Origin of the sequence: Pseudomonas sp. Leaf59 (assembly GCF_920984685.1) — a bacterium.
Taxonomy (GTDB): Bacteria; Pseudomonadota; Gammaproteobacteria; order Pseudomonadales; family Pseudomonadaceae; genus Aquipseudomonas.
The window spans coordinates 56176-169693 of record NZ_CAKLBR010000005.1 but is presented as its reverse complement, the minus strand read 5'-3'; the positions used below and the strand labels follow the sequence as shown (position 1 = coordinate 169693).

The following is a 113518-nucleotide window of genomic DNA, read 5'->3' as shown; positions in this document are numbered from 1 at the left end:
CGCATCCTGCTGCCATCGCGCCCCGACCATCGCATCGTGTATGCCGCGTCCAGCCTGTACGCCATCGAAGCGGTGCGCGCCGGCGTGCGGGTGTTTCGCTACACGCCCGGTTTTCTGCACCAGAAAGTGGTGCTGGTGGACGGCGAAATCAGCGCCATCGGCAGCGCGAACATGGACAACCGTTCTTTCCGGCTGAATTTCGAGGTGATGTTGCTCACGGTTGACGAGGCCTTCGCCAAACAGGTGGAGCAGATGCTGCTGGAAGATTTCGCCCAGGCCCATGAGATGAGCCTGGCGGAAAGCCGCGAGACCCGGCGCCTGCAGCAACTGGGCATGCGGATCGCGCGGCTTATTTCACCGATTCTCTAACCGCCAACCCAACGTCCTGTGGGAGGGGGCCTGAAATGTCAGGCAACCACACCCTGTGGCAAGCGGGCTGTCGTGGCGAGCGGGCTTGTTGTGGCGAGCGGGCTTGCCCCGCGTTGGGGTGCGAAGCGCCCCCCAATCAAGCAAAACGCGGTGTACCTGATACGGCTCAGCGCCTGGCTTTGGGGCTGCTGCGCAGCCCAACGCAGGACAAGCCTGCTCGCCACAGGGAATCTGCGCTTAACTGAACGGCATTAGGGCAAGCCCGCTCGCCACAATAGGCACGCTCACCACAGAGGCGGTTTAGAATCAGGCCGTCTCCCTCGATAAGGAACGCAGACCATGCAAGACAACGCTGTCACGATCCCTGTGGAACTGGGTGCGCCCACTTACAAAATCGATTTGCTCTACGCCGTGCTCTACGAAGCCAAACCGTTCACGGACGCAGTGCTGCTTCTCTACGATAACGGCGTGTACAAAATACTCTCGCCTGGCGAAAACCATTACGGCGTCTACGTCACAAAGGGGCACGTGGACGGCGGCACCTGGGAGATGACCTTCATCTCGCTGCCCCATGCCGACTGGTACGACAACGTCGCGCTGCACACGCTCACCTTCGACAAACCCGCGATGACGTTCGGGCAGCAAGCCTACCTGCCTTCAGACCCGAACATTCCCAAGCAGCACGGCACCTTCCAGATACACCCGAATGACATCGTCGACCCACGCGATATCTCGTGGGACGACCTGCCTCATCCTCGATAAATATCGTCACGCGTCCACGGCAGTTCATGGCTGCCGTCCGCATGGGGCTTGAGCGCAAGAATCTGATGCAGATTGATCCAACCCCGTGCAAACGCGTATGCGCATCCGGCCAGGTACAAGCGCCAGATGCGCAGCGCCTGCTCCGGCACCATCCGCGCCGCCGCTTCCAGGTTGTCTTCCAGGCGTTCGCTCCAGTGGTCCAGGGTGCGCGCGTAGTGCAGACGCAGGCTTTCGACGTCGACCACTTCCAGCCCAGCGTCACTGATCTCGGCGGTCATCATCGCCAAATGCGGCAGCTCACCGTTGGGGAACACATAACGCCCGATAAACTCACCGGCGCCACGCCCCACCGGGCGACCGTCGGTGTGCCTGGCGGTGATGCCATGGTTCATCACCAGGCCACCTTCGCGCACCGCGCCAAACAGCGTCTTGCAGTATTGCGTGAGGTTGGCATGGCCGACGTGTTCGAACATGCCCACGCTCACCACCTTGTCAAAACGCCCGTCCTGGGGCAGGTCGCGGTAATCGAGCAGTTGCAGGTCGACCTGGTCTTCCAGTCCTTCGGCTTTCACCCGCTCACGCGCCAGGGCCAATTGCGCCTTGCTCAGGGTGATGCCCAACACGTTCACCCCGAACTCACGCGCGGCATACCGTGCCAGTCCGCCCCAGCCGCACCCTACGTCCAGCAGGTATTCGCCGGGCTGCAAGCGCAACTTGCGGCACAGGTGGCGAAATTTGTCCTGCTGGGCCTGGTCGATGGATTCGCTGCCGGTTTCGAAATAGCCGCAGGAGTACGCCATGTCCTGATCCAGCCACAGCTGGTAGAACTCATTGGAGAGGTCGTAATGGTAGGAAATGGCCGCCGCATCGGTGGCCTTGTCGTGAATCGAGCGCACCGGACGAGTGTCCTCGTCATCGTCGATCAGGGCGTGACTCAGCTCGTCACACACCCGGATGACGTCGGTGATGGAGCCTTCCAGCTCGAGCTTGCCCTCGACGAACGCCTCGCCCAGCGAGTCGAGCGTGGGGTGGGTCAGCTGTGTGACGACAGTGGGGTCCTTCACCACAATGGTCACACTGGGCTCGGGGCCCAGGTTGAATTCATGGCCATCCCAGAGTCGCAGACGCAGCGGGAGCTGAAGATTCTGTAAGGCCGGTGGAAGTTGCGCGAGCATGAGTAGTCCCCCCTTGTTCAGAAGTCCGAATTGAGGGTAGACCATCCGCAGACAAAGTAGGAGGCTATCTATCTACCAGCGGACTGCCGGCATCCTCTTCAAGCTTCAACAGTGGCTCCTGGAAACGCAGCAACCGCCCCGCGTTGCCCAGCACCAGCAAGGTGCTGAGGTTATGCAGCACCGCCGCAATCATGGCGCCTGCAGCGCCCAGCCAGCCAAACGCGGCGAACACCACAATGGCAAGCGTCCAGCCCAGACCGATGATCACGTTGACCTGCAACGTGCGCCGGCATTGGCGACTCAGCCGCACGCAGGTGCCGAGGCGACGCAGGTCGCTGCCGATCAGCACCACGTCCGCCGAGGCCAGGGCGATATCCGCGCCCCCCGCGCCCATCGCCACGCCGACCACACCCGCCTTGAGCGCCAGCGAGTCGTTGATGCCGTCGCCCACCACCATCGGCCGAAAGCCGCTGCCGATTTCGCCCAGCACACGGTTGAGCTTGTCTTCCGGCAGGGCCTGGGCTTGCACGTCGCTGATGCCCACCTGCGCCGCCAGGCTGTCGGCCACGCTCTGGCGGTCGCCGGTGAGCAGCAATTGCCGGCCCAGGCCCAGTTCGCGCAGTTCCTGCAGGGCCTGGCGCGCTTCCGGCTTGACGCTGTCGGCCAGCAGCAGCCAGGCCAGGAACCGCCCGTTCAGTGCCAGCCCGGCAATCGGGCCATCGTGACGGGGAACCGGCGTGGTCACGATGCCCAACTGCTCCAACAATTCCGGCCGCCCCAGCGCGGCTTCGCCCTCCCCGGTCTGTGCAACCACACCGAGGCCCTGACGCTCGCGAATATCGGTCAGCGCCGGCAACTGCGTGCCCAGCCCCGCCAACGCACGGCTGACCGGGTGACTGCTGGCCGAACCGAGGCTGGCCGCCAGGTTGAGCACCGCCGCGCGGTCCGTAGATGCGCCCTCAATGGACTGCAACCGCAGGGTGCCAAAGGTCAGCGTGCCGGTCTTGTCGACCACCAATGAGGTGAGATCGGCCAATTCCTCCAGAAACGCCGAGCTGCGAATCAGAATGCCATGGCGCGCCGCCACCGCAATGCCGGCAATCGCCGTGGCCGGCGCCGACAGCACCAGGGCGCAGGGGCACGCCGCCACCAGCACCGCGAGCATCGCCTGGGCGTCGTTGGTCACAAACCAGGTCACGGCCGCCAGCAACAGCACCAGCACCATATAGCTGCCGGCGTAACGCTCCAGCAACCGAGTGATCGGCGGCTTGGCGCGCTCGGCGTTCTGCATCAGGGCGATGACTTTGCCCAGGGTCGACTCATCGCCGGTGCGCGTTACTTCCAGGCGCAGCAGGCCGTCGAGGTTGATCGCACCGCCAAACACCTGTACCCCGGCCGAAGCCTCCAGGGGCACCGACTCGCCGGTAATCGGCGCCGTGTCCAGGCTCGCCTGGCCCGACAGCACCACGCCATCGGCAGGCACGCGGTCGCCGGCGCGCACTTCAACGATATCGCCGGTATTGAGCGTACCGTTATCCACTTCCACGATGCTGCCATCGGCCTGCACCCGGCGCGCCTGGCTGCGGGTGAGCTTGCCCAGGGCATGAATCGCCTCCTGGGAGCCGATGACGCTGCGCTCTTCCAGCACATGCCCGAAAATCATGATGATCGGCAGCAGCGCGGCGGTCAGCAGATCGCCCGTGGCCCAGGCGCCGAGCATGGCCAGGGCGATCAATTGGTCAGTGATGCCGTGCAGGCTGGGGAAGCGCAGGCTGTACCAGGCCGAACGCATCACCGGCACAGCCACCAGCAGCGAGGCCACGCCCAGCAGCAGTTGGCTGACACCGCTCTGGTCGGGGGCCAGCCAGCGCCAGACCAGACCCAATATCAGCAAGCCCAAAGCCAGCATCGCCAGGGTCAATTGCCGTGCGGCGCTGCGCTGCTCGGCGGACGTCAGCATGGAATCGCTCATTTCTCGGCGCCCTGAATGATCAAGCGGGAGTCGTCCCTGGGATCGACCGTGGTCACGGAACCGGCCTGGCCGAGGATCTTCGGCAAGCGTTCGCGGTACAGGCGCAGCATCAACCCAGGGTCTTTGACCTGGGCCAGGCTGGCGACGGTGGCGGTTTGCGCCTGGGCGCTGGCCAGACGTTCGCTGGCCTGGGCGTGGGCGACCTGCACCACGCGGTCGGCCTGCTGGTTGGCGGCCTGGGTCAGTTTTTCCGCGTCGGTGCGCGCATTGGCCACGGCCTTGTCGGCTTGCTGGCTGGCGGTAAGTACCGCGTTGAAGGCGTTTACCGCCGGGCCCGGCAGGCTGGACTGCACGTCGACACGGGTCACTTCGATGCCCAGGCCCAGGCCGCTGGCGGCCAACTCGGCCAGGCGCTTGTTGATGCCTTGCACCAGGTCACCGCGCAGCCGCTCGCGGCGTTCGGCGGCGCCGTTATCGCTGCCGATCAGTTCCGGGCGCGCCACCAGGATGGTGTCCAGGTCGCGCGCAGCGGTCAGGGCCACGGCGCTGCGCGTCACCAGCCGATCCAGCGCGGGCAGCACATGATCGCCCTGTAACACGAACGCATAGGGTTCGCTGACCTTGTAGAACACCCGCACATCCAGCTGCACCACGCCGGCATCGCCGGTCAACAGATAGCCGGAGCCGGCCAGGGCGTCACTCAAGGGCGTGGCAAAACTGGCCACGCGGTCGGCCTGCAGCGCCGCATCCGAACGCAGCAGGTTGTCCACCCGGCGCTCGATCACGCGGTCGGCGGCCGGCAGCAGCACCACCTGCTCGAAGGGTTGCGGCCACGCCAACAACAGGCCGGCGTTCTGAATGCGGTCCAGGGCGCCGAAGTGCAGCACCACGGCGCGGTTCTGCGGGTCGATCTGGCGCACATTGGAAAATGCCCAGGCCAATGCCGCCAACACCGTCACCGCGTACAGCGCAAAAAAGGTCAGGCGCCCGGCCTGGACCCATGGGCCGTCCGGGCCGTCACCCTCGCTCATGGTTGAACGTCCCTGGGCCCATCGACCAGCGCACGAAACGGCGCCGCGTCGGTGCGCAGGATGATTTTGGTGCCCGGTGTCACCACCGTGCCCAAGGTATCCAGCGAGCGCAGCAGGTTGTACAGCTGGGGATTGCCGGCATAGGCGCGGCCGTAGATCTGTGCGGCTTCAACCCGCGATTGCGCTTCGATGTCAGCGGCTTTCACCGTGGCATCGGCCTGCATGATGCGTGCGTCGCGCTCGGCCGCCGAGCGAATCTGCGCGGCCTCGCGCTTGCCCACGGCGGTGCGCTCGGTGGCGATGGTTTCGCGTTCGGCGCGCATGCGGTCGACGGTGGCGGTGAGGGTCACCGAGGGCAACGTCAGCCGTTCGATGCCGACCTGCGCCACGCGCACGCCGTAGGTGGTGAGCAATTGTTGATCGATCTGCTGGCGCAACTGCGCCTCGAATTCGGCGATGCGCACTTGGCCGGCGTCAGTGTTGATCAGGCTGGACAGGTCAAAACTGGCGGCCGTGGTTTCCAGCGCCGAGCCGACAAAGGTGCGAATCTGCCGCGCCGCTTCATCGGGCTGGTTCTGCACCGCGCGCATGAAGCGCTGCACGTTGTCGGCATCGCCCTGCACCTGCCACGCCACGTAGGCCTGCACGATAATGCGCAGGCCATCGCGGGTGCCCACGTCCTGCAGGCCGCTGGAGGTGGTACGCAAGCGCAGATCCACCGGAATGGCTGCCTCGAACGGCGCTGGCCAGCGCCAGCCCAGGCCCGGCGCCAGCAGCACCCGCGACGGGTTGCCGAAGCGGGTGATCACCGTGGCCTCGCCGGAGCGCACCTGTACCAGGCTCGCCGCCGCCACGGCAAACAGCACCAGCAGCGCGGCCCAGGCCATGCGCCGCCACGGAAACGGGCCCGCCGCCTGCTCATCGCCGTGATGAGGGTGGTGGTGATGGCCGTGATGATGATCGTGAGAATGAGCGCCCAACAGACAGACTCCTTATTGAACGGCTTTACGCGGCGCCACTGGATCGGCCGGCAAGGTAAAAGAACGCAGATCGATCGTCGGAGCGCCGTCGGCACCCAGGCGGTGATCCAGAATCAGCAGGTTGGCGTGGGCCAGGCCCTGGCTGAGTTGGCCGAGGTACTGTTCCAGCACGAAGGCCCGGCCAGCGCTGGCGTAGGCTTTTTGTTCGGCGTCAAAGCGCAGGTTTGCGGCCTGGGCGCCGGCATTCACTTCGCGGGCGCTGGCCACGGCCTGGTCATGGGCGGTGCTGGCTTGCAACAAGGCCTGGTTGGTTTGTTCGCTGGCGGCGCCGCGCTCGCGGGCGATCAAGGCCTGGGCGCCAATCTGCGCGGCCTGCACGCCGTGATAGGCGTTAGCCGCACCGGCCGGCGGGTGGATGGCTTCCACCACCGTGGCAAGAATTTCCACGCCGCTGTCGAGTTTCTGCAGGTCGGCCTGCACGCTGCGGCCGATCTCGTCGGCCAGCCGCGTGCGTTGTTCGCCGAGCAGTTCGTCAAGGGTGCGCGAGGCGAAGTCGTGCACCAGGATGCGGCTGGCGGTGCTGCGAATCAGGGTCGGTACGTCGGCGCTGTTGTAGGTGGCGGCCAGTGCGGCCTGATCGCCGAGGCCGATGCGGTAGACGAAACGCACATCCATATTGACGATCTGGAAGCCTTGCTTGTCGCCGCTGCTGCTGGCAATGACCTGGGATTTGTCATTCACATGGCTGGCGTCCCACAGACGGTTGGCGATGGCTGGCGGTGGGCCTTCAGCCGGCGCCGGTTCGGGTGGGCCGGCTTGGCTGACGCTGGTGGCCAGCTCGTGCACCACGCCGTTTTCCACGTTGATGACACGGCCCAACGGCCATGGCAGCCCGCTATGCAGACCGGGCCCGAACACCTGCACCGGCTTGCCGAAGCGCTCGTAAATCCCACGACCTTGCAGGGGCACTTCATGCACGCCGGTCAGCGCCCAGCCTACGGCCAACACCACCAACAGCACCGGCAAAAATGCCCGGCGCATGTAGGTGAACGCCCAGATCTGACGCAGGTCGATGCCGTAGCGGTTGTGCAGTTCGTGCTGCAAGGCGAGCAAGGGCTGGGGTGGCCAGCGCAGCAGGTCAGCAATGAAACTTTGCTCCATCAGGCGCGGTTCGAGGCGCGGCTGGCGCGGGCTGAACAGTGACAGCATGCCCCTGATCAAAAACTCCAGTGCCACCAGCGCGGGCAACACGCCCATCAGCACGGCCAGGCGCACTGGCCACAGCGATTCGGCGTTCGCAAACAGCAGGCAGATCGAGCTCACCAGCAAACAACCGATGGCCACGCGGCACAACTGGGCCAGGGATGAAGCCTCAGGCCATTGCGTGTCGCTTTCCTGAGCCAGGCGACGTTCGAACACCAGCAAGCCAAACGCCAGGGCCAACCCCAGCGCAGCACCGATGCTGGCGGACTGGCCAATAGCGGCCGCAGGCAGGGCCAGGTTCCAGAATTCGATGATGCTGATCAGCGCCAGCAACGCCCAACCGCACAGCCACAAGACCGGTGTGCCGATCTGCGCGATAAAGCGCTCCATCAAGCGCGCGTAGCGGCCCGTTTCTTCAGCCGGCACGTCAACCGGCGGTGCTTCCAGTGCCTGGGCGCGCCAGTCGGCCACCCACCACGCCGACTGCAAGCCGGCCACCAGCAGCAGCAAGGCCGAGGCGCAATTGATCAACACCACCGGCCAGATCGACAGCGGCGCAAACAGCGCGACAAACAACGCCAACACCCAACCACTGACACCCACGGCGGTGAGGCTGATACCGGCTTGCCTCAATCGACGGGCATGGAACAGCCCTTGCTGAAAACGCGGCAGGCTTTCAGCCCGCACGCCGTCAGCTTCCAGATCCACTTGCATCCACTCAACGCCCGATAACACACAGTTCGTTACGATATAACACGGGGCGTGAAATATTTGTTTGTTTAACACCGAAAAATCAATGTGGGAGGGGGCTTGCTCCCGATAGCGGTGGGTCAGTCGGTACAGGTACTCACTGATCCACCGCTATCGGGAGCAAGCCCCCTCCCACAGTTGAGCGTTATCGCACTCACGATGGCACTAACCCCCTATAAACAGGAGCCATCACTGGTAGGGGCTACAAATAATCGGCACACTCCAGCACAGCTTTTCACGGGTTCACGGACAAGGAAGCGTCATCTCCCATGATTTCGATCTATCAGCTCAAGCCACGCTTTCAGAACCTGCTGCGCCCGCTGGTGCAGCGCCTCTACGACAATGGCACCACCGCCAACCAGATCACCGTGCTGGCCGGGGTGATTTCCCTGTTGGTGGGCCTGCTGATTGGCGGGTTCGCCCAGCACCTGTGGCTGTTTGCGCTGATCCCGTTGTGGATGATCGTGCGCATGGCCCTCAACGCCATCGACGGCATGCTCGCCCGCGAATTCGGCCAGCAATCGCGCCTGGGCGCCTACCTCAATGAACTGTGCGACGTGATCGCCGACAGCGCGCTGATCCTGCCGTTTGCACTGATTCCCGAGGTGAGCCTGGCGCCAGTGCTGCTGGTGACGCTGCTCGCGGTGTTCAGCGAATACGCAGGGGTGTTGGGGCCGATGGTCGGTGCCTCGCGGCGCTATGACGGGCCGATGGGCAAGAGCGATCGCGCCTTCGTCCTCGGCGTGCTGGCCACGGGCGTGGCGCTGGGCTGGCTGGGCGCTGCCTGGGTGAGCACGGTGATGTGGCTGGTCGCCGCCCTGCTCGCCTATACCCTGGTCAACCGGGTGCGCCAGGGCCTCAAGGAACACTCCGCCACTTCACCGATTGCATAAGGATTTTTGCGATGCGCGAACAGCAGGCACAGACATTCAGTACCCATGATGGCGTCGAGCTTTTCTATCGGCACTGGCCGGCCACCGCTGCAACGGATGGCGAACCGCGCAAGGCGATCCTGCTGTTTCATCGCGGCCATGAGCATTCCGGGCGTATCGCCCATCTGGTGGATGAACTGGACCTGCCCGGTTTCGACTTCTTCGCCTGGGACGCCCGTGGCCACGGCCAATCACCCGGCGCACGCGGTGACAGCCCGAGCTTCGCCACCAGCGCCCGCGACGTGCAGACCTTCTGCGAACATATCGAAGCCACGTTTGGCATCGAGGCGCAAAACCTTGCGGTGATCGCCCAAAGCGTCGGCGCGGTGATTGCGGCCACCTGGGTGCACGACTATGCCCCCAACATCCGCGCCCTGGTGCTGGCCTCCCCGGCGTTCAAGGTCAAGCTGTACGTGCCTTTCGCCCGCCCGGGCCTGGCCTTGATGCGCCGGTTTCGCGGCAACTTTTTCGTCAACAGTTACGTCAAGGCCAGGTTTCTCAGCCATGACCCCGAGCGGGTGGCGTCCTACGACAGCGACCCGCTGATCACCAAGGCCATTTCGGTGAATGTGCTGCTGGGCCTGTACGAAGCGGCCGACCGCGTTGTCGCCGATGCCCAGGCGATCCAGGTGCCGACCCAACTGCTGGTGTCCGGTTCCGACTTCGTGGTGCACCGCAAGCCTCAGCAGCAGTTCTTCGACCGCCTGGGCAGCCTGAAAAAAGAGCTGCATATTCTCCCCGGTTTCTTTCACGACACCCTTGGCGAACGTGATCGCGCGGTGGCGCTGAGCAGCGCCAGGCGTTTTATCCTGCAGAACTTCAGCCACCCACTGGACCGCGCCTCGCTGCTGGACGCCGACAGGCTGGGCGCCACCTGCGCCGAATCCGAATCTCTGGCCGCGCCGCTGCCGCGCAATTCCCTGCGCGACCTTTACTGGCGCATGACCCGCGCCAGCATGGGCCTGGGCCAACGCCTGTCGGCCGGCGTGAAGCTGGGTTTCGATACCGGTTTCGACTCCGGCAGCACCCTGGACTACGTCTACCGCAACACGCCCACCGGCAAGGGCGGTCTGGGACGGATGATCGACACCAACTACCTCAACTCCATCGGCTGGCGCGGCATTCGCCAGCGCAAAGTGAACGTCGAGGAATTGCTGCGCCTGGCCATGGCCAGATTGCGCGATGAGCAGCGCGAAGTGCGCATCGTCGACATCGCCGCCGGCCATGGCCGTTACATTCTCGAAGCCCTGCAGGGCGTCTCACCGTTGCCGGAATCGATCCTGCTGCGTGACTACAGCGACATCAACGTGCATGACGGTGGCGCGCTGATTCGCGAGAAAGGCCTGGGGGATATCGCGCAGTTCGTCAAAGGCGACGCGTTTGACCGGGCCGACCTGGCAGCGCTTGCGCCCAGGCCGACCCTGGCGGTGGTGTCCGGGCTGTATGAATTGTTCGCCGATAACGGCAGGGTCGGTGATTCGCTGGCCGGCTTGGCCGAGGCAGTGGAGCCCGGTGGTTACCTGGTGTACACCGGTCAGCCGTGGCACCCGCAGTTGGAACTGATCGCCCGCGCGCTCACCAGCCATCGCCAGGGCCAGGCCTGGGTGATGCGCCGTCGCAGTCAGGCGGAAATGGATCAGCTGGTGGCAGCGGCAGGCTTTCGCAAGATCACCCAACGTGTGGATGAATGGGGCATTTTCACCGTGTCCCTGGCGCAGAAGCTCTGAACATGCGCGAACCCGGTTTATTCAAGCCAGCGCTGTTATGGCTGCTGCTGTTGGCACCGCTGTTCTTCAGCACCTACGGCTTCGCCACCTGGGTCACGGCTCAGCGCAGCGACGTGGGCACGCTGGTGTTCGGCTGGGAAACCCATATGCCGTTCTGGGCCTGGACCATCGTGCCCTACTGGTCCATCGACCTGCTTTACGGGTTCTCGCTGCTGCTGCCCAACACCCGCCATGAACTCAAGCAGCACGCGCTGCGCCTGCTGACTGCGCAGGCGATCGCCGTGAGCTGCTTTCTGATCTGGCCGTTGCGGTTTACTTTCGAACGGCCCGCGCTGGATGGCATGTTCGGCTGGCTGTTCGCGGTGCTGGCGGGGTTCGACAAACCGTTCAACCAGGCGCCGTCGCTGCACATCGCGTTACTGGTGATTCTGTGGCTCATGTTCCAGCGGCACACCCAGGGCATGTGGCGTTGGCTGGTCCATGGCTGGTTCGCCTTGATCGGTATTTCGGTGCTGACCACTTATCAACATCACTTTATTGACTTACCCACAGGCGCCCTCGCGGGATGGCTGTGTGTGTGGCTATGGCCTGTGGAGCATCCGAGTCCCCTGTTGCATAGTCGACTGGCGCGCGAGCCCAAGCGTTGGTGGTTGGCTATGCGTTATGCCGTAGGGGCCCTCGTGCTGTTCAGCCTGGCGCTGCTGTTGGGCGGTTGGTGGCTGTGGCTGGCGTGGCCCGCGGTGTCGCTGGCGTTGGTCACGTTGAATTACTGCGTGCTTGGCGCAGAGGGTTTTCAGAAGCGCGCGGATGGCCGGTTAACAGCCGCCGCACGCTGGCTGTACGCGCCGTATCTGGCCGGAGCCTGGATCAATTCACGGCTGTGGACGCGCAGGCATCCACAGGCCGATCTGATTGTGGATAACGTCTGGCTGGGCCGAATTCCCACGGCCGCTGAGCAAGGCTCGTTCAGTGCAGTGGTCGATCTGTGTGCAGAGTTGCCGATTAACCCACAGGGTCGAGCCTACCAGTGCGTCCCCGTGCTGGACCTGATCGCCCCCACGTCCGCCGAATGCCGACACGCCGCCGAGGCCATCGAACGCCTGCGCGTCAGCGGACCCTTGCTGGTGTGTTGCGCGCTGGGCTATTCGCGCAGCGCCAGCGCCGTCGCCGCGTGGCTGCTGCACAGCGGGCGCGCCGCCACGGTGGATCAGGCGCTGGCTATCATTCGTACAGCACGGGCCGAAGTGGTCCTGCACCCCGCTCACCGAGAAGCTTTGGAGGGTTTGCCCCATGCCCGCTGATATGGAACTCCAGGTCGTCGCCAGTCTGCTGCGACGTGGTCGCTCACTGGACCAGTTATCCACAGGCCTGACACTGCTGGGCGTGCTGTTCGGGCTGGCGCAAGTGCTGATGGCGAGCATTTCGCCGATCTGCCTGCTGCTCAGCCTGTGGATGGTTATCTTCGGGTTGCTGCAAAAATACTGGGCACTGCGCGTGGCCTTCGATGCCGACCTGTTCGCCCTGCTGGCTCGGGATACCGGACGCACCGCCGACCTCGACCAGGCCCTGCAAGCCCTTGGCCTGCAATCGGCCAGGCGCGCCGGACGGCCCTGGCTCGAGCGCCGCCGGGGCGCGCTGAAACTGCTGCGCAAACAAGCCTGGCTGCTGAGCGCGCAAGCGCTGCTGACCCTGGGCGTCATCCTCGCCAGCCCCTGGCTGCCTTTCGCCGGATAAGGAATTCCCATGTTCGAACCCGTGGTCGCCACGCTGATTACGTCGATGGCCCGCACCGTCACCGGCGCCCGCAGTCTGTGGCTCGGTTGCGCGCCCGTGCCGGTGCAGCGTATCTACTTCGCCAACCACAGCAGCCACGGCGACTTCGTGCTGCTGTGGGCCTCGCTGCCGCAGAACCTGCGCAAATTCACGCGCCCGGTAGCGGGCAGCGACTACTGGAACAAAAGTGCACTGCGCCGCTACATCATCAACCGCGTGTTCAACGGCGTGCTGATCGACCGCGAGCGCAAGGACCCTGTGGATAACCCCCTGACGCCCATGCTCGCCGCGCTGCAAGGCGGCGACTCGCTGATCATCTTCCCGGAAGGTACGCGCAATCTTGAGGATGGCCTGCTGCCCTTCAAGAGCGGCCTGTATCACCTGGCAAAAAGTTACCCACAGGCCGAGTTGATTCCGGTGTGGATTGCCAACCTAAACCGGGTCATGCCCAAGGGCCGCGTCCTGCCGCTGCCCCTGCTGTGCACCACCAGCTTCGGCGCCCCGCTGCAACTGGAAGACGGCGAAGACAAGGCGCTGTTTCTTGCGCGCACCCGCGACGCCCTGCTGGCCCTTGCCCCGGAGCATGTCTGACATGGATAGCCAAACCCTGATGCTGTTCGGCGGAATCGGCGCGATCCTGGTGCTGGCCTCGCTGATCGGCCTGATCCTCAAGCTGCGCACCCGTGGCACCCCGAATGCGGTAGTGGAAAACCTCAACGCGCGCATCAACGCGTGGTGGGTGATGGTGGTGGTGATCGGCATCGCCTTCTGGCTCGGCAACGCTGCCGTGATCCTGCTGTTCTACGCGGTGTCGTTCTACGCCCTGCGCGAATTTCTCACCCTCACCCCAACCCGGCGTAGCGACTACCCGGCGCTGGTGGCCGCGTTCTACCTGGCACTGCCGCTGCAATACGTACTGATCTATGCCGACTGGTACGGGCTGTTCTCGATCTTCATCCCGGTCTACGTGTTCCTGCTGCTGCCGATCCTCGCCTCCCTGGGCGGCGACAGCACCCACTTCCTGGAACGCGCATCCAAGGTGCAATGGGGACTGATGATCGCGGTGTTCTGTGTATCCTTCGTGCCCGCCCTGCTCACGTTGGATATTCCCGGCTACGAAGGCCGCAACCTGCTGTTGATCGCCTACCTGGTGATCGTGGTGCAACTGTCGGATGTGCTCCAGTACGTCTGTGGGAAATTGTTCGGCAAACACAAGATCGCGCCTAACCTCTCACCCTCGAAAACCGTGGAAGGCTTTGTTGGCGGGATCCTGCTGTCCTCGCTGATCGGCGCAGCACTGTGGTGGACCACGCCGTTCAACCCGTGGCAGTCGTTCCTGATTGCGCTGCTGATCAACCTGCTGGGCTTCGCTGGCGGGATAGTGATGTCGGCGATCAAGCGCGACCGGGGTGTAAAGGATTGGGGGCACATGATCGAAGGCCACGGCGGGATGCTGGATCGGCTGGATTCGGTGTGCTTTGCGGCGCCGATTTTCTTTCATTTGGTGCGCTACTGGTGGACCTGACCTCACCGTCTCCAACTCAAACGAAGATCAAAAAATGTGGGTGCGGGCTTGCCCGCTCCCACATTGAGTTGTGTGGTGTTTTCAGGGTTTAAGCAACGTGTGAAACCTGCGTTCCGGCCTACCTCATCCCTTTTTTATCCCGAATCCAGGCATCAGCTTCGAAGATGCACAGGTCTACGGCCTCCAGGCACGTGGCTTATTACTCCACCGTCACCGACTTGGCCAGGTTACGCGGCTGGTCAACGTCGGTGCCTTTAAGCACGGCCACGTAGTACGACAGCAACTGCAGCGGGATGGTGTAGAGGATCGGCGACAGGGTGTCGTGGATGTGCGGCATGTTGATGACGTGGGTGCCTTCGCCATTGGTCATGCCGGCTTTTTCGTCGGCGAACACGATCAGTTGGCCGCCACGGGCACGTACTTCCTGCAGGTTGGATTTGAGCTTTTCCAGCAGTTCATTGTTCGGCGCGACGGTGACCACCGGCATGTCGTCATCCACCAGGGCCAGCGGGCCGTGCTTCAGCTCGCCGGCTGGGTAGGCTTCGGCGTGGATGTAGGAGATTTCCTTGAGCTTGAGGGAGCCTTCCATCGCCACCGGGTATTGCGCGCCACGGCCGAGGAACAGGGTGTGGTTTTTGTCGGCAAACAGCTCGGCGACTTTTTCCACGGTGCTGTCCATCGCGAGGGCTTCGCCCAGGCGGGTCGGCAGGCGGCGCAGTTCTTCCACCAGCGTGGCTTCGACGCCTTCGGCAAGGGTGCCGCGCACCTGGCCCAGAGACAGGGTCAGCAGCAGCAGGCCGACCAGCTGCGTGGTGAACGCCTTGGTGGAGGCTACGCCGATTTCGCGACCGGCCTGGGTCAGCAGGGTGAGGTCGGATTCACGCACCAGGGAGCTGATGCTGACGTTGCAGATCGCCAGGCTGGCAAGGAAGCCCAGCTCTTTGGCATTGCGCAGGGCGGCCAGGGTGTCGGCAGTTTCGCCGGACTGGGAGATGGTCACGAACAGGGTGTCGGGCTGCACCACCACCTTGCGGTAGCGGAACTCGCTGGCGACTTCGACCTGGCACGGGATGCCGGCCAGCTCTTCCAGCCAGTAACGCGCAACCATGCCGGCGTGGTAGCTGGTACCGCAGGCGACGATCTGCACGTTGCGCACCTTGGCGAACAGCTCGGCGGCTTGCGGGCCGAAGGCGTTGACCAGCACCTGGTTCTGGCTGAGGCGACCTTCGAGGGTGCGTTGCACCACGGAAGGCTGCTCGTGGATTTCCTTGAGCATGAAGTGGCGGAATTCGCCCTTGTCGGCGGCTTCGGCGCCGTCGCGGTATTGCACGGCTTCGCGCTCGACAGAGTTGCCGTCCACGTCCCAGATCGCCACGCTTTCACGACGGATGTCGGCGATATCGCCTTCTTCCAGGTACATGAAGCGGTCGGTAACCTGACGCAGGGCCAGTTGGTCGGAGGCGAGGAAGTTCTCGCCCAGGCCCAGGCCGATCACCAGCGGGCTGCCGCTGCGGGCGGCGACCACGCGGTCAGGTTGGCTGGCGCTGATCACCGCCAGACCGTAGGCGCCATGCAGTTCCTTGACCGTGGCCTTGAGGGCGGTGGTCAGGTCGCTGTGGTCCTTGAGCTTATGGTTGAGCAGGTGGGCGATGACTTCGGTGTCGGTGTCCGAGGTGAACACGTAGCCCAGGCCCTTGAGCTGTTCGCGCAGTGCTTCGTGGTTCTCGATGATGCCGTTGTGCACCACAGCGAGGTCGCCGGAGAAATGCGGGTGGGCGTTGCGCTCGCACGGCGCGCCGTGGGTGGCCCAACGGGTGTGGGCGATGCCCAGACGGCCGACCAGCGGCTCACCGGCCAGGGCCTGGTCCAATTCGCTGACCTTGCCGGGCCGGCGCATGCGCTCCAGCTTGCCGCCGTTGGTGAAAACAGCCACACCGGCGCTGTCATAGCCGCGGTATTCGAGGCGCTTGAGGCCTTCGATGAGGATGGCGGTAACGTTACGTTCGGCGACGGCGCCTACAATTCCACACATGGTATGTCTCCTAGATGATTGCCGCGCATATCAGCGTGATGCCGCGGGCTTGTATCTGGTCGCGGGCCTCAAGCGGCAGGCGATCATCGGTGATCAGGGTATGGACGCTGCTCCAGGGCAGCTCCAGGTTGGGAATCTTGCGGCCGATCTTGTCGGACTCGACCATTACCACCACTTCCCGGGCGACCTCGGCCATTACCCGGCTCAGGCCCAGCAGCTCGTTGAAGGTGGTGGTGCCGCGCTCCAGATCAATGCCGTCGGCACCGATGAACAACTGGTCAAAGTCATAGGAGCGCAACACGTGCTCGGCGACCTGCCCCTGGAACGAGTCCGAGTGCGGGTCCCAGGTGCCGCCGGTCATCAACAACACCGGCTCGTGTTCCAGTTCGCTCAAGGCGCGGGCGACATGCAGGGAGTTGGTCATCACCACCAGACCCGGCTGGTGACCCAGCTCGGGGATCATCGCGGCAGTGGTGCTGCCGCTGTCGATGATGATGCGGGCGTGTTCGCGTAAACGCATTACGGCGGCACGCGCGATAGCGCGTTTATGGGCCGAGATGGGTTGGGCTGCATCGCCGACCAGTTCCTGGGGCATGGTGATTGCGCCACCGTAACGGCGCAGCAGCAGGCCGTTACTTTCGAGGGCGGCGAGGTCCTTGCGGATGGTGACTTCCGAGGTTTCGAAACGCTTGGCCAACTCGTCCACGCTGACTTCGCCCTGCTCATTGAGCAAGGTGAGGATGTTGTGGCGACGTTGAGGGGTATTTCGTTTCGACATGGTGATTATAAGTTTCGTTTCGAAAGATAACGAAGGCAATCAAAACCTATTGGTGAAAGTTCGTCAAGTGCATTTTTGAATGCGACGACGAGACGATTGTGGGAGAGGGCTTGCTCCCGATAGCGCTATTTCAGTCGATGCATCAGTGACTGAATGACTGCTATCGGGAGCAAGCCCCCTCCCACATTGGGTTTTATGTTGCTGTTGACACTGTGGATAACTCAGTTCTTGGGGAGTTTGACCGGGCGTTTCCAGCCATCGATGTTGCGTTGGCGGGCGCGGGCTACTGCCAGTTGGGACTTATCCACATTCTGGTTGATGGTTGAGCCCGCCGCCGTGTTGGAACCGTCGTCAATGGTGACGGGTGCGACCAGCGAGTTATTGGAGCCGATGAATACGTCCTCACCAATCGTCGTCTGGTATTTGTTGGCGCCATCGTAATTGCAGGTGATGGCGCCAGCACCAATGTTGCTGCGAGCACCGATCACAGCGTCCCCCAGGTAGGCCAGGTGGCCAGCCTTGGCATCGTCGCCCATCACGGCGTTTTTCAGCTCGACGAAGTTACCCACATGCGCCCTGGCGCCCAGCACACTGCCCGGACGTAACCGCGCAAACGGGCCTGCATCGCTGCCCTCGCCCATCACGGCGCCTTCGATATGGCTGTTGGCCTTGACCACCACGCCCTTGCGCAGGGTGCTGTCCTTGATCACGCAATTGGGCCCAATTACCACGTCGTCTTCGATGACCACACGGCCTTCGAGGATCACGTTGATGTCGATCAGCACGTCGCGGCCGACGGTGACTTCACCGCGTACATCGAAACGGGCCGGGTCGCGCAGGGTGACGCCTTGAGCCATGAGGCGGCGGCCTTCGCGCAACTGATAGTGGCGCTCCAGCTCTGCCAATTGCTTGCGGTCGTTGGCGCCCTGCACTTCCATCGGGTCGTGGGGCTGCTCGGTGGCAACTACCAGGTTGTCGCTCACCGCCATCTCGATGACGTCGGTGAGGTAGTACTCGCCCTGGGCGTTGTTGTTGGACAGGCGGCTCATCCAGTCCGCCAGGCGATTGGCCGGCACGGCCATGATTCCGGTATTGCCTTCGGTGATGGCGCGCTGGGCTTCGCTGGCGTCCTTGTGTTCAACGATGGCGGCGACCTTGCCGTCAGCGTTGCGCACGATGCGTCCGTAGCCGGTGGGGTCGTCCAGCTCAACGGTAAGCAGGCCCATCTGGCCAGGCACTACGTGCTTGAGCAGGCGTTGCAGGGTTTCGACTTCGATCAGCGGCACATCGCCGTAGAGGATCAGCACAGTGTCGGCGGTGATGAACGGCACTGCCTGGGCAGTGGCGTGGCCGGTGCCGAGTTGTTTGTCTTGCAACACGAAATTGAGGTCATCCGCCGCCAGGCGCTCGCGCACAGCATCGGCACCGTGGCCGATCACTACATGGATGCGTTGCGGGTCCAACTGCCGGGCACTGTGGATAACATGGCCGAGCATGGAGTTGCCCGCGACCGGATGCAGCACCTTGGGCAGGGCCGAACGCATGCGTGTGCCCTGGCCTGCGGCGAGAATGACGATTTCAAGAGACATGAATGGCTACCAATCCTGGGCGGTCCGGGTTCAGACCAGAGAAGTGTTTTGCAAAAAAAGAAAAAGGGTAGCCGAGGCTACCCTTTTTAATCAATCGCGCATAAGCATTACGGCGTGGCCGCTTACTTCCTGCGGATCTGCTGGAGCGTCCGCAGCTGGGCTGCGGCTTCGGCCAGACGGACTGCAGCAGCGCTGTAGTCGAAGTCTGCGCCTTTTTCGTTCAGCGCCTTCTCGGCAGCCTTGACGGCTTCCTGAGCGGAGGCTTCATCCAGGTCGCCAGCACGTTGCACAGTGTCGGCAAGTACTTTGACCATGTTCGGCTGAACCTCGAGGAAACCACCCGAGATGTAAAACACCTCACGTTCCCCGCCTTGCTTGGTCAGTGTGATCGGACCTGGCTTCAAGCTGGTGATCAACGGCGCGTGGCCCATGGCAATACCCAGGTCACCGAGTTCGCCGTGTGCAATCACCATTTCTACCAGACCGGAGAAGATTTCCCCTTCCGCGCTGACGATATCGCAATGGACTGTCATAGCCATCTGATTGCCTCAACCTGATGAGCGCCCGTCGCCGGGCGCCAGGATTACAGTTTCTTGGCTTTCTCGATCGCTTCTTCGATGCCGCCGACCATGTAGAACGCTTGTTCTGGCAGGTGGTCGTAGTCACCGTTGAGGATGCCTTTGAAGCCAGCAATGGTGTCTTTCAGGGAAACGTATTTACCCGAGGCACCGGTGAAGACTTCAGCCACGAAGAACGGCTGCGACAAGAAACGCTGGATCTTACGAGCACGGTTTACCAACTGCTTGTCGGTTTCCGACAGCTCGTCCATACCCAGGATCGCAATGATGTCCTTCAGTTCCTTGTAACGCTGCAGCACGTACTGAACGCCGCGAGCGGTGTCGTAGTGCTCCTGGCCGATCACGTTCGGATCCAGCTGGCGCGAAGTCGAGTCGAGTGGATCGACGGCCGGGTAGATACCCAGGGAAGCGATATCACGGGACAGAACGACGGTGGCGTCCAAGTGGGCGAAGGTGGTGGCAGGCGACGGGTCGGTCAAGTCATCCGCAGGTACGTATACCGCCTGGATCGAGGTGATCGAACCTTCCTTGGTCGAAGTGATACGTTCCTGCAGAACGCCCATCTCTTCAGCCAGGGTCGGCTGGTAACCTACTGCCGAAGGCATACGGCCCAGCAGTGCGGACACTTCGGTACCGGCCAGGGTGTAACGGTAGATGTTGTCGACGAACAGCAGAACGTCGTTACCTTCGTCACGGAACTTCTCGGCCATGGTCAGGCCAGTCAGGGCTACGCGCAGACGGTTACCCGGCGGCTCGTTCATCTGACCGTAAACCAGTGCCACTTTGTCCAGAACGTTGGAGTCCTTCATCTCGTGGTAGAAGTCGTTACCCTCACGGGTACGCTCACCCACACCGGCGAACACGGAATAACCGCTGTGCTCGATGGCGATGTTACGGATCAGTTCCATCATGTTGACGGTCTTGCCTACACCGGCACCACCGAACAGACCGACTTTACCGCCTTTGGCGAACGGGCAAACCAGGTCGATAACCTTGATGCCGGTTTCCAGCAGATCGTTGCCGCCAGCTTGTTCGGCGAACGAAGGTGCTGGACGGTGAATGCCCCAGCGCTCTTCGGTGTCGATCGGGCCAGCTTCGTCAATCGGGTTGCCCAGTACGTCCATGATCCGGCCCAGGGTCGCTTTACCGACTGGTACGGAGATGGCTGCGCCAGAGTCGATAACGTCCAGACCGCGCTTCAAGCCTTCGGTGGAACCCATCGCAATGGTACGAACCACGCCGTCGCCCAGCTGCTGCTGAACTTCCAGGGTGGTTTCCGCGCCTTGTACTTTCAGCGCGTTGTAGATGCTCGGTACGCTGTCGCGTGGGAATTCCACGTCGATAACGGCGCCGATGATTTGAACGATACGTCCGCTACTCATAGCTGGATCCTCTGAATATTTGAACCGTTAAACCGCGGCAGCGCCGCCGACGATTTCCGAGATCTCTTGGGTGATCGCAGCCTGACGCGCCTTGTTGTAGATCAACTGCAAATCGCTGATCAGATCACCGGCGTTATCGGTAGCGTTTTTCATCGCGATCATCCGCGCCGCTTGTTCAGCTGCGTTGTTCTCGACCACCGCCTGGTACACCTGCGACTCCACGTAGCGCACCATCAAGCCGTCAAGCAGCTCTTTGGCGTCCGGTTCGTAGAGGTAGTCCCAGTGGTGCTTGAGTTCCTGATCCGGAGTCGCCACCAGTGGAATCAATTGCTCCACGGTCGGCTGCTGGGTCATGGTGTTGATGAACTTGTTGGATACCACGGAGAGGCGGTCAATCCGGCCTTCCAGGTATGCATCGAGCATCACCTTCACACTGCCGATCAAATCGTTGATCGACGGCTCTTCACCCAGGTGGCTGATAGCTGCAACGACGTTACCGCCGAAGTTGCGGAAAAAGGCCGCACCCTTGCTACCCACCACACACAGATCGATCTCGACGCCGTTTTCGCGGTTTACCGCCATGTCCTTGACCAGGGCCTTGAACAGGTTGGTATTCAGACCACCGCACAAACCACGGTCACTGCTCACTACCACATAACCCACACGCTTTACGGCGCGGTCGATCATGAACGGGTGGCGGTATTCCGGGTTGGCGTTGGCCAGATGCCCAATTACCTGGCGGATACGCTCCGCATAAGGACGGCTGGCAGCCATGCGCATTTGTGCCTTGCGCATTTTGCTCACCGCCACTTTTTCCATGGCGCTGGTAATCTTTTGCGTGCTTTTGATGCTCGCAATCTTACTGCGAATCTCTTTTGCGCCTGCCATGTAACACCTATCAGGTTAGCAAGCGGGAGCCTTGCGGCTCCCGCTGCGGCTTACCAGGTTTGGGTGGCCTTGAACTTCTCGATACCGGCTTTCATGCCAGCGTCGATATCGTCATTGAAGTCACCCTTCACGTTGATCTTCGCCATCAATTCGGCGTGATCGCGGTTGAAGTAAGCAATCAGCGCTTGTTCAAAGCTGCCGACCTTGGCGATTTCAACGTCGGTCAGGAACCCACGCTCAGCGGCATACAGCGACAACGCCATGTCAGCGATCGACATTGGGGCGTATTGCTTCTGCTTCATCAGCTCGGTAACGCGCTGACCATGCTCAAGTTGCTTACGGGTCGCTTCGTCCAGGTCAGACGCGAACTGGGCGAATGCCGCCAGTTCACGGTACTGAGCCAGAGCGGTACGGATACCACCGGAGAGCTTCTTGATGATCTTGGTCTGAGCGGCACCACCCACACGGGATACCGAAACACCGGCGTTCACTGCAGGGCGGATGCCCGAGTTGAACATGGCCGATTCCAGGAAGATCTGACCGTCGGTGATGGAAATCACGTTGGTCGGAACGAACGCGGAAACGTCGCCAGCCTGGGTTTCGATGATCGGCAGTGCGGTCAGGGAACCGGTTTTGCCGGTCACTGCGCCGTTGGTGAACTTCTCTACGTACTCTTCGGAAACGCGGGATGCGCGCTCCAGCAGACGGGAGTGGAGATAGAACACGTCGCCTGGGTAAGCTTCACGGCCGGGTGGACGGCGCAGCAGCAGGGAAATCTGGCGGTAAGCCACTGCTTGCTTGGACAGATCGTCATAAACGATCAGCGCGTCTTCACCGCGGTCGCGGAAGAATTCACCCATGGTGCAACCGGAGTACGGTGCCAGGAATTGCAGCGCAGGAGATTCCGAAGCACTGGCAGCCACGATGATCGTGTTGGCCAGGGCGCCGTTTTCTTCCAGCTTGCGAACCACGTTGGCGATGGTCGATTGTTTCTGACCGATGGCTACGTAGACGCAGAAAATGCCGCTGTTCTTCTGGTTGATGATCGCGTCGATCGCCAGAGCGGTTTTACCGATCTGACGGTCACCGATGATCAGCTCACGCTGGCCACGGCCGACCGGGATCATGGCATCGACAGCCTTGTAGCCAGTCTGTACAGGCTGGTCTACCGACTTACGCCAGATCACGCCTGGAGCAACTTTCTCGACCGCGTCGGTCAAGGTGTTGCCCAGTGGACCTTTGCCGTCAACAGGGTTACCCAGTGCGTCGACTACGCGGCCCAGCAGTTCCTTACCAACCGGAACTTCGAGGATGCGGCCTGTGCACTTGGCGCTCATGCCTTCGGCCAGACTGGTGTACGCGCCCAATACAACGGCACCTACGGAGTCTTGCTCCAGGTTGAGGGCCATACCGTAGACGCCGCCCGGAAACTCGATCATCTCGCCGTACATGACGTCGGCCAGACCGTGAATCCGCACGATGCCGTCAGATACGCTGACGACAGTGCCTTCGTTACGGGCTTGGGAGGTCACATCGAGCTTGTCGATGCGGCCCTTGATAATTTCACTTATTTCGGAAGGATTGAGTTGCTGCATTGCTCTGCTGCCCCTTCAAACTCAAGATTTCAATGCTTCGGCAAGGCTCGCGAGTTTGCCGCGAACCGAGCCATCGATAACCAGGTCGCCGGCGCGAATGACAATGCCCCCAATGAGGGACCTGTCTTCCGCAACTTGCAGGCGCACTTCCCGGTCGAGTCGTGCACTGAGAACCTTGGCGAGTTTGTCTTGCTGTTCTTGGTTCAATGCGAAAGCACTGGTGACTTCAACGTCTACCGACTTCTCTTGTTCGGCCTTGTACAGGTCGAACAGAGCGGCAATCTCCGGCAGAAGCGGGAGACGGTCGTTTTCGGCAACGACGTTGATGAAGTTCTGCACTTTCACATCAAACTTGTCGCCGCACACTTCAATAAAAGTGGCGGCCTTGTCTGCGCTCGTCAGGCGCGGGGCCTTGAGCACGCGCTGCATGGTGTCATCTTGCGACACTGCTGCAGCCAGGCCGAGCATGGCTGACCAAGAGGCCAGTTGCTGGTGGGCCTGGGCGTGCTCGAAGGCTGCCTTAGCGTAAGGTCGAGCCAACGTGGTCAGTTCTGCCATGATCGCCCTCGCTTAAATTTCAGCAGCCAGTTTGTTAACCAGCTCCGCGTGCGCGTTTTGATCGATTGTGGCACCGAGGATCTTCTCCGCACCGCCGACCGCCAGAGCACCCAGTTGGGCACGCAGCGCGTCTTTGACGCCGTTCAGTTCCTGTTCGATCTCGGCATGAGCCGAAGCCTTCACACGGTCAGCTTCGACGCGGGCTTTTTCAACAGCCTCTTCGACGATCTGGTTACCGCGCTTCTTGGCTTGCTCAATGATTTCAGCTGCCTGTGCTTTAGCTTCGCGCAGTTGATGACCCACTTTCTCTTGGGCCAACTCCAGGTCGCGAGCTGCACGGCTGGCAGCGTCCAAACCATCCGCGATCTTCTTCTGACGTTCGTGCAAAGCCGCGATGACCGGAGGCCACACGAACTTCATGCAAAACACTACAAAAATGAAGAACGCAACGGATTGGCCAATCAGGGTTGCATTAATGTTCACGCCAACACCTCGCTCATTCGTTGTCCATCACTCCAATCACTCGAAAAGTCGAGTGATCAGCCAGCGAGTTGACCAACGAAGGGGTTCGCGAAGGTGAAGAACAGAGCGATACCAACGCCGATCATGGTCACGGCGTCGAGCAGGCCGGCGACGATGAACATTTTAACTTGCAGCATTGGGACCATTTCTGGCTGACGCGCTGCGCCTTCCAGGAATTTGCCGCCCAGCAGGCCGAAACCAATGGCAGTACCCAGGGCGCCCAGGCCGATCAACAGTGCAACAGCGATAGCGGTTAGACCAACTACAGTTTCCATCTTTCCTCCCGACTTTTACGTCGTATGGTTTAGGTTTTTTAGATTTTAAAGCGGTAAAACAAATCGTTTCATAGCCCCTGGGGGCCACCTTCCCGTTTAACCGGGAAGGACATCAGACTGGCCGAGGCTGGTCTTAATGGTTCTCTTCGTGCGCCATCGACAGATAGACGATGGTCAGCATCATGAAGATAAACGCCTGCAGGGTAATGATCAGGATGTGGAACACAGCCCACGCCCACTGCAGAACAACGCCCAGGCCGCTAAGCCAGAGCAGACCACTGCCGAACATCACAGCGATCAGAATGAACACCAGCTCGCCGGCATACATGTTGCCGAACAGTCGCAGCGCCAGGGAAATCGGCTTGGCGATCAGGGTGACGAATTCCAGCAGGAAGTTCACCGGGATCAGCAGGGCTTGAACGAAGATGTTCTTGCTGCCGAACGGGTGCAGAGTCAGCTCGCCGATGAAGCCGCCGATGCCCTTGACCTTGATGCTGTAGAAAATGATCAACGCGAACACCGACAGGGCCATGCCCAGGGTAGCGTTCGGGTCTGTGGTGGAAACGGCGCGGAATGGAATGTGCGCATCACCGGTGATCAGGATGGCCAACTGAGGAATCCAGTCGACCGGGATCAGGTCGATGGCGTTCATCAGGAACACCCACACGAAGATGGTCAGCGCCAACGGTGCAATCACCGGGCTACGGCCATGGAAGCTGTCTTTCACGCTGCCATCGACGAACTGGACCAATACTTCAACGAAGTTCTGCAAGGCACCTGGCTGACCGGAAGTCGCCTTTTTTGCCGCCATGCGGAAAATCAGGACAAAGATCAGACCCAGTGCGACCGACCAGCCGAGCGTATCGACGTGGAAAGCCCAGAAACCCATCTCTTTGGCTTCTGCTGCGGTGTGGGCGAAGCCCCAGCCGCCGTTGGGAAGCTGACCGAAGGTCAGGTTCTGCAAGTGGTGCTGGATATAGCCCGAAGCGGTTGTTTCTGCCATGGTTGCCTCAAACGCCCTAAGGTTTCGAAAGTCTTGTTTTCATTAGCAGGGGAGCGAACCAGCTGACCAGTTGGGTCAACACGAAGACGCCGAATACAGCCAGCGGCGCCAATGGCTTCACACCTGCAAAGGTCAGTGCGAACAGCACTGCCGTCAAAATCAGTTTGCCCGCCTCGCCGGCATAAAAGGACCGGACGATAGCCTGGGCTGCTCGGGCGCCGGAAAACCGAAAGGCCCTGTGAGCAAAATACATATTGGGCAGCAAGGCTATCAGGCCTCCGCAAAGTCCTGAATACCCGGCTACGACTCCATGCCCATACCAAAGCGCCAATGCGGCGATCAGCAGGATGACAAATTGAGCCAATAAAACCGGAAAAACGGCCAAGCGATGGAACGGCAACGTGTTTGGCGTGCGGGTTTCCATCACTCTTGCTCCTCAATGGTCGGCTGCCGCAAATCAATAACTTGGCATAATTTGTGCCGACAAAATGCGCGCAGAGTATAGGGGCGGTTCTGCCCCTATTCAACTGCCGGGTAGTGATTTCCGATCACACGCTACATGAGTAAATGTTTCAGCGAATGTGGGCAAGGACGCCTTGAAGCTCATCGAGCGAGTTATATCCTATAACCAATTGCCCTTTGCCCTTCTTGCCATGTCGAATCTGTACCGCAGAGCCCAGGCGCTCGGCCAGGCGCTGCTCGAGCCGCGCGATATCCGGGTCGGCCTTCGGCGTCTCGACCGGTGCCGGTTTGCCGCTGAGCCATTGGCGAACCAGGGCTTCGGTCTGACGCACCGTCAGGCCTCGTGCGACAACGTGTCGCGCCCCTTCAACCTGTTGATTTTCCGGCAAACCGAGCAAGGCACGGGCATGACCCATTTCCAGGTCGCCGTGAGACAGCATGGTTTTGATCACTTCCGGCAGCGCAATCAGGCGCAACAGGTTGGACACGGTCACGCGGGATTTACCCACTGCCTCGGCCACTTGCTGCTGGGTCAGCTGGAACTCCTGCTGCAAACGCTGCAAGGCGATCGCTTCTTCGATCGGATTGAGGTCTTCACGCTGGATGTTCTCGATCAATGCCATGGCGATGGCGGTTTCATCCGGCACATCGCGCACCATCGCCGGGATGGTGTCCTTGCCGGCCTGCTGGCTGGCACGCCAGCGACGTTCGCCGGCGATGATTTCAAAGCGGCCGCCGCCAATCGGGCGCACCACGATCGGCTGCATCACACCCTGGGCCTTGATCGAGTTCGCCAGTTCTTCCAGCGCCTGCGGGTCCATGTCGCGCCGTGGCTGATATTTGCCGCGCTGGATCAGGTCCAGGGGCAGGTGCTGCAGCTCACGCTCGTCGGCCTGCACCGCTTGTTCTTCAAGCGAAGTGACGGTCGGACCACTCAGGAGTGCATCCAGTCCACGTCCGAGACCTCGTTTCTTGACGGCCATGGGGATTCCTTAAGTTGGCTGGGCAACAGCGGTGCGTGGGTTGCGGCGTTGACGGCGGACCATCTCGCCGGCCAGGGCCAGGTAGGCAATGGCACCGCGCGATGATTTGTCATACGCCAGCGCCGGCATGCCGTAGCTAGGGGCTTCGGCCAAGCGGATGTTACGCGGGATCACCGTGTCGTACAGCTGCTCGCCAAAGTGTTCCTTGAGCTGGGCCGACACATCGTTCATCAGGCTCAGGCGCGGGTCGAACATGGTGCGCAGCAGCCCTTCGATCTGCAGGTTTGGATTGAGCAACTCGGCGATACGCTTGATGTTATCCACAAGGTCGCTCAATCCTTCCAGCGCGTAGTACTCGCACTGCATGGGGATAATCACCCCGTCAGCCGCCACCAGCGCGTTGAGCGTGAGCATCGACAGCGACGGTGGGCAGTCGATCAGAATGTAATCGTAGTTCTCGCGAATCGGCGCCAGGGCGCTGCGCAGACGGCTTTCTTTCATCTGCATTTCCAGCAGCACCACTTCCGCTGCGGTCAAATCGCGGTTGGCCGGCAGCAGTTGATAACCGCCGTGCTCGGAATAGTGCATGGCCTGGGTCAAGTCACACTCGCCAATCAGCAAGTCGTAGACCGAGTTTTCCAGGCCGTGTTTATCCACACCGCTACCCATGGTGGCGTTGCCCTGTGGATCGAGATCGATCAACAGCACGCGGCGCTTGGTCGCGACCAGCGATGCTGCGAGGTTGATGCAGGTGGTGGTCTTACCCACGCCACCTTTCTGGTTCGCTATCGCGAATACCTTAGCCATTCTTGCTTGTGTTCCCAATCATGCCGTGCGGCGCAGTATCAGCAGATGGCGTTGGCCTTGGCAACCGGGTACGGCCAGGGCGTGTTCGCTATCGAGGTGGAAGTCCGCCGGCAATGCTAACAGCTCATCGCTTGGATGGACGCCCTTCATTGCCAGCCAGCGCGTATCGAGGTCGCCCAAATGGCGGGTCCAGTTGCTGAAGTTCTCCATGCTGCTGAATGCCCGGGAAACAATTCCGTTGAATGGCTGTTCAGGCGTGAAGGCTTCGACGCGGCTGTGGATAACCTGCAGGTTATCCAGCTTGAGTTCGAGTTTGACCTGGGTGAGGAAGCGGGTCTTCTTGCCATTGCTGTCCAGGCAGGTGACCTGCGACTCGGGAAACAGGATGGCCAGCGGAATGCCTGGCATACCGCCGCCACTGCCTACATCGAGCCAGCGCCCATTCGTGATGAATGGCATCACACTCAGACTGTCGAGCAAATGACGCGAGACCATTTCGTCAGGATCACGTACTGCCGTGAGGTTGTACGCCTTGTTCCATTTGATCAACAGGGCCAGGTAGCCCAGCAGCAAGTCGTGCTGGGCCGGGGTCAGGTCAACGCCCAACTGGCGAGCACCTGTGGATAACTCTTCGGCGTGTTGCGAGGTGACCAACGAACTCAAGCGCTTTGCTCCAACTGACGGCCCGCGCCGCGTTTTTTCAAATGAATCATCAACAGCGAAATGGCTGCCGGGGTGACACCGGGAATGCGTGACGCCTGGCCTAGGGTTTCCGGCCGAGTTATCCCCAGTTTGCCTTGAATTTCCTTGGACAGCCCGGAAATCCCGGTGTAGTCGATATCCACAGGCAGTCTGGTGTTCTCACTGGCGCGCAGACGAGCGATCTCGTCCTGCTGACGATCGATGTAACCGGCGTACTTGGTCTTGATCTCGACCTGCTCGGCAACCTGCGGATCTTCTGCGCCCTGGCCGGTCACTTCGACCAGGCCGGCATAGTCGATTTCCGGACGTGACAGCAGGTTGAGCAAGTTGTATTCGTGGGTCAACGGCGTGCCGAATTTTTCGGCGATCGCATCGCCCTGCTCGGTACCTGGGCGAACCCAGGTGCTTTTCAGCCGTTGTTCTTCGAGCGCGATGCTTTCGCGTTTCTTGCAGAACGCGGCCCAACGCGCATCATCGACCAGGCCCAGCTCGCGGCCTTTCTCGGTCAGGCGCAGATCTGCGTTGTCTTCACGCAGGATCAGGCGGTATTCGGCCCGAGAAGTAAACATCCGGTACGGTTCCTGGGTGCCCAGGGTAATCAGGTCGTCAACCAGCACGCCGATATACGCCTCATCGCGACGCGGGCACCAGCTGTCTTTGCCCTGTGCACGCAGCGCAGCGTTGGTCCCTGCCAGCAAACCCTGGGCGCCGGCTTCTTCGTAACCGGTTGTGCCGTTGATTTGCCCGGCGAAAAACAGCCCGCCGATCACTTTGGTTTCCAGGCTGTATTTCAAATCGCGCGGGTCGAAGTAGTCGTACTCGATGGCGTAGCCGGGGCGCACGATGTGCGCGTTCTCCATGCCGCGAATCGACTGCACGATCTGGATTTGCACATCGAACGGCAGGGAAGTGGAAATCCCGTTGGGGTACAGCTCGTGTGTGGTCAAGCCTTCGGGCTCGATGAAGACCTGGTGGCTTTCCTTGTCGGCAAAGCGGTGGATCTTGTCTTCGATCGACGGGCAATACCGCGGACCGATGCCTTCGATCACACCGGAGTACATCGGCGAGCGATCAAGGTTGGCTGCGATGATTTCGTGGGTGCGCGCATTGGTGTGAGTGATCCAGCAGCTCACCTGCTTGGGGTGCTGCTCCTTGGAGCCCATGAACGACATCACCGGAATCGGTGTATCGCCAGCCTGTTCGGTCATCACCGAGAAATCCACGGAGCGCCCGTCGATACGCGGCGGGGTTCCGGTTTTAAGGCGACCGACCCGCAGCGGCAATTCACGCAGGCGTTTTGCCAGGGCAATCGAGGGAGGATCACCCGCGCGTCCACCGGAATAGTTCTGCATACCGATGTGGATAAGTCCGCCGAGGAACGTCCCGGTGGTCAGCACCACGGACTCTGCGAAGAAACGCAGGCCCATTTGGGTGACAACCCCTTTCACCACGTCCTGCTCGACGATCAGGTCATCGGCGGCCTGTTGAAATATCCACAGGTTCGGCTGGTTTTCCAGGGTTTCACGTACTGCCGCTTTGTACAGGATGCGGTCAGCTTGTGCCCGGGTGGCACGCACGGCCGGGCCCTTGCGGCTGTTGAGCACGCGAAATTGAATACCACCCTTGTCGGTAGCCATGGCCATGACGCCACCCAGGGCATCGATTTCCTTGACCAGATGGCTTTTGCCAATCCCGCCAATGGCGGGGTTGCAACTCATGGCGCCGAGGGTTTCCACGTTGTGCGTGAGCAGCAGGGTTTTAACACCCATGCGTGCTGACGCCAGTGCTGCCTCGGTACCGGCATGACCGCCGCCGATGACGATCACTTCAAAACGGGAAGGGAAATCCACCACGCACCTCGTGCCTGCTTATGTAGGTAATCAGGAATTGTTGGTTGAAAGAGTTTTTGAGCTTGGCGGCAAGTATAGGGACTTAGCCTTCCCTAAAGAACCCTTTGCACAAAATTTAACCAGCTGTGGATGAATCACGGACAATAGAAATTAAAAGAGAGAAATTTATTAAATCTTTGTTTTTATGTTTATTTCTACTGAGCATGTTTTCTGTGGATAGATCTCTACAGCCCTTTATTCACGTTGTGTACAGCGATTCAAAAGTCTGTGGTCAGGTGCCAATGAGGCCCTTGGATAACTGCGCTAAGCCTGTGGATTAAACAGGTGGTTATCCACAGCCGCCCTTATACGCAGTTTTTGAGCCCTGTTATCAACCGGGCACAGGTAGGGTTATTCACAGGGCTTAATCCACAGAAAAGCAGTGCAAAGCGCAAATAGCGCCCACGAAAATGCCGTGCCTATCGATAGAAATTCAGGTTTTGAGATGGAGTGCTCTGAAACGAGCGCAGCAGACAGGCACGAATGGCCTGTCTGGAGTCGGCGTAAGGTTTATTTACCGATGCAGAAGCTGGAGAAAATCCGTCCGAGTAAGTCATCGGAGCTGAACGCGCCGGTGATCTCACCCAAGAGCTGCTGCGCTTGACGCAAATCCTCCGCCAATAGCTCACCGGCGCCTGCCAGGGTCAGCTGTGCCCGGCCGTGCTCCAACGCCGCGCTGGCATGGCGCAGCGCCTCCAGGTGCCTGCGGCGAGCGCTGAAGCTGCTTTCCGAGGTCTGTTCGTAGCCCATGCAGGCTTTGAGGTGGTCACGTAGCAGTTCCAGTCCCTCACCCGCTGATTTCGCACTCAGGCTGATCGTGACGTGGCCATCCTCGCTGGTCTCCATTGCGATGGCTTCGCCCGTGAGGTCTGCCTTGTTCCGGATCAAGGTGACCTTGGCTGGGTCCGGTCGTTGTTCGAGGAACTCGGGCCACAAGGCAAAAGGATCCACAGCTTCCGGCGCCGTGGCGTCCACCACCAGCAGCACGCGGTCCGCTTCGCCGATTGCCTTGAGCGCCCGTTCCACGCCAATTTTTTCCACCTGGTCGTCGGTGTCGCGCAGCCCGGCGGTGTCAACCACGTGTAATGGCATGCCATCGATGTGGATATGTTCGCGCAGAATATCCCGCGTAGTGCCGGCAATCTCGGTAACGATGGCAGCTTCACGCCCTGCAAGTGCATTGAGCAGGCTCGACTTGCCGGCATTCGGACGCCCGGCAATTACCACCGTCATGCCATCGCGCAGCAAGGCGCCCTGCCCCGCTTCGCGCAGTACTGTGGATAACTCTTCACGAACCTTATCGAGCATCGCAAGAACATGGCCGTCGGCAAGGAAGTCGATTTCTTCTTCCGGGAAATCAATTGCTGCTTCAACGTAGATACGCAGGCTGATCAGTTGCTCAGTCAAGTTATGCACGCGCAGCGAGAAAGCACCCTGCAACGAGCGCAAAGCGTTCCGGGCAGCTTGTGCGGAACTGGCCTCGATCAGGTCGGCAATCGCTTCAGCCTGGGCCAGGTCTAGTTTGTCGTTGAGAAAGGCACGTTCGCTGAACTCGCCCGGGCGAGCCAGACGACAACCCATCTGCAGGCAACGTTGCAACAGCATATCCAGTACCACCGGACCGCCGTGTCCCTGCAGCTCCAGGACATCTTCACCGGTGAATGAGTTGGGCCCCGGGAAATAGAGGGCAAGGCCTTCATCCAGCACGCTGTTGTCGGCGTCGAGGAAGGGACCGTAATGGGCATAGCGTGGCTTCAGCTCGCGGCCGCTGATTGCCTGTGCCGCCCTGCCGGCGAGCGGCCCGGAAATTCGAACGATACCGACACCGCCGCGACCTTGAGCGGTCGCAACGGCAGCAATGGTTTCACGAGGTGCGCTCATCAGCAGGTTCCAGAACAAAAATGACGGAAAGCAAAACGCCCCACTAGGGGGCGTCTTGAGTGGTTACCCACAGAGTAAATTACGCTTCGGCTTTTTTGGTAGCCGCTTCGATTTTACGCGTGATGTACCACTGTTGAGAGATCGACAACACGTTGTTGACCACCCAGTACAGCACCAGACCGGCTGGGAACCAGAGGAAGAAGAAGGTGAAGATGATTGGCATCATTTTCATTACCTTCGCCTGCATCGGGTCCGGCGGAGTCGGGTTCAAGCGCTGCTGGATAAACATGGTCGCGCCCATGATGATCGGCAGGATAAAGAACGGGTCCTTGATCGACAGGTCAGTTATCCACAGCATGAACGGCGCCTGGCGCATTTCGACGCTTTCCAGGAGTACCCAGTACAGCGACAGGAATACCGGCATCTGCACCAGAATCGGCAAGCATCCACCCAGCGGGTTGATCTTCTCTTTCTTGTACAGCTCCATCATGGCCTGCGACATTTTCTGCCGGTCATCACCATGTTGCTCTTTCAGAGCAGCCAGCTTCGGCGCCACGGCACGCATGCGCGCCATCGACTTGTAGCTGGCGGCCGACAGAGGGAAGAAGATCCCTTTGATCAGCATGGTCAGGAAGATGATCGAGAAGCCCCAGTTACCCACAATGCTGTGGATATGTTGCAGCAGCCAGAAGATCGGCTGAGCAATGAACCACAGAATGCCGTAGTCCACGGTCAGTTCCAGACCTGGGGACAACTCTTTGAGCACTGCCTGGCTTTTCGGACCGGCGTACAGGGTAGCGCTGGTTTCAGCCTTGGCACCTGGCGCCACGGTCAACGCCGGGCCGGTAAAACCAATGATGTAATTACCCTGGCTGTCCTTACGCGTCTGAACCAGATTGGCTTCAGCCTTGTTCGGAATCCAGGCGGTCACGAAGTAGTGTTGCAGCCAGGCTACCCAGCCACCCTGAACATTTTCTTTCAGTGCGCCCTTGTCGATATCTTTCATCGACACTTTTTTGTACGGCTCGCCACTTGTCCACAGGGCTGCGCCCAGGTAAGTCGCGGTGCCGGTGGCGGTGCTGGAAGAAGGATCGGAGCTGCCATCACGCTTGAGCTGGGCAAACAGGTTGCCGGTCCACGGTTTGGCGCTTTCGTTGTCGATCAGGTAAGTGACCTTCAAGTCGTACAGGCCGCGGGTAAAGCTGAAGCGCTTGATGTAGTTGACGCCATCGAGGCTGAATTTCAGGTCGACATTCAACTGATTCTGGCCATCGGCCAGTTGATAACTCTTCTGTTCGGTCGAATAAACCGGACGACCGGTAGCACGTGCATCCGGACCATTGGTGCCGGTCAGGCCGCTTTGTGCCAGATACGTGCGCTCACCACCGTTATCGAACAGTTGGAACGGCACATCCGGATGGTCCTGGCGACGTGGATACAGCGGCAGTTTCAACTGCGCGATATCACCACCTTGTGGATCGATAGCCAGGTCAAGCACATCCGTTTTCACGTGGATGAGGTCTTTGTTGGTGACCACTGGCGTTTCAAGAGGTGCGGCAGTCTCGCCATTCGCGCTGGGAACATCGGCACTCGCGGACGCATTGTTACCCAGCGGGGTGTCCGGAATAGCCGGCGCAGCCTGATTGGTAGCAACATTCTGAGTCGGCAGGGCAGCCTGGCCATAGTCCTGGTTCCACTTAAGGACCATGACGTAGGACACGATTGCCAGGGCGACGATCAGGATCGTGCGTTTAATATCCATGATTACTCGGCCATCGAAGAAGAACGGGAGGTAGGGATAGGTGGAACCGGGTCATAACCACCGGCATTCCACGGATGACAGCGACCTAAACGACGAAAGGTCAGCCAGCCACCGCGCAGAAGACCATGATTTTCTATGGCCTCTAACGCGTAGCAGGAACAGCTGGGGTAGAAACGACAGTGGTTGGCCATCAGAGGACTAATGGCATAGCGGTAAAACTGGATCGGAACGATGGCCAGTTTACGCATCAAGGCTGTCTACCCCTACAGTTTCGACGACTGCTGGTGCTGGTTTGTGGGTACGCGCCAGACGCTTCCATAGCTTGCCGAAATGCTGAATCAATTCGGGGTTTTCTACATCCCCCAAGCCTTTGCGCGCGACGATAACAATATCCCAACCAACCAGAGTGTCCTGGTGGAGGCGAAACGATTCGCGCATCAGACGCTTGAGGCGATTGCGCTCAACGGAGAGCTTTACGCTCTTCTTGCCGATCACCAACCCGAGACGTGGGTGATCAAGATCGTTGTTACGCGCAAGGAGCAGGAGATTTTTCCCCGGAACCTTGCCGGTGGGGGAGTCAAAGACTGCCTTGAAGTGCCGGGGGGTAAGCAGACGCTTTTCCCGACTGAAGTCCTGACTCACCACCAGTACCGGATTATCAAACTGCCAGACGCGCACGACCTTTGGCGCGGCGACGCGACAGGACAGCACGGCCGTTCTTGGTAGCCATGCGAGCACGGAAACCGTGAGTGCGGGCGCGTTTGATGGTGCTTGGTTGGAAAGTACGTTTCATGGCGTTGTTACCTGGTTCGTCCACAACGGGCCGGAATGGCCCCCGTTTTAAGAGACCGGCGATTCTAGAGAAAGCAAGGCTCTAGGTCAATTTCCAACCAGCTTTTCCTTTAATTAGATCTCGGCAGCCCGTTTGGGCTTTTCCGTGTGAGTGGCGTCGACGAGCAGTGGCATAGATATAAATATAAAGAAGGAAGTTATTTAAAGCTTTTCTGTAAAGCTTATAAAAGCTATGCCGGCGTCTATCTGTGGATAACTGCCCCAAGCCCATATTTCACGTGATGTACAGAGGATGACAACTACAGGGGAAAACGGTGTCCTTCCTGTGCTGCGCTGTCGGATAAGCTGTGGGTGGAACACGGTTTTATCCACAGGCCAGTTACTCACAGACTTTCACCCCCACTTGTACAACGGGCTCAGGGGCGCTTATCCACAGAGCTTATGCACAGACCATCTGTCTTCTTTTTTACAGATAACGCGTTGATTTTGGGTCGTCTGTGAGCAACCTACATGTGGATAAGTGGGCGGCTGGCCGCTACAATGGCGGCTGTTTTTGCCTCACCGGCTTTCAACTTAGGGGATATCCGTGTCAGTGGAACTTTGGCAGCAGTGCGTAGAGCTTTTGCGCGAAGAGCTGCCTGCCCAGCAATTCAACACCTGGATCCGTCCACTACAGGTCGAAGCCGAAGGCGACGAGTTGCGTGTCTATGCGCCTAATCGTTTTGTTCTCGACTGGGTCAACGAAAAGTACCTGGGCCGTGTGCTCGAGTTGCTCGACGAACACGGCAACGGTATCGCGCCCGTGCTCTCCTTATTGATAGGCAGCAAACGCAGCTCTGTACCTCGTGCTGCACCGAATGCTCCGCTCGCGGCGAGTGCTTCGCAGGCTCAGGCCGCTGCGGCCCCTGTTAATAACTTGGCGGCACCGGTTGCGCAGGCGGCTTCAAAACCCGCGTCGCAGAAAAACGCGCCCATAAATGAAGAGCCGTCTCGCGACAGCTTCGACCCGATGGCTGGCGCCGCTTCCCAGCAAGCGCCGGTACGTGCCGAACAGCGCACGGTGCAGGTCGAAGGTGCGCTCAAGCACACCAGCTACCTCAACCGTACCTTCACCTTCGAGAACTTCGTTGAAGGCAAGTCCAACCAGTTGGCCCGCGCGGCCGCCTGGCAGGTCGCGGATAATCCCAAGCACGGCTATAACCCGCTTTTTCTGTATGGCGGGGTTGGCTTGGGTAAGACCCACTTGATGCATGCAGTGGGCAACCATCTGTTAAAGAAGAACCCGAATGCCAAGGTTGTATACCTGCACTCGGAGCGCTTCGTGGCCGACATGGTCAAGGCTTTGCAGCTCAATGCAATCAACGAGTTCAAGCGCTTCTATCGCTCCGTTGACGCTTTGCTGATCGATGACATTCAATTCTTTGCGCGCAAGGAACGTTCTCAGGAAGAGTTTTTCCATACCTTCAACGCCCTGCTCGAAGGCGGTCAGCAGGTCATCCTGACCAGCGACCGTTATCCGAAGGAGATCGAAGGTCTGGAAGAACGCTTGAAGTCGCGATTCGGCTGGGGCCTGACCGTTGCAGTTGAGCCGCCGGAGCTGGAAACCCGTGTGGCGATCCTGATGAAAAAGGCCGATCAGGCAAAAGTTGATCTGCCCCACGATGCGGCCTTCTTCATCGCCCAGCGTATCCGCTCCAACGTGCGTGAACTCGAAGGCGCGCTCAAGCGGGTCATCGCGCACTCGCACTTCATGGGCCGCGATATCACCATCGAGCTGATCCGCGAGTCCCTGAAAGACCTGTTGGCATTGCAGGACAAACTGGTGAGTGTGGATAACATTCAGCGCACTGTGGCCGAGTACTACAAGATCAAGATTTCCGACCTGCTGTCCAAGCGCCGTTCGCGCTCTGTGGCGCGCCCGCGTCAGGTGGCCATGGCCCTCTCCAAGGAGTTGACCAACCACAGCCTGCCGGAAATCGGTGATGTGTTTGGCGGTCGCGACCACACGACCGTCCTGCACGCCTGTCGAAAGATCAATGAACTTAAGGAATCCGACGCGGATATTCGCGAGGACTACAAGAACCTGCTGCGTACGCTCACGACGTGATGTCACCAGCGCAGCTTATTAAGGCAAGGGACTAGACCATGCATTTCACCATTCAACGCGAAGCCCTGTTGAAACCCCTGCAACTGGTCGCAGGCGTCGTCGAGCGCCGACAGACCTTGCCGGTGCTCTCCAACGTATTGCTGGTGGTCGAAGGCCAGCAATTGTCCCTGACCGGTACCGACCTGGAAGTCGAACTGGTTGGGCGTGTGCAGCTCGAAGAGCCTGCCGAACCTGGCGAGATCACCGTGCCGGCACGCAAGCTGATGGACATCTGCAAAAGCCTGCCGAACGATGCGCTGATCGATATCAAGGTCGATGAGCAGAAGCTGGTGGTCAAGGCCGGCCGCAGCCGCTTTACTCTGTCGACGTTGCCAGCCAATGACTTCCCTACCGTGGAAGAAGGCCCGGGCTCGCTGACCTGCAGTCTGGAGCAGAGCAAGCTGCGTCGTTTGATCGAACGCACCAGCTTCGCCATGGCCCAGCAGGACGTACGCTACTACCTCAACGGTATGCTGCTGGAAGTCTCGGAAGGTATCATCCGCGCCGTGGCCACCGACGGACATCGCCTGGCAATGTGCTCGATGCGTGCCGATATCGGTCAGCCGGATCGCCACCAGGTGATCGTGCCGCGTAAAGGTATCCTGGAGTTGGCGCGCCTGCTGACCGAGCCGGACGGTATCGTCAGCATCGTTCTCGGTCAGCACCATATCCGCGCCACCACTGGCGAATTTACCTTTACCTCCAAGCTGGTCGACGGCAAGTTCCCGGACTACGAGCGCGTACTGCCTAAGGGGGGTGACAAGCTGGTACTCGGTGACCGTCAGGCCCTGCGTGAAGCTTTCAGCCGCACGGCGATTTTGTCGAACGAGAAGTACCGCGGCATCCGCCTGCAGTTGGCCAACGGCCAATTGAAGATCCAGGCGAATAACCCGGAGCAGGAAGAAGCGGAAGAGGAAGTGGGCGTTGACTACAACGGTGGCTCGCTCGAGATAGGTTTCAACGTGAGCTACCTGCTGGACGTGCTGGGTGTGATGACTACTGAACAGGTTCGCCTGATCCTGTCGGACTCCAACAGCAGCGCCCTGGTACAAGAATCCGATAACGACGACTCGGCTTACGTTGTTATGCCGATGCGTCTGTAATCATGCTCAGCGCAAGCTAGATGTCCCTCAGTCGTGTCTCGGTCACCGCGGTGCGCAATCTGCACCCGGTGACCTTCTCTCCCTCCCCTCGCATCAATATCCTCCATGGCGCCAACGGCAGTGGCAAAACCAGCGTGCTGGAAGCTATTCACTTGCTGGGGCTCGCCCGTTCGTTTCGCAGTGCGCGACTGCTGCCGGTGATCCAATACGAGCAATTGGCGTGCACCGTGTTCGGCCAGGTCGAATTGGCGGAAGGTGGACATAGCGCCTTGGGGATCTCCCGTGATCGGGGCGGCGACTTTCAAATTCGCATCGATGGGCAGAATGCACGCAGTGCCGCGCAACTTGCCGAAATCCTGCCATTGCAATTGATCAATCCCGACAGCTTCCGGTTATTGGAGGGCGCACCAAAAATCCGCCGACAGTTTCTCGACTGGGGCGTGTTCCACGTGGAACCACGGTTTATGGCCACGTGGCAGCGTCTGCAGAAGGCCCTGCGGCAGCGGAACTCATGGCTGCGGCATGGTACACTTGACTCCGCTTCGCAGGCGGCTTGGGACCGTGAACTGTGCCTGGCCAGCGACGAAATCGATGAATACCGCCGCGCCTATATCAAAGCCTTGAAACCAGTCTTTGAGCAGACCTTGAGTGAGTTGCTGGAACTCGAGGGGCTGACGCTGAGCTACTACCGTGGTTGGGACAAAGAGCGTGAGCTGAGTGCAGTGCTTGCAACCTCCCTGCAACGTGATCAGCAAATTGGCCACACCCAGGCCGGCCCACAACGCGCTGACTTGCGCCTTAGATTAGGTGCACACAATGCCGCAGACATACTGTCGCGGGGTCAGCAGAAGCTGGTGGTGTGCGCACTGCGTATTGCTCAGGGGCACTTGGTCAGCCAGGCCCGACGCGGGCAGTGTATTTATCTGGTGGATGACTTGCCGTCCGAACTCGACGAGCAACATCGCCGCGCGCTATGCCGCTTGTTGGAAGACTTACGCTGCCAGGTGTTTATCACCTGTGTAGACCACGAATTATTGAGGGAAGGCTGGCAGACGGAAACGCCAGTCGCTTTGTTCCACGTGGAACAAGGCCGTATCACCCAGACCCACGACCATCGGGAGTGAAGGCATGAGCGAAGAAAGAACGTACGACTCGACCAGCATCAAAGTGCTGAAAGGTTTGGATGCCGTACGCAAACGTCCCGGTATGTACATTGGCGACACCGATGATGGCAGCGGTTTGCACCACATGGTGTTCGAGGTGGTCGACAACTCCATCGACGAAGCTCTGGCCGGTCACTGCGACGACATCAGCATCATCATCCATCCGGATGAATCCATCACCGTGCGCGACAATGGTCGCGGTATTCCGGTCGATGTACATAAAGAAGAAGGCGTATCGGCAGCCGAGGTCATCATGACCGTGCTGCATGCTGGCGGTAAGTTCGACGACAACTCCTATAAGGTTTCCGGCGGTTTGCACGGTGTAGGCGTGTCAGTAGTGAACGCGCTGTCCGAAGAGCTGATACTGACAGTACGCCGCAGTGGCAAAATCTGGGAGCAGACCTACGTCCATGGTGTTCCACAGGAGCCGATGAAAATCGTTGGCGACAGTGAAACCACGGGTACGCAGATCCACTTCAAACCGTCTGATGAAACCTTTAAAAACATCCATTTCAGCTGGGACATCCTGGCCAAGCGGATTCGCGAACTGTCGTTCTTGAACTCCGGTGTGGGTATCGTCCTCAAGGATGAGCGCAGCGGTAAGGAAGAGCTGTTCAAGTACGAAGGCGGCCTGCGTGCATTCGTTGAATACCTGAACACCAACAAGACTGCGGTCAACCAGGTATTCCACTTCAACATCCAGCGCGACGACGGCATCGGCGTGGAAATCGCCCTGCAGTGGAACGACAGTTTCAACGAGAACCTGTTGTGTTTCACCAACAACATTCCACAGCGCGATGGCGGTACTCACCTGGTAGGTTTCCGCTCGGCATTGACGCGTAACCTCAACACTTATATCGAAGCTGAAGGTTTGGCCAAGAAGCATAAAGTCGCCACCACTGGCGACGATGCGCGTGAAGGCCTGACTGCAATCATCTCGGTAAAAGTGCCGGACCCCAAGTTCAGCTCCCAGACCAAAGACAAGCTGGTATCTTCCGAAGTGAAGACCGCCGTGGAACAGGAGATGGGCAAGTACTTCTCCGACTTCCTGCTGGAAAACCCGAACGAAGCCAAGCTGGTTGTCGGCAAAATGATCGACGCTGCGCGGGCCCGTGAAGCGGCGCGTAAAGCCCGTGAGATGACCCGCCGCAAAGGCGCACTGGATATCGCCGGACTGCCCGGCAAACTGGCTGACTGCCAGGAGAAGGACCCTGCCCTCTCCGAGCTGTACCTGGTGGAAGGTGACTCTGCTGGCGGTTCCGCCAAGCAGGGCCGTAACCGTCGCACCCAGGCCATCCTGCCGTTGAAGGGCAAGATCCTCAACGTCGAGAAGGCGCGCTTCGACAAGATGATTTCCTCCCAGGAAGTCGGCACCCTGATCACGGCGCTGGGTTGCGGTATTGGCCGCGATGAATACAACATCGACAAGCTGCGCTACCACAACATCATCATCATGACCGATGCCGACGTCGACGGTTCGCACATCCGTACCCTGCTGTTGACCTTCTTCTTCCGTCAGTTGCCGGAGCTGATCGAGCGCGGCTACATCTACATCGCCCAGCCGCCGCTGTATAAGGTCAAGAAGGGCAAGCAAGAGCAATACATCAAAGACGACGACGCCATGGAAGAGTACATGACGCAGTCGGCGCTGGAAGATGCGAGCCTGCACTTGAACGACGAAGCACCGGGCATCTCCGGTGAGTCGCTGGAGCGCCTGGTAAACGACTTCCGCATGGTGATGAAGACGCTCAAGCGCTTGTCGCGTCTGTACCCTCAGGAACTGACCGAGCACTTCATCTACCTGCCATCGGTCAGCCTGGAGCAGCTGGGCGATCACGCACACATGCAGGCGTGGTTGGCGCAGTACGAAGCCCGCCTGCGCACCGTCGAGAAGTCTGGCCTGGTGTACAAAGCCAGCTTGCGTGAGGACCGTGAACGTAACGTCTGGCTGCCGGAGGTCGAACTGATCTCCCATGGGCTGTCGAACTACGTCACGTTCAACCGCGACTTCTTTGGTAGTAACGACTACAAGACTGTGGTCACTCTGGGCGCGCAACTGAGCACTCTGCTGGACGATGGCGCTTACATTCAGCGTGGCGAGCGCAAGAAAGCCGTCAAGGAGTTCAAGGAAGCCTTGGACTGGTTGATGACTGAAAGCACCAAACGCCACACTATCCAGCGCTACAAAGGTCTGGGCGAAATGAACCCGGATCAATTGTGGGAAACCACCATGGACCCGGCTCAGCGTCGCATGCTGCGCGTAACCATCGAGGACGCCATTGGCGCGGATCAAATCTTCAACACCCTGATGGGTGATGCAGTTGAACCTCGTCGTGACTTCATCGAAAGCAATGCTCTGGCGGTTTCCAACCTGGATTTCTGATCAGGTGTAGGTTCACAGAATAGTTGCGACGTTTCACAAATAAATGGTTCGACTAGCCCCTAGGGTTGGGTAGCCATTTTTAGAAGAGGGCCCGCTGATAGCGGGCTTTTCTTTGCCCGTAAAACGGTGGGATGCGCGATGGTGACTTTGGCACAGGAGAGCAAATCTATAATAAAAACTTATTGGTGCTAATTATATTTGCATCTTTGGGCGGTTAAATAACCGAAACACTTATGGATCTATACCTTCAGCAACCCGAGAAGCAAGAAAGTTAATGGGAATGGAACGTTTAATAGAGGGAACATGAAATCTCATTGAGAAAAAAGGAGATAAATTAGATAGTTGGAGCGTGAAGAAGAGTAATAGAGGGCTGTTAATATTTATATTCTGAGTGTTCAATAAGTATAAATATATTATACCTAGTTATCCCTAAAAGTTTGTCGGATACGCTGTTTAGACGTCGAAAAAGTGGTCGTTTTTTAGCTGTAAGTCATGGATTTTCCTAACGTGCTGGAATACTATTTAATATCTAATTTTTGAGCGATGGACCATTCCGTTATTGAAATCAAAAGGTTGCTGAAGGCGATTCAAGCAGAATCTCGAATTAGGATTTGAATAGGTCAAGAGGTATAGATCAGGGAGGTATAACCAGGACGTACTTAAATGATGTTTAGCTATCAACGTCAGAGGATAAAAAATGAAAGGCGGGAGGTGTGAAATGTAAAAACGCGACCAAAACCTAGGGGTTTTGACCGCGCTGATTTGAAGCGATATTGCTGGCGTGAGAACCGCAATTTCAGCTTTTTTTCAGTGCTTGTCAATCCCCTCCCATCATTTCGACTTTATCGAGGCTGCTCGACGGGAAAGTGTTGCCTGTCGATTGTAGCCCTCGATTACCGCTCTGCACCGGGCTTACTGGTGCAGCGACGGTGCACGTCTATGGAGGTGTGCTATGGCAGTACGTAAGGTAGTTACGCGAAGCTCATGTCATTTTCGGGGGTATTTCCCCTCTCTAAAAAATGGGCATTCTGTGGCGTGGGAATCTCAGCTGGAAGGAGGTTTTTTCCGGCTTCTGGAGCTCTCGCCGGCCGTTGTCCGTTATGAGGTGCAGCCTTCTCGGGAAAGAGTTCCACTGGGTGATTCATTTGTAGATTACGTTCCCGATCTCCGCGTTTTTCTTGAAAACGGTTGTGAGTGGTGGTTCGAAGTGAAGCCAGAAAAAAAACTGTTAATTAACAGCGTTAAGCTAAAACTTGATGCAGCAAAAATGCACTTCACTGCTACCAATCGAAATTTTTCCGTCATCACGGATCATTTGATATGGCGGAAGCCACTAGCAAATAATTTACAAAAAATTCTATATCACCGACGCGGCCCTTTGCTTTCTTCATCGGATAAAGCAGACGCCTGTTCCGAATTAAATAAATATCAACCTCATACTTTTGAGGAAGCGGTATCGATTTTTGGAGAGATGGAAGCTTGGCGTTTTTTAGCTCTGTGCATTATTGGCGTCAACCTTGATGTTTCACTAGGTTATAAATCACCAATCTTTCTAACCGGAGGACATCGCCATGCAAACATTTTTGCTTAAGTCGAAACTCGTTGTTGTTATAAATGGGGTAACGATGTCGCTTCATCGGAGAATCATTAATGGGAGCTTGCTGTTTTATGATCAGCTAGGAGAGCCGACTAAGTTAACTGAGTCTGAGTTTTATCTCGGTTACGAACGGCGGGAGATCGAAATCTGTGCGGAACAGCCGTTCCTTGGTGAAATTCCCTACGTGAGGAACGCAAGCCCGGATTTAACTTGTTTTCCAAAAAAGCACAGTGATGAAGCCTTACGCCGGCGTTACTATATAACTGGCGTAATGGAAGGTAATACAAGGATACCCAGTAAGGAAACTCTACGAGCTAAATTAAAATTGATTTCTGAGGCGCTAGGAGAGTCGTGTACTCCCTCGATTTCAACAGTTAGGAGGTGGTGCTCGAAGTTTCTGGGTAACAATGTTGTAAGGCTCGTACCGAAACATTCTTCTAAAGGAAGGGTTAACCTAATATCTGGTGAGCTAGAAGAGGTGTTGCTAGATGTCATAAATCGAGTATACCTTCAGTTAGAACGTCAAAAAATTTCGGTAGTAGTCGGCGAATATTTAAAATGCTTGGAAGAGATAAATGCTACACGTCTGGGTTCCGATCAGTTAATAAAACCATGTGGAATGACTATTAGGAGATATATAGCTAAGCTTGATCCGTATGAGGTTGATGTACATCGTATAGGTAAACATGCTGCCAAAAAGAAACATCGGGTCGCGGACGGAGTACTTGTTGTTGATAGCATATTGGATCGTTGGGAGATTGACCATACTCTGTTGGACGTGTTGTTGGTTGACGAAGAAACAGGATTCGTTATTGGGCGCCCATATATTACGGTAGTGCTTGACAAGTTTTCCCGAATGATCATGGGCTACCTACTCCATTTATCTGCACCAAATACTGAAACTGTGCTTCGTGTAATCGAGCGCGGCATTCGGCCTAAAGCAGCGCTTTTGGCGCGCTTTCCTAACGTCCAGAACGAGTGGCGTTGTCATGGAATGCCCGCACGGCTCGTCCCTGACAACGCCGCTGAATTCCATGCGGACGATATGATCGCTGGCTTCAACGAGCTTGGTATCGAGATTATGTACCCTCGATCCCGAGGGCCGGAAATGAAAGGTTCAGTTGAGAGGTTTTTCCGTACCCTGAATATTGGATTGATTCATAAGTTACCAGGAACGACTTTTTCCAATATCCAAGAGAAGGGGGATTACAAATCGGAGAAACACGCTTGCTTCACATTGACTCAGCTTGAAGCCAGCGTTGTGAAGTGGGTTGTTGACGTGTACCACCAAACATCCCACCGAGGGCTTAACAAAAGGACTCCTGCGCAAGTGTGGGCCGCCCACGAGGCAGGCCGACAGCTTAGGCTTCCCGTTGATCTTGACGCACTCGAATGTATCCTTGCACGCCGAAGTATGGCGCAGATACATCACTACGGTATAGAAGTAGGAGGCTATGGATACCACTCTCCTGAACTATCCGAGTTGAGAGCGCGGCTGCAACCTAAAGAAAAAGTAAGCGTTCGGTATCGTGATGAGGTCGGCCATGTTTGGGTGCATGATCGTTTCAGAAATATATTTTTGCAGGTGCCTATAAAAGACAAGCGCATGCTTGGGTTGAGCCGTGATGTATTGAAAGCAGCTAATAAAGCGCTAAAAGATAGTGGAGTCATTAATCCTAGTTTCGAACAAGTTCAACAATCGCATCGCGATATAACCGAGGATATCAACGAGGCTCGCCGCTCTCAGACGCTGCGTAAGCGTCGGGAGGTGGCCCGTGCCAAGTTAGATAAGAACGGTTGGAAGATTCAACCAGCGAAGCATCAAGTTGTATCCGCCGATATGGATTGTTTTGATATGGAGATGACGATAGATACGGCGACTCCATACAAGGTGACTTTTCGTGACCCGAGCGGAGAGAATAAATCATGAGCGGTTATCAAGAAAACCAAGCGCAATTCTCCCTACGTCACCACTTCATCCTCAGTCCGCAAGCAGAGCGAGCACTGACTCGATTAATTGAGGTACATGGAGACACACGACGCACAGGCTCTAGCAAGGGGCTTGTTATACAAGGACCAAGCGGTGTGGGGAAAAGCACGTTGATCAAAGAGTACGTTAGGGGCTTGGAGTCTGCGAAAGAAACCGAGGAGGTAAAACGCTCTGTTCTCGTTGTGGAGATTCCCTCGTCGCCTACCAAAAAAAATCTCGCAACAGCCATGTTAACGGCGATGAAAGATCCCTATGCAGACTCACGTAGCCATTCTGCCGAAACGAAATTTGCGAGGATCATTTTGCTTTTGAGCAACCTCAACGTCGAAGTTGTTGTTCTAGACGAAGCGCAGCATCTCGTGGATTACAAGCGTAATGATGCCTACGAGGCCGCTGACTGGGTCAAAAGTCTGATGAACGAAACTCGCATTATGTTCGTCCTCGTTGGCCTAAAGCGGACTGAAGGTCTGCTTTGGGCCAACGAACAGTTGCGACGAAGATTCTCTGCAACGGTTGATTACAACAGATTCACGCTAAATGATGCCAGTTGGACGCAGTTCGCTATGTTGCTTCAAAGCGTCCGTGAACTACTGCCGGTCCTTTCCATTACTTTTACAGATAAGGAAATGATTCGTCGCTTTTATTTGGCCTCATTCGGTTTAATTGACTATCTAATCAAGATTGTTGATCGCGCCGTTTGGTTGGTACAGAATCTAAGAGCCGAAGGCATCAATCTTGAAATACTTCGTGAGGCCTTTAAGGACGAGGTCTGGAGTGCAGCACCTGATGAGCGAAATCCGTTTAGTGATATGTTCGATTTCAAACCTTTGATCAGAGATCATGAGCCGTTTGAAAGCTTCGACATTATTGCGGCTTAAAAGCTAGTCAAACCCGGTGTAATCATCGGGTTTTTATTATTTGAATCTAAACGGTTGCGATGTTTTCCGAAGGAGCAGTTTTATGTTCGGTTTAGTAGTAAACCCTGCGCCTAAATATGATGAGAGCTTGGCGGGTTATCTACATCGCTTGGGAGGATGTAATGGTCTCTGGAATGGCGAGGTTATTAAGCTTTTCAAAGATCTCTCTGATGAGCTGGTATATGACTGGCTAAGTGAGCACCATGCTAGGCATGCAAGTTGGCGTGATGTGAGTGCGGAAATTCGAGCGCCTAAATTTAATAATCAGAAGGTATGGTCCATAATAAATGCAAAGTATTGCCCAATTTGTATGGCTTCAGAATTTTATTGGCGAGAGTTGTGGGACCTAACTCTATATACAGTGTGCATTGTACATAAGCGTGAGCTCCTGTACAGATGCCCCGGTTGCCAAGCAAAAGCAACGCAAAAGATTCTATTTAGGGAGAGCTGCGACAGCTGTGGCCATCCCATTATTACGGCATGTTCAATCTTGCCGACGGTGGATGAATCAAAACTGTGGATTTCTGTCGAACTCGAGCAGCGCATCCGCGGTTGTAATAAGAACTTATCGCCAGGGGTCGATTCGCTAACTTTGGCCCAGTTTCATTTTTTTGCCATTCGAATTGCTGTAAGGGCATTGAGCTGCACACATGATATGAACATGATTATCGCCTCGAAGTCTTATAAAAACGTGGTTCCTGACTTGGCTGCTGCTGCGGGTAAAATACTCTTAGGTTGGCCAAAAACCTTTCATGATTTGCTTAACGATCTTATGGATCTTAGAGAGTCTAGCCTTTCTTGGAGGTTAGGCTCTGCATTTGGAAGAATTTACAATGATGTGTATTTGTCGTTAACAGACAGATGCTACGACTTTGTTCGTGATGAATTTGAACGATACATTGTTCTATACTGGGAAGGTCCATTGGCTATGAGGAATCGGCGCTTAAGTGAGTGTACATTACTTGCCCATCGATGGCTCCCATACAAAAAGGCAGCGAGAACAGTTGGGCTTCCCGAAAGTTTTCTTCGAAGGATGCATATGTCCGGCGAGCTTGCCACGAGAGAGTTTACGTACACCTGTGGTAAAACTGCCACAGTGGTAGATCTAGAAGAGGCTCGCAGGCTCACCTCATCTCGGCATGAACCGATTAACTTACGTGAAACATCTCGTTTGCTTTGCCTGAGTAGGAACCGTATCGAGCAATTAATAGAGGCAGGGATATTGAAATTCGTCGGTGGTTGCCCGCATGCTGGTGAGAGATGGTTAATTGACTACTCTTCAATAGGGGCTTTAGTACCTGATTTTTTTTGAAAAGCTCCGGTGTAGATTTCATTACAATTTCTCAAGTCGCAAAGCACTATCTTCCTACTTCACGTGGATTAACGGATTTGCTCGTCGCAATTAAGGATGGTGAGGTACCTGTATTTTGCAGAGCTGAGTCAGAAGCTGTGTGTGTTGGTGAGTGGTTAGTTAGTAAAAGCGAACTTTTATTGAGGAAAATAACACTTCACTCATCATCGCAGGACAATGGACTATCAGTCGCTGATGCAGCAAAAGAGCTGGGCGTGAAGGAGGAAGTGGCTTACGCACTCATACGTCATGGCCGACTTCGTAGTGAAAAAGTTCAATGCTCTAGGCGGTCAGCACAGATTATAAGTCCCGCAGCAATAAAACATTTTAAACGAAATTATATTCTGTCCTCTGAAGTCGCACTGCTTTTGGAAATACCACGAGGAAACGTTTTACTGCAATTGCGAGACGTAGGATTTTCTCCCGTAGTTGGCCCTACTTTATTACACGCGAAATGCCGACAGTATGCATGGCGAAGGAGCAAAAAGCTGACAGCCTATCTTGCTTCTTTTGCAAGGCTGTATGGCTTACCTGAGTAAGCTGGTTACTGCCTAAGCCGTATGCACGTGGTGCCGATATGCCACTGACCCGGCTAGGTAGCATTTCCTTGGTTCTGATCGATTAATCGCTCGTTTAGATCGCATTACTAGAGCCATCAGCTTTTGCGGAGGATGTCTTCCGCAAATGCTTGCAAGGTCGTGTAGCTACCTCCACCTTTCCGATCCAGGTAAAAGCCGTGCATACCGAACCCAAGGGGACCATCACAATCGCACCTTTGCGAATCACCAATCATCCATGTTTCACGAGGCATGGTACCGATGAGCTGCGTCACATGCTGGTAGATTTTGAATGATGGTTTGATAGCTCCCACTGAAAAGCTGTAGGCGTAACCATCCAGATTCGGATACAGCCTTTCGATGGCCGATGCATATGGTTGAGCGAGATTGGAGCAAACCGCCACTTTTAATCCTGCTGCTTGGAGGGTCGCCACAGCAGCAATTCCGTCAGGATAGGCTTGGATGGTCGCCAGCTCTTCACGGAGGCCGTCCTCAAGTCGGTTCATGAAATCAGTTTCAACTGATATCCCGAAATAATCAGCGGCTTGTCTAAGGTCCATAGGCATGGACAGTAGATCCTCTGCGTCGGTGGCTTTGGGGCGTCGGCCTTGTTCGATCCCTATTTTAAGAATCTTGCGATAAGGATTTGTCCCAACACCGATTTTTACGAGTGTGCCAAACGCATCAAATACGGCTGCCAAAACGGGCATGGAAAGGCGCTCACATGTGTGACTGACTTTCAGCTATCAAATGGGTCATTAGGCGGTTGCCGATCATCAGTCAGAGGTCATTAGATTTGAGCTTCGCCAGGCCCTGTTTAATGTGGCCGGCATTTTCACCAATGGTGTACAACGCACCGCGGACATTTTCACTGATCTCGCTGAACCCCCTATTCTCGATGTGGAGGGTCAGTTCCATCAGCGCAGCCTCCAGCGCCAATTGGTTTTGGTACATTCTGTCCAACAGGTCTGACAGAGAATATTCCCCAGACATTTCGCGTAAATTCCATTCGAGAAACTTCAAGCATAGCAGTGGCTCCCGCTAGAATGGGTTGGCTATACATAACGTTTTTTCTGAGAAATTGGATGATATGGAATTAACAGAAGAAGAAATGCGACGCGCACTGTTCGGTGGGCCTGTGACCCCAGCGCTTGCAATTGATGCACACGAAAAAGCCACCGTGCCGGATTTGTTGCCGGTGGAACCGTTGAAAGATGCGAAAAAAAAGCAAGTTTCAAAAAGCTTTACTCCCAAGCTGAGAGTCACGTTGCGGGTTGGAAACGAATTTGAGGGCAAGATGCACAAGATTGTGTATGAGGCCGACACACTGAGCTCCCTGGTTGCGGAGCAAGAAGCGGCTAGGACGGCCAGAAAGAAATTCAGGTTCGTGGAATTGGTATCGATTGAGTCAATGTAATTGGATGCGCGGACTTGGCTGGATCGCAAGGTAGCAAATGACGTAGTAAGGGCTGTACTGGGCTCGATGCCAGTCCTTGGGCTCGGTCGTTGAGATTTCCTGAAGAAAGCAATTTTTTTGGTGGAAATAAATTATCAAGAAGGGAAAATCCCTATGGTTTTTCTAGCCGAAACCGGTTTGCCAGTCATTAACTCGCGCGAATGGTCTCTATCCTTTGGGCTAACATTGGCAATATCTCGACTGCAGCCCCTACCAGCATGAGCTCCCTCTGTTCGCCCATTGAAACGTCAGCCTTGTTCACATGAATGACCGATGCTCCAGACGCCAATGCAAGGTCCGGAAGGCCCGCGGCAGGCATTACAATTCCAGAGGTGCCCACTGAGATCAGAAGATCGCAATCCTTAACCAGATGAACTGCTCTCTTCCAAGCCTGGGGCGGCAAATCTTCTCCGTACCATACCACCGCAGGGCGCATTTTGCCGTTACAACGTCCACACCTAGGAGGCTCGATCAGAGCTCCCTCATCCGGCATTGCTGATTGATCTGGCGATACAGACGAAGACCGATGGCAGGCGAAACACTTGGGCATTGCCAAAGTGCCATGCAAATGAACCACATCTAGAGACCCTGCTCGCTCATGAAGGTCATCGATATTCTGGGTGATCACAGAAATCTGGCGTTGTGTGTTAGCCATGCGAGGTACTGCAAGATGTGCTGCATTTGGTTTTGCTTGACCGACTCGGAGACGCCTCCACAGATACCACCCCCATACCAATGCTGCGTTCTCACTAAATGCCTTGGCTGTCTCTAAATCCCTCGGATCGCGTCCTGACCAGATTCCAGAAAGATTTTCGCTATAGGTCGGGATACCGCTATCGGCGGAGATGCCAGCGCCGGTGAAAAAGACCACCTTCTTGGCCTTCTGTAGTACAGCTACAGCCTGCTCTATATCAGTCATGGTAAGAATCTCTCCTATCTTCCCGCTTTGCGTTTCAAGGAGCTGTATACCTTTGCTCGGTATGGGCCAACGAACTTTGAAGGTGTTTAGATAATCCGGTGCGATCCACTATCGGTGCCGCAACCAGTTAACGATTCTTCGTGCCCAGCTGATCTTCTTATCTGCTACGTGCGCAACGTTGGGCAAAACAGGGTCGTTTTCGGCGACAAGCTGAGCTGGCCGTTTTTGCTTGGTAGTAACGCTCTTTAGCCATTCGGTCTCCGCGGCGCCCAACTTCAATCGCCTCCCCCGACATTTCAAACGACCATTCGACGGCACTTCGTTTTACCCAGTAATGAGACCTGCAGGGGAAACTCCAATTACCGATTGAAGGTGTTAAAGATACGGTTTCGCCATCGTAGGTCATCCGCCAATCCGTTGGGGTCAGCGGGGTGATAACTTCGCCCCCACAGGCGCAGGCATGAGCTATACCGGAGAAGCGGATGGAAATGTACAGCACTCCCGGCTCTAAGGGCCTAGGAAAGCTCTCAACGAATTGGTGCTTTAGTGTTGGCGCTGATGCATTATTGACCCAGGCTGCTGATTTTGACTGACCCAGATGCGCCACTTAAATCCGCACAAGGATATCGTTTGGAGTATTCGGGTGGATCAATGAACTTCGGCAACCTGGGTCAATAAAGCATCAGCGTCAACAGTCACAACTTTTCTCTGTTAACAATAACACAGCCAGTCGCGCCATCTGTCTCAGCACCGTAAAACGGGTGCAGTCTCATAAAAAGAGAACTGGAGCGTCACCTGTTACCACCGACGCATTTTTTACCCACACGCCGGAATTTCATTGGCCTAGCTTCGAACTCCGAACTCGTTGTTGAGTTTCGCTTTCAGACTGCTGGGGTGGGTCAGAATAGCGTCAGGCACCTGGGTCAAAAATGCATTGGCGGTAACAGTTATGTCGCTTTTCGAATTGTGGTTATTAGTGGGGATTCGTTGGTGTCGAATGTCAGGTGAACCTGGGCTTTGGCACGGGTCACACCGACGTAGAACAAGCGTGCGGACTCTTCCAACTGCTCTGGAGTCTTGTCGTAGCTGCTTGGAAACACGCCCTTCTCAAGCCCGAGCATGATGACAGCTTGAAACTCCAACCCTTTCGAGCTGTGAAGCGTCATTAGGTTGATCTGGTCTGGGCTCTTGCCCTGGTTGCCAAAAATCTCGACCGTAAACTTTTCAAGCGCTCCACCTGCTTCTGTAGCGGCGATAAGGTCAGCGAGAATGTCGACTTCGTCGCTCAAGCCTGGCTCGCTACGAAGCATTTCGTCGAGAACGGCGCTATCTAGTGATTTCAGCCATTTGCAAAGCGGCAGGGTGCCCTCCCGCAAAGAGAATAGTGCTGCTATTACCCGTTTGCGAGACACGAGCAACTGGGCTTCGCTTTTTCCAGAACGTTGCATGCGTTGCCAGGATTTGAGCAGTTGCGAAATCTGCACCTGCCCTGTCTTCCATCCATCAGCACACCATTGCGCAGCTTCTGTCAGCCACTCTGTGAGACGTGTGCGCTTGATGGGGGATCCGTTGTCGAGGCGGAAGTACCGCATTCTTAATCGATCAGCTGCTTGGGCGATCTGTTTGCCTTCAGCCATAGATCGATACAGCAGGGCAATGTCTCCTGAAGTCCAAGTCCTATTGGCGTCGAGCAGAGCTGGTACTAGCGTTTCGAGCGCATATTTTGCTTGCCCTGTGAGGTCGCGCTCTAACTTGTGAATTCGAATTTCACCTTGCCTATCATCATGGGACTGGAAGTTTGCACGGTCGGGAAAAAGTGTCCTCGATGCCGCAATAATGCGATCAGCGCAGCGATAGTTCAGCTTAAGTGTCACGGCTTGCATACGTGGGTCCTCTGCCAGGGCCTTTAGCAGGGCCGGCTTGGCTCCGGTAAATCCATAGATCGACTGATCCGGGTCACCTACGGCGATGACTCTGACCCCCGCATCGAGCAACGCTCGCACAATGCGGTGCAATGGCAGGCCGAGATCCTGGTACTCGTCTATCACCACGACGGGGTATTTCGCCCGGATCGCGCGGCGCACCCACTCGTGCTTCTCGATCAGTTCCAGGCCTGCGAGCACTAAGCCGTCAAAATCGATCAGTCCCTTTGCTAGGAGCAGGTCTTCATAGTCTTCGACGACTCGTGTCTCGCGCGGAGACCACGCCCTCCAATCGTCGCAGTCTTTATCCGGAATGGTGCGCCGTAACTTGTCACATGATGTGCGAAATGAGCTGCTTGGTGTTCCACCGAGCACGGCGCTGTAGGCAACGCCGAAAAGCTTGCGGGACTCTGCTGGTGTCGCTACTAACAACGGGGCTGGCACCGCAATACCGGCCATAGCCGCGTAAGGTAATACGAGTTCAGTCAAGCAGAACGAGTGTACGGTGGAAATAAGAATCCGATTGCCATCGTCAACGCCAAGCTTGTTCAGCCTCGTTCTCAACTCGCCGACACAGGCATTGCTATAAGTAATACACGCGACGCGTTGTGGGCGACGTACAGTCTCCGTGAGCAACCTCGCGACCTTGACCGTGATGGTCTTAGTCTTACCGCTACCGGGGCCGGCCAGAATCACACAGTTGCCCGTCGACTCGTAGGCATTCCATTGATCTTCGTTATCGCGTAAGTCTTCAGCTGCCACGAGGTAGGCTGGTTTGGCGGTACTCATCCCAGTTTCTCCCTCATGTACTCCAGGGCATTCTTGATGTAGTCGGGACATATATCAGCCTTGTCTGCGAGTATCACTGAGGCTAAACGCTGAGCAAACCGACCCTTGCCAATAGAGTCTATGTCTTTAAGAAACTGCTTCTCGTCCAATGTCGTGGGATCGTCATCCAAGGCCTTGAAGCGAGCATGCATCTTCTTGTTAGTCGACAGTGCCAGAGCGGCTTTCTGGAAGTACTCCTCGGCGCCGACCTTGAAAACATCTATCTCAAAGGTGAACTCATTAAGAAAAACGCCATGCTGCGGCGCGAGCTCAAGCACATCCTCGAAATCAAGTTCTTTCCAGCTGGCCTTGGAGAGCACCTCTCGCATGATGTGATTTACCACGCGGTTTTCCCCGTAGTTTTCCCCGACACCTTTTCCGTCAGGATCGTCGTCTTCCTGACTTACTTCTGAGCCCTTCGGGTCAAAGTCGGTAAGCACAGCGAATGGAATGTCGAGTCCCTGGGGTCCCAGTAGCTTCACGTACGGAGCGAAATTGGTCCCGGCGATCGAGCAAACAGTTATGCCCATAGCATCGAAATCGAAACTCTTGTCGTACAGCTTGGCTAACGTAGGCAAGAGAAATTTTTCCGCATCGCCCTCTACCAAGATGACGCCCTTCGAAAAGAACAACTCGCCACGCGTGACGTCTATGTATCGCTCGAGATCTTCACGGTCAGCTTCTTTTAGTTCGATACCCTTAAGTGATCGAGCAACCGTGTGTCTTTCCTTGGGGACATTGGTTAGAACTACGATATTGGTGAGCGGAGCAACGCTGGCGACGTTCGGGGAGTGCGTTGTCAGCAGAATGCTGCGCAGCTCCCGACCGCGCTCGTCCTCATCACGCGTCTTCAGATAGTTTCGGTAGATCAAGCGTTGCAAGTGCGGATGCAAATGCGCCTCGGGCTCTTCGATCGCAAGGAACGTATGTTGTCGTTCCCCTTCTTCCACCAGGTATTGATGCTCCAGGTGCTTCAACGCGAGGTACAAAACGTTTGCAGAGCCTAGGCTTGCCTCGGCGACCCCTCGTTTGCCGCCATCGATCATCATTTGTAGGGCGCGGAGCAGCCGTTCAGGCTCCGTTGGTGCAAAACCTAGGGCCGTCTCGATTGCATGCTTATCCCCCATCATTGCCGTGAGCTGGCCATTGACCTGCTTCACTACATCAGCGAGCTGAGGCAAGCCAGCAATCCTTGATGTCGTTGCATGTACCTCATCGGCGATCGCTTCAAGCTCATCTTCGTCAATGGTCTGCGCCGCTCGATCCAGCAACGGCCGCAGCGGGGAGCGCGTCCACCGAGCAAGGTCCGACTCCGCGTCGCGAAGTGCGGGGAAAAGGTCCATTGGCATCCAACGTCTCATTTCATAGCCGACCGAGTTCTCTGGGCGATCGCCGCCGAAGATCACAAACTCATAATCCGCTTCGCTGCGTAGTGCTCGATCAATGCCCACGATGGGTTGGAAGCGGTATGTGACCTTCGCCACCATGGGTGAGGGATTAATCAGGTGGTCGGCAAGTACTGCCAACAGTTCTTCGCTGTCTTCGAAGTCGCTGAACTCCACCGAGATCTCGATGACATCATCGACCTTCAGCGGCCTGGGCAGGCCATCCCAGAAATCATCAAGACGCAGCCTTCGTGCGGAGTCAGGGAGAGTCGGATCCAGGATCATCCGCAGGGCGAATAGCAGATTCGTCTTGCCTACTTTGTTTTCGCCTAGGACAACAGCATGCTGTCCTAAATATACGTCGAGATGCTTGAAGTTTCTGAAGTTCTCAATCGTTATTCGGCTCAGTCGCATACAGAATTTCCTTCCCTAGATGTCGCGCACTTGTGGAGTCTAAAAGCATACGGGGCGATGTTTGGTTTGTGTCGGTTGCCGCTTTGAGCATGAGGATATTATGGCCTTTTGCCTTCCCAGTGTGATATTGCTTTGCACTCAATTTGACTAGCGAAAGGAAATGCGAATGTCTGGTTCTGGCAGTAGCCATCTGGGTCCATCCACACCTATCACTTCCTGCGCGGCCCTTCAGTTTGATATCCATTCGTACAGAGCGACATCTCGTTAGTCGTCTTTTTCGGACATAAAAAAACGGGAAGTGATTCTGCGTGTGGCATTCGGCTATTATCCAGCTCTGGCCAGATGAATGTCAGGTCGGATTCCGTATATTTGCCAAGGAGTTGCATGCAGGCCATCGACATAGAAAATGCGATTGTGCTCCCCTGGGGGCTAGGGTCAAAATCGCCCAAGGATCTGTTTGCAGTTTGCTCCAAGATAGCAAACTGTCCCCAGGATATCGTTTTGGATGCTAGCGCCCTCTCCTACGTCGATCCTCTTGGTATGGCCACAATGCGTGCCATGTTCGAGGATCAATTGACTCGGAAACGAATAAGCATTCAGTTCCTGAGCAAAGATCTCACCTCCTACCTCGCCAGGATGGACTTCTTCAAAGACATCGATATTGAAGGAGTTGACCTATCATCCGTGGGAAAACGAAATGATCGAAGCGGGTCGCTTGTCGAGATTACCAAGATCCATGAGCACCATCAGGCTGAAGCTGCGGCGTCACGGCTAGCCCGTGCGATTACTGGAAGGCTCACCCAGTCAGACCCAGATGCTCCAGTAGACGAGCACACGGGCAGGAACGAATATGATTCCTATCGTGGTCCGTTGGAGTATTCGCTCAAAGAGTTGCTTGAGAACGCGCTCACTCATGCCCGCAGGGAGGGTCGAATGAATGCGGCCGTCTGGATCACCTGCCAGTTCTATCCAAAATTGAACATTGTGCGGATGGCCATTGTCGATAACGGGTGTGGTTTTCTCGCGACCCTCAAGGAACATCCTGAGGTTCAAGAACCAACCGATAGGCATGCCATTGAGGCGGCACTTAAACCACGAGTTAGCTGCAATCGAGGCGCCATGGCGAAGATCTTGGGTAGCGAAAACCAGGGCATAGGACTTACGACCACTGCGAAAATTGCGGGTGCTGCTGGTGGTGGACTGGTAATTATCAGTGGCAATGGCATGCATGACACGAAACGTCAGTATTCTACGGAGTTGGGCGACGTTAGGTGGAATGGAGTATCGATCGCGTTTAGCTGCACCCGTGATTTGCTGCCAACCATCTCTATCAGTGATCTGCTACCCAAAGACGATGTGGGGATCGAGGAAGACGAACTCGATCTGGATCTGGATTTCCGGTAGCTCTGGCTTTTTGATGGCATGAGGGCTAGAGTCGATTATACAGGGACTAGGCATCTGCGAATTGACATTGGGCGTTATCAATGCAGGGCTGTAAAAAGGATTAAGAAATACAAGGGGTTAAGAGATGCAAACTCAAATTCGATTAGGCAGGGATGATTCTATCCGAACGTACGGAATGCGAGCTTCAGCGATCCCTTATCGTGAGGAAATCGAGCGCTCGCTTATCACGGGTGAAAGTGTACTCATCGATTTCTCTGGAAACGATGTCACTCAGTCATTTGTTGATGAGCTCATCGGAGCTCTGATTCTGAAAAATGGGCGACAAGTCATTTCCCGTCTTGCCTTCGAAAACTGCACAAACGATGTGAAAGGAATTATCAAATTTGTGGTCCATGACAGAGTTAGGCAGTTGCAGAAAATGTCTGCGTGAAACAAGTGCTTTATACAAAGGCCCTCAAATTCGAGGGCTTTTTGTTGTCTGGAATTTTTTCGTTGGGAAGGTCTTGTGAACGTTACACTGGCGGAAGCGGCCCATTCGGTGGGCCGCTTTTTGATGGCTAGCCGATCATTTCGCGAATTTTTTCCCAGGCCCAGTCAACAAGCTTGCGAAAAATCACACGCAGAATTTCCTTCACAAACGAAGAGAAAGTCTTTTTCAGCCAATCAGGTTGCCAACGCAATCCGCTCATAAGAGATCCTCAATAGAAGAACTTTCTTTTGCGGGCGTGTTTCAGCCAATGTTTATTGGTCCCGCCGATGGCAGGATCCAGATACGTCACAGGTGTTTATCCCGTGACATTGATTGCGCTTCGGCTGTGGCTAATGCTCCAGTGCATCAAAGCCACGCTTAGTGAAGCCTGCTGCAGTCGACACAAATCCTATGTGCGCCCTGAGCTGATTTTGCGCCTTGGTTGCCGGCGCCGATATTGATCTGCCGCTTGTTCGACCGTCTAAAGGTCGCACAAACACCGTTACCGGTACCTCACATGAAAGGTGGGGAGGCAGAAAATGGGAAGGCTCTATGCACAAAGCCAAAACCACAATTCCTGGCTAGTACATGCCAGTCTTGCCCTCAAGGTCATGAGTGTCGGGGCGGTATGTTTGCTCTGCTGACGCCTCAGAGGGCAACAATGTATCGAGCCTCATGAGCTCTGAGCGTGCCATTACGCGATCTGATCCTTAGATACGTAAAAGCTTTTTTATTTGGCAACGCAGCACCAAAGTGCGCGGGCCGTGATGTGTTCCTAGCGTCCAATCGGACAGATAAGGTGTCGTCCGTATGCAGAAGCTCAACTGGATGAGGACTACTGCTCGGCATGGGCCTAAAGGCCAGACATTGGGGCTTGAAAACGCCCGGCCTCTGCTAACACAGAGTGCACAAGAGATTAGCTCGTGGCTTGATCCCATGGCAAGCAATGAGCAGTGTGTTGACGCCGATACCGAATTGACCCACCTGCTGACGCAAGACTGAGTAGGCCACAAAAATCTAGCGATTTCGCCTAGTCGGGTTTAGCAGTAAGCCTACCAACTGAACTGCCTAAGCATGCTCCTTTAGGGCTGAGCTTGATTCGTCACTTCCCCAGGGGAGCTCCTTCAGCTCGGCGATCGATTGAAATTCTTTCAGATATTCAGGTTGATGTCTGGCCAGCCACCGAACGACCGCTGCGTTGGCGAGAAGCTTAGCTAGGTAGCCTTTGATGACCGTGAGATGTAGTACGTCAGGTCCGTAGCTCTCCTCCACTGTTTTGATTTGCATCTGCAAGGCGGCGAGCTCACGCTCTAGGCGAGCAATTGACTCCGCAGAGATCTGCTGATCAGGTTGGAGGGTTCTAGGTACTACTAACTGATCTGATGGGGTGGCAGCCAAAAGTGCTTTAGCGAGCAGGACAGAAAGATTTTTATTTCCAATCATTAATTCAGCCGCTTCGATTTGCCTCAATGGTTTCATCTGCCGCAGAAGATGGAATACGTTTGCAGGGCAGTCTGTGTCACCCAGGAGCGATACAGCTTCTGCGCAAATGCCATTTAATAAGCGAAATTTTTGCTTGATTGTCTCCGGTGCCAATCCAAGCGCTTTGCCAAGCCGCTCCGCAGAGACCCCACGCTCCATCGCCCGCACTATCATTTTGTTACTCTGGACGGCAGATAATCTGTTGGTGCGCTTGTTATATGAGTAGGTGTCATCGTCTGTTGCTACGAGGCAATCGACTTCCAATTCACCTAAATCCTTGAGCGCTTCAATTCGCAGGTGGCCGTCAACCAAAAAGTAATGTCCGGCGCGGCCAGGTACTGGTGTTACAGCAGGTGGTTCCACCAGTCCAACGTCCTGGATTGACGCGAGGATTTGCTGGTACTTGAGGCTTTCTTTCACCGCGGACCGAGAGATTTTAAGCGGCAGGATATTGGCTACTTTGACTCGAACGCACTCATCTAAAAAAGCATTTTTTAGAGAGTGAGTCGACTGAGGGGCCGCGGTTTCGAGCGATTTCTCAGACATCAGAGTCCCCCATTGCGAAGCCGAGTTTGTATCAGCTTGGGTATCGAATTCAGTTGTTCTGTAGAAAGAAGCTTTTCGAAATCACTAACTGCTAAGAGTTCTTTAATCGCCTGAATGGAGAAAATGACTCGCTCATGGGTAAAAGCAGCCTTCTTCACCATCAGGCGCTGCCGCTCGGCTTCTCGTTCGAATAGTTTTCTTAAGTCTGCGGGTGTCAGCCTTTTCTTCTTATTCTGGCTATCACGACCCAGCGGGCTTCCCCGCACCAGTTTGTCTTTCTTGGCACGTAGCTCTAAAAGGTGACGCAGCTTGGTAATCTTCTTTCCTTTTATTCCACGCTCGTAGGCGTCAGTAAGGAGGTTTTGAATGTCGCTTTCACTGCTACGGGCGATATCAACTGCCATGCTTAGCGGTATCAAGCCTGTCTCGACTGCTGACAGGAGTTTTTCTTCACCGCGTTCAAGTAGACCAACAATCATGCTGACCCAAGAGGCTGTGCTGCCAATTACTATTGCGATCGCCTCATCAGTTTTGCCCCGCTCTTTCAAGCGCCCGACTTCGTTCATAAGGTCTATCGGCCTATGCTGCCTTCGAGCTACGTTCTCCACCAGGCTCATGACCAAGCAGTCTTCTTCCACGGCATCAATCACAAACGCTGGAATTTCTGTGGCTTCTAGTGCAAGAAATGCTTCGAGACGGCCTTGTCCACACACAAGGTCGTAGCTGATCTGCCCCTGAGGCGTGGCTTTGAGACTTACGGTAATGGGACGCTTGAGTCCTACCGTTTTTATGTTTTCTATAAGCTCGCGGTGAACCTTCTTGTTCCTCGTGCGAGGATTGAGGATGTGGATATGTGATATTGGAATTAGTGCGACGCGATCACGCGAGGTAGATGGGACAGTCATTGACGTGCCTCCTTCAGCGAGCAACGCGCAGCAAGTCCATTAAGTACGTCCAGCGTTGCAAAACGGTAACTGTCTATTAAAGGGCTGTTTTCTTCGGACATTTTTCGCGGCCACGCCCCCATATCCATACTGGGGATGAGGTAATAGTCCCTCACTTGTAGATTTTCGTGCTCCATGCGCACCGCGATGGTGATGTCGGGTGTCAGGCTGTTTTCAAACCGGAGCTTCCAGCGAAGAGTACCTGCCAGCGTGGATTGGCAGCGCGCGATGACCACAGATGCTGTCCATTCATCGTTAATTGTCAGTAGGTCACTCTGAATATTGAGCTCGACTCCGGCACCCACATGCTTGAAGTGTTTAACAACATCTTCAAGAACCTGCGGATGGAGCTGCCTCAGTGAGCGATTGATCTCCAAATACCTATAGTCTCGTTCTGGTGTGTAGCCGATGAGCGTATAGGCACGTAAAAGGCCGCCGAAGCGATTTATATAGGTCGTGCTGGAGGGCATGTTGTCTTGGTCATCGATGAGCATCCCGGACAATGAGCCCGCCCGCCGTAACAGGGTGCGAAGCAGTTCTAGCAGTTGTGCATCGTCCAAGCGGCGTGAGCGTTGCAAAATGATTTCGCGAACGGCGGCGAAAACCTCCAGTGAGACAATTCCCTGGAATGCCCCATCACATCGAACCCACTTTTCGGGTGGGTTGCGGCTGATACGTTTACGTAGCTTGGAGGACGTTTTGTTGTAGACGTTGTTACCTATGTATTTCTCGTTGGTCAGCACTTGGTGCACGCTACCTCTACTCCAAGGGCGCTCGAAATCGGTGATCAGCCCTTCGGCGTTCAGTGCATCGGCAATTTCGCGCTCACTCATCCCGTTGTGGATGAACTGGTGATAGATGTGTTGAACCACCTCGATTTCGGTTTCGGGTCCTGGAATTAAGATAACCCGGTCGGTCTGGAGACTTTTCTGTTGGCCTCGCGACAGTTCTGCCTTGAATTCGCTTTTCTCATCGATCAAAGCGCGGCGCAATCCATATCCTGCCGGGCCGCCTTGATGAAAACCTTTTTCAACGAGGCGGCACTGACCAGCGAAGACTTTTTGGGAAAGCTCTCGGCTGTACTCCCCCGCCATGGATCGTTTGATGCCTTTGTAAATCGTTGCTAGAGGCGAGCCGTCGTTTTCAAATGGCTCTGCGCAATACACCACGTTGATGCCGGAGCTGGTGCAAAGGTATTCATAGTGGGCACTCTCGTCCGTGTTCTGAAAGCGTCCCCAACGACTGACGTCATAGACAAGAATCACCTGATACTGGGTATGTCCGGTCTGGACGTCGTCAAGTAATCTGCGCAAAGCATCACGGCCGCCGATATCTAAGCCACTTTTCCCGTCGTCTTGGTAAGTTGTGACGATTTTCATGCCATGGTTCATGGCGTAAGCATGGATGGCTGCTGATTGGTTTTCCGTGGAGTAGCGTTGGTGATCAGTAGACATGCGAACGTACTCCGCAGCTGGCACCAAGCTGTCAGAGCAGTCAGTTGAATCTGTACGCATGGACGGAGAGGACAAGTAGGCCTCCTCTAGGCCAGAGAAGGCTGGCCCATTCAATTCAGATTAGCGATGTGTTGTGACGAGATGGTGACGAGTGTTGGGGTCTGGTTGAAGCGCGGGTAAGCGAGCCTTCGGTGACGTAAACCAGCAAGAGGGCGGAGCCGCTTGCCAGCGACAGAGTGGGCTATAGGGGGCTTTTGTCGTCGTGATTGATTCGCAGTGCAATTCAACTGTCACAAGAATTAGATTCGGGGGCCAGCAATAGACGATCTGACGATGGCAATGGTTGGCGCGCCGTGATATTCCTTTGCCACCAAGGTGCACCAAGGAGCGGTAATAGCATGGCGATAAATTTCCCTGACCATCCCCCGTATATTCCCATCATTAAATGGCAATCCTACGAACAGAAGGCGCTTAAAAAGATAGCTTCCGACGTAGGGAGGCACGTGCTTCCTTGCATAGAAGTCAGAGATTCCGCCCAACACATTAATCTCTTGGGCGCTTTTCATGGCACGTGGGGCAGTTCGGCGATGGTCGATTATGCCGATCCTAAAGGGGTTTTGACGGCGAACAGAAAGCGTGAGTTTCATGACTTTCTGGCCTCGGCCAACGGGCTGGGCCTCCCGATCGTTCCTGTGTTCAATCCTTACGATGTACCAGGGCTTGGTGTACCACTCCAGACTTTGGCAGCCTCTTTTGGTGAAGCGGCACTGCGCTTACGGGTAGCTGCGCTATCAATCACCGCTGATCACTTGGCCAATGTTACGACGGCATACAACGTCCTATCTGCTCATGGATTGCGTATGAGTTTGATCATCGATCTCGGTGTCGCTCCGCAAACATGGACAAACGCAGATACTCAACGGTTTTCCACCGAGTTGTCGCAGTTTCAACAGCTAGGCTTCACCAGCATCCATGTCGCATCCGGTGCCTATCCTGAAAGCCTAGCGGCGGTAAAAACAGGGGTAGGTGTTTTTAACCGGCGAGATTGGTCGTTCTGGAGTGACCTCAATGCCACAGCTCCTGGCATGAAAATCGGCTTCAGCGATTACGGTGTTCTTTCTCCCGTTTGGACAGAAGAGGCATTAACGCGGCGAGGCGCACGAGTGGCAATCCGTTATACGCGGAATAATGACTGGCTCATTCTCCGTGCCGACGGTAAGAAAAAAACGGACTCTGTCGCTATTTCTGAAATCATGGTCAACGCTTATGCGGCTGATTTTAAAGGACCGACATATTCATTTGGTGACGAGCTCTTGGCTGAGCGCGCAGACCCCACTGTGCTGCTTACCAAGAAACGCTGTGGTCATTACCACATCACGGAAGGTTGGAGTCATCACATTGCGGTAGTGGTCAAGGAGCAGTACTGACCTGGCATACACGGCGGGAAGATCAATACGTTTAGCGCATTCCCTGAGAGCTAAGACTGCGCTGTCGCGCTGTGGTCTGATTGCTAACTCGTGCCTGCCGGAAGCTTTCCGCGCAGAGGGTGAGTTCTTTACATATCGAAGGAGGGTCCCCTCCTTTTAGATAGAAAGAGTGCGGGCTTTTTCGTACAGATCGGCAGGGCTCAGATCCGTTGCGAGGTTTTCGAGCTCGACGATCAGCTCTTCTCGGCAGTGGATAGATTGAGAAAGGCCGACGCGCTTAAGAAGATACTCTCGAACATGTTGCCGTAATTCATCAAGGCTCAGGATCTGGGCGATATGGGCTTGAATCTGGTAAAGGCTTTTACTTTTCCATCCCCGTAGCTGGCCAAGTTTATCGAGGAGGTGAAGAGCCTCATCACGCTTGAGCAGTGTGGCGAGTACATCAGGTTCGTGCCGCTTGTTGGGTTTGGCTGAGCGGATTTGTTTGAATTTGTCTGTGGTTTCGTCCGGTAGGACGAGAATTCCCCACCAAGAGGGAAGAATCGGCAGGGCTTTCTTCAAATGTCGTTCTGCCGTTACCAGCGTAACTCGATCGAAAACTCGTGCGTAACGAGCCCCCTGACCAATCAAACGTTTGAGGGTGTCCGCTTCGCTTTTGATTTCATAGCAGTGCATATCCATCACGTGCACGAGATCGGCACGTATCTCACCGCCGCTTAACTCAACCTCTTCAAGGAATGAACCAGGAAGATTTTCCGGCAAATTATTGAGGTGCAGTGCCAGAGCTCGTTTTATCTCGGCTTCGCGCATTTCATGTCCCAGGATTTGGCAGGGCGCCAAAAAAGCGGGTCAGCATAACCCAATTAGCGATTTTTGATTGATACCTGAGCATCTTCAGGTTTATGCCAATATGCTAATATTGTTGCATGAATATGCATAAACCTACAGCGCAGGTAGTCTCAGAGCTTCAGAAATTCTTTGCTGACCAAGGTGTGACATCCAGTGCCGGCATAGCTAAGCTCACAGGAATTTCTCAGTCTCAGATCTATCGCAATCTGTTCGGTCAACCCAAGAGACTGACGAAAACCATCCGTCAGCTATGCATTTATGCGAATGTTTCAATTGTGGTTGATCCCGTCAATCCTGCAACTTCCCAGGTCCTGATGGATGCCCTAGGTGTTATCTGGGACGGGAGTGAAGAACACGCTCGTCGCTTAGCGGACCTGCTTTTCGCCCATCGTCGAGCGAGTATGGGAAAATGATTTTCGAAAAATGCGTTATAGGAGGATGCAATGCGTGAGGCCACGACTCCAATAACGGTGAAATCTGCGTTTGATAGCTTGAAAGCAGCTGGATACCCACGTCCCTATGTAGAGAAACTGTTGCCTGATTGGTGGGATAACAGTCTTTTCAAAACGAGTGCGGGCGCTTTCCAGTTCGCGATGATCTTGAAGCAGCGGTTGGGTCTGAACGTTCAGTTTGGTCAAGACGGAGCGCTGGAGATCCAAATGTCAGCGCCACAGGCGCGCTACAAACGGCGTAGTGACACCCATGAAGAAGAATTGAACATAGCTGCCAGCTTGGGCATAGCTCTAGCGAGGCTAGCAATTTTCTGCACGTCTATACCGTATGAACCGCCACAAGCAGATCCATTGGCTATTCGTGCGCTGGTGCTGTCTGAGTCGAAAAAAACCTTTGTCGATTTTGAGGGGCTTTTGGACTTATGTTGGTTCTGTGGGATTCCAGTTCTGTTTTTAAAAGGAATGCCAAAAAACACAAAACGTATGACCGGAATGACGGTGAACGTAGACGGTCGACCTGCAATCATTTTGGGCTTCAATACCGCTCAGCACTCCAGGCAGCTCTTTGTTTTGGCCCACGAGTTGGCTCACATTCTATGCGGCCACCTTGAGGATAATGGTGTCCTTATTGATGAGGACATTTCTGGTGTTACCGATACCCTCCTGGGCAGCCAGGTGGTTCGAAAGGATGGCGAAGAGCGTGAGGCTGATGCATTTGCTCTCGCTTTATTGAGAAACGGGCACCCCAACCCCGTACGTGAAATGGGTCGTCCAGATTCTGCTGCGACGCTCGCATCGAGCGCGATGTCGGTTGGTCGAGCGCACGCGATTGATCCGGGTCATCTGATTCTTTCTTACGCCAAGGAGCATGATGACTGGGCCAGAGCCAACCAAGCGCTCAACTTTATGCCCAACCCGATTAGTGCCATTGAGCTTGTGGAGCAAAAATTCAGGGCTAACACGGTCTTAGAATCGCTGAGCGAAGAAAACCAGGAACATGTTTTGTTCATCCAAGGATTTGGGGGGTAAGTATTCCTTGTACTTACTCGACAGCGACGTGGCCCGCAAAATCTGCCAATACCATCTGCTAAATGAGCTGGCTATGGCTCTGGGATGCGGGCTTGAAGGATTCGCTGTCCTCCCTCAGCTTCGATTCCAACTCAAGTTGGCCAACCCGGCTTCCGCTTTATCCAGATTGGGCTCGGTTGAAGCGTTTGAACTCGCCAACCAATTGATCGCCGCTGCATCGGAAGTAATCGTGGTAGCTGATACTGCGAATCCCATACTCGGCTTGAATCGACCTGATTTGGATTCTGGAGAAGCCGCGTTGTTTGCTGCGCTGCATGAAGCCGAAGAGGATTCAGTAATCAGTGGCGACAAGAGAGCATTCGTCGCTCTCGCCCAGGTTGACGGTGAGCCTCTGATCGATGCGCTTTGGGCCCGTATGATTTGCCTTGAGGAAGCGATGTTTCTGATTTTGGAATGTGTGGGCCTCGCCGTTGTGTCGGAAAAAATCCGAGCGAGACCTGAGGTTGACACTGCATTGAGCATCATTTTTGGGCGGGCTGCGCCAAATGACTACGCATGCGTCAGAACAGGGCTCGAAAGCTATATGGAAAATCTCCGTTCCTCCACAGGTGGAAAGTACATTTCCACCATATGACGATCGAGCGTAAGTTTCGGGAGACTTGGTTCTCGATTTTTTGAGCCAAGGAATCCTTCTACGGCTAGCCCATCAGAATTGGATGAGCGGAGCAGGAAGCTACCTGAACCAGTGATACGCTCACCGCTCAGCAATAGGAGTAGCGAATGGCTCGGTACCGTCAAAATCACGATCAGCATTCAGAGCAGGTAGCCTCCGCTAGGTCTTCGGTTGATCAAAAGCGATACAAGTTGGTTGATCTGATGAAGCAATGTGATTTCGATTTACCTGAATCACCTGAAATCGTGCTTTGGCGTGACGCTCCCGCTGTCGGAGCGGAGGTCGTGCCGGAAGTGGGTCGAGGGTGACTGAGCCCTCTGACTGGCATGGCATCTAACCTCTCGGGAAACAATGACCAGTTGGCCCTGGGAGGTAGCGCTGGTCATTTCGTCATTACTCAGTTCAGGGGAAGCTTCTCGCGATCGAGGCCACCTGCCTTCTTCCACGCTTCAAAGCGATGGGTTGCTGCACCGAAGCTGATCTCCATTTCCGCACCAACGGCATACCGACTCTTTCCGGCATCAAAAAGCCGGTAGCACACCTCAATGCCACGATCGGTCAGCTTGCCGCTCTCGAACTTATTGGCGGGATTGCGAGGATCGAGCTCAGGGATATCGGAAGCATCGGGGACAGGCGCCAATAGCGTTTTCAGGTTGGCAAATCCAGTCATCACGCGCTCTAAACCTGCGGTGATGTTATCGATGGCATCGCCAACTGCTTTTGGATCGTAATGGGTGGTGTTCATCTCGCTGTACTCTCTTTGTGTAGGTAGGTTACCTAAGGAGGAGCATTTATAGCCGGCCTCTGCACGAACCGCAAGAGCTTTCTGTAGGCTACCTACAGAAAGAGAAAGGAGGAGATTGGAGCGACGGCAGTCACGAGTATCTTGAGGCTGACCCAGTCATTGCGCACAACTCTGATTGACAGAACAGCCTAGCAGGCGCCACGCGCCTCTCGCGGCATCACCTCCCGCGCCCTGTTCCACGTGCAACCAGCTATTGTGTGAAACATGTAGGCTTTTCTCATTTATTAAGTGAATTCCGGCCAGTGGACTCACCAAATAAATGATTCTCTACCAGCGTTTGCTGGAGGTCTTGAAGCAATTATTTTGTGAACCTACATCAGGCAAACCCGTACGAAAAAGGCCAACGCTCAGCGTTGGCCTTTTTTATTACCTCGTCTTTACCAAATGCTCCACGTGGAACATCCCGATTTTTACCCTTCAGACGCCACGCCCACACTCTCCAACCGATACCCATACCCGTAGATCGTCAACAGTTGCCACCCGCGATCCGCCGTCAGCCCCAGCTTGTTTCTCAGGCGATAGATGTGTGTGTCCAATGGCCGTGACGACACCATCTCTTCATGCGTCCAGAACCGCTCATACAAGTATTCGCGGGATAACGGCCGTGCCAGGTTAGCGAACAAGCAGTTGGCCAGACGGTACTCACGTTCGGTCAGGTTGATGGGCTTACCCGCTCGGGTCACGGTGAGTTGGGCGTCGTCAAAAGTCAGGTCGTTAAAGCTTTGCACCTCAGGCGTCGCGGATTTTTGCAGGCCATGGCGGCGCAGCACGGCGGTGACTCGAGCTTTAAGCTCATTGGGGCGAAAGGGCTTGCTCAGGTAGTCATCGGCACCGCTGTTTAGCGCGGCGACGATATCGCTCTCGGCATCGCGGCTGGTAAGCATGATTACCGCAGGCGGTGATTCCATGTGTTCACGGGTCCAGCGCAGCAGTGCAATACCGGTGATATCGGGCAATTGCCAGTCGAGTATCAACAGATCGAAGTTTTCCCGACGCAGTTGGCGCAGCAGTTCTTCTCCCCGCTCGAAGCAATGCACAGACCACGGCTGGTCCGATGGCCGGGGGATCTGTCGCAGTGTCTGTTCCACCCGGCGTAACTCAGCGGGCTCGTCATCCAATATCGCGACACGCATGGTGTGGGTCCCTTCACAAGAAATACAGCAACTGACGGCCCCACACAAACAGGGGCACATACTGCGCAGATACCGGACGTTGAATCTGAATAATTGTGGTCAGATTGAACGGCCCTCAGCTTCTGGCGATACGCTGCTTCAAGGACTAAATCCTCGAGCGCGTGTAGGAAAGATACCGACTACTGCTGGCAAGTAAAAGGTTAGGCCGACACATTATCGGGAGGGTTCGATACGCCCGTATCGAATAGCCTATTCAGTGAACTGGAAATACGTTTCACTGGGTTCAAATCACGCCCACTTGTTGGCTTGCGACGAGCATGGCCTGGAAGGAGAAACCGAGGTCTATGACATTCCTTATCACACGCCTGCCACCTATATGCCGGCCTGCGGTGGCCAACCGATGAAGCTATGGGGCCAGCCGGAAAAGCGCCAACCCACCCACGCCCAACGCTTGTTCAACGGCCTGGTTCGCGAGTGGCTTTGGATAGGCCTACTGTTGTTGCCTCTCACAGCCTATCTATCCCTTAACCCATTCCTTGCCCTCGACAATCCGTTGTATGACGGCCTTCGCAGGCTCGCCGCGCTGTCCTCTGCCGACATGCAGATTCAGGCCGACGTACTGGGTGGTCTGCTGCGTGGGCGCACTATCGCGCAGGTGCCCGGTTGGCTGGCAGCACTGATGTCGACCTCGCTGGTGGCCTTGCTGCTCGGTCTATTGCTCTACCGGCCGCGATACGCGTCGTGGATGACGCTGGGTTGCATGACCACTGCAGTGTTTGGCTCATTGGCCCTGTTGCGCATGGGCCATTGGTGGTCGCCTGGCGCCTGCCTGATTGGATTGCTGCTCAGCTACCTGATCTGGAATTGGCGCCGTTTGAGTGCGGTGCTCGCCTATTTCGGCTGGGAGCTGGCGCGCCTGGATGATGAACCCAAAGTGCTGCCGGAACGCCGCCGCGCGCCTGCCAGTAAGGGGGATGTGTTGCAGGGACGGATCTTTGCGCTCGAGCAGGCCGTCAGCCGTACGCGTGACACCCGCCGCTTCATGGCCGATGGCCTGGAGTGTTTGCCGGTGGCGACACTGATTACTGATCCGCGGGGCAGTATCCTACTGGCCAACCGCATTGCCCGGGAAGTATTCGGCAATGAGCTGGTGAGCCACAATTTGCTTGAGCAACTGGCGGACCTGGGTTACCCGCCCCTGCACAATGGCGTGCGCCCTGCCCTTTCGGCGCTCGAGCTCGTTGAGTTTCGCGATATCCACCAACGCAGCTTGCGAATGGAGATTGCGCCTTTGCTACCTGCAGAAGGTGATGTCGCCCTGGGTTGGTTGCTGAGCCTGACCGACCTGAGCAAAGAACGCGAGGCCCAGCAGCACCGGGAAACCATGCTGCGCTTCCTGTCCCATGACCTGCGTGCGCCCCATTCGGCGATTCTTGCGCTGCTGGATATACACAGCGGTGGTTCCCCGGTATTCGCCCAGATCGAGCAACAGGTGCGACGCGCCCTGAACCTCACTGAGTCATTTGTTCAGTTGGCCAAAGCCGAGGCCGATGGTTATCACTTCCAGCCGACCCTGTTCGCGATGCTGGTGATGGATGCGTTCGATCAAGTGGCAGTGATCGCTCAACTCAAGGGCATCCACCTGCTCCATGACCTGGACGAGGCTGACGACGGCATGGTGTCAGCCGATCAATCGCTGCTTACCCGGGCGTTGTTCAACGTGCTGGAGAACGCGATCAAATATTCTCCTTCCGGCACCACCGTAAGATTGCGCCACAGTAGCACTCGGGGCTGGCTGGAATGCCATATCAGCGATCAGGGTGCAGGTATCGCGGCCGAAGATTTGCCCGAGCTGTTCAGCCAGTACCGGCGCTTCGAGTCCGCTCAGGGCAGTGAGGGCCTCGGTTTGGGACTGACCATGGTCAGGGCGGTCGTTGAACGGCATAAAGGGCATATCAGTTGCGAAAGTACCCTTGGCAAAGGCACTACCTTCAGTCTGCGTCTTCCCCTGCTGGATGACTGCTGAGACAGCTTTTGTCCTGTGCATAAAAAACCGGTCACAAGGACCGGTTTTTTAATGCCGAAAAAACTTATGCACGTTTTTCGATTTTTTATTGGCTGGTGAAATATGTATATAAATCAGATATTTATATGCATAAAAAGCCGATTAGCCAACAAACCGTACACAGGTTATCCACAGAACCTCATATCACTGGCGTATCCACCACGATGGGCTCGGGTGGCAACGAACCCATTGCCCTCTGTTGCGCCTGGTTCCACGCCTGCGCACGCTCATTCAGCGCCGCAATGGCACGCGGGCCCTCGCCTTCGGCATACATCGGTTCACCGATCACTACGGTGATAGTGCCTGGGCGTTTGGCCCAGCCAGTTTTCGGCCAGAACTTGCCGGCGTTATGCGCAATCGGCAGCACCGGCAGGTTGGCGTTGACCGCCAGCGCGGTACCACCGCGTGAAAATTTGCCCACGGTGCCATAGGGCACGCGAGTGCCTTCGGGGAAGATCAGCACCCACACACCGTCCTTGAGCAGCTCATCACCTTTTTTGGCCACATGTTTGAGCGCGGCCTTGGGATTGTCGCGATCGATGGCGATCGGACGCAGCATCGCCATCGCCCACCCAAAGAACGGTACGTAGAGCAACTCACGCTTGAGCACCTGACTCAACGGCGAGAAGTACGCCGACAGGAAGAAAGTCTCCCATGTGCTCTGGTGGTTCGACAGAATCACGCAAGGCTGATCCGGCACATTCTCTGCGCCCTTGACCTCGAAACGGATGTTCAGGAACACCTTGGACAGCCACAACGCGCAGCGGCACCAATAGACGTTGATGAAGCGGTAGCGCGCCTTGAATGGCAGGAAAGGCGCGATAAAAAAGCTCAGGGTGCACCAGAGAAAGGAACTGGTGCCCAACAGCAGGTAAAAGAAAAAGGTTCTGATGGCCTGCAAAATCGACATGGCGGCATTTACCGTTGCGGGACACGGCCCGCCTGTTTAAAGCGCACTCCCGAACAGTCCTTGGCCAGGAAGTCGAGGGCTGCTGCTAGTTGTTGATAAGTTCTGCGGCAACCGCCGCCAGATCGTCAAAAATCAAGGTGCCTACCGGCAGGTTTTTCGCCTGGGTCTTTTCGCCTTTCCCGGTCTTCACCAAAACTGGCTGAGAGTCGACGGCCTTGGCCGCCTCCAGGTCACCGAGGCTGTCCCCGACGAACCATATCCCAGCCAACGGTACCTTGTAATGTTCTGCAATGATTTTCAACATGCCAGGCTTGGGTTTGCGGCAGTCGCAGCCCTCGTCCGGCCCGTGGGGGCAGTACACCACCAGCCCCACCTCACCGCCCTGCTCGGCCACCAACGTGCGCAGGCGCGCGTGCATGGCGTCCAGGGTGGCAATGTCGTAATAGCCGCGGGCGATGCCGGACTGGTTGGTGGCGATTGCCACCGTCCAGCCGGCCTTGCTCAACTGCGCGATGGCCTCGATCGAGCCGGGCAGTGGTATCCATTCAGCCAACGACTTGATGTAAGCGTCGGAGTCGTAATTGATCACCCCGTCCCGATCGAGAATCAGCAGTTTCAACATGATCAGCCCAGTACGGAAATGTCAGCGATGTTGATAAACAGTCCACGCAGACGCGCCAGCATGGCGTAGCGGTTTTTCCGCACGCCGGCATCTTCGGCATTGATCATCACCGCTTCGAAGAACGCATCCACCGGCTCACGCAGGGTGGCCAGACGCGCAAGCGCTTCGGCGTAGTTGCGTTCGGCGATCAGCGGCTTCACCGCGTTTTCTGCCTTGGCGATGGCCGAGTTCAGCGAGAACTCCTTGGCATCGGCAAACAGGCCCGGGTCGACTTCGGCGGTGCCGAGGTTGTCGGCCTTGCCCAGTAGATTGGACACACGCTTGTTCACGGCGGCCAGGGCATTGGCTTCGGGCAACTTGCGGAAGGCCTGTACGGCTTGCACACGCTGATCGAAGTCCAGTGCCGAACCTGGTTGAAGGGCACGCACCGACAGGTACACGGAAACGTCCACGCCTTCGTCTTCGTAACGCGCACGCAGGCGGTCGAACACGAACTCCAGCACTTGCTCGGCCAGACCAGCCTGCTTGACCTTGGCGCCGAACTGGCCGACAGCAAACACCACGGCCTGAGTCAGGTCGAGGTCCAGCTTCTTGTCGATCAGGATACGCAGCACGCCCAGGGCAGCACGGCGCAGGGCATACGGGTCTTTGCTGCCGGTGGGCAGCATGCCGATACCGAAGATACCGACGAGGGTGTCCAGCTTGTCGGCGATGGCCACGGCCGCACCGGTGAGGGTGGTTGGCAGTTCGGCGCCAGCACCGCGCGGCATGTACTGCTCGTTCAATGCCAGCGCCACATCGCCCGGCTCGCCGTCGTTGAGGGCGTAGTAGTAACCCGCCACGCCTTGCATCTCAGGGAACTCGCCGACCATCTCGGTGGCCAGGTCGCACTTGGACAGCAGGCCGGCACGCGCCGCCCAGGCTGCATCGCCGCCAATGCGCTGGGCAATGTAGGCCGCCAGTTTGGAAACGCGCACGGCCTTGTCGTAGACGCTGCCGAGTTTTTCCTGGAACACCACGTTCTGCAGGCGCAGGTTGAAGTCTTCGAGCTTCTGCTTCTTGTCTTGCTTGAAGAAGAATTCGGCGTCGGTCAGGCGCGGGCGGACGACTTTCTCGTTGCCGGCGATGATCTGCTGCGGGTCCGTACTTTCGATATTGGCTACGGTGATAAAGCGCGGCAGCAATTTGCCGTCCGCATCCAGCAGGCAGAAATACTTCTGGTTGTCCTGCATGGTGGTGATCAGCGCTTCCTGTGGCACATCGAGGAAACGTTCCTCGAACGAGCACACCAGCGGCACCGGCCATTCCACCAGCGCGGTCACTTCGTCGAGCAGGCCTGGCGGCACGATGGCGGTGCCTTCCTGCAGGCGGGCCAGCTCTTCGGTGCGCTTGCTGATCAGTTCGCGACGCTCATTGGCGTCTGCCAGCACGTAGGCGGCACGCAGGTCAGTGGCGTAGTTGGCCGGCGAGGTGATGCGCACGGCTTCAGGATGGTGGAAGCGATGACCACGGGAATCACGGCCTGCCTTCTGGGCGAGGATCGTGCAGTCGATGACCTGGTCACCGAGCAGCATCACCAGCCACTGGGTTGGGCGCACGAACTCTTCCTTGCGCGCCCCCCAGCGCATGCGCTTGGGAATCGGCAGGTCATTCAGGGAATCTTCAACGATGGTCGGCAACAGGCTGGCGGTCGGCTTGCCGGTGATCACCTGGCTGAACCGCAGTTTCGGGCCGCTCTGGTCGATCTCGCTCAGCTCGACGCCACACTTCTTGGCAAACCCGAGGGCCGCTTGAGTCGGATTGCCTTCAGCATCGAAAGCCGCCTGACGCGGTGGGCCGTCCAGATTGATGCTACGGTCCGGCTGCTGGGTTTCCAGCGCGGTCAGCAACACGGCCAGACGGCGCGGCGCGGCATAGACCTTCTTCGCTTCAAACTTCAGGCCGGCGCTTTGCAGGCCTTTTTCGATACCAGCCAGGAATGCATCGGCCAGGGTGTTGAGTGCCTTGGGTGGCAGCTCTTCGGTGCCCAGTTCAACCAAAAAATCTTGAGCACTCATTGTGCAGCCTCCAGCTTAGCCAACACTTCATCACGCAGGTCCGGGGTAGCCATCGGGAAGCCCAGCTTGGCGCGAGCCAGCAGGTAGGCTTGGGCGACGGAACGCGCCAGGGTGCGCACACGCAGGATGTATTGCTGGCGCGCGGTCACCGAGATGGCACGGCGGGCGTCCAGCAGGTTGAAGGTGTGGGACGCCTTCAACACCATTTCATAGCTTGGCAATGGCAGCGGCTGGTCGAGTTCGATCAGGCGCTTGGCTTCGCTTTCATAGAAGTCGAACAGTTCGAACAGCTTCTCGACGTTGGCGTGTTCGAAGTTGTAGGTGGACTGCTCCACTTCGTTCTGGTGGAACACGTCGCCGTAGGTCACCTTGCCGAACGGGCCGTCTGCCCACACCAGGTCGTAGACCGAGTCCACGCCTTGCAGGTACATGGCCAGGCGCTCGAGGCCGTAGGTGATTTCGCCGGTGACCGGGTAGCATTCGATGCCGCCGGCCTGCTGGAAGTAGGTGAACTGCGTCACTTCCATGCCGTTGAGCCAGACTTCCCAGCCCAGGCCCCAGGCGCCCAGGGTTGGCGACTCCCAGTTGTCTTCGACGAAACGGATGTCGTGCACCAGTGGGTCCAGGCCCACATGCTTGAGCGAGCCCAGGTACAGTTCCTGAAAGTTGTCCGGGTTCGGCTTCAACACCACCTGGAACTGGTAGTAGTGCTGCAGACGGTTCGGATTTTCGCCGTAGCGGCCGTCAGTCGGGCGACGACTGGGCTGCACATAAGCGGCGTTCCAGGTTTCCGGGCCAATGGCCCGCAGGAAGGTGGCGGTGTGGAAAGTGCCGGCGCCTACTTCCATATCGTAGGGCTGAAGTACCACACAACCTTGCTCGGCCCAGTATTGCTGGAGGGCGAGGATCAAGTCTTGGAAGGTACGCACGGCTGGCGTAGGCTGGCTCACGAAATTCACCTGTTACTTGGGCTGCGATTTAAAGAGCGGGAGTATACCCGATTCGGCCGCGCCACCATCCCCTGGAGCCTTATGCCACGCTGCTTTTGGTGTTCTGAAGATCCGCTGTACATGGCTTATCACGATCAGGAGTGGGGAACGCCGCTGCGCGATGCGCAGGGCTTGTTCGAGTTGCTTTTGCTCGAAGGGTTCCAGGCGGGCTTGTCCTGGATCACGGTTTTACGCAAGCGTGAACACTACCGAAAGGTGTTGTTCGGCTTTGACGCGCAGCGTTTGGCGCAGTTGAGCGATGCTGAAATCGACACGCTGATGCTCGACCCGGGCATTGTGCGCAACCGTCTCAAGCTCAACGCCACCCGGCGCAATGCCGCGGCCTGGCTGGCGCTGGAAGACCCGGTGCAGTGGTTGTGGTCGTTTGTCGACGGCGCGCCCAAGGTCAATCATTTCAAGGACCGCAGTGAGGTCCCGGCGATTACGCCGCAGGCCGAAGCCATGAGCAAAGCCTTGAAGAAAGCCGGTTTCACCTTTGTCGGCCCGACCATCTGCTACGCGTTCATGCAGGCCTCGGGCATGGTCATGGACCACACCGTGGACTGCGACCGTTACGCGGACCTGGCCAACGCCGGTTAGAATGCCGGCTTTGCGCACCACACACGATCAGGAGTGACCTGTGGAAAAGTTTAAAGGCGCCTTGCTGGTAGGCGCTCTGCGATTGTTTGCCCTGCTGCCCTGGCGCGCTGTCCAGGCTGTCGGCACGGCCATTGGCTGGATCATGTGGAAAACCCCCAACCGCTCCCGCGACACGGTGCGGATCAACCTCGCCAAGTGCTTCCCGGCCATGGACCCCGCCGAGCGCGAGCAACTGGTGGGCCGCAGCCTCATGGACATCGGCAAGTCCCTCACCGAAAGTGCCTGCGCCTGGATCTGGCCGGCGCAGCGCTCCATCGATCTGGTGCGGGAGGTCGAGGGCCTGGAGGTGCTGCACCAGGCGCTGGCGTCGGGCAAAGGCGTGGTCGGCATCACCAGCCACCTGGGCAACTGGGAAGTGCTCAATCACTTCTATTGCAGCCAATGCAAACCGATCATTTTCTATCGTCCGCCCAAGCTCAAGGCGGTGGATGAACTGCTGCGCAAACAGCGCGTACAGCTGGGCAACCGCGTGGCGGCGTCGACCAAGGAAGGCATTCTCAGCGTGATCAAGGAAGTGCGTAAAGGCGGCCAGGTGGGTATCCCTGCGGACCCTGAGCCGGCGGAATCGGCCGGGATTTTCGTGCCGTTCTTCGCCACCCAGGCGCTGACCAGCAAGTTCGTGCCGAACATGCTGGCAGGCCACAAAGCGGTGGGCGTGTTCCTGCACGCCCTGCGCCTGCCGGATGGCTCGGGCTACAAAGTGATCCTGGAAGCGGCGCCCGAAGACATGTACAGCACCGACACCGCCACGTCCTGCGCGGCGATGAGCAAAGTGGTGGAGCGTTATGTCGGCGCCTACCCGAGCCAGTACATGTGGAGCATGAAGCGCTTCAAGAAACGCCCGCCGGGTGAAGCGCGCTGGTATTGACTCAAGGTAGGTACAAAACCAGTGTGGGAGGGGGCTTGCTCCCGATGGCGGTCTGTCAGCTAGCCATAGATTGGCTGACACCCCGCTATCGGGAGCAAGCCCCCTCCCACATTGGGTTCAGGTTAAATCTGGCGGTCGAGTTTCTTCAGGAACACCGTCATCTCTTTTTCGGCCTGCTTGTCGCCATGGGCCTGGGCCGCTTCGATGCCCTTCTCCCACGCCAGCCGCGCTGCAGCGCTATCACCCAAGCCTGCATGGGCCTTGCCCAACAACTTCCACGCCGCTGAATACTTTGGATCGAACTCAACGCATTTATGCAGATGCTCAGCCGCGCGGGCGTTGTCCTTCAAGTCCAGATAACCCTTGCCCAAGCCAAAGCGCAGCAGTGAATTATCCACGCCCTTGGCGAGCATTTTTTCCAGGGATTCGAGCATCGCAGCCACTCCGTTCGATCAGAAAAAACTCAAGCCCACGTGGAACAGCTTCTCCACGTCACGGATATGTTTTTTATCCACAAGGAAAAGGATGACGTGGTCGCCGCTGGCAATCACCGTGTCGTCGTGGGCAATCAGCACTTCCTCGTCGCGAATGATCGCGCCAATGGTGGTGCCCGGCGGCAGGCCGATATCGCGGATGGCCTTGCCGATCACCTTGCTGGACTTCGAATCACCGTGGGCAATCGCCTCGATGGCCTCTGCCGCGCCACGGCGCAGGGAGTGCACGCTGACGATGTCGCCACGGCGCACATGGGCCAGCAAGGTGCCAATGGTTGCCAGTTGCGGGCTGATCGCAATGTCGATATCGCCGCCCTGAATCAGGTCGACATACGCTGGGTTGTTGATGATGGTCATCACCTTCTTGGCGCCCAGCCGCTTGGCCAGCAGCGAAGACATGATGTTGGCCTCGTCATCGTTGGTCAGTGCCAGGAAGATATCGGCGTCGGCGATGTTCTCTTCCATCAGCAGGTCTCGGTCCGAGGCGCTGCCTTGCAGCACGACGGTGCTGTCGAGGGTGTCGGACAAATGCCGGCAGCGCGCCGGGCTCATCTCGATGATCTTGACCTGGTAGCGGCTCTCGATGGCCTCGGCCAGGCGCTCACCAATCTGCCCGCCACCGGCAATCACGATGCGCTTGTAGGTCTCATCCAGCCGCCGCATTTCGCTCATCACGGCACGAATATTCGCCTTGGCCGCGATGAAAAACACCTCGTCGTCGGCCTCGATCACGGTGTCGCCCTGGGGCAGAATCGGCCGGTCGCGGCGGAAAATCGCGGCCACGCGGGTGTCCACATTGGGCATGTGCTCGCGTAACTGACGCAGTTGCTGGCCGACCAGCGGCCCGCCGTAGTAGGCCTTCACGGCTACCAGCTGCGCTTTGCCGCCGGCGAAGTCGATCACCTGCAGGGCGCCGGGAATTTCGATCAGACGCTTGATGTAGTGGGTGACCACCTGTTCCGGACTGATCAGCACGTCTACCGGAATCGCGTCATTGTCGAACAGGCCGGCGCGGGTCAGGTAGGCCGCTTCGCGCACGCGGGCGATCTTGGTTGGCGTGTGGAACAGGGTGTGGGCGACCTGGCAGGCGACCATATTGGTTTCGTCGCTGTTGGTCACGGCCACGAGCATGTCGGCATCGTCGGCACCGGCCTGACGCAGCACCGTCGGGAACGACGCACGCCCTTGCACCGTGCGAATGTCCAGGCGGTCGCCGAGGTTGCGCAGGCGCTCGGCGTCGGTGTCGACCACGGTGATGTCGTTGGCTTCGCTGGCCAAATGTTCGGCCAGGCTGCCACCCACCTGCCCTGCCCCGAGGATGATGATTTTCATCCGGTCACTCCCTTAAAACCGTTCAGCCGCGCGCGGCGGCGATCTTGATCAGTTTGGCGTAGTAGAAGCCATCGTGTCCGCCTTCCTGCGCGAGCAGTTGACGGCCATGGGGCTGCTTGATGCCGGCCGTGGTGGCCAGGTCCAGTTCGCGCGCACCGCTGGTGCGCGCGAGGAAGGCCTGGATGACCTCGGTGTTTTCGGTCGGCAACGTGGAGCATGTGGCGTAGAGCAGAATGCCGCCCACTTCCAGGGTCGGCCACAGCGCGTCGAGCAATTGGCCTTGCAGCACGGCCAGGGCAGCAATGTCGTCAGCTTGGCGGGTGAGCTTGATATCCGGGTGACGGCGGATCACACCGGTGGCCGAGCATGGCGCATCGAGCAGGATGCGCTGGAACGGCTTGCCGTCCCACCAGGTGGCGGTGTCACGGCCATCGGCGGCAATCAGCTCGGCGCTCAGGCCCAGACGCGCGAGGTTTTCCCGCACGCGCACCAGGCGCTTGGCTTCGAGGTCCACCGCGACGACACCGGCCAGATCCTTTTCAACTTCCAGGATGTGACAGGTCTTGCCGCCGGGGGCGCAACAGGCGTCGAGCACGCGTTGGCCGGGGGCGAGGTCGAGCAGGTCGGCGGCCAGTTGCGCGGCTTCATCCTGCACGCTGATCCAGCCGTCGGCGAAGCCCGGCAGGCTGCGTACATCGGCAGCCGCTTCGAGCACGATGCCATCGATGCTGTACACACAGGCGGCGGCTGCAATGCCGGCATCGGTCAGCAACTGCAAATAGGCGTCACGGCGGTGATGGCGACGGTTAACCCGCAGGATCATCGGCGGGTGTGCATTGTTGGCGGCGCAAATGGCTTCCCAGTGCTCGGGCCAGAACGCCTTGAGGGATTTTTGCAGCCAGCGCGGGTGGGCGGTGCGCACCACCGGGTCGTGCTCAAGCTCGGCCAGCAGCGTTTCGCTTTCACGCTGTGCGCGGCGCAGCACGGCGTTGAGCAGCGCCTTGGCCCAGGGTTTTTTCAGCTTGTCGGCGCAACCGACGGTTTCGCCGATGGCGGCGTGGGCCGGCACACGGGTGTACAGCAGTTGATAAAGGCCCACCAACAGCAGCGCCTCCACGTCCGCATCGGCAGCCTTGAACGGCTTTTGCAGCAGTCTGGCCGCCAACGCGGACAAACGCGGCTGCCAGCGGGCGGTGCCAAAGGCCAGGTCCTGGGTGAAGCCGCGGTCGCGGTCTTCCACCTTGTCCAACTGGGTCGGCAGAGAACTGTTCAGCGAAGCCTTGCCGTTGAGGACGGCGGCCAGGGCCTTGGCGGCGGCCAGACGTGGGTTCATTGCGCGGCCACCCCAAGGAGGGTGCCCAGGGAAAATTTCTCACGGCGGCTGTTGAACAAATCACTGAAGTTCAGCGCCTTGCCACCGGGCAGTTGCAGACGGTTCAGGCACAGCGCCTGTTCACCGCACGCGACCACCAGACCGTCCTTGCTGGCGCCGATGATTTCACCCGGCGCGCCCTCGCCTTCGGCCAGGGAAGCGGCCAGCACTTTCAAAGCCTCGCCATTGAGCGTGCTGTGGCAGATCGGCCACGGGTTGAACGCACGCACCAGGCGCTCCAGTTCCACGGCCGGGCGGCTCCAGTCGATGCGCGCTTCGTCTTTGTTCAGCTTGTGGGCGTAGGTGGCCAGGCTGTCGTCCTGCACGTCGCCTTGCAGGCTGCCGTCGGCGAGGCCGGCGATGGCCTGGATCACGGCGGGCGGACCCAGTTCGGCGAGGCGGTCGTGCAGGCTGCCACCAGTGTCTTCGCCGGTGATGGGGGTGGTGACCTTGAGCAGCATCGGGCCGGTGTCCAGGCCTGCCTCCATGCGCATCACGGTGACGCCGCTTTCGCTGTCACCGGCTTCTACGGCGCGCTGGATCGGCGCCGCACCGCGCCAGCGTGGCAGCAGCGACGCGTGGCTGTTGATGCAGCCCAGGCGTGGGATATCCAGCACGATCTGCGGCAGGATCAGGCCGTAGGCCACGACCACCAGCAGGTCGGGCTTGAGCGCGGCCAGTTCGGCCTGGGCCTCGGCGTTGCGCAAAGTCGGCGGTTGCAGCACGGGAATGTTGTGCTCAAGTGCCAGTTGCTTGACCGGGCTCGGCATCAGTTTTTGCCCGCGACCGGCCGGGCGATCCGGCTGGGTGTACACCGCGACGATCGCGTGAGGGCTGGCAAGCAGCGCCTTCAAGTGTTCGGCGGCAAATTCGGGTGTACCGGCAAAAACAATGCGCAGTGGCTCGGTCATGGGAGGTCTCGGTTAAAAACAGTCACAAAAGAAAAAGGCTTGCCGCAGCAAGCCTTTGGAAGGAGGCATCAAGCTTGCTGGCGATGCTTTTTTTCCAGCTTCTTCTTGATCCGATCACGCTTGAGCGTGGACAGATAATCGACAAACAGCTTGCCGTTGAGGTGGTCGCATTCGTGCTGGATGCACACCGCCAGCAGGCCTTCGGCAATCAGTTCGAAGGGCTTGCCGTCGCGGTCCAGGGCCTTGATCTTCACGCGCAGCGGGCGCTCGACGCTCTCGTAGAACTCCGGCACCGACAGGCAGCCTTCCTGGTACTCGCCCATCTCGTCGGTCAGCGGCTCGAACTCGGGGTTGATGTACACCTTCGGCTCGCTGCGGTCTTCGGACAGGTCCATGACCACCACGCGCAGGTGAACATTGACCTGGGTCGCGGCGAGACCGATGCCCGGCGCTTCATACATTGTTTCAAACATGTCATCGACCAACTGACGAACCTTGTCGTCCACTACGGCCACCGGCTTGGCGATCGTGCGCAGGCGCGAGTCGGGAAATTCGAGGATGTTCAAAATAGCCATAAGCGTAATTGCTGCACATGTGAGGTAGAGGCAAATCGGCGGTGGGATGGACCCAGGCAGCCGGTGTGAAACGTTCGAAAGCCGCGAAGGCGCTGACGTTTCACGCGAACGCACATAATAAAGGAGATTCACCCCATGAGGAAATCGCTACTCGTCTTGCTGCTCTGGGCCCCGTTTGCCACGGCCCTGATCCCCCCGCCTGGCCCACGCCTGGATCACACCACGCAACAGGCCATCCAGCGGTTTTTGTTGCACAACCGCATTTTTGACTCACCCCAGGACCTGGACAATGCACCCTACATCATCGCGGCGGGCGCCGGCCGTGTGCTGGGCGCCAACGATGAGCGCGTGCATGCCAGAGGCAACCTGGACCCTTCCCAGCCCATTTACGGAATATTCCGACGCGGCAAGGCCTACACCGATCCTCGAACCCAGGAGTTGTTGGGCGTCAACGCCGACGACATCGGCACTGCGCGGTTTATAACCGCCGGCGACCTCAGCACGCTTGCCGTTCAGCGGATCACTCAGGAGATACGTCCTGGCGACCGCCTGCTCCGCGCACCGTCGCCGATTGCGCTGAAACGCCTGGACGCTGCGCAGCCTGGGCCTTTCATCGAAGGCACGATCATCGATATCCCCAAGGGTGTGACCCAGATCGGCGTACTTGACGCCGTGACCCTGAACAAGGGGCGCCGGGACGGCCTGATCGAAGGCCAGGTGCTCAGCGTAATCAAAGCCGGCGCCAGCGTGCGCGACGTTCTTACCGGCGCGTTGGTGACCCTTCCCGATGCACGTGCGGGCACCCTGCTGGTGTTTCGCACTTACGAAAAACTCAGCTATGGCCTGGTGCTCAAGGCCTCCCAACCGCTGGCCGTACAGGACCGCTTTGAGACAGCCGTCAAACACAATGAATAGGTTGCTAAATAAGTTACCAACAGAGTTATCCACAAGTTGTTCCGGTCAAGGATGATCCTATGCTCGCGATAAACCGCAACGAAATATCCCCATCAGAACTGGAAGCAAGGCTGCGCCTGCACCGGCTGCCGGAACTGGGCCCGAAGCGTTTTCAACTGCTGATCGAAGCGTTCGGCTCGGCCTCCAGCGCCATCAGTGCGCCGGCCAGTGCCTGGCGTTCACTCGGGTTGCCGGCCAGCAGCGCCGACGCTCGGCGCAGCCCCGAAGTCCGTGAGGGCGCCGCTGTGGCATTGGCCTGGCTTGAGCGTGCGGGCCAGCATTTACTGATGTGGGACCAACCCGAGTACCCCGCCTTGCTTGCCGAGATCGATAGCGCGCCACCGCTGTTATTCGTCGCCGGCGACCCGCTGATCCTGGAAAAACCACAACTGGCGATGGTCGGCAGCCGTCGTGCTTCGCGTCCCGGCATGGACACCGCTGCCGCGTTTTCCCGCAGCCTGGCGAGCGCCGGTTTTGTCATCACCAGCGGCCTCGCTCTGGGAATTGATGGCGCTGCGCATCAGGCCGCATTGGACGTGGGAGGCCAGACAATCGGCGTGCTCGGCACCGGCCTGGAAAATCTTTATCCACAGCGCCACCGGCGGCTCGCCGCCGCGATGATTGACCAGGGCAGCGCCGTGGTTTCCGAGTTCCCGCTGGACGCCGCGCCCCAGGCGGGCAACTTCCCGCGGCGCAATCGCATCATCAGTGGCCTGTCCCTGGGGGTGCTGGTGGTGGAAGCGAGCATGGCCAGCGGTTCGCTGATCACGGCGAAACTGGCGGCCGAGCAAGGGCGCGAGGTCTATGCGATTCCGGGGTCCATCCATCATCCCGGGGCCAAAGGCTGTCATCAGTTGATCCGCGATGGCGCGATGCTGGTGGAAACCATCGAGCATATCCTCGAAGGATTGCGCGGCTGGCAGGCCTTGTCACGCCCTGCGCCGCTGCCGGTCACCCATCCGCTGGTAGCGTTGCTGCATGCCGCGCCGCACACCAGCGAGGCTTTGGCGATTGCCAGCGGACGACCGTTGTCCCAGGTACTTGCCACCCTCACGGAACTGGAGCTCGAAGGTCAGGTGATCAGCGAGAGCGGGCGTTGGCTTGCGCGCTGCCAGGCTTTGTAGCTGGGTTTTGTAAGGAAGATCGGTAAACTGCGCAGAGCTTTTGTCTGGAGAGTGAGCAAATGGTCAACAGGTGGCGTGTGCTGGAAACCGCACGGGAAATTCGCGCAGGCGCGGTGATTGCCTATCCAACCGAAGCCGTCTGGGGCCTGGGCTGTGACCCATGGAACGAAGAAGCGGTGGACCGCCTGCTGGCGATCAAGAACCGCTCGGTGGACAAAGGCCTGATTCTGGTGGCGGACACGATTCGCCAGTTCGACTTTCTGTTCGAAGACTTCCCGCAGGATTGGATCGACCGCATGGCCAGCACCTGGCCAGGGCCGAACACCTGGCTGGTGCCTCATCAGGATTTATTGCCGGAATGGGTGACCGGTGTGCACGACACGGTGGCGCTGCGGGTCACCGATCACCCGCTGGTGCGGGACCTGTGCTCGCTGGTGGGCCCGTTGATTTCCACCTCGGCCAACCCCCAGGGCCGCCCGGCCGCCCGCTCGCGGATTCGCGTGGAGCAGTATTTCCGTGGGCAGGTGGATCGGGTGTTGGGGGGCGCGTTGGGTGGGCGCAAGAACCCGAGCCTGATTCGCAACCTGGTCACGGGTGAGGTGGTGCGGCCTTCCTGAGACCGCGTCGCGCTTATCGCGGGCAAGCCCGCTCCCACACTTGATCGCATTCCAACTCGGTCAACAGGTGGGAGCGGGCTGGGCCGCGATGAGGCCCTCAAGGCAACAAAATAGTCGACCCTGTAGTCCGCCGCCCCGACAGCTCTGTCTGCGCCTTCGCCGCCTCCGCCAGCGAATAGCGCTGGTTGATATCAATGCGCACCTTGCCGCTCTTGATCATCGAAAACAGGTCATCGGCCATCACCTGCAAGTCCTTCGCGTTGCCGGCATAAGTCGCCAGCGTCGGCCGGGTGACATACAGCGAGCCCTTCGCCGACAGAATCCCCAGGTTCACCCCGTCCACGGCACCCGACGCATTGCCGAAGCTCACCACCAGACCCCGTGGCGCCACGCTGTCCAGAGACGTCAGCCAGGTGTCCTTGCCCACGCCGTCGTACACCACCGGCACCTTTTTGCCGTCGGTCAATTCCAGCACACGCTGTGCGACGTTTTCCTTGCTGTAATCGATGGTTGCCCAGGCGCCGAGGGATTTGGCCAGTGCCGCCTTTTCCGGCGAGCTGACGGTGCCGATCAGCTTCGCGCCCAGCGCCTTGGCCCACTGACAGGCCAGGGAGCCCACGCCACCGGCGGCTGCGTGGAACAGAATGGTGTCGCCTGCCTGCACCTCATAGGTCTGGCGCAACAGGTATTGCACGGTGAGGCCCTTGAGCATCGCGCCGGCCGCCTGTTCGAAGCTGATGTCGTCCGGCAGGTGCACCAGGTTGGCGGCCGGCAGCACATGCAGTTCGCTGTAGGCGCCGAGCGGCCCGCTGCCGTAGGCCACGCGGTCGCCCACCTTGAATTGGCTGACTTCGCTGCCCACCGCGTCGACCACGCCCGCACCTTCTGCACCCAGGCCCGATGGCAAGGCCGGCGGTGCGTAAAGGCCGCTGCGGAAATAGGTGTCGATGAAGTTCAGGCCGATGGCCTCATTGCGCACCCGCACCTGTTGTGGGCCGGGCTCTGCGGGCGTGTAGTCCACGTACTCGAGCACGTCGGGGCCGCCATGGGCGCTGAACTGGATACGTTTGGCCATCTGCACATCTCCTCAGGTTCGAATTCGCGTAGCCTCCTATCGGACTCCTAAGCTTGACCTTCGTCAACTGCGGCGGCGGCAGGTGCAGTGTTATCCTGTGCGCCCATTTGCCGCCGACGCCCTATGGCTTCGTGCTGCTTTGCCCGATTCAAGGTGACCTCATGACTACCCGCACCGAGGCTGTCAAAGCCTACCTGCTCGATCTGCAAGACCGCATCTGCAGCGCTCTGGAAGCTTTCGAGACGGACACTCGCTTTATCGAAGACGCCTGGACCCGGCCTGCCGGCGGCGGCGGGCGCACCCGTGTGATCGAGAACGGTACGGTGATCGAAAAAGGCGGCGTCAACTTTTCCCACGTATTCGGCAGCGGTTTGCCGCCCTCCGCCAGTGCCCACCGCCCGGAGCTTGCCGGGCGCGGCTTCGAGGCGCTGGGGGTGTCGCTGGTGATCCACCCGCACAACCCGCATGTGCCGACGTCTCACGCCAACGTGCGCTTTTTCAACGCAGAAAAAGAAGGCGAAGAGCCGGTGTGGTGGTTCGGTGGCGGCTTCGACCTCACGCCCTACTACGGCGTTGAGGAAGACTGCATCCACTGGCACCGCGTGGCCGAAGAAGCCTGCGCGCGGTTCGGCCCGGACGTGTACCCGCGCTACAAGGCCTGGTGCGACACCTACTTCCACATCAAGCATCGCAACGAGCCGCGCGGCATCGGCGGGCTGTTCTTCGATGACTTGAACGAGTGGGATTTCGACACCTGCTTTGCGTTCATGCAGGCCATCGGCAATGCCTACATCGACGCCTACCTGCCGATTCTGCAGCGCCGCAAGGCCATGGCGTACACCGAGCAGCAGCGCCAATTCCAGGAATTCCGCCGGGGTCGTTATGTCGAGTTCAACCTGGTCTACGACCGTGGCACCCTGTTCGGCCTGCAATCGGGCGGGCGTACCGAGTCGATCCTGATGTCGCTGCCGCCGCAAGTGCGCTGGAGCTACGACTGGAAGGCCGAGGCCGGCAGTGAAGAAGCGCGCCTCACCGACTACTTCCTGCAGGACCGCGACTGGCTGGGTATTGCGCCGCCCAAGGCAGCACAGTGATGGACCGTTATGTGGTGTTCGGCAATCCCATCGGCCACAGCAAGTCGCCGTTGATTCACCGTATGTTCGCCGAGCAGACCGGCGAGCAACTGGACTACAGCACCCTGCTTGCGCCACTGGAGGATTTCGCCGGCTGTGCCCGTGAGTTTTTTCTGCAGGGGCGCGGCGCCAATGTCACCGTGCCGTTCAAGGAAGAGGCGTTCCGCCTGGCCAGCAGCCTGACCGAGCGGGCGCGCCGCGCCGGTGCGGTCAACACCCTGAGCCAACTGGGCGATGGCACCTTGCTGGGCGACAACACCGATGGCGCCGGCCTGGTGCGCGACCTCACGGTCAACGCCGGGCTGACGCTGGAAGGCAAACGCATCCTGTTGCTGGGCGCCGGTGGCGCGGTGCGTGGTGCGCTGGAGCCATTGCTGGCCGAGCGACCCGCGTCGCTGATCATCGCCAACCGCACCGTGGAGAAAGCCGAATCACTGGCCGAGTTGTTCGACGATTTGGGCCCGGTGTCGGCCAGCGGTTTCGATTGGCTGCGTGAGCCGGTGGACGTGATCATCAACGCCACCTCGGCCAGCCTGTCAGGCGATGTACCGCCGATTGCGGGCAGCCTGATCGACCCGGGCAGGACATTCTGCTACGACATGATGTATGCCCAGCAGCCTACTGCGTTCTGTCGCTGGGCCAGCGAACACGACGCGGCGATCGCGATGGATGGCCTGGGCATGCTGGTTGAGCAAGCGGCCGAAGCATTCTTCCTGTGGCGCGGTGTGCGCCCGGATTCGGCGCCGGTGCTGGCTGAACTGCGCCGACAGTTGGCCTGACACCCATCCAATTATGGGAGGGGCTCAGTCTTCGAAATGGATGGGGCAACGGTCGGCGCCTTCCAGCTTTCTCAGTTCCTCTACCACCTGGGGCCGAGCCCGGCGCAAGGTCAGGCTGCGTCCCAACCCCTGCAACCGCCGTGCTTCCTGGTGCAGCATCTCCACCCCCGAATAGTCGATGAAATTGATCTGTTGCGCCTCGATCACCACCCGCTTCCCCGCGAGTCTTTGCAGGCGCACCTGCAGGTAATGGCTGGCGCCAAAAAAGATCGAGCCGCCCACCCGCAGCACATCATCTTCACCGTCGCGCCAGTGCTGGACGCTGGGTTGTGACGTGCGCTTGAGGTAGAAAAACAGCGAGGCCAGCACCCCCGCATAAATTGCCGTCTGCAACTCCAGCAGCAAAGTCGCCAACAGCGTCAGGCTCATCACCACGAATTCCGCGCGACTGACCCGGAACAACGCGCCAATAGCGCGACGGTCCACCAGGCCCCAGCAAATCAGCAGAATGCTCGCCGCCATGCTCGGGATCGGGATCCGTGCGATCAACGCCGCGCCAAACAACGCGAACAACGCCACCCACAGCGCCGAAAATACCCCGGCCAGTGGTGAGCAGGCGCCCGCCTCAAGGTTGAGGCCCGAGCGCGTGAAGGAACCGGCCGACAAATAGCCGGAAAAAAATCCGCCGACCATATTGGATAAACCCTGCGCACGAACTTCCTGGTTGGCATCGAGCAATTGCTGCGAGCGCGCCGACAAGGCGCGCGCAATCGACAGGCTGGTCACCAGCCCCAGCATGCCCACCGCCACGGCGCCGGGCAGCAGGCGCAGAATCACGTCCAGGTCCATCGGCAACGGGCTGAACGGCGGCAGCTTGCCGACAAACCCACTCACCCGCGCTACGTGCCCGAACATCGCCGGCCACAGCCACGCGGCCACGCTGCTCAGGGTCAGGGCGATCAACAGCGTCGGCCAGCGCGGCACCCGGTACTTGAGCAACGCGCCCAGCAGCAAGGTGCCGAGGCCCAGGATGAGCGAGGCGTGGTCCCACTCGCCGCGATGTTCGATCAGTGCCAGCAGGCTGTTGAGGGCGGTGGTCTGGCTCGGCAGTTCAAGCCCCAGCAGGTTGGGCAACTGCCCCAATGCGATGACCACGGCGGCGCCGAGGGTGAAGCCGAGTACCACCGAGTGCGAGACGAAATTCACCAGCGCACCGAAGCGCAGCAGGCCGAGCAGCCACTGGAACACGCCAGCCAGGAACGTCAGCAGCAGGATCAGGCTGATGTAGTCCCGCGAGCCCGGCACGGCCAATGGGCTGACGCTGGCGTAGAGGACGATGGAAATCGCCGCCGTAGGCCCGCAGATCAGGTGCCAGGACGAACCCCACAGGCAGGCGATCAGCACCGGGATGATGGCTGCGTACAGGCCGTATTCGGGTGGCAGGCCGGCGATCAGCGCGTAGGCAATCGACTGTGGCAGGGCAAGTACGGCGCCGCTGAGACCGACCAGTGCGTCCCGTCCGACGCTCGCGCGGGTTTGATTCGCCAGCCAGGCGAGGAAGGGAAAGAGTGTGTAGCGAGTGGGCCGGGGCATCTGTAACTCGGCTTGAAAGATTTGGCTCAAGATTATCAGCACCCACACGCCCCTGTGGGAGCTGGCTTGTGTGGGAGCTGGCCCATTCCCACAGAGGGCAGCGGTGGGGCTTTAGAGCTGGGCTTTGACTGCCGCCAATGCGTCCTTGCCATCCACGGTCTTCACCCCATCAAGCCACTTGTCGAGCACCGCAGGGTTGGCCTTGATCCACGTCTTCGCGGCCTCGGCGTTGCTGACCTTGTCGTTGGCCACCTGCGCCATGATGCTGTTCTCCATGTCCTGGGTAAAACTCAGGTTGGTCAGCAGTTTCCCCACGTTCGGGCAGGCCTGCGCATAACCCTTGCGGGTCAGGGTGTAGACGCTGCCGGTATCGCCGAAGTACTGCTCGCCGCCCTTGAGGTAATGCATCTTCAACTGCACGTTCATCGGGTGCGGCGTCCAGCCAAGGAAGGTGACGAAGCGCTGCTTCTTCACCGCCCGCGACACTTCGGCGAGCATCGCCTGTTCGCTCGACTCGATCAGTTTCCACTGGCCCAGGTTGAAGTCGTTCTTCTTGATGATCTCCTGCAGCGAGATATTGGCCGGCGCGCCGGAGCCGATGCCGTAAATCTTCTTGTCGAACTTGTCGGCGAATGTGTTCAGGTCGGCAAAATCATGCACCCCCGCATCCCACACATAATCCGGCACGGCCAGGGTGAACTCGGTGCCGTCGAGGTTCTTCGCCAGTTGCACCACATCGCCATTGGCCACGAACTTGTCGTAAAAGCCTTGCTGCGCCGGCATCCAGTTGCCGAGGAACACATCCACTTTGCCGTCCTTGAGCCCGCCAAAAGTAATCGGCACCGCCAGGGTGTCGACCTTGGGTGTGTAGCCCATGCCCGTCAGCAAGAAACCGGTAATGGCGTTGGTTGCGGCAATGTCGCTCCAGCCCGGGTCAGCCATTTTTACCGTTTCGCAACGTGTGTCTGCGTACGCATTGGCGCTGGCCAGCGCCAGAATGCTCAGTATCACCGTCAACTTTTGCATGACCTTCCCTCTGTCTGTTTATTGGTTCTGGCAGGGTTGTGGATAACGTGCCTTGCGCTCCAGATCGTCGAGGTCGATGTGGTTGCGCATGTATTGCTGGCTGGCGTCCACCAGCGGCTGGTGGTCCCAGCTCTTGAGCGTGCCCTGGGTCAGTGCCTCGAACACCAGGCGACGACGGCGTTGGCTGGCGAGCACCTGCTGGTGGATCGCCGGGATGTCCCATTTGGCCCGCGCCTCTGTCAAAAACGCCTCGAACAGCGGCCGGTGTTCCGGTGACTGGCTGAGGTTTTCCCGCTCGTGCGGGTCGTTGTGCACATCGAACAGCAGACACGGATCGTCTTCGCTGTAGATGAATTTCCAGGCGCCCCGGCGAATCATCATCAAGGGGCTGATGGTGCCTTCGGCCATGTATTCGCCAAACACTTCGTCGTGCCCGCCCTGCCCTTGCAAGTGCGACACCAGCGAGCGGCCGTCCAGCGGCAGGCGCGGGTCGAGTGCGCCGCCGGCCAGTTCCACCAGGGTGGGCAGCAGGTCGGCGGTGGACACGGCCGACGTGACGCGGCCGGCGGCGAACTGCCCTGGCGCACTCACCAGCAACGGCACGCGGGCAGCCATTTCAAACCAGTGCATTTTGTACCAGAGGCCGCGCTCGCCGAGCATGTCGCCGTGATCGCCCGAAAAGATGATGATCGTGTCGTCGGCCAGGCCGGTGTCTTCCAGGGTTTGCAGGAGCTTGCCGACGTTGCTGTCAATGTAGCTGCAGGCGCCGAAGTAGGCGCGGCGCGCATCGCGGATCTTGTCGACCGGCAGCGGCTTGTCCCACAGGTCATACACCTTGAGCAGCCGTTGGGAATGCGGGTCGAGGTCGCTCTGCGCAGGCGTCACGGGCAACGGGATGTCGCTGTCGTCGTAGAGGTCCCAGAACGGTTTGGGAATGGTGTACGGGTCGTGAGGGTGGGTCATCGACACGGTGAGGCAGAACGGCCGGTCGCCGTCCTCGCGAATGTGGTCGAACAGGTACTGCTGGGCCTTGAACACCACCTCCTCGTCGAAATCCAGCTGGTTGGTGCGCACGCACGGGCCGGCCTGCAGCACCGATGACATGTTGTGAAACCAGCTGGGGCGCACATCCGGTTCGTCCCAGTTCACTGCCCAGCCGTAATCGGCGGGGTAGATATCGCTGGTCAGGCGTTCTTCAAAACCGTGTAACTGGTCGGGGCCGCAAAAGTGCATCTTGCCCGACAGCGCGGTGCGGTAGCCCAGGCGGCGCAGGTAGTGGGCGTAGGTCGGCACATCGGCGGGAAAGTCCGCCGCGTTGTCGTAGGCGCCGATCTTGCTCGGCAGCTGGCCGCTGACCAGCGTGAAGCGCGACGGTGCGCACAGCGGGCTGTTGCAATAGGCGGCGTCGAACACCACGCCCTGGGCGGCAAGACGGCTCAGGTTGGGCAGCTTGATTGGGGAAGGTCCGTAGAACGGCAGCATCGGCGCGGCCATTTGATCGGCCATGATGAAAAGAATGTTCTTGCGCTTCATGATCTATCGGCATTCCATAGGCGGTGTTTATGCCAGTGAGCATGCAGCCCATGAAAAGTGGGGTAAAGCCCATGAAAAGCAATGTCTAGGATAAGCACAGCTTATGTATGAAGCCCTCGGCGACCTGTCCCTCGACCTGCTGCGCGCCTTCGAAGCCGCTGCGCGCCACCGCAGCTTTACGGCGGCGGCGATGGAGCTGGGCGCCACCCAACCGGCGATCAGCCAGCAGATCAAACGCCTCGAAGAACAGCTGGCGATCCGCCTGTTTGATCGCATCTACCGCGGCATTGAACTGACTGACGCCGGCGCGCTGTTGTTCGAGCATGTGCAGGGCGGCTTGCAGGGCATCAATCAGGGCCTCAGCGCGATCACCCAGCAGGACCAGCACGAAGTGCTGCAGGTGGCCACCGACTTTGCCTTCGCCGCCTACTGGCTGATGCCGCGCCTGCACCGTTTTCATGAGGCCTACCCGCAGGTGGACGTGAGCCTGGTGACCAGCGAACGCAACCACGCCAGCCTGCGCAGCGACATCGACGTGGCGGTGCTGTTTGGCGACGGCCGCTTCAAGCAGGGCGACAGCCTGTGGCTATTCAACGAGGAAGTATTCCCGGTGTGCAGCCCCCAGTGGCTCAAGGATCAGGCCCGGCCACTGAGCGTGCAGACCTTGCCCGAGTACCCGCTGCTGCACCTGCGTCAGGAGACCAACAGCCAATGGTTCAATTGGGCTGGCGTGTTCCGCGAGCTGGGGATCGCCGTAGCGCCCACGCCCGGCCAGTTGCGTTTCGACAACTACACCCTGCTGATCCAGGCGGCGATTGCCGGCCAGGGCGTGGCCATCGGCTGGCGGCACCTGGTGGATAACCTGCTCGAGCAGAACTGGCTGTGCCGGCCGATCAGCGACACGGTGATCTCGCGCTTCGGCTACTACGTGGTGCAGCCACAACGTAAACGACGCGGGCAACTGGTCGAGCGATTTGTCGACTGGTTGCTGGCGGAGCAGGCCAGCAGCGCGCAATCGCTGACCGGACTGGCCCTGCCCTCGATTGCCGTCTAGCATTTGGCGCACATCCGCTGCGGAGGCCGCCATGCAACGCATCAAGGGCTATCACGCCCATATCTACTTCGACGCCGACACCCTCGATCAGGCCCGCACGTTGTGTGAAGACGCCGCCGCACTGTTCCCGCTGCGCATGGGGCGCATGCACCAACGGCCGGTGGGCCCGCACCCGGACTGGAGCTGTCAGCTGGCGTTCGACGTCGAATACATCGGTGTGGTGCTGCCCTGGCTGGTGATCCATCGCAATGGCCTGGTGGTGTTCCTGCATCCGGACACCGGTGACGACCTCAAGGACCACACCGACTACGCGATCTGGATGGGGGCGATGCGGGAGCTGAACCTGAGCGCATTTACATAAATAGCCGTTGATTCCCTATATATGGGACAGATATTTATATATTGAGATTAGCGCCGCCTTGGGTTTATATTCCCCCATCCGCTCAGAACACTCAGGTGAAGCGATGCAGGCGCAATTGATCGCGCTCGATTGGGGGACCAGCTCCCTTCGTGCTTACAAACTCGGCCCCGCAGGCGTGGTGCTGGAACAGCGCGCGCTGGCGTCGGGCATCATGCATTTGCCCACCGAGGCCCGCGCTATCGCCGGTGTGCGCTGCACCGATGGTTTCGAGCTGGCCTTTGACGCGGCCTGTGGCGACTGGCTCGATGCGGCGCCCCATCTGCCGGTGATCGCCTGCGGCATGGTCGGCAGCGCCCAGGGCTGGAGCGAAGCGGCCTATCGCGCTACACCCGTCGACGTCTCCAGCCTGGGCCAGGCCTTGCACCGGGTGCGCAGCCTGCGCGGTGCCGAGGTGCACATCGTGCCCGGTGTGATCGAGCCGGACGGCTTGCCCAATGTGATGCGCGGCGAAGAAACCCAGGTGCTGGGCGTGCTGCAAAGCCTGCCGGCGGGCGCTGACGTATTGATCGGCCTGCCCGGCAGCCATTGCAAATGGGTCAAGGTGGTCGATGGCCGCATCACCCATTTCGACACTTTCATGACCGGTGAGCTGTTCGCGATATTGAGCAAACACAGCATTCTGGGGCGTACCCAACAGCCCTGTGAGCAGTTCCAGGCCCAAGCCTTTGACCGAGGCGTACACGTGGCGCTGTCGGCCGATGGCCAGCGCGGTTTGCTGTCCACCCTGTTCAGCGCCCGTACCCTGGGCCTCACCGCCGAACTCTCGGCCGAGCAACAAGCGGATTATCTTTCCGGCCTGATGATCGGCCATGAACTCGCCGGCCTGCCGGGCAGCGCAAAACACCAGCCGATCATCCTGGTCGGCGCCGCTGCTCTTTGCACCCGCTATCAACGCGCCCTCGCCCTTTGCGGCTTCGCCCATGTCAGCCTGGCGCAGGAAGCCACCGAGCGCGGCCTGTGGCAATTGGCCGTGGCGGCCGGGCTCACTCAACCAGCAACGGAGGCCTGACATGCTCAAGCACGCACTGGCACAAAACGGTTTGATCGCGATCCTGCGCGGCGTACGCCCGGACGAAGCCCTGGCCATCGGACTGGTGTTGTACGACGCCGGTTTTCGCGTGATCGAAGTGCCGCTCAATTCGCCCGACCCCTACACCAGCATCCGCACCCTGCGCGACACCTTGCCCGCCGATTGCCTGATCGGTGCCGGCACGGTGTTGACGCCGGAACAGGTCGAGCAGGTCAAGGCGGCCGGCGGCCAGGTGATCGTCATGCCCCACAGCGATGCCAAGGTACTGCGTGCGGCAAAAGCGGCCGGCCTGTACCTGTCGCCGGGTGTGGCGACGCCCACCGAAGCGTTCGCGGCATTGGCCGAAGGCGCCGATGTGCTGAAGCTGTTTCCGGCCGAGCAAATGGGCCCGGCGGTGATCAAGGCGTGGCTCGCGGTATTGCCGGCGGGCACCCTGCTGCTGCCGGTGGGCGGCATCACCCCGGACAACATGCAGGTGTTCAGCGACGCCGGCGCCAAGGGTTTCGGGTTGGGTTCCGGGTTGTTCAAACCGGGTATGACAGTGGATCAGGTCGCGAGCCGCGCCCAGGCGTATGTCGCCGCCTGGAAAGCCCTGAGCTGATATCAAGTTCCGCGCCCGCAGGCGCCGCATCGATAAGAGAGATAACAGATGAAAATCACCAAACTGACGACCTTTATCGTCCCGCCGCGCTGGTGCTTCCTCAAGGTCGAGACCGACCAGGGCGTGACCGGCTGGGGTGAGCCGGTGGTCGAGGGCCGCGCCCACACGGTGGCGGCTGCCGTTGAAGAACTGTCCGACTACCTGATCGGCAAAGACCCACGCAATATCGAAGACATCTGGACCGTGCTCTATCGCGGCGGCTTCTACCGTGGCGGTGCCGTGCACATGAGTGCCCTGGCCGGTATCGACCAGGCGCTGTGGGACATCAAGGGCAAGGCCCTCGGCGTGTCCGTGAGCGACCTGCTCGGCGGCCAGGTGCGCGACAAGATTCGCGTGTATTCGTGGATCGGCGGCGACCGTCCGGCTGACACCGCGCGTGCCGCCAAAGAGGCCGTGGCCCGTGGCTTTACCGCGGTGAAAATGAACGGCACCGAAGAACTGCAGTTCGTCGACAGTTTCGACAAAGTCGACCTGGCCCTGGCCAACGTGGCGGCCGTGCGTGATGCAGTCGGCCCCAACGTGGGCATCGGCGTCGACTTCCATGGCCGCGTGCACAAGCCGATGGCCAAGGTGCTGATGAAGGAGCTGGACCCGTACAAGCTGATGTTTATCGAAGAGCCGGTGCTCAGCGAAAACTATGAAGCGCTGAAAGAGCTGGCGCCGCTGACCAGCACGCCGATTGCCCTGGGCGAGCGCCTGTTCTCGCGCTGGGACTTCAAGCGCGTGCTCAGCGAGGGCTACGTCGACATCATCCAGCCGGATGCCTCCCACGCGGGCGGCATCACCGAGACGCGCAAGATCGCCAACATGGCCGAAGCCTACGACGTGGCGCTGGCTCTGCACTGTCCGCTGGGCCCGATTGCCCTGGCGGCCTGCCTGCAACTGGACGCGGTCTGCTACAACGCGTTTATCCAGGAACAAAGCCTGGGCATTCACTACAACGAGAGCAACGACCTGCTCGACTACGTGCGCGACCCGGGCGTGTTCGACTATGACCAGGGCTTTGTGAAGATCCCCAACGGCCCGGGCCTGGGCATCGAGATCAACGAGGAATACGTGATCGAACGCGCGGCCATCGGCCACCGCTGGCGCAACCCGATCTGGCGCCATGCCGACGGCAGCTTTGCCGAGTGGTAAGCACGCTCTGACTGAAAGAATGCGGTTAAACAGGTGGGAGGGGGCTTACTCCCGATAGCTGGGTGTCAGTCGACATTTTCAGTGGCTGATTCACCGCTATCGGGAGCCAGCCCCCTCCCACCCAGTCCTCAATAAACATAAAAAGAGGCACTCCCCATGCAACCTGAATCCCTCACCGGACAGGCTTCTCTCGTCACGCCTAGCCGAAAGCGCTACTTCATCGGCCTGCTGCTGTTCATCACCGTGGTGATCAACTACCTGGACCGCAGCAACCTGTCGATTGCCGCGCCAGCTTTGACCAGCGACCTGGGGATCGACCCGGTGCATGTCGGGCTGATCTTCTCCGCGTTCGGCTGGACCTACGCGGCCATGCAGATTCCCGGCGGCTGGCTGGTCGACCGGGTGCCACCGCGCATCCTCTACACCGCCGCCTTGCTGTTGTGGTCGATTGCCACGGTGATGCTGGGCTTTGCCGCCAGCTTTATCGCGCTGTTTGTGTTGCGCATGGCGGTCGGCGCACTGGAGGCCCCGGCCTATCCGATCAACAGCCGTGTGGTGACCACTTGGTTTCCCGAGCGCGAACGCGCCACGGCGATTGGCTTTTATACCTCGGGGCAGTTCGTCGGGCTGGCGTTTCTGACGCCGGTGCTGGCCTGGCTGCAACACCGGTTCGGCTGGCACATGGTGTTTGTCGCCACGGGCGGCGTGGGCATCCTGTGGGCGCTGATCTGGTACGCGGTGTACCGCGAGCCGAAGGATTTCAAAGGCGCCAATGCGGCGGAAATTCAACTGATCCGCGACGGCGGCGGCCTGGTGGACATGCAGGCGCAGACCAAAAAGGCGCCGTTCAGTTGGGTCGACCTGGGCATTGTGCTGAGCAAGCGCAAACTCTGGGGCATCTACCTGGGCCAGTTCTGCCTGAACTCCACGCTGTGGTTTTTCCTGACGTGGTTCCCCACTTACCTGGTGAAATACCGTGGCATGGATTTCATCAAGTCCGGCCTGCTGGCCTCGCTGCCCTTTCTCGCGGCGTTTGTCGGTGTGCTGTGTTCCGGGATCTTTTCCGACTGGCTGATCCGCCGGGGAGCGTCGGTGGGCTTTGCACGCAAGTTGCCGATCATCAGCGGGCTACTGATTTCCACTGCGATAATCGGCGCCAACTACGTGGACTCGACGGCGTGGGTGATTGCCTTCCTGGCGCTGGCGTTCTTCGGCAATGGCCTGGCATCGATCACCTGGTCGCTGGTGTCGACCCTGGCCCCCGCGCGTTTGCTGGGATTGACGGGCGGGGTGTTCAACTTCATCGGTAACCTGTCGGCGATTGCCACGCCAATCGTGATCGGCTTTCTGGCCAGTGGCGACTCGTTTGCGCCGGCAATAACCTACATCGCCGTGCTGGCGCTGCTTGGCGCGTTGTCCTACGTGCTGCTGGTGGGCAAGGTCGAGCGGATCGAGTTGTAAACCCTGACCCGCCTGTGGTGGCGGGCGGGCTTCTGTGGCTAGCAGGCTTTTTGTGTTGTGGCGAGCGGGCTTGCTTGTGGCGAGCGGGCTTGCCCCGCGTTGGGGTGCGAAGCGCCCCCAATCAAGCAAAACGCGGTGTACCTGATACGACTCAGCGTCTGGTTTTGGGGCTGCTGCGCAGCCCAACGCAGGACAAGCCTGCTCGCCACAAGCAAGCCCGCTTGCCACAAAAAGCCTGCTTAGTTGAGTACGTTGGCAAGGATCTCGTAGACGATGCCGGTGCCCACTGCGATCAACACCACGTCCGGGCCGGAGCGGCGCCATTCGTAACCGTCGTAGCGCGGCAGGCGCTCCAGTTCGCGGGGGCCGAGGCGCTCGCCGTAGTAGCCGGGGGGCAATGGTCGGCCGCGTTCCAGGCGCACGTCCGGTGGCGGTGGCGCGCCGCGTGCGAACTGGTCGTGGTGGTCGTGGATGATCTGGCGCACCGGGCCGAAATCCCGGGGTGGGCCGCCTCGGCGGTCGTCCTGCGGGCCACGTTGCTCATGGGCCCCCGGCGGGCCGTCACGACCCGGGCCTTCGCCGCGCGGGTCGGGCGGCGCGGCGTGCACCAAGGCGCTGGCGCCGAGTACCAGCACGCCGAGACCTGCAATCACGGATTTGGGCATTTTCATCGGGGATTCCTCAGGGCACACACAAAAAAGGGATTTCGAACGAGGTTCGAAATCCCTGGGTCTTGCTGTTTAGGCCGTGCCCGCGCGGGTTGATTCCTCTGTATCAGGAACTTTACCTAGCGCTGACGGGACGCTTACTTACGCGCGTTACGCACGCCTTCGGCCAGCGCCGCGCAATGGCTCAATACCCCATCGATAGCGTGCTCGTGGCTGCTGGCGTTGGCGATGTGGTCGATCAATGCCGAGCCCACCACGACACCGTCCGCCAGGCGAGCGATGGCAGAGGCCTGTTCCGGCGTGCGGATACCAAAACCGATGCTGATCGGCAGGTCGGTATGGCGGCGCAGGCGCGTCACGGCTTCTTCGACGTGTTCCAGGGTGGCGGCGCCGGCACCGGTCACACCGGCCACCGACACGTAGTACACAAAGCCGGAACTGCCGTTGAGCACGGTAGGCAGACGCACATCGTCGGTGGTCGGCGTGGTCAGGCGGATAAAGTCGATGCCGGCGGCCTGGGCCGGGTCGCACAGCTCAGCGTTATGCTCGGGCGGCATGTCGACCACGATCAGGCCATCGACCCCAGCGTCCTTGGCGTCGCTGATGAACGTCGGCACGCCGTATTTGTGGATCGGGTTGAAGTAACCCATCAACACCAGCGGCGTGTCGTTATTGTCCTTGCGGAACTCGCGCACCATCTGCAGGGTTTTCGCCAGGTTCTGTTTGGCTTCCAACGCACGGATGTTCGCCAACTGGATCGCCGGGCCGTCGGCCATCGGGTCGGTGAAGGGCATGCCCAACTCGATCACATCGGCGCCGGCCGCAGGCAGGCCTTTGAGGATCGCCAGCGAAGCGTCATACCCCGGGTCGCCGGCGGTGACGAAGGTCACCAGGGCGGCGCGGTTCTGTTCTTTCAGCTGCGCAAAGCGGGTTTGCAGGCGGCTCATCAGTGTGTCTCCTGCTTGGCATGCTCTGGTTGAGCATGTCCCATGTGGTGCATCACGGTCTGCATGTCCTTGTCGCCACGGCCCGACAGGTTGATGACCATCAGGTGATCCTTGGGCAGGCTCGGTGCACGCTTGAACACTTCGGCCAGGGCATGGGCGCTTTCCAGCGCAGGAATAATCCCTTCCAGGCGGCAGCATTTGTGGAACGCCTCGAGGGCTTCGTCGTCGGTCACCGAGGTGTACTGGACGCGGCCGATGTCATGCAACCACGCGTGTTCCGGGCCGATGCCGGGGTAGTCCAGGCCTGCGGAAATCGAGTGGGCGTCGATGATCTGACCATCGTCGTCCTGCAGCAGGAAGGTGCGGTTACCGTGCAGCACGCCTGGTACGCCGCCGTTGAGGCTGGCGGCGTGTTTGCCGGTCTCGATGCCGTGGCCGGCCGCTTCGACGCCGATGATGTCCACGCTCTTGTCATCCAGGAACGGGTGGAACAGGCCCATCGCGTTCGAACCGCCGCCGATGCACGCCACCAGGCTGTCCGGCAGGCGGCCTTCCTGGGCTTGCATCTGGTCGCGGGTTTCCTTGCCGATCACGGCCTGGAAGTCACGCACCATGGCAGGGTAAGGGTGCGGGCCGGCCACGGTGCCGATCAGGTAAAAGGTGTCGTCGACATTGGTCACCCAGTCGCGCAGCGCTTCGTTCATCGCGTCCTTCAGCGTGCCGGTGCCGGCCACCACGGGGATGACTTCAGCGCCCAGCAATTTCATGCGGAACACGTTGGCCTGTTGGCGCTCGATGTCGGTGGTGCCCATATAGATCACGCATTGCAGGCCGAAGCGCGCCGCCACGGTGGCGGTGGCCACGCCGTGCATGCCGGCGCCGGTCTCGGCGATGATGCGTTTTTTGCCCATGCGCCGCGCCAGCAGAATCTGGCCGATGCAGTTGTTGATCTTGTGCGCGCCGGTGTGGTTGAGCTCTTCGCGCTTGAGGTAGATCTTGGCGCCGCCGCAGAATTCGGTCAGGCGTTCGGCGAAGTACAGCGGGCTCGGGCGTCCGACGTAGTCGCGCTGGAAGTAGGCCAGTTCCTTATTGAAAGCCGGATCGATCTTGGCCGCTTCGTATTCGCGGGCCAGGTCGAGGATCAACGGCATCAGGGTTTCTGCAACGTAGCGGCCGCCAAAGCCGCCAAACAGGCCGTTAAGGTCCGGGCCGTTGCGCAGGTCGGTCTGGGACTCAATCATGGGACGCTCCAGGGAATAGGGGGTGAGAGATGCAATGAGGTCCACTCTACCCCTCACGCTCCAGGCTGAAAACCGATAAGATCGCCGCAACCTGTCAGGAAAACTCACAGATGAGCCGAGACCTCCCACCGCTCAATGCCTTGCGCGCGTTTGAAGCCGCAGCGCGGCTAAACAGCGTCAGCCAGGCAGCCGAGCAGCTGCATGTGACCCACGGTGCGGTGAGTCGCCAGCTCAAAGTGCTTGAAGAACACCTGGGCGTCAGCCTGTTCGTCAAGGAAGGTCGTGGCCTTAAACTCACAGATGCAGGCGTACGGCTGCGTGATGTGAGTGCCGAGGCCTTCGAACGGCTCAGGGATGTGTGCAACGAATTGACCCGCCACAGCGCCGACGCACCCTTCGTGCTGGGTTGTTCGGGCAGCTTGCTCGCGCGCTGGCTGATCCCGCGCCTGGGCCGCTTGAATGCCGATCTGCCAGACCTGCGTCTGCACCTCTCGGCGGGTGATGGCGATCTCGATCCGCGTCGACCGGGTCTCGACGCCCTGCTGGTGTTTGCCGAACCACCATGGCCGGCCGACATGCAGGTGTTCGAGCTGGCCAGCGAACGCATCGGGCCGGTCATGAGCCCGCGTTTCGCCGGTTACGAAAGACTGCGCCAGGCCCCGGCTTCTGCCTTGTGTGGCGAACCGCTGTTGCACACCACCTCGCGCCCGCAAGCCTGGCCCAGTTGGGCGCAGCCACACGGCATCGAGCCCGGCACGTTGAAACTCGGCCAGGGGTTTGAGCATTTGTATTATTTGCTGGAAGCAGCAGTGGCGGGACTTGGGGTGGCGATTGCACCGCAGCCGCTGGTGGCAGAGGACCTGCGTGCGGGTCGGCTGGTGGCGCCATGGGGTTTCAGTGAAACCCCGGCGCACCTGGCGTTGTGGCTGCCCAAGCGCGCCGCAGACGGGCGCGCAGGGCAATTGGCGCAGTGGCTCAAGGCTGAGCTGGCGCGCCAGACCACGTATTAGTCACCGCGTTTGCACAGCAGGTAGGCTGCCAGCAGGCCCAGTGCACCGACGGCAACACCGGCAGTAGTCCATGGGTGCTCTTGTGCGTAGTCACGGGTAGCAACGCCGGTTTCGCGCAGTTTGACCTTGCTTTCTTCGTAGGCATCGGTGATCAGGTGGCGAGAGTGCTTGAGGGCGTTCTCGGCATTGCTTTTCAAGGCCTTCAGTGTTTTGCGCGACTCATCGGACGCGTCATCCTTGAGGCTCTCAAGGGATTTGAGCAGGCTCGAAATCTCGGCTTCCATGCTTTCCAGCGACGCTTTGCGTAAAGAAGTGTTGGCCATGTGAACTCTCCTGAAAGTGATTGAGTGGCGTGTGTAGATACCGACTGCGCCCGTTTCAGAAAGTGCAGTAATTCTGAACTTTCTCCTGCGAATGGTCGCCTGAAGCAGTAAGAACATTCACTGCTAGTCTTGATTGACGACCTTTAGGAGAAACGCCATGAGTAATCACACCTACAAGAAAGTCGAACTGGTGGGTTCGTCCACCACCAGCATTGAAGATGCGATCAACAACGCATTGGCTGAAGCCAGCAAAAGCCTGACGCACTTGGAGTGGTTCGAGGTGACTGAAACCCGTGGTCATATCGAGAACGGCAAGGTTGCCCATTATCAGGTCACCCTCAAGGTGGGATTCCGTATTGCCAGTAGTTAATCGGGTGAGTTGAACTTTGCTCGCTGGCCGATTGCCATAACCTGCGCTACACACATTGGGTGCCGACGCCATAGGCGTCGGCACGCTCAATTTGATCAGCGCAAGGAAGTAACGGATGAAAAAGTTTCTGTTGGCAGTAGGTTTGTTGAGCATTGCAGGCACAGCTCTGGCGGCGGGCAAGCCTTGTGATGAGCTGAAAAGCGAACTCGCAGCGAAGCTTGACGCTAAAGGCGTTCAGCATTACTCGCTGGATGTCGTCGAGAAAGGCGCAGCGGCCGATGCCAAAGTGATTGGCAGCTGTGAAGGCGGCACCAAGGAAATCGTCTACAAGCGCGGTTAATCCCGTGCTCCAGACATAAAAAACCGACGCAGGTGCGTCGGTTTTTTTATGCCTGAGGTTCAGCCCTTCATCACTTGCGCCAGCAGCTCGTAGGAATGAATCCGATCGGCATGCTCGTACAGGTCGCTGGTGAAGATCAGCTCGTCGGCGCCGGTCTGCTCGATCAGCACCTCCAGCCTGGCGCGGATTTTCGCCGGGCCGCCGACCATGGCCAGGCCGAGGAAGCTGCCGACCGCGTCTTTTTCGTGGGGCAGCCACAGGCCATCCATGGTGTTTACCGGTGCGCGCTGCACCAGGCTCTGCCCGCGCATCAACGCGAGGATGCGTTGATACATCGAGGTGGCCAGGTACTCGGCCTGTTCGTCGGTGTCAGCAGCCACCAGCGGAATGCCGAGCATCACGTAGGGCTTGTCCAGCACGGCTGAAGGCTGGAAGTGATTGCGGTAGACGCGCACCGCCTCGTGCATCAGGCGCGGTGCGAAATGGGAGGCGAAGGCGTAGGGCAAACCGCGCTCACCGGCCAGTTGTGCGCTGAACAGGCTTGAACCAAGCAGCCATACCGGCACATGGGTGCCGGTGCCGGGCACGGCGATCACGCGCTGATCGGGGGTGCGTGGGCCGAGGTAGGCCATCAGTTCGGCCACGTCCTGCGGGAAGTCATCCGCACTGCCGGAGCGCTCACGGCGCAGGGCGCGGGCGGTCATCTGGTCGGAGCCGGGCGCGCGGCCCAGGCCCAGATCGATGCGGCCAGGGTAGAGGCTTTCGAGGGTGCCGAACTGTTCGGCGATCACCAGCGGTGCGTGGTTGGGCAGCATCACGCCGCCGGAGCCGACGCGGATGGTCGAGGTGCCCCCGGCCAGGTAGCCGAGCAATACCGAGGTGGCCGAGCTGGCGATGCCGTCCATGTTGTGGTGCTCGGCCACCCAGAAACGGTTGTAGCCGAATTTTTCCACGTGCTGGGCCAAGTCCAAGGAGTTGCGCAGCGACTGCGCCGGGCTGCCATCGGCGCGCACGGGTACCAGGTCGAGGGTCGAGAACTTTACGTCGGACAGCGATTTCATAAGCCTGCTTCTCCAATAGGGGCGCAGGCTTTCAAGACGAACCAAACCTGCCGCTTCATGTGCATGCTCTGTGAAATGAGGGCATATACCCGAGATTCAATAGCAGGCTAGGAAATTTCCTACTAATTCGCTAGGTTTTTCCGACAAGATGAACTTTGCCGCGCCGTCTAACCTCAGAATCCTTGACGACGTAAAACCACCGTTCGAGGAAACCGCTATGAGTATCGTTAAAAAAGCATCCGCGCATTGGGAAGGTGATCTGAAGACTGGCCTGGGTTCCATCTCCACGGAAACCGGCGTACTTCGCGAAGCGCCCTACGGCTTCAAGGCCCGTTTCGAAGGCGGCAAGGGCACCAACCCTGAAGAACTGATCGGTGCCGCCCACGCCGGTTGTTTCTCCATGGCGTTTTCCATGATTCTTGGCGACGCTGGCCTCAAGGCTGACAGCATCGACACCCAGGCAGAAGTGACCCTGGATCAGGTTGAAGGCGGCTTCGCCATTACTGCGGTGCACCTGGTGCTGAAGGCCAAAATCCCCGGCGCCAGCCAGGCGCAGTTTGATGAGCTGAGCAAGAAGGCCAAGGAAGGGTGCCCGGTGTCGAAGCTGTTGAACGCCACCATTACCCTGGACGGCACGCTCGTTAACTGATGCAGCCGCTTCAATGTGGGAGGGGTAAGCCCTCCCTCATTTTTCCACACGTTCAGTTGTGCGTTAAATCAGAACTCCCGTTTCGCAAATGTGGTCCTATAGCCTATGCAGCCTAGGCGCACACCCGTGCGCATGCATTCAGGGAGCTACACACATGAAACGTTTTGCCTTGGCAATCATCTGCGGTGCGTTGGCCACGTCGGCTGTGGCCGCACCAAAAGATTGTGAAGAGCTTAGAAAAGAGATCGAAGTGAATATCCAGGCCAAGGCGATTCCGTCCTACACCCTGGAAATCATCACTGCCGAAGAAGCCAGGAATCACGACAGCGCCATGATTGTCGGTTCGTGCGAAAACGGCACCAAGCGCATCCTCTATCAGAAAAACAACGACTGATCAGAGGCAGTTCACGCTGCGCTCTTCGGCCAGCAACTGACGTGCCGGGTCATACAGGCGGATGTTTGGCGTGAACGCCAGCGAGCGCCCTTCCAGCACGTAGCGCTGGCCGGCCTGGAAGTGGTCGTACTGCAGCGTCATGAAACACGTGCGGTACATCATCTGGCTGAGGCCGCCCAATCCGCCACCGGCGGGCACTTCAAAATCAAAGCGCACCATCAGCTCGTGAGGGCCGGGGGGCATTTGGAAGAAGCGACCGTCATTGAGTTTCTCCCCGTCCAGACGCTCCGCCATCACCAGTTTGGCGCCGGGCGTGGGCGTGGTGAAATCGACCCAGGCCTGCTGCGGGTCGACGGCCGGCAAGGGCGTCAACGCGCAGGCGCTGAGCAACAGGGCGGCGGCGGGAATCAGAAGCTGGCGCATGGCAGGAACTCAACGCGGGACGAAGTTTGAGTATAAACACGTCATCGCGTGGAAAAATCACCTTCAAGCGCGATAGTCTGGCGGCCCCACTTCCAGGAGCAGCCACCGCATGGTCAGGCGTTTATTTCCCGCAGTGCTGCTCGTGTTGCTTGGTGGTTGTTCCAGCGTTGGTTATTACAGCCAATTGGCCGACGGCCAGTGGCAATTGCTGCGCGCACGGGAGCCGGTGGCCGCCGTGATTGCCGACCCGTTCCGACCCCAGGTCTTGCGTGACCACCTCGCTCAATCCCAGAAAGCCCGCACATTTGCCAGCGAGCACCTGCACCTGCCGGACAATCAGAGTTACCGGCTGTACGCCGACATCCACCGACCGTATGTGGTGTGGAATGTCTTCGCCACGCAGGAATTTTCCCTGTCACCGCAGAACCACTGCTTCCCTATCGCCGGGTGCGTGGCCTATCGCGGCTACTACAACCAGGGCGCGGCGCGCGGCGAGGCGGCGTTGTTGCGGCAACAGGGCCTGGATGTCGCCATCGGTGGCGTCGAGGCCTATTCCACCCTGGGCTGGTTCAATGACCCGATCATGAGTTCGATGATGAGCTGGGGCGACGAGCGCCTGGCCACGTTGATCTTCCATGAACTGGCGCACCAGCGTTTCTATGTGAAGGACGACACCGAATTCAACGAGTCATTTGCCACCTTCGTCGAGCAGGAAGGCACCCGCCAATGGCGTGCCGCCAGAGGGCTGGCGCCGCTCAGCCAGGCGGCGTCGCAGCAGCGTGACCAGTTTATCCGGTTGGTTCTCGACACCCGCACGCGCCTGGAAACGCTCTACACACAGCCCCTGGCCGTCGATGCGATGCGCCAGGCCAAGGCGGCGGAGTTCGAGCGTTTGCGCAGCCAGTATCGGCAGATGCGCGACAGCCAATGGGCAGGCGACAAGCGTTATGACGCGTGGATCGACCAGCCGCTGAACAACGCGCGGTTGCTGCCCTTCGGCCTGTATGACCAGTGGGTGCCGGCGTTTGCCGGGTTGTTCAGGCAGCAAGCTGGGGACTGGGTGAAGTTTTATGCGGCGGTCGAGAGACTGGGTGGGTTGCCGGTGGCGCAGCGCAAGGCGGCGCTCAGGCAGTTGGAGGGTGTTGCCAGTGCTGGCCTCATCGGGAGCAAGCCCCTCCCACATTAGCCGGGTGTTCACAGGTCAAAATGTGGGAGGGGGCTTGCTCCCGATAGCGGCTCAAAAGCGCTGCAAAAACCCCTGATGCATCTCATCCAGCGTCTCGAAATGCCAGGTCGGCGCCTCGGCATTCAGCTCTTCAAAACTGCCGAACCCATACCCCACCGCTGCCGAATCCAGCCCGTTGCGGCGCGCGCCAATCAGGTCATGTTTGCGATCACCGATCATCAGGGTTGCCGCCGGGTCCAGGCTTTCTTCGCGCATCAGGTGCGCAATCAGCTCGACCTTGTCGGTGCGCGTGCCGTCCAGTTCGCTGCCGTAGATCACCTTGAAGTGCCTGGCAAAGTCGAAGTGTCGCGCAATTTCCCGGGCAAATTCCCACGGTTTGGAGGTGGCCACGTAAAGCTGGCGTCCCTGCTGGTTCAGCGCTTCCAGCAACGGCATCACGCCGTCAAATACGCGATTTTCATACAGCCCGGTGACCTTGAAGCGCTCGCGGTAGAAATTCACCGCCTGCCAGGCCTTGGCTTCGTCGAAGCCGTAGAACTGCATGAACGCCTGCAGCAACGGCGGGCCGATGAAGTGTTCAAGCCGGGTCAGGTCCGGCTCATCAATCCCCAGTTTGCCAAGGGCATATTGAATCGAGCGCGTGATGCCTTCGCGCGGGTCGGTGAGGGTGCCGTCGAGATCGAACAGTACGGTGGAGTAACGCAGGCTCATTGGTCGAACCCCTCTGCCAGGTGCAGGTCCTTGAGCTTCACGTAGTTGGCGGCGCTGTAGGTGAAAAACGCGCGCTCCTTGTCCGTCAACGCGCGGACCTGTTTGACCGGGCTGCCCACGTACAAAAAGCCACTGTCGAGGGTCTTGCCCGGCGGCACCAGGCTGCCGGCGCCGATGATCACGTCGTCCTCCACCACGGCGCCATCCATCACGATGCTGCCCATGCCGATCAACACCCGGTTGCCGACGCGGCAGCCATGCAGCATGACTTTGTGGGCGACGGTCACATCGTCGCCGATCAGCAACGGGAAGCCGTCCGGGTTGAACGGCCCGGCGTGGGTGATGTGCAGCACACAGCCGTCCTGCACGCTGGTGCGCGCGCCGATGCGGATGCGGTGCATGTCGCCGCGAATCACGGTCAGCGGCCAGACCGAGCTGTCGGTGCCGATTTCGACATCGCCGATCACCACCGCCGAAATATCGACAAAAGCCCCGGCGCCGAGGGTTGGCGTGTGGTTCTGATAGGTGCGAAGGGTCACGATAGCCTCTCTCTTGTGTGCTGATAGCTGCGGTGGGTGTTGATTGTAATTAAGATGGCCCCATCTTTGTCTTATCCGTTTTCTTCAGCCAAGGTGCCCACCGTGAGCGCGAACAACCCGCTTCTGCAGTCCTACGACCTGCCGCCGTTCTCAGCGATCCGTGCCGAGCACGTGCAACCGGCCATCGAACAGATCCTCGCCGACAACCGCGTTGCCATCGAAGGCATCCTGCAAAGCCAGGGTAAAAACCCTACCTGGGCAGGCCTGGTCCTGGCGATGGACGAACTGAATGACCGCCTGGGCGCCGCCTGGAGCCCGGTCAGCCACCTGAACGCCGTGTGCAACAGCGCCGAGCTGCGCGAAGCATACGAAAGCTGCCTGCCGGCGTTGAGCGCTTATTCCACCGAGATGGGCCAGAACCGCGCGCTGTTCCAGGCCTTCGAAGCCCTGGCCAACAGCCCGGAAGCCGCCGGTTTCGACGTGGCACAAAAAACCATTCTGGAGCATTCCCTGCGCGATTTCCGCCTGTCGGGTATCGACCTGCCGCCAGAACAGCAGAAGCGCTACGCCGAAGTGCAAAGCAAGCTCTCGGAGCTGGGTAGCAAGTTTTCCAACCAACTGTTGGACGCCACCCAGGCCTGGACCAAGCACGTTACCGATGAAGCCACCCTCGCCGGCCTGACCGACTCGGCCAAGGCGCAAATGGCCGCCGCTGCCCAGGCCAAAGGCCTCGACGGCTGGTTGATCACCCTGGAATTTCCCAGTTATTACGCGGTAATGACTTACGCCCACGACCGCGCCCTGCGCGAAGAAGTCTACGCCGCGTACTGCACGCGGGCGTCGGACCAGGGCCCGAATGCCGGTCAGAACGATAACGGCCCGGTGATGGAACAGATCCTCGATCTGCGTCAGGAACTGGCCCAGCTGTTGGGTTTTGCGTCGTTCGCCGAGCTGAGCCTGGCCACCAAGATGGCCGAGTCCAGCGACCAGGTGCTGAGCTTCCTGCGTGACCTGGCCAAGCGCAGTAAACCGTTTGCCGCCCAGGACCTGCAACAGCTCAAGGCTTACGCCGCCGAACAGGGCTGCGCCGACCTGCAAAGCTGGGACAGCGGTTTCTACGGCGAAAAACTGCGCGAGCAACGCTACAGCGTGTCCCAGGAAGCCCTGCGTGCGTACTTCCCGATCGACAAGGTGCTGAGCGGCCTGTTTGCCATTGTGCAGCGCCTGTATGGCATCGAGATCGCCGAGCAGAAAGGCTTCGACACCTGGCACCCGGACGTGCGCCTGTTCGAAATCAAGGAAAACGGCCAGCACGTCGGGCGTTTCTTCTTCGACCTGTACGCCCGCGCCAACAAGCGTGGCGGCGCCTGGATGGACGGCGCGCGCGACCGTCGCCGCACCCTCGACGGCGTGCTGCAAAGCCCGGTGGCCAACCTGGTGTGCAATTTCACCCCGGCCGACAGCGGCAAGCCTGCGCTGCTGACCCACGATGAAGTCACCACCCTGTTCCACGAATTCGGCCATGGCCTGCACCACCTGCTGACCCGCGTCGAGCATGCCGGCGTGTCCGGCATCAACGGCGTGGCCTGGGATGCGGTGGAGTTGCCGAGCCAATTCATGGAGAACTGGTGCTGGGAGCCCGAAGGCCTGGCGCTGATCTCCGGTCATTACGAGACCGGCGAGCCGCTGCCTCAGGACCTGCTGGAAAAAATGCTGGCGGCGAAGAACTTCCAATCCGGCCTGATGATGGTGCGTCAGCTGGAGTTCTCGCTGTTCGACTTCGAAATGCACGCTACCCACGGCGATGGCCGCAGTGTCGCGCAGGTGCTCGAAGGTGTGCGTGACGAGGTCTCGGTGATGCGTCCGCCGGCCTACAACCGTTTCCCCAATAGCTTTGCGCACATCTTCGCCGGCGGTTACGCGGCGGGGTACTACAGCTACAAGTGGGCTGAAGTGCTGTCGGCGGATGCGTTCTCCAAATTCGAAGAAGACGGCGTGCTCAACGCCGACACCGGACGCGCCTTCCGCGAGGCGATCCTGGCGCGCGGTGGTTCCCAGGCACCGATGGTGCTGTTCGTCGACTTCCGTGGGCGCGCGCCGACCATCGATGCGCTCCTGCGCCACAGCGGCCTGAGTGAGGACGCAGCAGCATGACGGTGATCACCAAGAAGCAGTTTATCGCCGGGGCGGTCTGCCCGGCGTGCAGCGAGCCGGACAAGCTGAAAATGTGGACCGAAGACGACGTGCCGCACCGCGAATGCGTGGCCTGCGGGTATACCGACACGTTGAATGACCAGGGCTTGTCGGTGCCCAGGGAATTGGGCACGCGGGTCAATACCTCGGCGCTCAAAGCGCCGGCCGACCCCAAGGTGCAGGCGGTGCAGTTCTTTCCCAACCCCAAGTTGAAGAAAGACTAAAACCCTCGTACCCGACTCAACATGTGGGAGGCGGCTTGCCCCCGATGGCGGTGGATCAGCTGAAAGACAGGCTGACTGACACGACGCTATCGGGAGCAAGCCCCCTCCCACATTTTTTTGTTCGGCGCTTAACGAGGTCTACGGATGCTTAGCCTGCTATCATTTGTAACCAATGATTGCCCGAGCCGCTCTCCAGAAGCGGTGGCCAAACCCGTGACCACATGATGAGGTGCACCCATGTCTGATCAAGATCAAGACAACCCCCGGCGTGATTTTTTGCGCAAATCCTTGACCTTGATCCCGGTGGTCACGGTTGCCAGTACCGGCCTTGGCGGCTCGATGCTGATGGCCACGCCCGAGCCTGTGCAGGCCGCGTCTGCCAAGTCTGTAGCCAGCGACAAAGCCTACGAGCCGAGTTATTTCACGGCCGAAGAGTGGGCGTTTATCAACGCCGCCGTCGAGCGCCTGATTCCTGCCGATGCGCAGGGTCCAGGTGCTTTGGAAGCCGGTGCGCCGGAATACATCGACCGCCAGATGAACACGCCTTACGCCAGCGGAGCCCTGTGGTTCATGCAAGGCCCATTCAATGCCGACGCCGCGCCGGAGATGGGCTGGCAGAGCAAGTTGGTGCCCCGGGAGATCTATCGCCTGGGCATTGCCGCCACGGATGCCTGGTCGAAGGCGTTCAACGGTAAAGCTTTTGCTGCGCAAGACAGCGCTACCCGAGACGATATGCTTCGGCGCCTCGAAGCAGGCGGCGGTGAAGTTTCTGCGCATTTTGGGGCAGTGCCGCCAAAGATGTTCTTCAACCTGCTGCTGCAAAACACCAAGGAAGGGTTCTTCTGCGACCCGATCCACGGCGGCAACAAAGGCATGGTCGGCTGGACCATGATCGGCTTCCCCGGCGCCCGCGCCGACTTCATGGATTGGGTGGAACGCAACGAGCAATACCCCTTCCCGGCTGTTTCCATCCGTGGCGAGAGGGCATAAACGTGGCGACCATCATGAAGAAAGTCGATGCAGTGATCGTCGGCTTCGGCTGGACCGGTGCAATCATGGCCAAGGAACTGACGGAAGCGGGCCTGAACGTGGTAGCGCTGGAGCGCGGTCCGATGCAGGACACTTACCCGGACGGCAACTATCCCCAGGTCATCGACGAACTGACCTACAGCGTGCGTAAAAAACTCTTCCAGGACATTTCCAAGGAGACGGTGACCATTCGCCACAGCGTGAATGACGTCGCCCTGCCCAACCGCCAGCTTGGCGCCTTCCTGCCAGGCAACGGCGTCGGCGGTGCGGGCCTGCACTGGTCGGGCGTGCATTTTCGCGTCGACCCCATCGAGTTGCGCATGCGCAGCCATTACGAGGAGCGCTACGGCAAACACTTCATTCCCAAGGACATGACCATCCAGGATTTCGGCGTCAGCTACGAAGAGCTGGAGCCGTTTTTCGATTATGCGGAGAAAGTCTTCGGCACCTCCGGCCAGGCCTGGACCGTCAACGGTCAGTTGGTGGGCGAAGGGCGTGGCGGCAACCCGTATGCGCCGGACCGCTCCAATCCGTTCCCGTTGCAATCGCAGAAAAACACCGTCTCCGCACAGCTGTTTCAGAAAGCGGCTGCCGAGGTCGGTTACAAGCCCTACAACCTGCCGTCGGCCAATACCTCGGGGCCTTACACCAACCCCTATGGCGCGCAGATGGGGCCGTGCAACTTCTGCGGATTCTGTAGCGGCTACGTCTGCTACATGTATTCCAAGGCATCGCCAAACGTGAACATCCTGCCGGCGTTGCGCCAGGTGCCCAACTTTGAGTTGCGGCCCAATTCCCACGTGCTCAAGGTCAATCTCGACAGCACCAAAAGCAAAGCCACCGGCGTGACCTACATCGACGCCCAGGGCCGCGAGTGCGAGCAGCCGGCGGACCTGGTGATCCTCGGTGCCTTCCAGTTCCACAACGTGCGGCTGATGCTGCTGTCGGGCATCGGCAAGCCCTACGACCCGATCACCAACGAGGGCGTGGTGGGCCGCAACTTCGCCTACCAGAACATGGCCACCATCAAGGCGTTTTTCGACAAGGACACCCACACCAATAACTTTATCGGTGCGGGTGGCAATGGCGTGGCCATTGATGATTTCAACGCGGACAACTTCGACCATGGCCCCCATGGTTTTGTCGGCGGCTCGCCGATGTGGGTCAACCAGGCGGGCAGCCGGCCGATTGCCGGCACGTCCAACCCCCCGGGCACTCCGGCCTGGGGCAGTGCGTGGAAGCGCGCTACCGCCGACTACTACACCCATCAGGTGTCGATGGATGCTCACGGCGCCCATCAATCCTACCGGGGCAACTACCTCGATCTGGACCCGGTATACCGCGATGCCTACGGCCTGCCCTTGCTGCGGATGACGTTCGACTGGCAGGAAAACGACATCAAGATGAACCGCTTCATGGTCGAGAAAATGAGCAAGGTCGCCGAAGCGATGAACCCCAAGTCGATTGCCCTGCTCGGCAAGAAAGTCGGCGAGCATTTCAATACGGCGGCCTACCAGACCACCCACCTCAACGGCGGCGCGATCATGGGCACCGACCCGAAGACCAGCGCGTTGAACCGCTATCTGCAGAGCTGGGATGTACACAATGTGTTTGTCCCCGGCGCGTCCGCTTTCCCACAAGGTCTGGGCTACAACCCTACCGGCCTGGTGGCCGCGTTGACCTACTGGTCGGCCCGGGCGATCCGCGAGCAGTACCTGAAAAACCCCGGCCCGTTGGTTCAGGCATAAGGAGCGATGACCATGAAAGCATTTGTTATCGCGACCCTGGCGCTGTTCAGCAGTTGCTCGGTGAGCGCTGCCGAAACCGATCTGATCAAGCAGGGCGAATACCTGGCCCGTGCCGGTGACTGCGTGGCCTGCCACACCGCCAAGGACGGCAAGCCGTTCGCCGGCGGCCTGCCGATGGAAACGCCCATCGGCGTGATCTATTCCACCAACATCACCCCGGATAAAACAGGCCTGGGCGACTACAGCTTCGAAGACTTCGACAAGGCCGTACGCCATGGTGTCGCCAAGAGCGGTAGTACGCTGTACCCGGCGATGCCCTACCCGTCTTACGCGCGTGTCAGCGAAAGCGACATGCAGGCGTTGTACGCGTATTTCATGAAAGGCGTGGAGCCGGTGGCCCAGGAAAACCGCGACAGCGACATTCCCTGGCCCCTGAGCATGCGCTGGCCATTGGCGGCGTGGCGCTGGATGTTTGCGCCTGAGGTGGCGGATTACCAGGCGCCGGCGGGTGCCGATCCGGTGATCAGCCGTGGCGCCTATCTGGTGGAAGGCCTCGGTCACTGCGGCGCGTGCCATACGCCGCGTGCGCTGACCATGCAGGAAAAAGCCCTGAGCGCTGCCGATGGCAACGCGTTCCTGTCCGGTAGCGCGCCGCTGGAAGGCTGGATCGCCAAGAGCCTGCGCGGCGATCACAAGGACGGCCTCGGCAGCTGGAGCGAAGAGCAACTGGTGCAGTTTCTCAAGACCGGTCGCAGTGACCGCAGCGCGGTGTTTGGCGGCATGAGTGACGTTGTCGTCCACAGCATGCAGTACATGTCTGAAGACGACCTGACCGCTATCGCCCGTTACCTCAAGAGCCTGCCTGCGGTCGATCCCAAGGACCAGCCGCATCAGTACGACAAACAGGTGGCCGAGGCGCTGTGGAAGGGCGATGACAGTAAGCCGGGCGCGTCGGTGTACATCGACAATTGCGCGGCTTGCCACCGTACCGATGGCCATGGCTACACGCGAGTGTTCCCTGCGCTGGCAGGCAATCCGGTGCTGCAGACGGCGGATGCCACGTCGTTGATCAACATCGTGTTGAACGGCGGTACGTTGCCAGCCACCCACGCGGCGCCATCGACCTTCACCATGCCGGCGTTTGCCTGGCGTTTGTCGGATCAGGAAGTGGCGGACGTTGTCAGTTTCATTCGTGGCAGCTGGGGCAATAAAGGCACGCCGATCAGCGCCAGCGAGGTGGCCGACCTGCGCAAGAGCGATATGCGCAGCACCTCGGGCGATGACCTGGGGCAGGTCACGCAAAAGCACTGACCGCCGGACGGCACTGGTCATAACGCTTGTGTCTCGATACTGTACATAAAAACAGTATCGAGGCATTTTCATGACGACTGCGCTGCCGCCCCGTGGCCGGGGCACGGCCACCAATCTGCACAACCGCTTTGCGCCCACCGTCAGCGTGGCTGAAGACGACGGCTGGCATCAGGAAGTGCCGCAGACCCAGGGCACCGAAGTGCGCATCGAAACGGCCAAAACCATCATCACGCGCAACAACTCGCCGGATCTGCCGTTTGATCGTTCGATCAACCCGTATCGCGGCTGCGAGCATGGCTGCATCTACTGCTATGCGCGGCCCAGCCATGCCTATTGGGACATGTCGCCGGGGCTGGATTTCGAAACCCGCCTGATCGCCAAGAGCAATGCCGCCGAGGTACTCGAGCAGCAACTGTCCAGGCCCGGCTATGTGTGTGCGCCGATCAACCTGGGTTCCAATACCGACCCGTACCAGCCCATCGAGCGCGAGTACAAAATCACCCGGCAAACCCTGGAAGTGCTGCTGCGCTATCGGCACCCGGTGACCATCATCACCAAAGGCTCACTGATACTGCGCGACCTCGACCTGCTCACCGAACTGGCCCGGCAACGGCTGGTGGCGGTGATGATCAGCCTCACCAGTCTGGACGACGAACTCAAGCGCATCCTCGAACCGCGCGCGGCGGCGCCCAAGGCGCGTCTGCGGGCCATTCGCGTGATGCGTGAGGCAGGCATTCCGGTGGGTGTGCTGTGCTCGCCGATGATTCCGATGATCAACGACAGCGAGCTGGAAAACCTGCTCACCGAAGCCCACGCTGCCGGGGCGCAAAGTGCGGCCTACATGATGCTGCGCCTGCCGCTGGAGGTGGCGCCGCTGTTCGAGGAGTGGCTGGCGGCACATTACCCGCAGCGCGCGGCCCACGTGATGAGCCTGGTGCGCCAGGTGCGCGGGGGTGAGGTGTACGACAGTCGGTTCGGCGTGCGCATGCGTGGCGAGGGGCCCTTTGCAGACCTGTTGGCACAGCGGTTCAGCAAGGCGCTCAAGCGCCTGGGCCTGGATCGTCGGGAGGGGTATAACCTCGATTGCACGGCGTTCTGTCCACCGGGTAGACAGATGGCACTGTTATAGACTGATCCGGTGAGGTACATCGTTACTGTAGGGATAGTCGCGTTTTGATATCAATGAAACCCTTGATCTAGAGCGGTTCATTCAGCTTGAGTTA

Annotated in this window: 109 protein-coding genes (1 of these 109 cut by a window edge); 49 read left to right on the top strand and 60 right to left on the bottom strand. The window is 58.6% G+C overall.

From position 1 onward, the window contains the following. Both cls and LUB09_RS07700 read left to right on the top strand, forming a co-directional pair. Positions 1 to 369, top strand: the 3' end of a protein-coding gene (cls, locus tag LUB09_RS07705; protein WP_231422255.1) for a cardiolipin synthase. 1071 nt of this gene lie to the left of the window's left edge; only the last 369 of its 1440 coding nucleotides appear in the window; the start codon falls outside the window, past its left edge; its stop codon occupies positions 367 to 369. Between the two features lie 339 nt (positions 370 to 708). Further along, positions 709 to 1131, top strand: a complete 423-nt coding sequence (locus tag LUB09_RS07700; RefSeq protein ID WP_231422254.1) for a hypothetical protein — start codon at positions 709 to 711, stop codon at positions 1129 to 1131. Here the strand turns inward: LUB09_RS07700 and cfaB are convergent. From cfaB to hflK (LUB09_RS07675), 5 genes are all read right to left on the bottom strand, one after another. After that, positions 1119 to 2306 (bottom strand): C17 cyclopropane fatty acid synthase CfaB, encoded by a 1188-nt coding sequence (cfaB, locus tag LUB09_RS07695; RefSeq protein ID WP_231422253.1) that lies wholly within the window; start codon positions 2304 to 2306, stop codon positions 1119 to 1121. The two genes, LUB09_RS07700 and cfaB, sit on opposite strands and share 13 nt — an antisense overlap. A 64-nt stretch (positions 2307 to 2370) precedes the next feature. After that, the gene (locus LUB09_RS07690) at positions 2371 to 4278 is read right to left on the bottom strand and encodes a cation-translocating P-type ATPase (protein ID WP_231422252.1); all 1908 of its coding nucleotides are present in this window, start codon (positions 4276 to 4278) and stop codon (positions 2371 to 2373) included. Beyond that, positions 4275 to 5309, bottom strand: a complete 1035-nt coding sequence (gene hflK, locus LUB09_RS07685) for a protease modulator HflK (RefSeq protein ID WP_231422251.1) — start codon at positions 5307 to 5309, stop codon at positions 4275 to 4277. The genes LUB09_RS07690 and hflK (LUB09_RS07685) overlap by 4 nt, the downstream gene beginning before the upstream one ends. Continuing rightward, positions 5306 to 6289 (bottom strand): protease modulator HflC, encoded by a 984-nt coding sequence (gene hflC, locus LUB09_RS07680; RefSeq protein ID WP_209986640.1) that lies wholly within the window; start codon positions 6287 to 6289, stop codon positions 5306 to 5308. Before hflC ends, hflK (LUB09_RS07685) begins: the two co-directional genes overlap by 4 nt. Before the next feature lie 12 nt (positions 6290 to 6301). After that, the gene (hflK, locus tag LUB09_RS07675; RefSeq protein WP_231422250.1) at positions 6302 to 8206 is read right to left on the bottom strand and encodes a protease modulator HflK; all 1905 of its coding nucleotides are present in this window, start codon (positions 8204 to 8206) and stop codon (positions 6302 to 6304) included. A 305-nt stretch (positions 8207 to 8511) separates the two neighbouring features. Between hflK (LUB09_RS07675) and LUB09_RS07670 the strand changes: the two genes are divergently transcribed. From LUB09_RS07670 to LUB09_RS07645, 6 genes are read left to right on the top strand one after another with little or no spacing between them, the layout of a single operon-like run. Beyond that, positions 8512 to 9135, top strand: a complete 624-nt coding sequence (locus tag LUB09_RS07670; RefSeq protein WP_231422249.1) for a CDP-alcohol phosphatidyltransferase family protein — start codon at positions 8512 to 8514, stop codon at positions 9133 to 9135. An 11-nt stretch (positions 9136 to 9146) separates the two neighbouring features. Next, positions 9147 to 10901, top strand: a complete 1755-nt coding sequence (locus tag LUB09_RS07665) for a bifunctional alpha/beta hydrolase/class I SAM-dependent methyltransferase (protein WP_231422248.1) — start codon at positions 9147 to 9149, stop codon at positions 10899 to 10901. A gap of 2 nt (positions 10902 to 10903) precedes the next feature. Continuing rightward, the gene (locus tag LUB09_RS07660) at positions 10904 to 12202 is read left to right on the top strand and encodes a phosphatase PAP2/dual specificity phosphatase family protein (RefSeq protein ID WP_231422247.1); all 1299 of its coding nucleotides are present in this window, start codon (positions 10904 to 10906) and stop codon (positions 12200 to 12202) included. After that, entirely contained in the window at positions 12192 to 12635 is a 444-nt protein-coding gene (locus LUB09_RS07655) for a hypothetical protein (RefSeq protein WP_231422246.1), read from the top strand. Before LUB09_RS07660 ends, LUB09_RS07655 begins: the two co-directional genes overlap by 11 nt. 9 nt (positions 12636 to 12644) lie before the next feature. Beyond that, positions 12645 to 13265: a lysophospholipid acyltransferase family protein gene (locus LUB09_RS07650; protein ID WP_209986657.1), complete on the top strand. Its 621-nt coding sequence runs from the start codon at positions 12645 to 12647 to the stop codon at positions 13263 to 13265. Between the two features lies 1 nt (position 13266). Next, the gene (locus LUB09_RS07645; RefSeq protein ID WP_231422245.1) at positions 13267 to 14199 is read left to right on the top strand and encodes a phosphatidate cytidylyltransferase; all 933 of its coding nucleotides are present in this window, start codon (positions 13267 to 13269) and stop codon (positions 14197 to 14199) included. A gap of 199 nt (positions 14200 to 14398) precedes the next feature. Here LUB09_RS07645 and glmS read toward each other — a convergent pair whose 3' ends face one another. From glmS to rpmH, 21 genes are all read right to left on the bottom strand, one after another. Continuing rightward, positions 14399 to 16231: a glutamine--fructose-6-phosphate transaminase (isomerizing) gene (glmS, locus tag LUB09_RS07640; RefSeq protein ID WP_231422244.1), complete on the bottom strand. Its 1833-nt coding sequence runs from the start codon at positions 16229 to 16231 to the stop codon at positions 14399 to 14401. A gap of 10 nt (positions 16232 to 16241) precedes the next feature. Beyond that, positions 16242 to 17009 carry a DeoR/GlpR family DNA-binding transcription regulator gene (locus tag LUB09_RS07635; RefSeq protein ID WP_057006247.1) on the bottom strand — a complete coding sequence of 256 codons (768 nt, stop codon included), beginning with the start codon at positions 17007 to 17009 and terminating at the stop codon, positions 16242 to 16244. 221 nt (positions 17010 to 17230) lie between these two features. Beyond that, positions 17231 to 18598 carry a bifunctional UDP-N-acetylglucosamine diphosphorylase/glucosamine-1-phosphate N-acetyltransferase GlmU gene (gene glmU / locus LUB09_RS07630; RefSeq protein WP_231422243.1) on the bottom strand — a complete coding sequence of 456 codons (1368 nt, stop codon included), beginning with the start codon at positions 18596 to 18598 and terminating at the stop codon, positions 17231 to 17233. A 122-nt stretch (positions 18599 to 18720) separates the two neighbouring features. Beyond that, entirely contained in the window at positions 18721 to 19137 is a 417-nt protein-coding gene (locus LUB09_RS07625) for a F0F1 ATP synthase subunit epsilon (RefSeq protein ID WP_003233562.1), read from the bottom strand. 44 nt (positions 19138 to 19181) lie between these two features. Then, positions 19182 to 20558, bottom strand: coding sequence for a F0F1 ATP synthase subunit beta (atpD, locus tag LUB09_RS07620; protein ID WP_003233564.1), 1377 nt, complete (start codon positions 20556 to 20558; stop codon positions 19182 to 19184). Positions 20559 to 20585: 27 nt separating this feature from the next. Then, on the bottom strand, positions 20586 to 21446 hold the full coding sequence (gene atpG, locus LUB09_RS07615) for a F0F1 ATP synthase subunit gamma (RefSeq protein WP_003233565.1): 861 nt from the start codon (positions 21444 to 21446) through the stop codon (positions 20586 to 20588). Positions 21447 to 21496: 50 nt separating this feature from the next. Continuing rightward, complete coding sequence (atpA, locus tag LUB09_RS07610) at positions 21497 to 23041, bottom strand: F0F1 ATP synthase subunit alpha (protein WP_003233567.1); 1545 nt, start codon at positions 23039 to 23041, stop codon at positions 21497 to 21499. A 21-nt stretch (positions 23042 to 23062) separates the two neighbouring features. Then, positions 23063 to 23599: a F0F1 ATP synthase subunit delta gene (locus LUB09_RS07605; protein WP_003233569.1), complete on the bottom strand. Its 537-nt coding sequence runs from the start codon at positions 23597 to 23599 to the stop codon at positions 23063 to 23065. 12 nt (positions 23600 to 23611) lie between these two features. Continuing rightward, the gene (locus LUB09_RS07600) at positions 23612 to 24082 is read right to left on the bottom strand and encodes a F0F1 ATP synthase subunit B (RefSeq protein ID WP_003177066.1); all 471 of its coding nucleotides are present in this window, start codon (positions 24080 to 24082) and stop codon (positions 23612 to 23614) included. A gap of 56 nt (positions 24083 to 24138) precedes the next feature. Beyond that, positions 24139 to 24396 carry a F0F1 ATP synthase subunit C gene (gene atpE, locus LUB09_RS07595; protein ID WP_002555987.1) on the bottom strand — a complete coding sequence of 86 codons (258 nt, stop codon included), beginning with the start codon at positions 24394 to 24396 and terminating at the stop codon, positions 24139 to 24141. A 133-nt stretch (positions 24397 to 24529) separates the two neighbouring features. Then, positions 24530 to 25399: a F0F1 ATP synthase subunit A gene (atpB, locus tag LUB09_RS07590; RefSeq protein ID WP_057006244.1), complete on the bottom strand. Its 870-nt coding sequence runs from the start codon at positions 25397 to 25399 to the stop codon at positions 24530 to 24532. 16 nt (positions 25400 to 25415) lie between these two features. After that, on the bottom strand, positions 25416 to 25823 hold the full coding sequence (locus LUB09_RS07585) for a F0F1 ATP synthase subunit I (protein ID WP_003177069.1): 408 nt from the start codon (positions 25821 to 25823) through the stop codon (positions 25416 to 25418). A gap of 148 nt (positions 25824 to 25971) precedes the next feature. After that, positions 25972 to 26844, bottom strand: a complete 873-nt coding sequence (locus tag LUB09_RS07580) for a ParB/RepB/Spo0J family partition protein (protein WP_057006243.1) — start codon at positions 26842 to 26844, stop codon at positions 25972 to 25974. A 9-nt stretch (positions 26845 to 26853) separates the two neighbouring features. Beyond that, positions 26854 to 27651, bottom strand: coding sequence for a ParA family protein (locus LUB09_RS07575; protein WP_209986665.1), 798 nt, complete (start codon positions 27649 to 27651; stop codon positions 26854 to 26856). Positions 27652 to 27669: 18 nt separating this feature from the next. Then, positions 27670 to 28314, bottom strand: a complete 645-nt coding sequence (gene rsmG / locus LUB09_RS07570; protein WP_231422242.1) for a 16S rRNA (guanine(527)-N(7))-methyltransferase RsmG — start codon at positions 28312 to 28314, stop codon at positions 27670 to 27672. Further along, positions 28311 to 30203, bottom strand: a complete 1893-nt coding sequence (gene mnmG / locus LUB09_RS07565) for a tRNA uridine-5-carboxymethylaminomethyl(34) synthesis enzyme MnmG (protein ID WP_209986669.1) — start codon at positions 30201 to 30203, stop codon at positions 28311 to 28313. Before mnmG ends, rsmG begins: the two co-directional genes overlap by 4 nt. 549 nt (positions 30204 to 30752) lie before the next feature. Further along, on the bottom strand, positions 30753 to 32123 hold the full coding sequence (gene mnmE / locus LUB09_RS07560; RefSeq protein ID WP_231422241.1) for a tRNA uridine-5-carboxymethylaminomethyl(34) synthesis GTPase MnmE: 1371 nt from the start codon (positions 32121 to 32123) through the stop codon (positions 30753 to 30755). 79 nt (positions 32124 to 32202) lie between these two features. Then, positions 32203 to 33885 carry a membrane protein insertase YidC gene (gene yidC / locus LUB09_RS07555; protein WP_209986673.1) on the bottom strand — a complete coding sequence of 561 codons (1683 nt, stop codon included), beginning with the start codon at positions 33883 to 33885 and terminating at the stop codon, positions 32203 to 32205. 2 nt (positions 33886 to 33887) lie between these two features. Then, the gene (gene yidD, locus LUB09_RS07550; RefSeq protein ID WP_192298133.1) at positions 33888 to 34133 is read right to left on the bottom strand and encodes a membrane protein insertion efficiency factor YidD; all 246 of its coding nucleotides are present in this window, start codon (positions 34131 to 34133) and stop codon (positions 33888 to 33890) included. Continuing rightward, positions 34126 to 34527 carry a ribonuclease P protein component gene (rnpA, locus tag LUB09_RS07545; RefSeq protein WP_197675632.1) on the bottom strand — a complete coding sequence of 134 codons (402 nt, stop codon included), beginning with the start codon at positions 34525 to 34527 and terminating at the stop codon, positions 34126 to 34128. Before rnpA ends, yidD begins: the two co-directional genes overlap by 8 nt. Before the next feature lie 16 nt (positions 34528 to 34543). Then, positions 34544 to 34678 (bottom strand): 50S ribosomal protein L34, encoded by a 135-nt coding sequence (gene rpmH / locus LUB09_RS07540; protein WP_003213577.1) that lies wholly within the window; start codon positions 34676 to 34678, stop codon positions 34544 to 34546. A 585-nt stretch (positions 34679 to 35263) separates the two neighbouring features. On the opposite strand from rpmH, the gene dnaA reads away from it, so the two are divergent. The 8 genes from dnaA (at position 35264) to LUB09_RS07500 (ending at position 47288) form a co-directional block, all read left to right on the top strand. Then, positions 35264 to 36784, top strand: a complete 1521-nt coding sequence (gene dnaA / locus LUB09_RS07535) for a chromosomal replication initiator protein DnaA (RefSeq protein ID WP_209986676.1) — start codon at positions 35264 to 35266, stop codon at positions 36782 to 36784. 38 nt (positions 36785 to 36822) lie between these two features. Next, the gene (dnaN, locus tag LUB09_RS07530) at positions 36823 to 37926 is read left to right on the top strand and encodes a DNA polymerase III subunit beta (protein ID WP_209986680.1); all 1104 of its coding nucleotides are present in this window, start codon (positions 36823 to 36825) and stop codon (positions 37924 to 37926) included. 20 nt (positions 37927 to 37946) lie between these two features. After that, complete coding sequence (recF, locus tag LUB09_RS07525; protein WP_231422240.1) at positions 37947 to 39050, top strand: DNA replication/repair protein RecF; 1104 nt, start codon at positions 37947 to 37949, stop codon at positions 39048 to 39050. 4 nt (positions 39051 to 39054) lie between these two features. After that, positions 39055 to 41472 carry a DNA topoisomerase (ATP-hydrolyzing) subunit B gene (gene gyrB, locus LUB09_RS07520; RefSeq protein WP_209986688.1) on the top strand — a complete coding sequence of 806 codons (2418 nt, stop codon included), beginning with the start codon at positions 39055 to 39057 and terminating at the stop codon, positions 41470 to 41472. Between the two features lie 952 nt (positions 41473 to 42424). After that, positions 42425 to 43063: a Tn7 transposase TnsA N-terminal domain-containing protein gene (locus LUB09_RS07515; RefSeq protein WP_231422239.1), complete on the top strand. Its 639-nt coding sequence runs from the start codon at positions 42425 to 42427 to the stop codon at positions 43061 to 43063. After that, complete coding sequence (locus LUB09_RS07510) at positions 43044 to 44999, top strand: DDE-type integrase/transposase/recombinase (RefSeq protein WP_231422238.1); 1956 nt, start codon at positions 43044 to 43046, stop codon at positions 44997 to 44999. Before LUB09_RS07515 ends, LUB09_RS07510 begins: the two co-directional genes overlap by 20 nt. Continuing rightward, positions 44996 to 45937 (top strand): TniB family NTP-binding protein, encoded by a 942-nt coding sequence (locus tag LUB09_RS07505; RefSeq protein WP_231422237.1) that lies wholly within the window; start codon positions 44996 to 44998, stop codon positions 45935 to 45937. Before LUB09_RS07510 ends, LUB09_RS07505 begins: the two co-directional genes overlap by 4 nt. An 82-nt stretch (positions 45938 to 46019) precedes the next feature. Further along, the gene (locus LUB09_RS07500) at positions 46020 to 47288 is read left to right on the top strand and encodes a TniQ family protein (RefSeq protein ID WP_231422236.1); all 1269 of its coding nucleotides are present in this window, start codon (positions 46020 to 46022) and stop codon (positions 47286 to 47288) included. Between the two features lie 694 nt (positions 47289 to 47982). Here the strand turns inward: LUB09_RS07500 and LUB09_RS07495 are convergent. Both LUB09_RS07495 and LUB09_RS07490 read right to left on the bottom strand, forming a co-directional pair. Beyond that, positions 47983 to 48594 (bottom strand): HAD family hydrolase, encoded by a 612-nt coding sequence (locus tag LUB09_RS07495; protein WP_231422235.1) that lies wholly within the window; start codon positions 48592 to 48594, stop codon positions 47983 to 47985. A gap of 70 nt (positions 48595 to 48664) precedes the next feature. Continuing rightward, entirely contained in the window at positions 48665 to 48877 is a 213-nt protein-coding gene (locus LUB09_RS07490; protein WP_231422323.1) for a hypothetical protein, read from the bottom strand. A gap of 97 nt (positions 48878 to 48974) precedes the next feature. Between LUB09_RS07490 and LUB09_RS07485 the strand changes: the two genes are divergently transcribed. Next, complete coding sequence (locus LUB09_RS07485) at positions 48975 to 49301, top strand: hypothetical protein (protein WP_231422234.1); 327 nt, start codon at positions 48975 to 48977, stop codon at positions 49299 to 49301. Positions 49302 to 49488: 187 nt separating this feature from the next. Here the strand turns inward: LUB09_RS07485 and LUB09_RS07480 are convergent, their stop codons facing one another. The 4 genes from LUB09_RS07480 to LUB09_RS07465 all read right to left on the bottom strand — a co-directional run bounded on the left by LUB09_RS07480 (position 49489) and on the right by LUB09_RS07465 (position 54808). After that, entirely contained in the window at positions 49489 to 50259 is a 771-nt protein-coding gene (locus LUB09_RS07480; RefSeq protein ID WP_231422233.1) for an SIR2 family NAD-dependent protein deacylase, read from the bottom strand. A 157-nt stretch (positions 50260 to 50416) separates the two neighbouring features. Further along, a complete protein-coding gene (locus LUB09_RS07475; RefSeq protein WP_231422232.1) occupies positions 50417 to 50758 on the bottom strand; it encodes a DUF6527 family protein in 342 nt (113 codons plus the stop codon). Positions 50759 to 51206: 448 nt separating this feature from the next. Continuing rightward, a complete protein-coding gene (locus LUB09_RS07470; RefSeq protein WP_231422231.1) occupies positions 51207 to 52970 on the bottom strand; it encodes an ATP-dependent helicase in 1764 nt (587 codons plus the stop codon). After that, positions 52967 to 54808 carry an ATP-dependent nuclease gene (locus LUB09_RS07465; protein ID WP_231422230.1) on the bottom strand — a complete coding sequence of 614 codons (1842 nt, stop codon included), beginning with the start codon at positions 54806 to 54808 and terminating at the stop codon, positions 52967 to 52969. The genes LUB09_RS07470 and LUB09_RS07465 overlap by 4 nt, the downstream gene beginning before the upstream one ends. A gap of 384 nt (positions 54809 to 55192) precedes the next feature. Here LUB09_RS07465 and LUB09_RS07460 point away from each other — a divergent pair, with 384 nt between their 5' ends. Both LUB09_RS07460 and LUB09_RS07455 read left to right on the top strand, forming a co-directional pair. Beyond that, complete coding sequence (locus LUB09_RS07460; protein WP_231422229.1) at positions 55193 to 56212, top strand: ATP-binding protein; 1020 nt, start codon at positions 55193 to 55195, stop codon at positions 56210 to 56212. Between the two features lie 124 nt (positions 56213 to 56336). Continuing rightward, positions 56337 to 56642, top strand: coding sequence for an STAS-like domain-containing protein (locus tag LUB09_RS07455; protein WP_231422228.1), 306 nt, complete (start codon positions 56337 to 56339; stop codon positions 56640 to 56642). Positions 56643 to 56769: 127 nt separating this feature from the next. Here the strand turns inward: LUB09_RS07455 and LUB09_RS23875 are convergent, their stop codons facing one another. The 4 genes from LUB09_RS23875 to LUB09_RS07440 form a co-directional block, all read right to left on the bottom strand. Further along, on the bottom strand, positions 56770 to 56901 hold the full coding sequence (locus LUB09_RS23875) for a hypothetical protein (protein ID WP_269325481.1): 132 nt from the start codon (positions 56899 to 56901) through the stop codon (positions 56770 to 56772). Positions 56902 to 57749: 848 nt separating this feature from the next. Continuing rightward, positions 57750 to 58709 (bottom strand): plasmid partitioning protein RepB C-terminal domain-containing protein, encoded by a 960-nt coding sequence (locus tag LUB09_RS07450; protein WP_231422227.1) that lies wholly within the window; start codon positions 58707 to 58709, stop codon positions 57750 to 57752. Further along, positions 58709 to 59614, bottom strand: coding sequence for a plasmid partitioning protein RepB C-terminal domain-containing protein (locus LUB09_RS07445; RefSeq protein ID WP_231422225.1), 906 nt, complete (start codon positions 59612 to 59614; stop codon positions 58709 to 58711). Before LUB09_RS07445 ends, LUB09_RS07450 begins: the two co-directional genes overlap by 1 nt. Beyond that, positions 59611 to 61167 (bottom strand): recombinase family protein, encoded by a 1557-nt coding sequence (locus tag LUB09_RS07440; protein ID WP_269325483.1) that lies wholly within the window; start codon positions 61165 to 61167, stop codon positions 59611 to 59613. The genes LUB09_RS07445 and LUB09_RS07440 overlap by 4 nt, the downstream gene beginning before the upstream one ends. 338 nt (positions 61168 to 61505) lie before the next feature. On the opposite strand from LUB09_RS07440, the gene LUB09_RS07435 reads away from it, so the two are divergent. Beyond that, complete coding sequence (locus LUB09_RS07435; protein WP_231422222.1) at positions 61506 to 62534, top strand: beta family protein; 1029 nt, start codon at positions 61506 to 61508, stop codon at positions 62532 to 62534. Positions 62535 to 62690: 156 nt separating this feature from the next. On the opposite strand, the gene LUB09_RS07430 is transcribed toward LUB09_RS07435, so the two are convergent. Continuing rightward, the gene (locus tag LUB09_RS07430) at positions 62691 to 63344 is read right to left on the bottom strand and encodes a sce7726 family protein (protein ID WP_231422221.1); all 654 of its coding nucleotides are present in this window, start codon (positions 63342 to 63344) and stop codon (positions 62691 to 62693) included. Positions 63345 to 63460: 116 nt separating this feature from the next. Between LUB09_RS07430 and LUB09_RS07425 the strand changes: the two genes are divergently transcribed. Genes LUB09_RS07425 through LUB09_RS07415 form a run of 3 tightly spaced genes read left to right on the top strand, consistent with a single transcriptional unit; the run spans position 63461 to position 65498 of the window. Next, entirely contained in the window at positions 63461 to 63796 is a 336-nt protein-coding gene (locus LUB09_RS07425) for a hypothetical protein (RefSeq protein ID WP_146135659.1), read from the top strand. Between the two features lie 30 nt (positions 63797 to 63826). Next, positions 63827 to 64864 (top strand): ImmA/IrrE family metallo-endopeptidase, encoded by a 1038-nt coding sequence (locus LUB09_RS07420; RefSeq protein WP_231422220.1) that lies wholly within the window; start codon positions 63827 to 63829, stop codon positions 64862 to 64864. A 7-nt stretch (positions 64865 to 64871) separates the two neighbouring features. Continuing rightward, on the top strand, positions 64872 to 65498 hold the full coding sequence (locus tag LUB09_RS07415; RefSeq protein ID WP_231422218.1) for a hypothetical protein: 627 nt from the start codon (positions 64872 to 64874) through the stop codon (positions 65496 to 65498). A 436-nt stretch (positions 65499 to 65934) separates the two neighbouring features. On the opposite strand, the gene LUB09_RS07410 is transcribed toward LUB09_RS07415, so the two are convergent. Both LUB09_RS07410 and LUB09_RS07405 read right to left on the bottom strand, forming a co-directional pair. Further along, entirely contained in the window at positions 65935 to 66282 is a 348-nt protein-coding gene (locus tag LUB09_RS07410) for a hypothetical protein (protein ID WP_106111362.1), read from the bottom strand. 470 nt (positions 66283 to 66752) lie between these two features. After that, on the bottom strand, positions 66753 to 67475 hold the full coding sequence (locus LUB09_RS07405; RefSeq protein WP_231422216.1) for a response regulator transcription factor: 723 nt from the start codon (positions 67473 to 67475) through the stop codon (positions 66753 to 66755). Between the two features lie 301 nt (positions 67476 to 67776). Between LUB09_RS07405 and LUB09_RS07400 the strand changes: the two genes are divergently transcribed. After that, a complete protein-coding gene (locus tag LUB09_RS07400) occupies positions 67777 to 69501 on the top strand; it encodes an ATP-binding protein (protein WP_442964095.1) in 1725 nt (574 codons plus the stop codon). Between the two features lie 178 nt (positions 69502 to 69679). Here LUB09_RS07400 and LUB09_RS07395 read toward each other — a convergent pair whose 3' ends face one another. The 4 genes from LUB09_RS07395 to glyQ form a co-directional block, all read right to left on the bottom strand. Further along, the gene (locus LUB09_RS07395) at positions 69680 to 70450 is read right to left on the bottom strand and encodes a lysophospholipid acyltransferase family protein (RefSeq protein WP_209986693.1); all 771 of its coding nucleotides are present in this window, start codon (positions 70448 to 70450) and stop codon (positions 69680 to 69682) included. 85 nt (positions 70451 to 70535) lie between these two features. Beyond that, the gene (gene gmhB / locus LUB09_RS07390) at positions 70536 to 71075 is read right to left on the bottom strand and encodes a D-glycero-beta-D-manno-heptose 1,7-bisphosphate 7-phosphatase (protein ID WP_231422321.1); all 540 of its coding nucleotides are present in this window, start codon (positions 71073 to 71075) and stop codon (positions 70536 to 70538) included. Continuing rightward, complete coding sequence (gene glyS / locus LUB09_RS07385; RefSeq protein ID WP_209986696.1) at positions 71075 to 73129, bottom strand: glycine--tRNA ligase subunit beta; 2055 nt, start codon at positions 73127 to 73129, stop codon at positions 71075 to 71077. The genes gmhB and glyS overlap by 1 nt, the downstream gene beginning before the upstream one ends. Further along, a complete protein-coding gene (gene glyQ / locus LUB09_RS07380; RefSeq protein ID WP_003213601.1) occupies positions 73126 to 74079 on the bottom strand; it encodes a glycine--tRNA ligase subunit alpha in 954 nt (317 codons plus the stop codon). The genes glyS and glyQ overlap by 4 nt, the downstream gene beginning before the upstream one ends. Positions 74080 to 74160: 81 nt before the next feature. Here glyQ and LUB09_RS07375 point away from each other — a divergent pair, with 81 nt between their 5' ends. After that, positions 74161 to 74718 (top strand): DNA-3-methyladenine glycosylase I, encoded by a 558-nt coding sequence (locus tag LUB09_RS07375; protein WP_209986699.1) that lies wholly within the window; start codon positions 74161 to 74163, stop codon positions 74716 to 74718. A 40-nt stretch (positions 74719 to 74758) separates the two neighbouring features. Beyond that, a complete protein-coding gene (locus LUB09_RS07370; protein ID WP_209986702.1) occupies positions 74759 to 75646 on the top strand; it encodes a lysophospholipid acyltransferase in 888 nt (295 codons plus the stop codon). A gap of 122 nt (positions 75647 to 75768) precedes the next feature. Here the strand turns inward: LUB09_RS07370 and LUB09_RS07365 are convergent, their stop codons facing one another. From LUB09_RS07365 to def, 5 genes are all read right to left on the bottom strand, one after another. Next, on the bottom strand, positions 75769 to 76080 hold the full coding sequence (locus tag LUB09_RS07365; protein ID WP_209986705.1) for a hypothetical protein: 312 nt from the start codon (positions 76078 to 76080) through the stop codon (positions 75769 to 75771). An 18-nt stretch (positions 76081 to 76098) separates the two neighbouring features. Then, positions 76099 to 77472 (bottom strand): Trk system potassium transporter TrkA, encoded by a 1374-nt coding sequence (gene trkA, locus LUB09_RS07360; protein WP_209986708.1) that lies wholly within the window; start codon positions 77470 to 77472, stop codon positions 76099 to 76101. 22 nt (positions 77473 to 77494) lie between these two features. Next, complete coding sequence (rsmB, locus tag LUB09_RS07355; RefSeq protein WP_231422214.1) at positions 77495 to 78805, bottom strand: 16S rRNA (cytosine(967)-C(5))-methyltransferase RsmB; 1311 nt, start codon at positions 78803 to 78805, stop codon at positions 77495 to 77497. Then, the gene (gene fmt / locus LUB09_RS07350) at positions 78802 to 79755 is read right to left on the bottom strand and encodes a methionyl-tRNA formyltransferase (RefSeq protein WP_231422213.1); all 954 of its coding nucleotides are present in this window, start codon (positions 79753 to 79755) and stop codon (positions 78802 to 78804) included. Before fmt ends, rsmB begins: the two co-directional genes overlap by 4 nt. A 68-nt stretch (positions 79756 to 79823) precedes the next feature. Continuing rightward, positions 79824 to 80330, bottom strand: a complete 507-nt coding sequence (gene def, locus LUB09_RS07345; RefSeq protein WP_003233625.1) for a peptide deformylase — start codon at positions 80328 to 80330, stop codon at positions 79824 to 79826. Between the two features lie 135 nt (positions 80331 to 80465). Here def and LUB09_RS07340 point away from each other — a divergent pair, with 135 nt between their 5' ends. The 3 genes from LUB09_RS07340 to LUB09_RS07330 are packed head-to-tail and all read left to right on the top strand — an operon-like array spanning position 80466 to position 83025. Next, positions 80466 to 81245: a peptidoglycan-binding protein gene (locus tag LUB09_RS07340; protein WP_209986750.1), complete on the top strand. Its 780-nt coding sequence runs from the start codon at positions 80466 to 80468 to the stop codon at positions 81243 to 81245. A gap of 59 nt (positions 81246 to 81304) precedes the next feature. Further along, entirely contained in the window at positions 81305 to 82408 is a 1104-nt protein-coding gene (gene dprA / locus LUB09_RS07335; RefSeq protein ID WP_209986752.1) for a DNA-processing protein DprA, read from the top strand. A gap of 59 nt (positions 82409 to 82467) precedes the next feature. Then, positions 82468 to 83025, top strand: coding sequence for an L-threonylcarbamoyladenylate synthase (locus LUB09_RS07330; protein ID WP_057006224.1), 558 nt, complete (start codon positions 82468 to 82470; stop codon positions 83023 to 83025). A gap of 97 nt (positions 83026 to 83122) precedes the next feature. Here the strand turns inward: LUB09_RS07330 and LUB09_RS07325 are convergent, their stop codons facing one another. Next, positions 83123 to 84100 carry an NADPH:quinone reductase gene (locus LUB09_RS07325; RefSeq protein WP_209986754.1) on the bottom strand — a complete coding sequence of 326 codons (978 nt, stop codon included), beginning with the start codon at positions 84098 to 84100 and terminating at the stop codon, positions 83123 to 83125. 161 nt (positions 84101 to 84261) lie between these two features. Between LUB09_RS07325 and hemF the strand changes: the two genes are divergently transcribed. Together hemF and aroE are read left to right on the top strand one after the other, a co-directional pair. Next, positions 84262 to 85194 carry an oxygen-dependent coproporphyrinogen oxidase gene (hemF, locus tag LUB09_RS07320; protein WP_231422211.1) on the top strand — a complete coding sequence of 311 codons (933 nt, stop codon included), beginning with the start codon at positions 84262 to 84264 and terminating at the stop codon, positions 85192 to 85194. Beyond that, positions 85194 to 86012, top strand: coding sequence for a shikimate dehydrogenase (gene aroE / locus LUB09_RS07315; RefSeq protein WP_209986758.1), 819 nt, complete (start codon positions 85194 to 85196; stop codon positions 86010 to 86012). The genes hemF and aroE overlap by 1 nt, the downstream gene beginning before the upstream one ends. Positions 86013 to 86036: 24 nt before the next feature. Here the strand turns inward: aroE and LUB09_RS07310 are convergent, their stop codons facing one another. From LUB09_RS07310 to betC, 3 genes are all read right to left on the bottom strand, one after another. Continuing rightward, positions 86037 to 87605 carry a SulP family inorganic anion transporter gene (locus LUB09_RS07310; protein WP_231422209.1) on the bottom strand — a complete coding sequence of 523 codons (1569 nt, stop codon included), beginning with the start codon at positions 87603 to 87605 and terminating at the stop codon, positions 86037 to 86039. Positions 87606 to 87716: 111 nt separating this feature from the next. Further along, a complete protein-coding gene (gene choX / locus LUB09_RS07305) occupies positions 87717 to 88631 on the bottom strand; it encodes a choline ABC transporter substrate-binding protein (protein WP_231422207.1) in 915 nt (304 codons plus the stop codon). An 18-nt stretch (positions 88632 to 88649) separates the two neighbouring features. After that, a complete protein-coding gene (gene betC / locus LUB09_RS07300; protein ID WP_231422205.1) occupies positions 88650 to 90164 on the bottom strand; it encodes a choline-sulfatase in 1515 nt (504 codons plus the stop codon). A 103-nt stretch (positions 90165 to 90267) separates the two neighbouring features. Between betC and LUB09_RS07295 the strand changes: the two genes are divergently transcribed. The 6 genes from LUB09_RS07295 (at position 90268) to LUB09_RS07270 (ending at position 95928) form a co-directional block, all read left to right on the top strand. Further along, positions 90268 to 91218 (top strand): choline sulfate utilization transcriptional regulator, encoded by a 951-nt coding sequence (locus LUB09_RS07295; protein ID WP_231422203.1) that lies wholly within the window; start codon positions 90268 to 90270, stop codon positions 91216 to 91218. A gap of 31 nt (positions 91219 to 91249) precedes the next feature. Continuing rightward, positions 91250 to 91579, top strand: coding sequence for a DOPA 4,5-dioxygenase family protein (locus tag LUB09_RS07290; protein ID WP_209986768.1), 330 nt, complete (start codon positions 91250 to 91252; stop codon positions 91577 to 91579). Between the two features lie 103 nt (positions 91580 to 91682). Continuing rightward, positions 91683 to 92648 (top strand): 2-dehydro-3-deoxygalactonokinase, encoded by a 966-nt coding sequence (locus tag LUB09_RS07285; RefSeq protein WP_231422202.1) that lies wholly within the window; start codon positions 91683 to 91685, stop codon positions 92646 to 92648. Between the two features lies 1 nt (position 92649). Then, positions 92650 to 93270 carry a 2-dehydro-3-deoxy-6-phosphogalactonate aldolase gene (locus LUB09_RS07280; RefSeq protein ID WP_209986771.1) on the top strand — a complete coding sequence of 207 codons (621 nt, stop codon included), beginning with the start codon at positions 92650 to 92652 and terminating at the stop codon, positions 93268 to 93270. A gap of 48 nt (positions 93271 to 93318) precedes the next feature. Continuing rightward, on the top strand, positions 93319 to 94467 hold the full coding sequence (gene dgoD, locus LUB09_RS07275; RefSeq protein WP_003233648.1) for a galactonate dehydratase: 1149 nt from the start codon (positions 93319 to 93321) through the stop codon (positions 94465 to 94467). 156 nt (positions 94468 to 94623) lie between these two features. After that, positions 94624 to 95928 carry an MFS transporter gene (locus LUB09_RS07270; protein ID WP_209986773.1) on the top strand — a complete coding sequence of 435 codons (1305 nt, stop codon included), beginning with the start codon at positions 94624 to 94626 and terminating at the stop codon, positions 95926 to 95928. A 239-nt stretch (positions 95929 to 96167) separates the two neighbouring features. On the opposite strand, the gene LUB09_RS07265 is transcribed toward LUB09_RS07270, so the two are convergent. From LUB09_RS07265 to trpB, 3 genes are all read right to left on the bottom strand, one after another. Beyond that, the gene (locus LUB09_RS07265; RefSeq protein ID WP_231422200.1) at positions 96168 to 96599 is read right to left on the bottom strand and encodes an anti-virulence regulator CigR family protein; all 432 of its coding nucleotides are present in this window, start codon (positions 96597 to 96599) and stop codon (positions 96168 to 96170) included. Between the two features lie 134 nt (positions 96600 to 96733). After that, positions 96734 to 97543 carry a tryptophan synthase subunit alpha gene (gene trpA, locus LUB09_RS07260; RefSeq protein WP_231422198.1) on the bottom strand — a complete coding sequence of 270 codons (810 nt, stop codon included), beginning with the start codon at positions 97541 to 97543 and terminating at the stop codon, positions 96734 to 96736. Then, positions 97543 to 98784 carry a tryptophan synthase subunit beta gene (gene trpB / locus LUB09_RS07255; RefSeq protein ID WP_209986778.1) on the bottom strand — a complete coding sequence of 414 codons (1242 nt, stop codon included), beginning with the start codon at positions 98782 to 98784 and terminating at the stop codon, positions 97543 to 97545. The genes trpA and trpB overlap by 1 nt, the downstream gene beginning before the upstream one ends. Before the next feature lie 110 nt (positions 98785 to 98894). Between trpB and LUB09_RS07250 the strand changes: the two genes are divergently transcribed. Beyond that, entirely contained in the window at positions 98895 to 99794 is a 900-nt protein-coding gene (locus tag LUB09_RS07250) for a LysR family transcriptional regulator (RefSeq protein ID WP_231422196.1), read from the top strand. Here the strand turns inward: LUB09_RS07250 and LUB09_RS07245 are convergent. After that, a complete protein-coding gene (locus tag LUB09_RS07245; protein ID WP_034101663.1) occupies positions 99791 to 100117 on the bottom strand; it encodes a DUF883 family protein in 327 nt (108 codons plus the stop codon). The two genes, LUB09_RS07250 and LUB09_RS07245, sit on opposite strands and share 4 nt — an antisense overlap. Positions 100118 to 100274: 157 nt before the next feature. Between LUB09_RS07245 and LUB09_RS07240 the strand changes: the two genes are divergently transcribed. Beyond that, positions 100275 to 100487: a dodecin gene (locus LUB09_RS07240; protein ID WP_003233668.1), complete on the top strand. Its 213-nt coding sequence runs from the start codon at positions 100275 to 100277 to the stop codon at positions 100485 to 100487. Positions 100488 to 100602: 115 nt separating this feature from the next. Further along, positions 100603 to 100827 carry a DUF1161 domain-containing protein gene (locus tag LUB09_RS07235; protein ID WP_231422194.1) on the top strand — a complete coding sequence of 75 codons (225 nt, stop codon included), beginning with the start codon at positions 100603 to 100605 and terminating at the stop codon, positions 100825 to 100827. 59 nt (positions 100828 to 100886) lie between these two features. Here the strand turns inward: LUB09_RS07235 and LUB09_RS07230 are convergent, their stop codons facing one another. Continuing rightward, complete coding sequence (locus tag LUB09_RS07230; RefSeq protein WP_231422192.1) at positions 100887 to 101888, bottom strand: LLM class flavin-dependent oxidoreductase; 1002 nt, start codon at positions 101886 to 101888, stop codon at positions 100887 to 100889. Between the two features lie 217 nt (positions 101889 to 102105). On the opposite strand from LUB09_RS07230, the gene LUB09_RS07225 reads away from it, so the two are divergent. Together LUB09_RS07225 and LUB09_RS07220 are read left to right on the top strand one after the other, a co-directional pair. Next, complete coding sequence (locus tag LUB09_RS07225) at positions 102106 to 102537, top strand: OsmC family protein (protein ID WP_057006206.1); 432 nt, start codon at positions 102106 to 102108, stop codon at positions 102535 to 102537. Positions 102538 to 102691: 154 nt separating this feature from the next. Then, positions 102692 to 102931: a DUF1161 domain-containing protein gene (locus LUB09_RS07220; RefSeq protein ID WP_209986793.1), complete on the top strand. Its 240-nt coding sequence runs from the start codon at positions 102692 to 102694 to the stop codon at positions 102929 to 102931. Here the strand turns inward: LUB09_RS07220 and LUB09_RS07215 are convergent, their stop codons facing one another. Then, positions 102932 to 103354, bottom strand: coding sequence for a PA0061/PA0062 family lipoprotein (locus LUB09_RS07215; protein ID WP_057006204.1), 423 nt, complete (start codon positions 103352 to 103354; stop codon positions 102932 to 102934). Between the two features lie 109 nt (positions 103355 to 103463). Between LUB09_RS07215 and LUB09_RS07210 the strand changes: the two genes are divergently transcribed. After that, a complete protein-coding gene (locus LUB09_RS07210) occupies positions 103464 to 104540 on the top strand; it encodes an aminopeptidase (RefSeq protein ID WP_231422191.1) in 1077 nt (358 codons plus the stop codon). 51 nt (positions 104541 to 104591) lie between these two features. Here the strand turns inward: LUB09_RS07210 and LUB09_RS07205 are convergent, their stop codons facing one another. Further along, positions 104592 to 105251, bottom strand: coding sequence for an HAD family hydrolase (locus LUB09_RS07205; protein ID WP_209986803.1), 660 nt, complete (start codon positions 105249 to 105251; stop codon positions 104592 to 104594). Beyond that, complete coding sequence (locus LUB09_RS07200) at positions 105248 to 105790, bottom strand: gamma carbonic anhydrase family protein (RefSeq protein ID WP_209986807.1); 543 nt, start codon at positions 105788 to 105790, stop codon at positions 105248 to 105250. Before LUB09_RS07200 ends, LUB09_RS07205 begins: the two co-directional genes overlap by 4 nt. Positions 105791 to 105892: 102 nt before the next feature. Between LUB09_RS07200 and prlC the strand changes: the two genes are divergently transcribed. The 6 genes from prlC to LUB09_RS07170 all read left to right on the top strand — a co-directional run bounded on the left by prlC (position 105893) and on the right by LUB09_RS07170 (position 113424). Continuing rightward, complete coding sequence (gene prlC / locus LUB09_RS07195; RefSeq protein ID WP_231422189.1) at positions 105893 to 107944, top strand: oligopeptidase A; 2052 nt, start codon at positions 105893 to 105895, stop codon at positions 107942 to 107944. After that, positions 107941 to 108207: a YheV family putative zinc ribbon protein gene (locus tag LUB09_RS07190; protein ID WP_231422187.1), complete on the top strand. Its 267-nt coding sequence runs from the start codon at positions 107941 to 107943 to the stop codon at positions 108205 to 108207. The genes prlC and LUB09_RS07190 overlap by 4 nt, the downstream gene beginning before the upstream one ends. Positions 108208 to 108444: 237 nt before the next feature. Further along, complete coding sequence (locus tag LUB09_RS07185) at positions 108445 to 109197, top strand: gluconate 2-dehydrogenase subunit 3 family protein (protein ID WP_231422185.1); 753 nt, start codon at positions 108445 to 108447, stop codon at positions 109195 to 109197. A 2-nt stretch (positions 109198 to 109199) separates the two neighbouring features. Continuing rightward, positions 109200 to 110984, top strand: a complete 1785-nt coding sequence (locus LUB09_RS07180; RefSeq protein ID WP_209986820.1) for a GMC family oxidoreductase — start codon at positions 109200 to 109202, stop codon at positions 110982 to 110984. A 12-nt stretch (positions 110985 to 110996) separates the two neighbouring features. Next, entirely contained in the window at positions 110997 to 112295 is a 1299-nt protein-coding gene (locus LUB09_RS07175; protein ID WP_231422183.1) for a c-type cytochrome, read from the top strand. A gap of 70 nt (positions 112296 to 112365) precedes the next feature. Beyond that, entirely contained in the window at positions 112366 to 113424 is a 1059-nt protein-coding gene (locus tag LUB09_RS07170) for a PA0069 family radical SAM protein (protein ID WP_209986826.1), read from the top strand. Positions 113425 to 113518 lie beyond the last annotated feature (94 nt).

Excerpts from the sequence above, each read along its gene's own strand:
- LUB09_RS07700 (WP_231422254.1), top strand. The coding sequence starts at position 709 with ATGCAAGACAACGCTGTCACGATCCCTGTGGAACTGGGTGCGCCCACT.
- cfaB (WP_231422253.1), bottom strand. The coding sequence starts at position 2,306 with ATGCTCGCGCAACTTCCACCGGCCTTACAGAATCTTCAGCTCCCGCTG.
- LUB09_RS07690 (WP_231422252.1), bottom strand. The coding sequence starts at position 4,278 with ATGAGCGATTCCATGCTGACGTCCGCCGAGCAGCGCAGCGCCGCACGG.
- hflK (WP_231422251.1), bottom strand. The coding sequence starts at position 5,309 with ATGAGCGAGGGTGACGGCCCGGACGGCCCATGGGTCCAGGCCGGGCGC.
- hflK (WP_231422250.1), bottom strand. The coding sequence starts at position 8,206 with ATGCAAGTGGATCTGGAAGCTGACGGCGTGCGGGCTGAAAGCCTGCCG.
- LUB09_RS07670 (WP_231422249.1), top strand. The coding sequence starts at position 8,512 with ATGATTTCGATCTATCAGCTCAAGCCACGCTTTCAGAACCTGCTGCGC.
- LUB09_RS07665 (WP_231422248.1), top strand. The coding sequence starts at position 9,147 with ATGCGCGAACAGCAGGCACAGACATTCAGTACCCATGATGGCGTCGAG.
- LUB09_RS07660 (WP_231422247.1), top strand. The coding sequence starts at position 10,904 with ATGCGCGAACCCGGTTTATTCAAGCCAGCGCTGTTATGGCTGCTGCTG.
- LUB09_RS07655 (WP_231422246.1), top strand. The coding sequence starts at position 12,192 with ATGCCCGCTGATATGGAACTCCAGGTCGTCGCCAGTCTGCTGCGACGT.
- LUB09_RS07650 (WP_209986657.1), top strand. The coding sequence starts at position 12,645 with ATGTTCGAACCCGTGGTCGCCACGCTGATTACGTCGATGGCCCGCACC.
- LUB09_RS07645 (WP_231422245.1), top strand. The coding sequence starts at position 13,267 with ATGGATAGCCAAACCCTGATGCTGTTCGGCGGAATCGGCGCGATCCTG.
- glmS (WP_231422244.1), bottom strand. The coding sequence starts at position 16,231 with ATGTGTGGAATTGTAGGCGCCGTCGCCGAACGTAACGTTACCGCCATC.
- LUB09_RS07635 (WP_057006247.1), bottom strand. The coding sequence starts at position 17,009 with ATGTCGAAACGAAATACCCCTCAACGTCGCCACAACATCCTCACCTTG.
- glmU (WP_231422243.1), bottom strand. The coding sequence starts at position 18,598 with ATGTCTCTTGAAATCGTCATTCTCGCCGCAGGCCAGGGCACACGCATG.
- LUB09_RS07625 (WP_003233562.1), bottom strand. The coding sequence starts at position 19,137 with ATGGCTATGACAGTCCATTGCGATATCGTCAGCGCGGAAGGGGAAATC.
- atpD (WP_003233564.1), bottom strand. The coding sequence starts at position 20,558 with ATGAGTAGCGGACGTATCGTTCAAATCATCGGCGCCGTTATCGACGTG.
- atpG (WP_003233565.1), bottom strand. The coding sequence starts at position 21,446 with ATGGCAGGCGCAAAAGAGATTCGCAGTAAGATTGCGAGCATCAAAAGC.
- atpA (WP_003233567.1), bottom strand. The coding sequence starts at position 23,041 with ATGCAGCAACTCAATCCTTCCGAAATAAGTGAAATTATCAAGGGCCGC.
- LUB09_RS07605 (WP_003233569.1), bottom strand. The coding sequence starts at position 23,599 with ATGGCAGAACTGACCACGTTGGCTCGACCTTACGCTAAGGCAGCCTTC.
- atpE (WP_002555987.1), bottom strand. The coding sequence starts at position 24,396 with ATGGAAACTGTAGTTGGTCTAACCGCTATCGCTGTTGCACTGTTGATC.
- atpB (WP_057006244.1), bottom strand. The coding sequence starts at position 25,399 with ATGGCAGAAACAACCGCTTCGGGCTATATCCAGCACCACTTGCAGAAC.
- LUB09_RS07585 (WP_003177069.1), bottom strand. The coding sequence starts at position 25,823 with ATGGAAACCCGCACGCCAAACACGTTGCCGTTCCATCGCTTGGCCGTT.
- LUB09_RS07580 (WP_057006243.1), bottom strand. The coding sequence starts at position 26,844 with ATGGCCGTCAAGAAACGAGGTCTCGGACGTGGACTGGATGCACTCCTG.
- LUB09_RS07575 (WP_209986665.1), bottom strand. The coding sequence starts at position 27,651 with ATGGCTAAGGTATTCGCGATAGCGAACCAGAAAGGTGGCGTGGGTAAG.
- mnmE (WP_231422241.1), bottom strand. The coding sequence starts at position 32,123 with ATGAGCGCACCTCGTGAAACCATTGCTGCCGTTGCGACCGCTCAAGGT.
- yidC (WP_209986673.1), bottom strand. The coding sequence starts at position 33,885 with ATGGATATTAAACGCACGATCCTGATCGTCGCCCTGGCAATCGTGTCC.
- yidD (WP_192298133.1), bottom strand. The coding sequence starts at position 34,133 with ATGCGTAAACTGGCCATCGTTCCGATCCAGTTTTACCGCTATGCCATT.
- rpmH (WP_003213577.1), bottom strand. The coding sequence starts at position 34,678 with ATGAAACGTACTTTCCAACCAAGCACCATCAAACGCGCCCGCACTCAC.
- dnaN (WP_209986680.1), top strand. The coding sequence starts at position 36,823 with ATGCATTTCACCATTCAACGCGAAGCCCTGTTGAAACCCCTGCAACTG.
- recF (WP_231422240.1), top strand. The coding sequence starts at position 37,947 with ATGTCCCTCAGTCGTGTCTCGGTCACCGCGGTGCGCAATCTGCACCCG.
- gyrB (WP_209986688.1), top strand. The coding sequence starts at position 39,055 with ATGAGCGAAGAAAGAACGTACGACTCGACCAGCATCAAAGTGCTGAAA.
- LUB09_RS07515 (WP_231422239.1), top strand. The coding sequence starts at position 42,425 with ATGGCAGTACGTAAGGTAGTTACGCGAAGCTCATGTCATTTTCGGGGG.
- LUB09_RS07510 (WP_231422238.1), top strand. The coding sequence starts at position 43,044 with ATGCAAACATTTTTGCTTAAGTCGAAACTCGTTGTTGTTATAAATGGG.
- LUB09_RS07505 (WP_231422237.1), top strand. The coding sequence starts at position 44,996 with ATGAGCGGTTATCAAGAAAACCAAGCGCAATTCTCCCTACGTCACCAC.
- LUB09_RS07500 (WP_231422236.1), top strand. The coding sequence starts at position 46,020 with ATGTTCGGTTTAGTAGTAAACCCTGCGCCTAAATATGATGAGAGCTTG.
- LUB09_RS07495 (WP_231422235.1), bottom strand. The coding sequence starts at position 48,594 with ATGCCCGTTTTGGCAGCCGTATTTGATGCGTTTGGCACACTCGTAAAA.
- LUB09_RS07490 (WP_231422323.1), bottom strand. The coding sequence starts at position 48,877 with ATGTCTGGGGAATATTCTCTGTCAGACCTGTTGGACAGAATGTACCAA.
- LUB09_RS07485 (WP_231422234.1), top strand. The coding sequence starts at position 48,975 with ATGGAATTAACAGAAGAAGAAATGCGACGCGCACTGTTCGGTGGGCCT.
- LUB09_RS07480 (WP_231422233.1), bottom strand. The coding sequence starts at position 50,259 with ATGACTGATATAGAGCAGGCTGTAGCTGTACTACAGAAGGCCAAGAAG.
- LUB09_RS07470 (WP_231422231.1), bottom strand. The coding sequence starts at position 52,970 with ATGAGTACCGCCAAACCAGCCTACCTCGTGGCAGCTGAAGACTTACGC.
- LUB09_RS07465 (WP_231422230.1), bottom strand. The coding sequence starts at position 54,808 with ATGCGACTGAGCCGAATAACGATTGAGAACTTCAGAAACTTCAAGCAT.
- LUB09_RS07460 (WP_231422229.1), top strand. The coding sequence starts at position 55,193 with ATGCAGGCCATCGACATAGAAAATGCGATTGTGCTCCCCTGGGGGCTA.
- LUB09_RS07455 (WP_231422228.1), top strand. The coding sequence starts at position 56,337 with ATGCAAACTCAAATTCGATTAGGCAGGGATGATTCTATCCGAACGTAC.
- LUB09_RS23875 (WP_269325481.1), bottom strand. The coding sequence starts at position 56,901 with ATGAGCGGATTGCGTTGGCAACCTGATTGGCTGAAAAAGACTTTCTCT.
- LUB09_RS07450 (WP_231422227.1), bottom strand. The coding sequence starts at position 58,709 with ATGTCTGAGAAATCGCTCGAAACCGCGGCCCCTCAGTCGACTCACTCT.
- LUB09_RS07445 (WP_231422225.1), bottom strand. The coding sequence starts at position 59,614 with ATGACTGTCCCATCTACCTCGCGTGATCGCGTCGCACTAATTCCAATA.
- LUB09_RS07440 (WP_269325483.1), bottom strand. The coding sequence starts at position 61,167 with ATGCGTACAGATTCAACTGACTGCTCTGACAGCTTGGTGCCAGCTGCG.
- LUB09_RS07435 (WP_231422222.1), top strand. The coding sequence starts at position 61,506 with ATGGCGATAAATTTCCCTGACCATCCCCCGTATATTCCCATCATTAAA.
- LUB09_RS07430 (WP_231422221.1), bottom strand. The coding sequence starts at position 63,344 with ATGCGCGAAGCCGAGATAAAACGAGCTCTGGCACTGCACCTCAATAAT.
- LUB09_RS07425 (WP_146135659.1), top strand. The coding sequence starts at position 63,461 with ATGAATATGCATAAACCTACAGCGCAGGTAGTCTCAGAGCTTCAGAAA.
- LUB09_RS07420 (WP_231422220.1), top strand. The coding sequence starts at position 63,827 with ATGCGTGAGGCCACGACTCCAATAACGGTGAAATCTGCGTTTGATAGC.
- LUB09_RS07410 (WP_106111362.1), bottom strand. The coding sequence starts at position 66,282 with ATGAACACCACCCATTACGATCCAAAAGCAGTTGGCGATGCCATCGAT.
- LUB09_RS07405 (WP_231422216.1), bottom strand. The coding sequence starts at position 67,475 with ATGCGTGTCGCGATATTGGATGACGAGCCCGCTGAGTTACGCCGGGTG.
- LUB09_RS07395 (WP_209986693.1), bottom strand. The coding sequence starts at position 70,450 with ATGTCGATTTTGCAGGCCATCAGAACCTTTTTCTTTTACCTGCTGTTG.
- glyS (WP_209986696.1), bottom strand. The coding sequence starts at position 73,129 with ATGAGTGCTCAAGATTTTTTGGTTGAACTGGGCACCGAAGAGCTGCCA.
- LUB09_RS07375 (WP_209986699.1), top strand. The coding sequence starts at position 74,161 with ATGCCACGCTGCTTTTGGTGTTCTGAAGATCCGCTGTACATGGCTTAT.
- LUB09_RS07365 (WP_209986705.1), bottom strand. The coding sequence starts at position 76,080 with ATGCTCGAATCCCTGGAAAAAATGCTCGCCAAGGGCGTGGATAATTCA.
- trkA (WP_209986708.1), bottom strand. The coding sequence starts at position 77,472 with ATGAAAATCATCATCCTCGGGGCAGGGCAGGTGGGTGGCAGCCTGGCC.
- rsmB (WP_231422214.1), bottom strand. The coding sequence starts at position 78,805 with ATGAACCCACGTCTGGCCGCCGCCAAGGCCCTGGCCGCCGTCCTCAAC.
- fmt (WP_231422213.1), bottom strand. The coding sequence starts at position 79,755 with ATGACCGAGCCACTGCGCATTGTTTTTGCCGGTACACCCGAATTTGCC.
- def (WP_003233625.1), bottom strand. The coding sequence starts at position 80,330 with ATGGCTATTTTGAACATCCTCGAATTTCCCGACTCGCGCCTGCGCACG.
- LUB09_RS07340 (WP_209986750.1), top strand. The coding sequence starts at position 80,466 with ATGAGGAAATCGCTACTCGTCTTGCTGCTCTGGGCCCCGTTTGCCACG.
- dprA (WP_209986752.1), top strand. The coding sequence starts at position 81,305 with ATGCTCGCGATAAACCGCAACGAAATATCCCCATCAGAACTGGAAGCA.
- LUB09_RS07330 (WP_057006224.1), top strand. The coding sequence starts at position 82,468 with ATGGTCAACAGGTGGCGTGTGCTGGAAACCGCACGGGAAATTCGCGCA.
- LUB09_RS07325 (WP_209986754.1), bottom strand. The coding sequence starts at position 84,100 with ATGGCCAAACGTATCCAGTTCAGCGCCCATGGCGGCCCCGACGTGCTC.
- hemF (WP_231422211.1), top strand. The coding sequence starts at position 84,262 with ATGACTACCCGCACCGAGGCTGTCAAAGCCTACCTGCTCGATCTGCAA.
- aroE (WP_209986758.1), top strand. The coding sequence starts at position 85,194 with ATGGACCGTTATGTGGTGTTCGGCAATCCCATCGGCCACAGCAAGTCG.
- LUB09_RS07310 (WP_231422209.1), bottom strand. The coding sequence starts at position 87,605 with ATGCCCCGGCCCACTCGCTACACACTCTTTCCCTTCCTCGCCTGGCTG.
- choX (WP_231422207.1), bottom strand. The coding sequence starts at position 88,631 with ATGCAAAAGTTGACGGTGATACTGAGCATTCTGGCGCTGGCCAGCGCC.
- betC (WP_231422205.1), bottom strand. The coding sequence starts at position 90,164 with ATGAAGCGCAAGAACATTCTTTTCATCATGGCCGATCAAATGGCCGCG.
- LUB09_RS07295 (WP_231422203.1), top strand. The coding sequence starts at position 90,268 with ATGTATGAAGCCCTCGGCGACCTGTCCCTCGACCTGCTGCGCGCCTTC.
- LUB09_RS07290 (WP_209986768.1), top strand. The coding sequence starts at position 91,250 with ATGCAACGCATCAAGGGCTATCACGCCCATATCTACTTCGACGCCGAC.
- LUB09_RS07285 (WP_231422202.1), top strand. The coding sequence starts at position 91,683 with ATGCAGGCGCAATTGATCGCGCTCGATTGGGGGACCAGCTCCCTTCGT.
- LUB09_RS07280 (WP_209986771.1), top strand. The coding sequence starts at position 92,650 with ATGCTCAAGCACGCACTGGCACAAAACGGTTTGATCGCGATCCTGCGC.
- dgoD (WP_003233648.1), top strand. The coding sequence starts at position 93,319 with ATGAAAATCACCAAACTGACGACCTTTATCGTCCCGCCGCGCTGGTGC.
- LUB09_RS07270 (WP_209986773.1), top strand. The coding sequence starts at position 94,624 with ATGCAACCTGAATCCCTCACCGGACAGGCTTCTCTCGTCACGCCTAGC.
- LUB09_RS07265 (WP_231422200.1), bottom strand. The coding sequence starts at position 96,599 with ATGAAAATGCCCAAATCCGTGATTGCAGGTCTCGGCGTGCTGGTACTC.
- trpA (WP_231422198.1), bottom strand. The coding sequence starts at position 97,543 with ATGAGCCGCCTGCAAACCCGCTTTGCGCAGCTGAAAGAACAGAACCGC.
- trpB (WP_209986778.1), bottom strand. The coding sequence starts at position 98,784 with ATGATTGAGTCCCAGACCGACCTGCGCAACGGCCCGGACCTTAACGGC.
- LUB09_RS07250 (WP_231422196.1), top strand. The coding sequence starts at position 98,895 with ATGAGCCGAGACCTCCCACCGCTCAATGCCTTGCGCGCGTTTGAAGCC.
- LUB09_RS07245 (WP_034101663.1), bottom strand. The coding sequence starts at position 100,117 with ATGGCCAACACTTCTTTACGCAAAGCGTCGCTGGAAAGCATGGAAGCC.
- LUB09_RS07240 (WP_003233668.1), top strand. The coding sequence starts at position 100,275 with ATGAGTAATCACACCTACAAGAAAGTCGAACTGGTGGGTTCGTCCACC.
- LUB09_RS07235 (WP_231422194.1), top strand. The coding sequence starts at position 100,603 with ATGAAAAAGTTTCTGTTGGCAGTAGGTTTGTTGAGCATTGCAGGCACA.
- LUB09_RS07230 (WP_231422192.1), bottom strand. The coding sequence starts at position 101,888 with ATGAAATCGCTGTCCGACGTAAAGTTCTCGACCCTCGACCTGGTACCC.
- LUB09_RS07225 (WP_057006206.1), top strand. The coding sequence starts at position 102,106 with ATGAGTATCGTTAAAAAAGCATCCGCGCATTGGGAAGGTGATCTGAAG.
- LUB09_RS07220 (WP_209986793.1), top strand. The coding sequence starts at position 102,692 with ATGAAACGTTTTGCCTTGGCAATCATCTGCGGTGCGTTGGCCACGTCG.
- LUB09_RS07215 (WP_057006204.1), bottom strand. The coding sequence starts at position 103,354 with ATGCGCCAGCTTCTGATTCCCGCCGCCGCCCTGTTGCTCAGCGCCTGC.
- LUB09_RS07210 (WP_231422191.1), top strand. The coding sequence starts at position 103,464 with ATGGTCAGGCGTTTATTTCCCGCAGTGCTGCTCGTGTTGCTTGGTGGT.
- LUB09_RS07205 (WP_209986803.1), bottom strand. The coding sequence starts at position 105,251 with ATGAGCCTGCGTTACTCCACCGTACTGTTCGATCTCGACGGCACCCTC.
- LUB09_RS07190 (WP_231422187.1), top strand. The coding sequence starts at position 107,941 with ATGACGGTGATCACCAAGAAGCAGTTTATCGCCGGGGCGGTCTGCCCG.
- LUB09_RS07185 (WP_231422185.1), top strand. The coding sequence starts at position 108,445 with ATGTCTGATCAAGATCAAGACAACCCCCGGCGTGATTTTTTGCGCAAA.
- LUB09_RS07175 (WP_231422183.1), top strand. The coding sequence starts at position 110,997 with ATGAAAGCATTTGTTATCGCGACCCTGGCGCTGTTCAGCAGTTGCTCG.
- LUB09_RS07170 (WP_209986826.1), top strand. The coding sequence starts at position 112,366 with ATGACGACTGCGCTGCCGCCCCGTGGCCGGGGCACGGCCACCAATCTG.